Raw genomic sequence first — 115,343 nt, forward strand, 5'->3', positions numbered from 1 at the left:
CGACAAGGACCTGGCGCAGCTGGTGACGCCGGATGTCTCGCTGATCAACACGATGAGCAACGAGAAGCTGGACGAGGCCGGCGTGGTGGCCAAGTTCGGCGTGCCGCCGGACCGGATCATCGATTACCTGACGCTGATGGGCGACACGGTGGACAACGTGCCCGGCGTCGAGAAGGTCGGCCCGAAGACGGCGGCCAAGTGGATCGGCGAGCACGGCTCGCTGGACGGCGTCATCGCCAACGCGGACAAGATCAAGGGCGTGGCCGGCGAGAACCTGCGCAAGGCGCTGGACTGGCTGCCGATGGGCCGCAAGCTGGTGACGGTGAAGGTCGACTGCGACCTGTGCCTGCATGTCTCGGGCTGGCCGGCGCTGGCATCGCTGGCCTTCAACCCGGTCGACGAGGCGGGCCTGCTCGAGTTCTACGCCCGCAATGGCTTCAAGACCTGGAAGCGCGACCTGGAGGGCAAGCTCGGCGGCGCGGCGCCCAAGCGCGTGGCGCCGGAGGCGGACCTGGGCGCGGACGGCCCGGCCGACGCCTTCGCGGCGCACGAGCCGCCGGCCCTCCCGATCGACAAGCAGTACGAGACCCTCGTCGACTTCTCGCGCCTGGAGGTCTGGATCGAGCGGTTGAACGCGGCCGAGCTGGCGGCCTTCGACACCGAGACCGACTCGCTGGACCCGATGCAGGCGCGCATCGTCGGCATCAGCTTCAGCGTCAAGCCGGGCGAGGCGGCCTACATCCCGCTGCGCCACGAGGGCCCGGACGCGCCCGAGCAGCTGCCGATGGACGAGGTGCTGGCGCGGCTCAAGCCCTGGTTCGAGGACCCGCTGAAGAAGAAGGTGGCGCAGAACGTCAAGTACGACACCCACGTGCTGGCCAACCACGGCATCGCGGTGCAGGGCACGGCCTACGACACGATGCTCGAGAGCTACGTGCTGGAGGCGCATCGCAGCCATGGGCTGGAGGCGCTGGCCGATCGCGTGCTGGGGCGCAAGGGGCTGAGCTACGAGGACCTGTGCGGCAAGGGCGCGCACCAGATCCCGTTCGCGCAGGTCGAGGTGGCCAAGGCCTCGGAGTATTCCTGCGAGGACTCCGAGATGTGCCTGCACGTGCACCAGACGCTGCTGCCGCGGCTGGAGGCGGATGCGGGGCTGAAGTTCATCTACGAGCAGGTCGAGATGCCGGTGTCGGCGCTGCTGGCGCGCATCGAGCGCCACGGCGTGCTGATCGACGCGGCCCGGCTGCAGGCGCAGAGCGCCGACCTGGGCCAGCGCATGGTCGCGGCGGAGCAGGCCGCGTATGAGATCGCGGGACAGCCGTTCAACATCGGCTCGCCCAAGCAGATCGGCGAGATCCTGTTCAACCGCCTGGGCCTGCCGGTGGTCAAGCGCACCGCGACCGGCGCGCCGTCGACCGACGAGGAGGTGCTGGAGAAGCTGTCGGCGGACTTCCCGCTGCCGGCCAAGATCCTCGAGTACCGCGCGCTGTCCAAGCTCAAGAGCACCTACACGGACAAGCTGCCGCTGATGGTCAACGCGAAGACCGGGCGGGTGCACACCACCTACTCGCAGGCGGTGGCGGTGACGGGGCGGCTGTCGAGCAACGAGCCCAACCTGCAGAACATCCCGATCCGCACGGCCGATGGCCGGCGCGTGCGCGAGGCCTTCATCGCGCCGCCGGGGCATGTGATCGTGTCGGCGGACTATTCGCAGATCGAGCTGCGGATCATGGCCCACATGAGCGAGGACCCGGGCCTGCTCAAGGCCTTCCAGGAAGGCCAGGACGTGCACCGCGCGACGGCGGCGGAGGTCTTCGGCGGCGGGCTGGACGCGGTGACGCCGGAGCAGCGGCGCTATGCGAAGACGATCAACTTCGGGCTGATCTACGGGATGGGCGCGTTCGGGCTGGCGCAGTCGCTGGGGATCGAGCAGAAGGCGGCGAAGGACTACATCGATCGCTACTTCACGCGCTTCGCGGGGGTGCGGCAGTACATGGACGACACCAAGCAGTTCGCGAAGGCGAAGGGCTATGTGGAGACGGTGTTCGGGCGCCGGCTGTGGCTGCCGGAGATCAACTCGGGGAATGGCCCGCGCCGCAGCGGGGCGGAGCGCCAGGCGATCAACGCGCCGATGCAGGGCACGGCGGCCGACCTGATCAAGCTGGCGATGATCGCGGTGCAGCAGGCGCTGGACGAGCAGGGGAAGAAGACGAGGATCGTGATGCAGGTGCATGACGAACTGGTCTTCGAGGTGCCGGACGAGGAGCTGGACTGGATCAAGGCGGAAGTGCCGACGCTGATGGCGGGCGTCGCGGCGCTCAAGGTGCCACTGCTGGCCGAAGTGGGCGTCGGCGCCAACTGGGACGAGGCCCACTGACTGCCCGCATGAACTCCCTCGCCCCGCAAGCGGGGAGCCATGAACTCCCTCCCCGCAAGGGGGAGGCATGAACTCCCTCTCGCCGCAAGCGGGAGGCATGAACTCCCTCGCCCCCCGCGAGGGGGGAGAGGGCAGGGGAGAGGGGGCTCTCGGAAGAGCACCACCGGCGTACTTCGACGCCCCCTCTCCCCCGCCCTCTCCCCGCAAGCGGGGCGAGGGAGTTCTCGGGGCGAGGGAGTTCTAAGTTTCCCCGCCCTATGATCCACCCCCTATGAATTGGCCCTATGAGTTGCAGATCGGCTGGCGCTACACGCGAGCCGGGCGTGGGGGGCGCCGCAACCGCTTCATCTCCTTCATCTCCGGCGTCTCGATGTTCGGCATCGCGCTGGGCGTCGCCGCGTTGATCATCGTGCTGTCGGTGATGAACGGCTTCCAGAAGGAAGTCCGCTCGCGGATGCTCTCCGTCGTCGCGCACGTCGAGCTGCTGAACGACAGCGGGGAAGGGCTCCCCGACTGGCGCGCCGTCGCCGATCTGGCGAAGAAGAACCCCGCAGTCGTCGCCGCCGCCCCCTTCGTGTCGGGCCAGGCGCTGATCGCGCGCGGCTCCGACATGCGCGGCACCATCGTGCGCGGCATCGACCCGGCCTTCGAGCCCGCCGTCACGCCGATCGCCGCCGAGCTCGCCAGGCAGGGCCTGCTCGAACGCCTCGTGCCGGGCCAGTGGAACGTGATCCTCGGCGTCGAACTCGCGCGCCAGCTCGGCGTGCAGCGCGGCGACAAGATCACGCTGGCCATCCCCTCCGGCCAGGTGACGCCGCTGGGCGTGCAGCCCACGCTGCGCCAGTTCACGCTCGTGGGCGTCTTCGAAGCCGGCCACTACGAATACGACAGCGGCCTGGCGCTGATCCACGTCGGCGACGCCGCCAAGGTCTTCCGCACCGGCACGCCCAGCGGCGTGCAGCTGAAGCTGCGCGACGTCCAGCAGGCGCGCGAGGTCGGCGCCCAGCTCCAGCGCGAGATGCTGCACGAAGGCCGCGCCATCTACGTGCGCGACTGGACCCGCACCAACGCCAACTGGTACGACGCCGTCCAGGTCGAGAAGCGGATGATGGGCATCATCCTCACGCTGATCGTGGCGGTGGCCGCCTTCAACCTGGTGTCGACGCTGGTGATGACCGTCACCGACAAGCAGGCCGACATCGCCATCCTGCGGACCCTCGGCGCGAGCCCGCGCTCGATCATGGGCGTGTTCATGATCCAGGGCGCGCTGGCCGGCGTGATCGGCACCTTCGGCGGACTGGGGCTGGGCCTGCTGGTCGCGCACAACCTGGACGTCATCGTGCCCTTCATCGAGCGGCTGCTGCACACGACCTTCCTGCCGGCCAGCATCTACGTCATCAGCCACATGCCCAGCGACCCCCAATGGGCCGACATCGTCCCCATCACCGTGATCTCGCTGATCCTGGCGTTCGTCGCGACGCTGTATCCGAGCTGGCGCGCCAGCCGCGTCCAACCGGCGGAGGCGCTGCGCTATGAATGAGAGCCTCCACGCGTCCCCCGCCACCGGCCGCGCCGCCGGCCAGGTGGTGCTGCAGAGCCTGGGCCTGGGCAAGCGCTTCGTCGAAGGGCCGCTCAAGGTGCAGGTCTTCGACCAGCTCGACCTGACGGTGCGCGCCGGCGAGACGCTCGCGGTGCTGGGCGCCTCGGGCTCGGGCAAGAGCACGCTGCTGCACCTGCTGGGCGGCCTGGACGAGCCCACCGCCGGCCGTGTCGAGCTGATGGGCCGCGACCTCGCGTCGCTCGGCCAGAAGGCCCGCGGCGACTGGCGCAACCAGCACCTGGGCTTCATCTACCAGTTCCACCACCTGCTGCCGGAGTTCAGCGCGCTGGACAACGTCGCGATGCCGCTGCGCATCCGCCGCGTGCCGCAGGAGCAGGCGCGCGCGCAGGCGGAGAAGGTGCTGGCGCGCGTCGGCCTGGGCGCGCGCGTGCAGCACCGGCCCGGCGAGCTGTCCGGCGGCGAGCGCCAGCGCGTGGCCATCGCCCGCGCGCTGGTCACCGGCCCGGCCTGCGTGCTGGCCGACGAGCCCACCGGCAACCTGGACCGCGCCACCGCCGCGACCGTCTTCGACCTGATGCTGGAGATGGCCCGCGAGCTGGGCACCGCCTTCGTGATGGTCACGCACGACCAGGACCTGGCGGGCCGCTGCGAGCACCAGCGGCGGCTGGTCAACGGCGCGCTGCAGGCGCTCGCCGCCTGACCCCGGCCGAGGCTGGGTTGCCCGATCGCGAGGCATGTCCGGGGCGCGCGCCCCGGGCCGCGCCGCCCGCTGGATTACGATGCGCGACACCATGACCGCCTCGAAGCTTTCCCCGGAATCCCCGTCCACCCGCTTCATCCTGAAGCTCAGCTGCCCCGACCAGGCCGGCATCGTGCACGCCGTGACCGGCGTCCTGCTGGAGCAGGGCGCCAACATCCTGACCTCGGCTCAGCACGGCGATGGCGACCACCGCCGCTTCTTCATGCGCATCGAGTTCGAGTGCGCCCAGCCGCGTCCCGCCGCCGCGCTGCGCGAGGTCTTCGCGCCGCTGGCCGCGCGGCTGTCGATGGACTGGGAGCTGGTCGACGCGCAGCGCAAGACCCGCGTGCTGCTGCTGGTGTCCAAGCTCGGCCACTGCCTGAACGACCTGCTGTTCCGCGTCCAGACCGGGCACCTCGCGATCGAGATCCCGGCCATCGTCTCCAACCATCGCGACTTCTATCAGCTGGCGGCCTCGCACGACATCCCCTTCCACCACCTGCCGCTGCTGCACGCCAGCGAGGACCAGAAGCAGGCCCAGGAGCGCAAGATCCGCGAGCTGATCGAGGAACAGCGGATCGACCTGGTCGTGCTGGCGCGCTACATGCAGATCCTGTCGCCGCAGATGTGCCGCTTCCTGGAAGGCCGCGCGATCAACATCCACCACAGCTTCCTGCCCAGTTTCAAGGGCGCGCGTCCCTACCACCAGGCCCATGAGCGCGGCGTCAAGCTGATCGGCGCGACCGCGCACTACGTGACCTCCGACCTGGACGAGGGGCCGATCATCGAGCAGGACGTGGCCCGCATCGACCATTCGATGACGCCGGACCAGCTCGTGGCCATCGGCCGCGACACCGAGTGCGTGACGCTGGCCCGCGCGATCCAGTGGCATGCCGAGCACCGCGTGCTGCTGAACGGCCACCGGACCGTCGTCTTCCGCTGAGCCCGCGCCCGTCCGCCAGGCCTGTCATGTGGACGGACACCCACTGCCACCTGGACGCGTCCGAGTTCGACGCCGACCGCGACGCGGTCATCGCGCGCGCCCGCGCGGCGGGCGTGTCGCAGATCGTGATCCCGGCGGTCGTGGCCGGGAACTTCGAGCAGGTGAGGGGGCTCGCGCAGGCACGGGGCTTCAGCTACGCGCTGGGCATCCATCCGCTGTACGTGATGCACGCCCGCGAGGACGACCTTGCGCGGCTCGACCGGATGCTCGCCGAGTGCCGTGACGACCCGCGGCTGGTCGGCATCGGCGAGATCGGGCTGGACTTCTTCGTCAAGGACCTGGACGAGGCCCGGCAGCGGCACTTCTACCTCGAGCAGCTCAAGCTCGCGAAGCGCCACGGGCTGCCGGTGATCCTGCATGTGCGCCGCAGCGCGGACCAGTTGCTCGCCGGCCTGCGCCGCGTCGGCCTGGAGACCGGCGGCATCGGCCATGCGTTCAACGGCAGCCGGCAACAGGCGGACGCCTTCCTTGAGCTCGGCTTCAAGCTGGGCTTCGGCGGCACGGTGACCTTCGACCGCTCGCTGCAGATCCGCCGGCTGGCCGCCGAGCTGCCTGAGGAGGCGCTCGTCGTCGAGACCGACGCGCCCGACATTCCGCCGCACTGGCTGTATCGCACCGCCGGGGAACGCGCCGCCGGCGCGACCTCGCGCAACGAGCCGGGCGAGCTGCCGCGCATCGGCGCCTGCCTGGCCGGGCTGCGCGGCTGGACGCCGGAACAGGCCGCCGCGATCACCACGCGCAACGCGCGCGCCGCGCTGCCGAGGCTGACCGCGCTGGCGGCGCTCGAAGCGCCGGAATCGCGGGAAGCGCCCGGCGCCGCATCGCATGGCTGACGGCGGCGCCGACGTCGATGCGACGCGCTGGCAAGGCCTGGCCCCAGTGCACGCGCCCGACGCCCAATGGCTGCTGCTGGGCAGCTTCCCCGGCGTGGCCTCGCTGCGCGCGCAGCAGTACTACGGCCATCCGCGCAACCAGTTCTGGCGCCTGGTCGGCGACGTCTTCGGCGCCGACCTCGTGGCCATGGGCTATCCGGAGCGCCTGGCCGCGCTGCGCGGCCACCGCATCGCCGTCTGGGACGTCATTACCGAGACCGAGCGCGCCGGCAGCCTCGACAGCGCCATCCGCCATCCCTTCGCCAGCGATCTCGGCCGCCTGCTCGCGCGGCTGCCGGCGCTGCGCGTCATCGGCTTCAACGGCGGCACGGCGCTGCGCCTCGGGCTGAAGCAGCTCGGCCCGCTTGCAGCCCGTTACCGCGTGCTGGGGCTGCCCAGTTCCAGTCCCGCCCACACGATGCCCTACGATGACAAGCTTCGCGCCTGGCGACAGCTCGCCGGGCCCTCGAACGACCTCTGACAAGACCGGGCCCGCGGACCCGGCGTGGGAACGACAGCCGTGAGCAAGCACCGGGACTCGAAGCACAAGGGCGGCCGCAAGACCGAATGGGTCGAGGCGACGCTGAGCGAATTCGACGGCGTGCGCTTCCTGCATCTCGACTCGATCTGGGTGCAGGGCGCCATGCGCGTCAAGAAGCCGGAGAAGCTCGAGCTCGAATACATCCAGCGCATGATGGCCTGGATGCTGTGGCGCGACACCCGCGAGATGACGCAGGGCCAGGCGGTGCAGCTCGGCCTGGGCGCCGGCGCGTTGACGCGCTTCTGCCGCAGGCAGCTGAAGATGAAGACCACCGCGGTCGAGATCAATCCGACCGTCATCAGCGCCAACCGCCACTGGTTCCACCTGCCCGACGACGACGAGCGGCTGCGCGTGCTCAACGAGGACGCCGGCCGATGGGTCGCCGACGCGGCCAACTGGGGCCTGGCGCAGGTGCTCAACGTCGACCTCTACGACCACGACGCCGCGGCGCCGGTGCTCGACGACGAGGCCTTCTACGCCGACTGCCGCCGCGTGCTCGCCGACGGCGGCCTGATGACGGTGAACCTGTTCGGCCGCAGCGCCAGCTTCGCCCGCAGCGCCGCGCGCATCGCCAAGGCATTCGGCTCGGACCAGGTCTGGCACCTGACGCCGACCCGCGAGGGCAACACCATCGTCGTGGCGGCGCGCGGCGTCGCCGTGCCGGAGCGCGAGGTGCTGGAGCAGCGCGCGGACCACATCGAGGCCCGTTTCGAACTGCCGGCCCGCAAGTGGCTGAAGCTGGTGCGGCCGCTGCCGATGAACGTGATCCAGCAGATCCATGCCGACAGACCGGCGACACCCATCAGCGAAGCACAAGAACCATGAAGCACAAGAACGCCAAGGGCGAGGAGACCGCGGGCGCCAAGCTGGAGTGGCGCCAGCTGCTGCACTGGCTCGCGGAGGATGGCGTCATCGACGCCGAGCAGGTCCAGCGCACCGAGGCGCGCCTGGGCGCCGGCCACAGCGCGCTGCATCCGCTGGTGCGGCTGGGCAATGCCGGCCTGATCCGCGTGGCCAGCGGCCGGCCGATCGACATCGAGCAACTGACCGAGTGGCTCGCCGGCCGGCTCAAGCTGCCCTACGTGCGCATCGACCCGCTGAAGGTGGACGTCGGCCGCGTCGCCGACGTGATGTCCGCCAGCTACGCCGAGGCGCGCCGCTGCCTGCCGATCCAGGTCGGCCTGACCGAGGTCACCATCGCTACCGCCGAGCCCAGCGACACCGGCTGGGTGCCGCAGATCGAGTCGCACACCCGCAAGCGGGTCAAGCTGGTGCTGGCCAATCCGCAGGAGATCGCGCGCCTCACGACCGAGTTCTTCACGCTGGCCCGCTCGGTCCGCGCGGCCACCAAGTCGGGCGAGGTCAACCAGCCCGCCAGCTTCGAGCAGCTCGTCGAACTGGGGCGCAGCAACCGCCAGCTCGACGCCAACGACCAGGGCGTGGTGCAGGTGGTGGACTGGCTCTGGCAGTACGCCTTCGACCAGCGCGCCAGCGACATCCACCTCGAGCCGCGCCGCGAGATGGGCGTGATCCGCTTCCGCATCGACGGCGTGCTGCACACCGTCTACCAGCTGCCGCCCACGGTGATGAGCGCGATGACCGCGCGCATCAAGCTGCTCGGCCGCATGGACGTGGTGGAGAAGCGCCGCCCGCTCGACGGCCGCATCAAGACGCGCAACCCGGCCGGCGAGGAAGTGGAAATGCGCCTGTCGACGCTGCCCACCGCCTTCGGCGAGAAGATGGTGATGCGGATCTTCGACCCCGACACCGCCGTCAAGGACCTGGCGCAGCTGGGCTTCTCCGGCCACGACGCCGAGCGCTGGAACCGCCTCACCAGCCGGCCGCACGGGATCATCCTGGTCACCGGCCCGACCGGCAGCGGCAAGACCTCGACGCTGTACTCGACGCTCAAGCGCCTGGCCACCGAGGAAGTCAACGTCTGCACCGTCGAGGACCCGATCGAGATGATCGAGCCCGCCTTCAACCAGTCGCAGGTGCAGCCGGCCATCGACTTCAACTTCGCCGAGGGCCTGCGCGCGCTGATGCGCCAGGACCCGGACATCATCATGGTGGGCGAGATCCGCGACCTGGAGACCGCCGAGATGGCGATCCAGGCCTCGCTGACCGGCCACCTGGTGTTCTCGACGCTGCACACCAACGACTCGGCCTCGGCGATCACGCGGATGGTGGACCTGGGCGTGCCCAACTACCTGATCGACGCGACGGTGATCGGCGTGCTGGCGCAGCGCCTGGTGCGCACGCTGTGCCCCAACTGCAAGCAGCCCGACCCCGACGTCACCCGCGAGTCGCTCAACGAGATGCTCAAGCCCTGGCGCCTGAACGGCGGCGTCAAGCCCTACCGCCCGGTGGGCTGCCTGGACTGCCGCAACACCGGCTACCGCGGCCGCTCCGGCCTGTACGAGCTGCTGATGCTGACCGACAGCGTCCGCAAGCACCTGCATCCCGACACCGACATGACGGCGCTGCGCCGCCAGGCCCTGCAGGAAGGGCTGCGGCCGCTGCGCCTGGCCGGCGCGATGAAGGTCGCCGAGGGCGTCACCACCATGGACGAGGTGCTGCGCAGCACGCCGACCTGGGAGACCTGACCATCCCCGCGCGCCGCCCGGGAGGGTCGCGCGCGTGAAGAGGGTCTGAGGCGCCGTGCGATTGGCGCCGTCTCTCATTACGTGATATCCACAGACGCCAGGGGAGGCGCGATTCCTAGAATCGCCGCCATTCAAAGCCGATAAAGGTCCCCTCGATGAAGATCAAGAGTCAACGCGACTTCTGGTCAGGGCTGATGTTCATGGTGGTTGGCGTCGCGTTCGCGTGGGGCTCGGCCGTGAATTACAGCTTTGGCTCGTCCGCCCGGCCCGGGCCGGGCTATTTCCCGTTCGGCCTGGGCATCCTGCTCGCGCTGCTCGGCGCGGTGGTGCTGTTCAAGGCGCTGACCATCGAGTCCGAGGGCGGCCAGCCCGTCGGCGCCTTCGCCTGGAGACCGCTGCTGATCGTCGTCGGCGCGATCGTGCTGTTCGGCTTCGCGCTGCCGCGCCTGGGCATGGCGATCACGCTGCCGCTCCTGATCACCTGCGTGTCGATGGCCAGCGACGAATTCCGCTGGCGCGACGCGCTGCTCAGCAGCGTGGTGCTCACCTTGGGCAGCTACGCCATCTTCGTCTGGGGTCTGAGCCTGGTGATCCCCGTCTGGCCCGCGTTCCTGGGCGGTTGAGGAGACCACATGGACCTGATCCACAACCTGATGCTGGGGTTCGGCACGGCGTTCACGCTGGAGAACCTCCTGTACGCCTTCGGCGGCGCGGTGCTCGGCACCCTGATCGGCGTGCTGCCGGGCCTGGGCCCGGTCGCCACGATCGCGATGCTGCTGCCCTCGATCTACTCGCTGGACGCCACGCCGGCGCTGATCATGCTCGCCGGCATCTATTACGGCGCGCAGTACGGCGGTTCCACCACCGCCATCCTGATCAACGTGCCGGGCGAGTCCTCGTCCGTCGTGACCGCGATCGACGGCTACCAGATGGCCCGCCAGGGCCGCGCCGGTTCCGCGCTGGCGGCCGCCGGCCTGGGCTCGTTCTTCGCCGGCTGCGTCGGCACGGTCATCATCGCGGCCTTCGCGCCGCCGCTGACCGAGCTGGCCTTCAAGTTCGGCCCCGCCGAGTACTTCTCGCTGATGGTGCTGGGCCTGATCGGCGCGGTGGTGCTGGCCTCGGGCTCGCTGGTCAAGGCGATCTCGATGATCCTGCTGGGCCTGCTGCTCGGCCAGATCAACACCGACGTGATCTCCGGGACGCCGCGCTTCTCGTTCGACATTCCCGAGCTGACCGACGGCATCAACTTCGTCGTGATCGCGATGGGCATCTTCGGCTTCGGCGAGATCATCGCGAACCTGGGCCAGCCGGCCGAGCACCGCGAGGTCTTCACCAAGAGCGTCAAGGGCCTGTGGCCCACCAAGCAGGACTTCCACGACGCCTGGCCGGCCGTGATCCGCGGCACGGCGCTGGGCTCGCTGCTGGGCGTGCTGCCGGGCGGCGGCGCGCTGCTGGCCTCGTTCGCGGCCTACACGCTGGAGAAGAAGATCTCCAAGACGCCGGAGAAGTTCGGCAAGGGCGCGATCCAGGGCGTGGCCGGTCCCGAATCGGCCAACAACGCCGGCGCGCAGACCTCCTTCATCCCGATGCTGACGCTGGGCATCCCGCCCAACGCGGTGATGGCGCTGATGGTGGGCGCGATGACCATCAAGGGCATCCAGCCCGGCCCGCAGGTCATGACCAGCAACCCGGAACTGTTCTGGGGCCTGATCGCCTCGATGTGGGTCGGCAACCTGATGCTGGTGATCCTGAACCTGCCGCTGATCGGCATCTGGATCAAGCTGCTGACGGTGCCCTACCGCTTCCTGTTCCCGGCCATCGTCGTGTTCTGCTGCATCGGCACCTACACGCTGAACAACAACAACTTCGACGTGTTCATGACGGCCGCCTTCGCGGTGGTGGGCTATCTCTTCTACAAGCTGAGCTGCGAACCCGCGCCGCTGCTGCTGGGCTTCATCCTGGGCCCGATGATGGAAGAGAACCTGCGCCGGGCGCTGCTGCTGTCGCGCGGCGACTGGAGCACCTTCCTGTCGCGGCCGCTGTCGGCCGGCCTCTTGATCGCCGCGGCGCTGATGGTGGTGGTGGTGATGCTGCCGTCCATCAAGAACAAGCGCGAGCAAGCGTTCCAGGACGCGGACTGAGCCCGGTCCGTTCCCCACGGAAGCAGACAAAGACCCGCCTCGGCGGGTCTTTTTCATGGGGCGGCCAGCGGCGGGAACGATATGGATCAAGGGCTTGCCGGCGGTTCGTGCGAGAAGCGATCAAGTAGTCAATGACTTCTTCTTGCAGTTCTTGCGGGCCGCTCCGACAGCGTGCTACAGTCGCTGTCTTCGCTGCACAGACAAATGTTTTTGCAGCGGTCCTCGGAGGAACTGCTGGGGATGCTGAATGACTGACCGGGTATCGCCCGATTTGTTCATTCGGCGGGCGAGATTCTCGCAGTCGACGATGAAAATATTTTTCGCTGACTGCTTGACGGATTCAAAAAGAATCGTTCATAATCTCGCTTCTGCGCTGCTGACGACAAATCAGCGACGCGACGAAGCAAAGGCGAGAGTCAAGGCTCGAGTCTGAAGCGAAAGCTGCTTCGATGTTCTTTAAGAATTTACAGCCGATAAGCGTGGGCGTCTGGACGAGCGACCTGAGAAGGTTAAATCGCTAGATGCTCACGGAAAATGAATGAAGCTATGAAAGTAGTCTTTGTTCGATTCCGTTGAGAATTCAAGATCGAACTGTAGAGTTTGATCCTGGCTCAGATTGAACGCTGGCGGCATGCCTTACACATGCAAGTCGAACGGTAACGCGGGGCAACCTGGCGACGAGTGGCGAACGGGTGAGTAATGTATCGGAACGTGCCCAGTTGTGGGGGATAACTGCTCGAAAGAGCAGCTAATACCGCATACGACCTGAGGGTGAAAGCGGGGGATCGCAAGACCTCGCGCGATTGGAGCGGCCGATATCAGATTAGGTAGTTGGTGGGGTAAAGGCCTACCAAGCCGACGATCTGTAGCTGGTCTGAGAGGACGACCAGCCACACTGGGACTGAGACACGGCCCAGACTCCTACGGGAGGCAGCAGTGGGGAATTTTGGACAATGGGCGCAAGCCTGATCCAGCCATGCCGCGTGCGGGAAGAAGGCCTTCGGGTTGTAAACCGCTTTTGTCAGGGAAGAAAAGACTCCTGCTAATACCGGGGGTTCATGACGGTACCTGAAGAATAAGCACCGGCTAACTACGTGCCAGCAGCCGCGGTAATACGTAGGGTGCAAGCGTTAATCGGAATTACTGGGCGTAAAGCGTGCGCAGGCGGTTATGCAAGACAGATGTGAAATCCCCGGGCTCAACCTGGGAACTGCATTTGTGACTGCATGGCTAGAGTACGGCAGAGGGGGATGGAATTCCGCGTGTAGCAGTGAAATGCGTAGATATGCGGAGGAACACCGATGGCGAAGGCAATCCCCTGGGCCTGTACTGACGCTCATGCACGAAAGCGTGGGGAGCAAACAGGATTAGATACCCTGGTAGTCCACGCCCTAAACGATGTCAACTGGTTGTTGGGAGGGTTTCTTCTCAGTAACGTAGCTAACGCGTGAAGTTGACCGCCTGGGGAGTACGGCCGCAAGGTTGAAACTCAAAGGAATTGACGGGGACCCGCACAAGCGGTGGATGATGTGGTTTAATTCGATGCAACGCGAAAAACCTTACCTACCCTTGACATGCCAGGAATCCTGCAGAGATGTGGGAGTGCTCGAAAGAGAACCTGGACACAGGTGCTGCATGGCCGTCGTCAGCTCGTGTCGTGAGATGTTGGGTTAAGTCCCGCAACGAGCGCAACCCTTGTCATTAGTTGCTACGAAAGGGCACTCTAATGAGACTGCCGGTGACAAACCGGAGGAAGGTGGGGATGACGTCAGGTCATCATGGCCCTTATGGGTAGGGCTACACACGTCATACAATGGCCGGGACAGAGGGCTGCCAACCCGCGAGGGGGAGCTAATCCCAGAAACCCGGTCGTAGTCCGGATCGCAGTCTGCAACTCGACTGCGTGAAGTCGGAATCGCTAGTAATCGCGGATCAGCTTGCCGCGGTGAATACGTTCCCGGGTCTTGTACACACCGCCCGTCACACCATGGGAGCGGGTTCTGCCAGAAGTAGTTAGCCTAACCGCAAGGAGGGCGATTACCACGGCAGGGTTCGTGACTGGGGTGAAGTCGTAACAAGGTAGCCGTATCGGAAGGTGCGGCTGGATCACCTCCTTTCTAGAGAATGGCGAGACCGTTTGCTGGCCCAGGTCAGCAGATCGAGTCGAGTCCACACAAGCGAGTTCAGCGCGCCCACACTTATCGGCTGTAGTACACAACAGAAGAGTGAATAACGCGTGAGCCTGGCGAGCTGGCCTTGCTGGTTGGCGCGATCGGACTCAGGCAACAAATGCGTGGGTCTGTAGCTCAGTCGGTTAGAGCACCGTCTTGATAAGGCGGGGGTCGCTGGTTCGAATCCAGCCAGACCCACCACACCAATTCACACACCTGGTTGGCAAACCACAGCAGCGACGCGCTGTTGTGGTTTGCCAGTCTCGACTTTTGAAGTCGGCTGTTGTTCTTTAACAATTCGTAGAGTCGAATCAGCGTTGCTGGCGGAAAGCTGGCGCTCGTAAAGGGGCGCGCGGCACCGTGCCGCCAGCGACATTTGATTGCGTCAACAAACTTCAATGCTGAAGCAATTCAGAGAAGAAATTGAAGAACGGCGAACGCGTGATACTCAATGAATGCTCGAGTTGTCGAGCATCTGTCCTTGACGGCATCTGAGGATGTCAAAGTTATAGGGTCAAGTGACTAAGTGCATGTGGTGGATGCCTTGGCGATTACAGGCGAAGAAGGACGTGATAGCCTGCGATAAGCTTCGGGGAGCTGGCAAATAAGCTTTGATCCGGAGATTTCCGAATGGGGAAACCCACCTCGTTTAGAGGTATCGCACACTGAATACATAGGTGTGCGAGGCGAACCGGGCGAACTGAAACATCTCAGTAGCTCGAGGAAAAGACATCAACCGAGATTCCGAAAGTAGTGGCGAGCGAAATCGGAGTAGCCCTCGTGTTTTAGCAGTTGGCATATCAGAACGGAATGGAAAGTCCGGCCGTAGCGGGTGATAGCCCCGTATGAGAAATGTCGATTGTGGAACTAGGCACGAATAGAGTAGGGCGGGACACGTGAAATCCTGTCTGAATATGGGGGGACCATCCTCCAAGGCTAAATACTCGTAATCGACCGATAGCGAACAAGTACCGTGAGGGAAAGGCGAAAAGAACCCCGGGAGGGGAGTGAAATAGATCCTGAAACCGCATGCATACAAAAAGTAGGAGCCCGCAAGGGTGACTGCGTACCTTTTGTATAATGGGTCAGCGACTTACATTCAGTGGCGAGGTTAACCGAATAGGGTAGCCGTAGAGAAATCGAGTCCGAATAGGGCGATTCAGTCGCTGGGTGTAGACCCGAAACCAGGTGATCTATCCATGGCCAGGATGAAGGTACCGTAACAGGTGCTGGAGGTCCGAACCGACTAGTGTTGCAAAACTAGCGGATGAGCTGTGGATAGGGGTGAAAGGCTAAACAAACCTGGAGATAGCTGGTTCTCTCCGAAAACTATTTAGGTAGTGCCTCAAGTATTACCTTCGGGGGTAGAGCACTGTTTAGGCTAGGGGGTCATGGCGACTTACCAAACCTATGCAAACTCCGAATACCGAAGAGTACAGCTTGGGAGACAGAGCACCGGGTGCTAACGTCCGGACTCAAGAGGGAAACAACCCAGACCGCCAGCTAAGGTCCCTAAAATTGGCTAAGTGGGAAACGAAGTGGGAAGGCTAAAACAGTCAGGATGTTGGCTTAGAAGCAGCCATCATTTAAAGAAAGCGTAATAGCTCACTGATCGAGTCGTCCTGCGCGGAAGATGTAACGGGGCTAAGCCAGTTACCGAAGCTGCGGATGCACAGTTTACTGTGCGTGGTAGGAGAGCGTTCTGTACGCCTGTGAAGGTGGGTCGTGAGGCCTGCTGGAGGTATCAGAAGTGCGAATGCTGACATGAGTAGCGTTAAAGGGGGTGAAAAGCCCCCTCGCCGTAAGCGCAAGGTTTCCTACGCAACGTTCATCGGCGTAGGGTGAGTCGGCCCCTAAGGCGAGGCAGAGATGCGTAGCTGATGGGAAACAGGTCAATATTCCTGTACCGCTCAATAGTGCGATGTGGGGACGGAGAAGGTTAGCTCAGCCAGGTGTTGGATATCCTGGTTCAAGCATGTAGGCGTGCTCTTTAGGCAAATCCGGAGAGCTTAGCTGAGGTGTGATAACGAGTCTGCTTGCAGACGAAGTGAGTGATACCCTGCTTCCAAGAAAAGCCACTAAGCTTCAGCTATTGACGACCGTACCGCAAACCGACACTGGTGCGCGAGATGAGTATTCTAAGGCGCTTGAGAGAACTCTGGAGAAGGAACTCGGCAAATTGACACCGTAACTTCGGAAGAAGGTGTGCCTTTAGTAGGTGAAGCCCCCGCGGGTGGAGCCCAATGAGGCCGCAGATAATCGGTGGCTGCGACTGTTTATTAAAAACACAGCACTCTGCAAAGACGAAAGTCGACGTATAGGGTGTGACGCCTGCCCGGTGCTGGAAGATTAAATGATGGGGTGCAAGCTCTTGACTGAAGTCCCAGTAAACGGCGGCCGTAACTATAACGGTCCTAAGGTAGCGAAATTCCTTGTCGGGTAAGTTCCGACCTGCACGAATGGCGTAACGATGGCCACACTGTCTCCTCCAGAGACTCAGCGAAGTTGAAATGTTTGTGATGATGCAATCTCCCCGCGGAAAGACGGAAAGACCCCATGAACCTTTACTGTAGCTTTACATTGGACTTTGAACAGATCTGTGTAGGATAGGTGGGAGGCTTTGAAACCTGGTCGCTAGATCAGGTGGAGCCAACGTTGAAATACCACCCTGGTGTGTTTGAGGTTCTAACCTTGGCCCGTTATCCGGGTTGGGGACAGTGTATGGTGGGCAGTTTGACTGGGGCGGTCTCCTCCCAAAGTGTAACGGAGGAGTTCGAAGGTACGCTAAATACGGTCGGAAATCGTGTTGATAGTGCATTGGCATAAGCGTGCTTGACTGCGAGACTGACAAGTCGAGCAGGTACGAAAGTAGGACAAAGTGATCCGGTGGTTCTGTATGGAAGGGCCATCGCTCAACGGATAAAAGGTACTCTGGGGATAACAGGCTGATACCGCCCAAGAGTTCATATCGACGGCGGTGTTTGGCACCTCGATGTCGGCTCATCTCATCCTGGGGCTGTAGCCGGTCCCAAGGGTATGGCTGTTCGCCATTTAAAGAGGTACGTGAGCTGGGTTTAAAACGTCGTGAGACAGTTTGGTCCCTATCTTCCGTGGGCGCTGCAAGATTGAGAGAGCCTGCTCCTAGTACGAGAGGACCGGAGTGGACGCACCTCTGGTGTATCGGTTGTCACGCCAGTGGCATCGCCGAGTAGCTAAGTGCGGAAGAGATAACCGCTGAAAGCATCTAAGCGGGAAACTCGTCTCAAGATGAGTCTTGCCGGGGCCTAGAGCCCCCTGAAGGGTCGTTCAAGACCAGGACGTTGATAGGCTGGGTGTGGAAGCGCAGTAATGCGTTAAGCTAACCAGTACTAATTGCCCGTGCGGCTTGACCCTATAACTTTGATAGTCCAGGCGACATCAAAGACAGGTGTCACGCGGATCGAAATTCATTCGATCGAAACCGTTCTTCAAACCTGAAGACGCAATCAAAAGCTGATTCGAACTCTACCGAATTGGGCTTGTTGTCCCCAGCGACAACCAGCCAACCAGTCAAGCCTGATGACCATAGCGAGTCGGTCCCACCCCTTCCCATCCCGAACAGGACCGTGAAACGACTCAGCGCCGATGATAGTGCGGATTCCCGTGTGAAAGTAGGTCATCGTCAGGCTAATATCCCGCAAACCCCTCGATCAGTATTGGTCGAGGGGTTTTTGCTTTGGGGCTTCGATTTTTGATCGGAAGCCGGCGAGTCCTTTCCGGCTAGGTGTGAGCCGAGTATGTGGCCGCGCCGATTGACTCATCCCAGGGGCCTAGTGACTTAGGTCAGCGGGGTCCCGCCCCCTTTGTGGGACTGTTTTTTCGGTCGCTCGCGAATAGACTGCCCTCCTGTTTCGGGACCGGAGGGCGGCGTGATGCGTCGAGGGATTGGCAAGAACAAACTGAGTAACCTGTTTTTGCGTGTCGGCGTCGCCGTAGCGCTGGCGGGAGGCGGGCTGGTTGCGGCACAGGCCGCCGAGATCGTCGCCATCACCCCTCGCGGCGAGGTCGCCCAGGTCCAGAACGTGGCGGTGCGCTTCAAGGAGTCCACGACCACGCTCGGCGATCCGCGGCAGGCGGATCCGGTGCGGCTGGAGTGCGGCTCGGTCGAGGTGCAAGGCAAGGGGCGGTGGACGAATGACCGGGAGTGGGTCTTCGACTTCACCCAGCCGCTGCCCGCCGGCGCGAAGTGCCGGGTGGCCGTGCGCGAGGACTTCCGCCCGACCGCGCCCGGGGTGTCCAGCGTCTGGAGCGGCGTGCGCGAGTCCACGTTCCAGCTCGCGGCCCCGACGGTCCTGCAGACCCGCCCCTGGCAGGGCGGCAAGATCGAGGAAGACCAGCGCTTCCTGCTGCAGCTGTCGGGCACGCCCAGGTTCGACACGGTCGCGCCCAACCTCTGGTGCGAATCCAAGGCCCTCGGCGAACGCATCCCGGCGGAACTGCGCGCGAACTCGGAGCGTGATGCGCTCCTGCGTTCGCTGAAGATGGAAGAGGCAGCCAAGCGCCAGGTCTGGGTGCTGGTCGGCTGCAAGCGGCCCCTGCCGGCCGGCACGGACGCGTCGGTGGTGTGGGGACCCGGTATCGCGGCCGGCGCCAACGAGTCCGTGCGCACGCGCGGCGAGCGTCGCTTCCATTTCTCCGTCCGCGCCCCGCTGACGGCGGAGTTCTCCTGCGAACGCGAACGCGCGAACGCGCCCTGCCTGCCGATCCGACCGGTCACCGTCAGCTTCTCCGAGCCGATCTCGCGTGAGCTCGCGCTCAAGGTCCGTTTGAAGAGCGCGGACGGCAGCACCGTGTCACCGGTCGTGCCCAAGCAGGAAAACCAGGAGGCCGCGGGAACGTTGAATTCCGTGAGCTTCCCGGTGCCGCTCGCGGAACAGCAGGCCTACACCGTCGAGCTGCCCGGCGGCATCAAGGACGACAGCGGCCGGCCCTTGTCGAACGCCGCGAGCTTCCCGCTGCAGATCAAGACGGGGGCGGCGCCGCCGCTGGCGAAGTTCGCCGCCGCGCCGTTCGGCATCGTCGAATGGGAGCCGGCCGGTCCGAGCCTGGTCCCGCTGAGCATGCGCCATGTGCAGGGCGACCTGCAGCCGCGCGCTGGCGGTCATCTGCGCATCAAGCGCCTGACCGATGACGCCGAGATCCTGCGCTGGTACGGCCGGCTGTTCCGCCAGAACGAGTGGGAGGACCGCAAGGTCGAGATGCTGAAGGGCGAGAGCGGCCTGCAGTCGATGACGGTGCCGGCCGGCAGTCCCGACAAGGCCATCGACGTGATCGGCGTGCCGCTGGCGCAGCCGGGCTATCACGTGCTCGAGCTGAAGTCGCCGCGGCTGGGGCAGTCGCTGCTCGATCCGGTCCAGCCGATGTTCGTGCGGACCGGCACGCTGGTGACCAACCTTGGCCTGCACTTCAAGCTGGGCAAGGACGACAGCCTGGTGTGGGTCACCTCGCTCGACAAGGGCCGTCCGGTGGAGGGCGCCCAGGTGGCCGTCTATGACTGCCGCGGCAGGTCGCTGTGGAATGGCCGCACCGACGCCCAGGGCCTGGCCCGCATCGATCGTCCCAACCTCGATCGCGAGGAAGGCCGCGGCGAGTGCATCGCCGAGTCGGGACTGTTCATCACCGCCCGGGCGGATCAGCCGGGCAAGCCGACCGATCTGTCGTTCATGTTCAGCGGCTGGAGCCGCGGCATCGAACCGTGGCGCTTCAACGTGCCGGTCACCTGGGGTTCGGAGCGCACCGTCCGTGCGCACACCATCACCGACCGCCCCTTGCTGCGCGCTGGCGACACCTTGTCGATGAAGCACTTCTTCCGGCTGGAGACCGTCCGGGGGCTGAGCGACGCGACGCCGGAGCAGCTCCCCAACAAGCTGCGCATCGTGTTCGAGGGCACGGGCGAGGATGTCGCGACCCTGGACCTGCGCTGGCAGGGCGGGCGCTACGCGCTCTCGAGCTGGAAGGTGCCGCCCGGAGCCAAGCTGGGCCGCTATCGATTCGTGATGGAGCGCGCCGGCGAGGCCGGCGGCCAGCGGACCTGGGACAGCGGCGGGGTACGCGTGGAGGAGTTCCGCGTGCCGCTCGTCGATGCCCGGCTGATTCCGCCGAAGTCGCCGCCGCCGGGGGCGAAGGAGCAGTCGTGGTCGGCCCAGTTGAACTACATGGCGGGCGGCCCGATGGCGAAATCCCCGGTGCAGGTCAGCGCCATGCTGCAGCCGCGCTGGACCGCGATGGCCGGCTACGACGACTACGCCTTCGAGCCGCCATCCAAGGAAGGTCCCGACGAAGGCATGCCGAACGGCGACATGGAGGGCGACAGCGAGACCGCGGGCGCCGCGCCGGGCACGACGCGTCTGCTGGTCGACAAGCTGGCATTGCAGACCGACGCCAAGGGCGCCGCCGCGTTCAAGGTGCCGTTGAAGGGGACGATCGACCGGCCATCGGAACTGCGTGTCGAGTTGAACTATCGCGACCCCGATGGCCAGACGCACACCCGCGCGGCCTCGCAGGTCGTCTGGCCCGCCAGCGTGGTCGTGGGCCTGCGGGCCGCGACCTGGGTGGCCAACGGACAGCCGCTGCAGGTCCAGGCCGTGGCGCTGGACACGAATGGCAAGCCGGTGGCGAACCAGAAGGTCTCGGTCGCCGCGCGCCAGGTGCAGACGCTGAGCACGCGCAAGCGCCTGGTCGGCGGCTTCTATGCCTACGAGCATCAGCGGAGCCTGAAGGACCTGGGAGAGTTGTGCAGCGGCAAGACCGATGCGCTGGGCATCATGCGCTGCGAGGTGTCGCTGAGCCAGAGCGGGCAGGTCGAGCTGATCGGCGCCGTGGCGGACGACGGCGGCCGCACCGCGCGAGCCGCGCGCTCGCTGTGGGTGACGCGGGCCGGTGAACTTTGGTTCGCACAGGACAACGACGATCGCATCGATGTCATTCCCGAGCGCCGCCGCTACGAGCCGGGCGAGACCGCGCGCTTCCAGGTGCGCATGCCCTATCGCGACGCCACCGCGCTGGTGACCGTCGAGCGCGAGGGCGTGCTCCACAGCGAGGTGCGCCGGCTCTCCGGCCGCGACCCGTGGCTGGAGCTGAAGATCGATCGCGACTGGACGCCCAACGCCTATGTGAGCGTGCTGGTGCTGCGCGGCCGCCTGCGCGAGGTGCCGTGGTACTCGTTCTTCACCTGGGGCTGGCGCGAGCCGGGCAACTGGTGGCGTGAATGGCGGGCCTCCGGCGACTACCAGCCGCCCACGGCCATGGTCGACCTGTCCAAGCCGTCGTTCAAGCTGGGCATGGCGCCGATCGAGATCGGCCAGGCCAAGCACCGGCTGAAGGTCGAGGTCGTGCCGCAGCAGGCGCAGTACGGCGTCCGGCAGAGTGCCCAGGTCAAGCTGCGCGTGACGCAGGACGGCAAGCCAGTGCCCGATGCGCAGATCGCCTTCGCGGCGGTCGACGAGGGCCTGCTGGCGCTCGCGCCGAACGAGAGTTGGAAGCTGCTTGACGGCATGATCCAGACGCGCGCCTGGGGCGTGACCACGGCCACCGCGCACAGCGAGATCATCGGCCGCCGGCATTACGGCCGGAAGGCCGTGGCGGCGGGCGGTGGCGGCGGCTTCGCGACGCGCGAGCTGTTCGACACGCTGCTGACCTGGCAGCCGCTGGTGGCGGTCAACGCGCAGGGCGAAGCGCTCGTGCAGGTGCCGCTCAACGATTCGCTGACCCGCTTCCGGCTGGTCGCGGTCGCCGATGCGCCGGGCCAGCGCTTCGGCACCGGCGAGAACAGCATCAACGTGAGCCAGGACCTGCAACTGCTGTCGGGTCTGCCGCCGCTCGTCCGCGAGGGCGACCGGGTGCAGGCCATGCTCACGCTGCGCAACGCGACGGGCCGCGCGATGGACCTGCGGGTGACGCTGGCGGGCAAGGCGGCGCTCGACACGGGCGAGCAGCCGGTCGCGGCGGAGCCGCGCAGCGTCAAGCTCGCGGCGGGCCAGGCGCAGGAACTGAGCTGGGACGTCGTCGTGCCCGGAGGGGCGCGGCGCATCGTGTGGGAAGCGCAGGCCCAGGAGCAGGGCGGCCCGGGCGCGAAGGACGCGATGCGGACCACGCAGGCCGTCGAGCCGGCGGTGCCGCTGCGCGTGCTGCAGGCGACCCTGCGCCAGCTGGACGGTCCGGTCAGCATCCCGGTCGCCGCCCCCGCGGACGCGCTGCCGCCGCAAGGCGTCAAGCGGGGCGGCTTGCAGATCGGCCTGCAGCCGCGGCTGTCGACCGCGCTGCCGGGCATCCGGCGCTACTTCGAGCAATACCCGTACACCTGCCTGGAGCAGCAGAGCTCGAAGTACATCGCGCTGCATGACACGGCGGCCTGGGACGGCCTGATGGGCCAGCTCGCGACCTACCAGGACGCGGATGGCCTGTTCGCCTACTTCCCGCTGTCGCGCACCCTGACGCAGGGCAGCGACGTGCTGACCGCGCATCTGCTGGCGGTCGCCCAGGAAGCCGGACGCGCGCTGCCGGCGCCGCAGCTGAACAAGGCGCTGGACGGGCTGGCCGCCTTCGTCGAAGGGCGGCTGGAGCGCAAGTTCTGGTCGCCGCGCCCCGACGACGAGCCGCGCCGCATCGCCGCGCTGGCGGCGCTGGCGCGCTACGGCAAGGCGACGCCGCGGCAGCTCGGCACCGTGGACGGCCGCAATCTGACGACCTGGCCGACCAGCGCCGTGATCGACTGGCTGGTGCTGCATCAGCGGATGACCGACGCGCCCGATCGCGTGGCGCAGATCGCGGCGGCCCAGAACCAGCTGCGCGCGCGGCTGAGCTTCGCCGGCACCACGCTGCGCTTCGTCAACGAGGACACCGATGCCTGGTGGTGGCTGATGGGCAGCGGCGACGCGACGGCGGCGCGCGCGATCCTCGCGCTGGTCGACGACGCCGGCTGGAAGGAAGACCTGCCGCGCCTGGTGGTGGGCGCGCTGGCGCGCCAGGAGCGCGGCGCCTGGTTCAACACGACCGCGAACCTGTGGGGCGTGCTGGCGCTGGAGAAGTTCTCGGCGCGCTTCGAGGCGCAGGCCGTGAAGGGCCGGACCGAGGCGAAGCTGGCCGGTGCGTCCGCGGCGCTGGACTGGTCGGCCAAGCCGGACGGCGGCGACCTGAAGCTGGCTTGGCCGGCGGCGGGCAATGGCACGTTGTCGGTGACGCAGGCGGGCGACGGCAAGCCCTGGGCGACGGTGCAGGCGCTGGCGGCCGTGCCATTGAAGGCGCCGCTGAACGCCGGCTACACGCTGAAGCGCACGGTCACGGCGGTGTCGCAGAAGGCGGCGCCGAAGTGGTCCCGCGGCGACGTGATGCGCGTGCGTCTGGAGATCGATGCCGCCGCCGACATGACCTGGATGGTGCTCAGCGACCCGATGCCGACGGGGGCTGCCGTGGTCGAAGGGACGATCGAGTCGCAGGGTGAGCGCGCCGAGGGACAGGCCTGGCCTGACTTCATCGAGCGCAGCTTCACCGCGTGGCGCGCGTACTTCGGTTATCTGCCGCGCGGGCATCACGTGCTCGAGTACACGGTCCGCCTGAACAACGCCGGCCGCTTCCAGATGCCGACGACGCGGGCCGAGGCGATGTACGCGCCGGACCGTTTCGGCGAGCTGCCGAACGCCACGCTGGAGGTTCAACCTTGACGCTGACGGGCGCGCGCTCGCGGCCGGTCCGCAGGGCCGCGCTCGCGGCCGTGCTGGCGGGCCTGGGGATGGCGTCCGGCGCGGCGTCGGCGGAGGAACCGCCGAGCTTTGCCCAGACGCGCGCGTCGCATCCGGTGTCCGACCTGCAACTGCTCGATCGCCGCGGCGAGCCCTTGCAGACCCTGCGGGTGGATCCCACCCGCAGGGTGCTGCCCTGGGTGGCGCTCGAGCAGATGTCGCCCTCGCTGCTGCGCGCGATGCTGGTGTCCGAGGATCAGCGCTTCTACGAGCACAGCGGGGTCGACTGGTCGGCCGTCGCCGCCAGCGCCTGGGCCAATCTGTGGAACACGCGCACCCGGGGCGCGTCGACGGTCACGATGCAGCTCGCGGGATTGCTCGACGAGGATCTCGCGCGGCGAGGGGGCCGCAGCCTGATGCAGAAGCTCGGGCAGGCCTGGGTCGCCGGTCGGCTGGAGAAGCGCTGGACCAAGGCGCAGATCCTGGAGGCCTATCTCAATCGGGTGCCCTTGCGCGGCGAGCTGGTCGGCGTGCCGGCGGCGGCGCAGGCGCTTTTCGGCAAGCGGCCCGCCGGGCTGGATGCGCGCGAGTCGGCGATGCTGTCGGCCATGCTGCGCGGGCCGAACGCGTCGCCGGAGACGATCGCCACCCGCGCTTGCGGCGTGCTGCGCGCGATGGCGCAGCGGTGCGACGGGCTCAATGACGAGGTCGGCGCGGTGCTGCGCCGCAAGGCGCTGACGGTCGCGGACGCGCCGCAGTGGGCGCCGCATTACGCGCGGCTGGCGCTGCGCGCGGACGGGCCGGCGGCGCAGCGCAGTTCGCTGGACGCGACCTGGCAGCGCGTCGCCGTGCAGTCGCTGCGGCGGCATCTGGCGGAACTGTCGGGGCGGCAGGTCGAGGACGGGGCGGTCGTGGCGCTCGACAACGCGAGCGGCGAGGTCCGCGTCTGGGTCGGCTCCAGCGGCAGCCAGTGGTCGGAGGCGGCGCAGGTGGACCATGTGCTGGCGCGGCGGCAGCCGGGCTCGACGCTCAAGCCCTTCCTGTACGAACTCGCGATCGAGCGCCGGCTGATCACGGCGGCCAGCCTGCTGGACGATTCGCCGACGCAGGTCGCGACGGCGGCCGGCCTCTATCTGCCGCAGAACTACGACAAGCAGTACCGCGGCTGGGTCAGCGCGCGCGCCGCGCTGGGCAACAGTCTCAACGTGCCGGCGGTGCGCCTCGGGCTGATGCTGACGCCGGAAGCGGTCTTCGAGCGCCTCAACGCGCTGGGGCTGCAACTGCCGGAGACGGGCGGCTTCTACGGGCCGTCACTGGCGCTGGGCAGCGCCGACGTGACGCTGCTGTCGCTGACCAATGCGTATCGCGCGCTCGCCAATGGGGGGCGGTACGCCGACGCGCTGCTGCCCGCCGCCGGCGCGCGCGATCCGGCGAAGGAGGGCAAGGGCGGCAAGGCCTCCAAGGGCGCCAAGGGTCACGGCGCGGCGGCGCCGCGCCAGGTGGCCGACGCGAGGGCCAGCTTCATCGTCGGCGACATGCTCGCCGACAACAACGCCCGGGCGCTGACCTTCGGCTTGTCCAGCGCGCTGGCGCTGCCGTTCCCGGCCTCGGTCAAGACGGGCACCAGCAAGGACATGCGGGACAACTGGTGCGTCGGCTGGAGTTCGCGCTTCACGGTCGGCGTGTGGGTCGGCAATTCGAGCGGCGAGGCGATGCAACAGGTCTCGGGCGTCAGCGGCGCGGCGCCGGTCTGGCGCGAGGTGATGCTGGCGCTGCATGCCGGACGGCTGCCGGCCGCGATCAAGCCGCCAGCCGGGCTCGTCGCGCAGGACACGCGTTTTGACGGCGGGCAGGAGCCGCCCCGGCGCGAGTGGTTCGTCACCGGGACGGAGCAGGCCGTCATCCGCCAGGCTGGCACGCCGGTCGCGCTCAGCAACCCGACCGATGGCGCGATCTATGCGCTGGACCCGGACATCCCGCCGGCGGCGCAGCGCTTGCGCTTCTCGCACGAGGGGCGCCTGGAGCAGGGCACGGCTGGTTGGCGCCTGGACGGCCGGGTGATCGGACGAGGCGCATCGGTGGATTGGCTGCCCATGCCGGGCCGGCATGTGCTGGCCTTGCTGGACGGACGAGGACAGGTGCTGCAGCAGGTGCGCTTCGAGGTGCGCGGGGCGGGGTTGAGAGCGCCGGCCGGGATCGGGACAAGGCCCCAGGCGACGGCGGCGCGGCCGTCGCCGGGCTGAGCCCATCCCGTCATCCCGCAAGTCAGCCTCCCCAGGGCGCAGTTCGTCGCCCCCCGCTGGCGGCCGGGGGGCTGACTTTCGATACTCCCTGCATCGTCGCCAAGATCCAGATTCGCGCGGGGAGAACATGCAGAGCCGACAACGACAGGTGCCCATTGCTCACCGGCACACCTTCAAGATCCTGAGCATCGCCGTGCTTGGCGGCGCCATGCTGGCGCCCGCCGCGCCGGTCCATGCCAGCGAGGTGGTCAAGCTCGCCCGGCTGCTGATCACCGGGAAGCGCCAGCCCAGCCGGCCGGCGCCGCCTCAGCCGGCCGCCCCCGACCGCGACGCGGCCTCCCAGCCGCAGAGCCGCTCGCCGGATGGCGAACTCCACGCCCAGAATTCGCGCCGCAGCGCCGAGGGCGGCGCCGTCATCACGATCGACTGAGATCCGCCGCGCGCTCGATCGCCGGCGGCCGCGGGTGCAGCCGCGCCATCGTGAACGCATCGACATAGCGCCCATCGCGCAAGGCAAAGCCGCGCAGGCGGCCTTCGTGCTCGAAGCCGAAGCGCTCATACAGCCTGATCGCCGGTTCGTTGTCGACGAACACCGTCAATTCGATCCGCAGGATCCCCAGCCAGTCATCGGCCTGACGCGTCAGCGCGTCCATCAGCGCCGAACCCACGCCACGGCCATGCGCGTCCGGATGGACGCTGATGTCCAGCATCATCGCGTGACGCCGCCGCACCTGCGGCCCCACCGGATGCAGACCGGCCGACCCCACCAGCCGATCGCCGTCGAAGGCCAGGAGCACCAGCTCCGGGCTCGAGGGATCGGGTGCCTTCGAGAAGCGTTCCTGCCACAACAGCTCCGAGGTGAAGGGCGTCTGCAGCAGCCAGGGCTGCACGCCCGGGTGTCCGAGCAGCGCGGCATTGGCGGGGCCGTCCTCCGGACGCGGCCGCCGCAGCGTGATGCCGTCGGCGACGCGCAAGGGCGCGCGTGCGCCGGAGCGAGCGTCGGCAGGGCGGGGCGAGGTCGTCGGGGTCTGCATCGGGGTCTCCTTGTTGGGGGTGGGAAGGACCGGGGGCTGAAATGCGCCCTAATGCAGCTGTTGCCCTCGACCCAGATGCGGGGTTCGGGTTCACTTACAGCATGCCACGAACCCCAACCTCAATATTGATGCTTGTCGATCGGCGAGCTCGTCTAGAAGCGGAACTCAAGCGGCTCCAGGCTCTCAAAAATGAGTCTGCAGCGCTCTATCGGACAGTCAAATCGATTATGAAGTCAATCGACGACGAGCTTGCTTCTAGAGGCATAGACGAAAACTGGGAGGGGCTTCCACCGCGTCCGTCAACCAGATCCTATGCCCGGGGGCAATACGGCGCCTTGAATAACATGATCCTCAGGGGGTTGAGAGCGAAGGGCGGCGGTCCTATTTCATCAACTGAATTACTTCAGTGGATCGACTTGCATTGGCCTCAGCAATTCGCCCGCCCGGAAGATTACGAAACGTGGAGGCAGAACGTGCGCCGTCGCATGCGACACCTTAAAGCCAAGGGCATCCTCGTCTCGTTACCAAAATCTGGCTCAAAATTTGGACCGGCTGACTGGAAGATTAACGAGACACTCGCGGAGTCATCGACCCGGGCGGCGGACACTCAAGCCATTCCCCCTCGCGCCGATTCCCTTGATAATATCGCGCAAACGAAGGGGACGGGCCGCAGCGGCGAAGGCGGCTGAAAATATCCTGAAGCTTCTCTTTTGCCGTCAGCTTGCGGTTATCCTCTCGCCAAGCCATCTCGATGCAATAGTCCAGCAGATACCTCATTCGCATTCCGCGATAGACGCCAAATTCGGATCGCCTGAGCCTGGAGATGTAGGATTCAGCCTGATTGTTATTGACCCCATCGTAGCGGTAATATTCTTTTGAATGATTCACCGTGTCGATCTCAAAATACGCAGCCAGAGACGTGAAGGCATTACCGCTGTCCGTCATTAGCCGCGCGGTGGGCGCGAGAATCCGTCGCATCAACGGAACCACCTCGGCAGCGGTCTCCTTCTTGAGGATGGACACGATCGTCCGAACAGCCCCTTGCTTCGGGTCGTCGGAAAGCTGTCGCACGACAAGGGCCACGCGTCGGTTTTTTAATTTCTCGACGTTCCATGATTCCATTTTGGCGCGGCGAATAGTTGGATCGATTGCGGCCTTACGCCCTCGAAGCTTCGTATTAATAGCCATTGACTCATGCGGTTTTCGGCGGTTTGCCCGACGCGGCTTGCCGCAAAAGTGTCCGCCATCCGCTTGAACGACACCTTCCAAAGGGGCAGTGTTCCATGTCCGGACAAATGTCTCGTCGATCTTACGCTGGAGTAGCCAAACTGTGCGGTGGTCTAAACCGAGCATTACGGAAGCCTCGTTTGCACCTTTTCCGGTTGCCGCGGTCGCAAAGATAAAAATTGCTTGAATAAGCTGCCTGCAGGTAACCTTGCGATTATGAAATGGGGTCCCGGACGTCGGACTAAAGCAGCTGTGGCAGTCGCGGCAGCGCCATTGCTTCCTGGCGGCGCGCAAATAGTGTTTGCCAACGAATCCGCAGCGAGGGCAGGCAAAATTGTCTCGGCTGCCAAAGGAGAATTCGGTCAGAACGAGAAAAGCTTCTTCCTCTGTCCCGATCGAGTTGATATCAAAGTCGCGAAACCGTGGCGACTGAGTGAAGTGACGTGCCATACGTCGCGTACCCGAGTAGGAGGCGCGACCTCTTCCTAAAGGTCGCAACAGCCGGCCTTAGCCGGCCCTCACGGGGCGCAGTGGCGCGTTGATCCAGCCGGAACACCTGCTCAGGTGCCCCTGCTCTTGACGTCGGCGCGCCACAGGCACATACTTGACGTGCAAGTCGCTACTTGTGCACATCAAAGGGCTCGGAAATCCCCTGCAAGGGATTCCGGGCCCGTGCTTTTTGAGCCCCAATCAGATGCATCCGGTTAGCTGTCTGTCATTGAACGCTCCTTTAGAGGTGATTGGGCTCGGTCCGCGAACGACGCCCTAGCGTGGAAGCCGCCGCATCAGCGTGCTGTTGTCTCGCGAACCACGCAGCGATGCGCCGACCGTACGGCCACCCGCGTCGTCTGCCCGGGAGCAACAGCACCCGGGGCGGATGCCGTGCGAAGTCGCGCCGCTTTCGCAAGTTCATCGGCTACCGGCGAGCCACGCAGCCAAAGCGCTGAGGTTGAAGAGGTAGCGCTTGAGCGCAGATGAGTCAGCAAGGCTCGACGCCGTTCCCCTGGACGGTGTCCGGGTGTGAGGCTGCTCCGGTCCACGGCTGCTTGGTCAGCCACTCGTCTACATCAGTCGTCTTCCATCGGCGCAACCGTCCGATTCGACAATGCTTCGGCGCGTCGCCGCTCGCAACCAGCTGTTCGAACCGACGCTGCGAGATGCGCAACAGCTCCGCCACTTCTTGCGCAGTCATCAATGTCTGCATTTGCTGCTCCTTCGTGCTGGTGCAAGTCTCTGCAATATGAACGCCGATGATTCAGAATTTTGAGGACAGCAAATGTGAAGCGCATGGCTGCCTAACTCTTTGATCCGGCAAAGCGTCGCCAGCAACACGGACGAATACGCGATTGAACAAAAGGAGGCTGGATGCGTGGCTCTACGAGCCCCGAGTGCTCGGCGGAACGCTCGACAGCGCGTGGAAACTAGGCGTGCGCGCACTTGTGAATGCCGCTCAGGCGGGATTTGCCTTACGTCGAAAAACACCTGTGCGCTGGCCCGACGGACGCGCTGGGACGGCAACCTTCGACCAGCGGCTCGCGGAGATGTTGACGCGGCTGAGGATTCCGAAGATTCCGGCCACGGCGCCGGCAAAGGACGTGTCGAGGGCGCTCATTGCAGGGTTGCGAGCGCAGGCTCAACTGACCATCAAGCTTGACGAGCGCCTAACTCCGACCGGCTTTCGCGCCATCCTGGAGCACGCTACGCGGCTATGGCGAGCTTCTGTGAAGCTGCCCCTTGACACCGCGACCCCTTTCGCACTTCTGCGCAGCGCATACCTTGTTCTATGCGCCGCCTTCAGCCGAGTCGGTCCGCCGACAGATGTGCATGTGATGGCGTTGGCGCTGCTCGGCATCGCCTGGCTTGGCATCCGCAGAACACGCCCCTGCAAGGTCTGTTTCCGATGGGCTACGTCCGGCCAAACGTTCTGCCTCGAGCACTCACGTTCCAGTGCCGGTCGCGGAACGTCACGTGAGCGGGACCTTCGTCAGAAACAAGCGCAGCGCCTTGGCCCATGGGCCGGCGTAGCGAAGCGACCCAGGGGTATTTCCCTTAAGCGGATGCCGTTCGTGGTCGCCCGTCTACTGTGGAACCTTCGCACGGGTACTGAAGCGACGATGCTCCGAGCCGCCATCCGAGTGATCGATGAGAGCGTTCATCTGCGCGCAATACCCGGTCTGCCGAGAAAGGCGACCGTGCACTCCGACACTCTGCAGGCGCTGCGCGACTCATTGGATCCGTTCGAGTTCGATGCGCCGGCATGGCTGGACAAGCTTCATGCGGCGCATCTGTGGCTTGACGCGCAAAACAACACGACCGGTCACCGCGGCGGGGGAAAGGCCATGCGGTCACGCATGCTCAAGGCCTGCCAGTTAGCTGAGGGCGGCTTCAATCGAGGCGAAATCGCGCAGGCTCTCGATTTGGCGCCAAGTGCGGTTTCCAACTGGCTAAACCGATATGCCGATCCTCGCCACGAACTTTACGAATTGAGGGAGCGCTTGGCCCAGGCCGTGGCACGAGGCGGGTCGCCAAAACGGAAAGGCGCTGTGCGGCGCGAGATGCGCCGGCGCGTTCGGCAGAAGGAGAGGTGATGACACCGGCCTAGCTTGACCAGCAGCCAGTCGGTGACGACCACGCCCAGCGGCTTGCCCACGACGAGCGCGCTGGCCAGTACCGGCGAGCACCCACTAGGCGCCGCCGGCGTTCAGGTCAACGCTGCCCAGCGCCATGCCAGCATTGGCCAGTATGAACAGCGGCGTCGCCCCAAACGCCACCCAGGGGGCAGTGCCATCTGCACGCGGACCACCGGCGGCAGCACTTCGCGCTGCGCATACCGCAGCTCGCGCAGGGGATACGCCAATTGCCCGGCATCCCGAGTGTGGATAACCTCTAATTCCGACTGGCACGGCAAGTCGAGGAGGCTTCAAAAGGACAAGCCGCAACTCGCATCTTGCCCATAACTCATTGCCAGCTCGGCCATGGACAGGCTAGTTGCCTCGCGAACCACGATGACCTGACCTTTCTGCTCTGCATCGCGACGTCGGCAAAGCCAAGTATCAGGCTTCACAGCTACCGCTACGGCTGAGCGGATACGCCGGCCAAGGTCGGTGGTCGGAACAGGGCCGCGTGTGCGCTTCTGAGCGTCAAACGCAAAATCCACCACCAAGCATAGACGCATTCGACCGAATTGCATTCTTCTTGATCGAGCAGCCCGTGCGCGACCTGGTTGCGCAAATTCATACCGAGAGCGCTACAGAAGAGCACCTTCAGCTCGAAGGTGAGGTCTTCACCGAAAATTTCGGTAACGGCCGGATACTCAACGAGCGTACTGAGCCCGTTCTCCGTATCGATTCCGTCCTTGAGGGTGGTCGTGGGGACTTGGTGCTGCTTGAGTTTACAGCGCACCAAGTGCTCGATCTGAGGCGCAAGCAAATATGTTGCGGTGGCGAAGTCCCCCTCGAAACCCTCCCACAGGCCTTTGGCAAACTGGCTCGCGCGTCCCTCTGGAACGATGGGCGCCCTTTCCATCAGTTCCTGCAGATGCGCTTTGCTCACGGTGTGCTCGCAGATGATCGTCCTCAGCGCCGGAACAATCTGGCTCTGAACGACATAGTTCGCGTCCATCCGGTAGTGCTGGATCACGGTCTCAAAGAGATGGGCATCGTCCTCGGAAGGACCGCTGCCCGAGCTCGCAGGAGTCTTGGCGATCACCCGCCCATCGGGCCCGAAGTGCGCTGAGCCCATCAGTCTGCGCATCACGGAATGCCGCACAGAAGACTCCGCACTCGCTCTGAGCCGGCTGAGTTTGGCCCCATCGTGCAAATGCGCTAGGAGCATCAATGCGTCGATACCCTGTTTGCCGCTGACCACTTGCTCGGCATGGCGGCTGATGTCCGTGATGTCTATCTGTCCAACACGGATCTTCGGCATCATGGCGATGCCCCTTTGCCCTGACTCGGTCATACGCAAGCGCAAGCGATCAATCGCCGCGTCTAAGCTTCGTGCACGCCTCAGGTCCTTCGGAATCGTGCGCAGAAGCTCAACTGCCTCCTCGAAGAACGAGTGTGCCACCAGATGCCCGGTGGTCTTATCGACCTTGATTCGATTATCCGCATCCCGTTCCCGGCATGCAGCTCGTGCCACCACCATGTCAGCGGCGCGATCCTTGTTTCCCAAACGCGTGTACCACTCGCCTGCCAAGCTCAAATAGCTGTCGGCGGGAAGCGTCTCGTCGGCGCTCGCAAACCGCTCACCGCGGACTGCCAGGAGATCAGCAATGGTCTTGCCCTCATCCTTGGCCAAGCCGCAGTCGAACAAGACTCTGGCTGCGGCCTTGCCGATGTGCGCGTCCAGCGGAATCTCGGACTTCGCCAGCGCGACCATCGCCGTTTCAATTTTCTCCAGCCGGTCACCGGCTGCTCGGCCGATTTGCCGGCAGAGTACGATGGCTCGCTGGCGCTCGTTCAACGCCGCGTGATAGGTGGCTTCATCGATGGGCGCGTCTCGGTAGGCGTCGATCGCACGCAGAGCATCGGCAACATTCTTCTTCGGACGCCGGCAGATCCAGGCCACATCCGATAGTCGGGCTCGAAGCGATCGATGCGCCAGACCGTCGGCGACGTCTGAGAGAAGCGTCGCGTCGTCTGCCGAGAAGTCATCCGCCAGCGCCGAGCGCTTGTCCTCGAACACTGCCACAGGGCCCAACGGCGCATTGACGCTACCAGGCCGCAACACAAGAGAGCAAGCGGATGCGACCAGCCAAAGCGCTTTGACCTTGGACCAGTCTGGCTCTGGACTTTCGGCCTGCGCGGCCGCGGCTCGCGAAAGTCTATGCCACATCGACATGCAGTCGACGCTTTCGATTGAACACTCGGGGACCTCCGCCAGAGCAGTAAGCGCAGTCGCGCCATCAGTCTGGGTGTCCTGCGGATACTTGTGCATTTTCGAAACGGATTTTCGGCACCGTCGAAGCGAGGAAGAGGCGTCTCAGGCGACTAGAGCACCACCGCGTCTTCAGGACCGTCGAGATTACCTGCAATGAAGTTCAGCCTCCCAGGCGAGGTTGCCCCAATTCTTTGACTGAAGTGCACGTTGCAGCTGAACGCCGAGTTCGGCAATGTGCGCAGCGCAGCCGGACAGACCGCTCTGCGGGCGGAGGCCGCCATTCGACTTCCCGTCCCGAAGGTCGCGCTGCGGCCAACAAGCGACAATCAGGCCTGGGAGCGAAGAGTGGATCTTCAACTACGGCCCTCGAATGTAGGGCGATCCTGAGCCAGAGGGCGCTACGATGCCCACCGTGTCACACGCAAATCAGCACTATGTGCCAAGGTTCCTGTTAGAGCCGTGGCATACCCCGCCCGACTACAAGCTGACAGCGTTCCGTTGGGCGGACGGCCACTTGGTAAATCGCCGGTACAAAGCAAAGTCGGTCGCCAAGGAAAGGCATCTGTATTCACTGGAGCGCTCCAGGGTTGAGCCCACGTCAGGACTGTCGGAAGATAGGCAGATTCGAAACCAGCTTTCTCCTTGCGCTGCCGCTGAGCCCAAGAAGTAAGTTCTTCGCCTTCAAATGACGACCAAGTTTTCGAAAGGGTCAATGCGGCGTTTGTGATGGCGGCAAACGTGAACGCTGTGTCATCGGCAGAGCGCTACGTCTACGCGCCGAATGCGGTGCAGGAGCCATTGGTCAAGAAGCTGCTACGCAAGCCGTAGTCGGTGCGTTCGAGGCTCTTGGCAAGTGCACGGTCTTACCGACTCCGAGCACCGCCTCAATAGAGGTGGCGGATATCACTCAGTGTGAGGCAGGCTGCCCGGCACCTCGTCCAGGGCGGCGCAAGCATCTTGCCATCCCTGGCAAGTCTCTGGAAACTGCCTGTCAAGGAGAAGAATTGACCGCTGAAGCTGTAGACCTCTGGCAACCCGATCCATTTCCTGAGTTGACCATTGAGCGCGGTCCCGACGGGCTTGGCGTTGGCGAGTGGGTGCCATTCGAGAAGCACCGCTACCTTTGTCGCTACTTGAACGCGACGCGCGAGGCACAGAAACGCTTCAAGCAGCGCGTGCTGATCGACCCCTTCTGTGGCCCTGGTCGCATGCAGGTAAAGGGCGAGGCCTTTACCCGCGACGGTGGCTCTTTAATCGCCTATGGCCAGTCGGTGCTGTCGGGCGCTCCCTTTACGAGGGTTCTAATCGGCGACATTGATGCGGACCGGGCAGCTGCTAACGAGCAACGCTTGGTCGCACGCGGCGCGCCGGTGCAGAAGTTTGTCGGCCCGGCCGTGGATTCGGTGGACCAGATGGCGAAGGCCGTGCCGTTCGGCGCCCTCGCACTGGCCTACATCGATCCGTACAACCTCGAGCATCTTTCGTTCTCCATCATCGAGCGGCTGGCCAAGGTGGAATATGTCGACTTTGCCGTGCACTTCAGCCTTATGGACCTGACTCGCAATATCGACATGGAGCTGAACCCTGCGCGCGACCGTTTCGACCATGCGCTACCGGGGTGGCGGTCACTGGTGCCACCGAAGATCTCCAAGAAGAATCTGTCGTTGTGGTTCTTCGAGGAATGGTGCAACGCAGTGAAGGCGCTGGGCTTCACAGTCAGCTCACAGATGCCACGCATCACGGACGGCAAAGGGCGGTCGATCTACCGGTTGGTCTTCTTCTCGCGTCACCCGCTGCCCGATCGCATCTGGGGCGACATCGCGCGGAGCCAGAATCGAGAGCTGTTCCCCGAGTGATCTCATTCGGGTACGGCAGGAAACTCCGCTCTAGTTATCGATGCACGTTCGGCAGAAAGCCGCCCATGGGCTGAAAATGGTCTGATGTCTGGCGGCAAGCGGCCCACAGGAGTCTGAAAAAGTCATCGAGTTTCTGCCAGCCCTCTGGGCGGCTTTGCCCATGGACCTGGAACGTCACCATCAGGTGCTGACCGAGTCCTGGATCGTCTGTCCCGGGGGCGAGGCTACCGTCCGCCGCAGGTTGCGACAGGCATCGATCCCTGTACAGCACGTTGCACAGGGCCAACCCGGCGGACACGGCACTTAGGGGAGCTGCTGCGTCGACGCGCTGTAGCTGCTCGTACAGATGCTCGATGAATACGGTCGGCGCGCCTTCGACGCAATTTGCGCCTGGCACACGATGCATCAGCATTACGCGTCCGTGCAAAACCAATGGGAACTCGGATGGCTTGCGGGACTTGGGCTTCTCTGGGCCTCGAAGGGCGCAGTCGCAGGTCTCCAGCACCGATTCCGGTCCGTTGATCCACCGCAGGAACTCGAAGAAGGTTTGCACCGCCGGCTGATTGGCATGCACTCGATAGTCTTCCAGCACGTCCGGAATGCGTTCCGGCTCCCGTCGAAAGTCTATGAAGCCGGCTTCGCCCTCCCTGCCTGCCACATACGGGTGCATCCTGGGCTTGGACCAGCCAGCGTCGGGCGCAGGAAACACATCCATCAGTTCTCTCCCTCAATGCAGTTGTAGGGGCCGCTTGCGCAGATGGTAGATGACGCAGCCGGGATGCTGTGCGTCAGCCAAGCCGGAGCCAGGGAGTGACCTATCCGATGGCTCGCCTCATCAAACAACATCGCGTCGCCACCTCTATAGGCCCGCAGATTCGCAGCCAAACCACGTCCACCGAGCGATGCTTGATTAGTGGACGATCGTACAATAAGATGGCCAAATGGCTCGCCCCAACAATGACCAGAGGCACCTTCGCAAGTTGCGCGATCTCTATGCGCGACTAGGTTGCCTTCCGTCCTATAGCGTCATCGCTAAGGCCTTGGGCTTCGAGGCTAAGAATGCCGCCTTCAAGATGGCCCAGCGACTCATTGCGAGCGGACATCTCTGCAAGGCGTCTGGCGGACGGCTCGCGCCGGGGGCAGAGTTCTTCACGTTGGAAATCAGCGAAGACGAGGTGCGCGCCGGGTTCGGCGCGGATCACTGCGGCACCGGTCTAGTCCAAGCGCAGACGTTGGATCAGTTGCTCGTGACCCGACCATCGAAGACTGTCTTCGTCAGAGTCAAAGGTGAGTCGATGGCCGAGGCCGGCATCCTCAGCGGCGATATCGCGGTCGTAGAGACCACCAGTCAGGCCGTACCGGGCGACATCGTCATCGCCGAGATCGATGGGGCTTACACCATCAAGGAACTGCGGATTGATCGGCGTGGTGCGCAGCTTGTGCCTCATCAAGTTGGCTTCGTGCCTCGACGCCCAACGCGCACATTCACTGTCCTCGGCGTGGTGAGGGGGATCATCAGGAATCTAGCGAGCCCCCCGCCGAGGGCTAAGCTTGCAACACAGGGAGCTGCACGATGACGACAACCAGCAAGATCGAATGGACGGAGCAGACGTGGAACCCGACTGTCGGGTGCACCAAGCTGTCTCCGGGATGCAAGAACTGCTATGCCGAGGCCATGGCGAAGCGCCTCAAGGCGATGGGCACGCCTGGCTATGAGAATGGCTTCGCGCTCACGCTGTTGCCTGAGCGGTTGAACGACCCGCTCAAGCGCAAGAAGCCGACGGTGTACTTCGTCAACTCAATGTCGGATCTGTTCCACGACCGCGTGCCTGACACATACATCGAGCAGGTCTTCGCGGTCATCGAGCAGACGCCTCACCACACCTACCAGATCCTCACCAAGCGTGCCGCCCGGATGGCGCGCTTCTTCCGCACGCGAACCGTGCCTGACAACGCTTGGCTGGGTGTCTCGGTGGAAGACAAGAAGTATGGCGTGCCGCGAATCGATCACCTACGCACGGTACCCGCTCGGATCCGGTTCCTTTCGGTGGAACCCTTGCTGTCGGATGTAGGCGAGCTGAACCTCAAGGACATCCATTGGGTCATCGTCGGCGGCGAGTCCGGCCCGAAGGCCAGGCCCATGAAGATGGAGTGGGTCGAGTCCGTTCGCGAGCAATGCCAGGAGCAGGAGGTTGCCTTCTTCTTCAAGCAATGGGGTGGCTGGGGTGCCGATGGCAAGCGTCGGGCGAAGGCCGCGAACGGCCGCGAACTCAACGGGCGCACGTGGGACGAGATGCCCGAAGGCGCAATTGCGCAGTTGAGCATGTGATTGGTGGCGCGCCGCTGTCGGCGGCGCGCCACATGCGCCTTGATGTCCCGGTGGCGGGCGTGCACATTCGCGATCTGGGAGAGCCAGAGCGCAGTAGCGCCACACGATGCCACATTACGACTGGGTTTGGGGGAGCACGCCCCCGCTTCTGAAGCGCCACAGCGAGGTCAAGCATGCGCTGCTTCGCAACTACCTAATCAAATACTTCCTGACCTTGTTCTCGCGACTGCAGCGTGAACAGATCAGGATGACCGTTGTAGACGGCTTCTGCGGCGGGGGGCTCTACATCAATGAGGACGGGCGGGAGATGCCGGGATCGCCGCTGGTCATCCTCGAAGCCATCGAGGAGGCCAAATACCTGGTCATGAAGCGCCAAGACCGGCGCAAGCCCATTGACATTGACGTCGAGCTGATCTGCATCGACGAATGCCCGTCGGCGTTGGAGTTCCTGCGCAACCTGTTGATCCAGCGCAATTATGGCCAGGCCTTGGCCTCCGAGCGAATCCGGCTGATCCATGGCCAGTTCGCCGACTACAGCGACGCCGTCATCAAGCGCTGCGAGGCACGCAGCATCAGATCAGGCCGCGCGCTGTTCGTCCTCGACCAGTACGGCTATTCGGCCGTGCCCATGCATTGCCTGAGCGACATCTTCAGCAGGCTGGCCAAGGCCGAGGTCATCTTGACCTTCTACGTGGATGCACTGATCAAGTTCCTGGACCCGAAGAACCTGCACCAGTTCCAGAGCGCCACCGGCATCCGCACCGGGATGTCTGCGGCGGAGATCGACGATCTCAAGAAGTCGCCATGGTGGCGGGTGGCGCTGCAGGCCACGCTGTATGAGGACGTGACGCGTGCCTCGGCAGCGAAGTTCCACACGCCGTTCTTCATCCGCCCGGAGCAGGGCTTCGGCGACTTCTGGCTGCTGCACCTGTCGCAGCACTGGAAAGCTCGGGACGTCATGGCGTCCACCCATTGGGAGCACCACAATCACTTCGCGCACTACGGTGGCGCCGGCTTCAACATGTTCAGCACCGGCTACATCGGCAAGCTCGACGACACCGGCAGGCTGCAGACTGGGTTTGATTTCTCTGACGTGGCAGCCGCGGTCAGCGAAGACACCATGCTGGAGCAGATACCCAAGCTCCTCAGCGAGGTGCCCGATGGCATCAGCTTCGAGCAGTTCTTCATGCGGCTGATCAACACCACGCCGGCGACGCGGGACATGGTCGAGACGACATTGCTCAAGCTCAGCGCTCATCAGCAGGTTCAGGTGCTGGGCGATGACGGCGTGCCTTCCAGCGCACGCGTGCATCTGAAGCCCGAGCATGTATTGCGCCGGCCACCCCAAGGGGCGTTCAGCTTCTCGTTCAAGGGGGATGGGTCATGAGTCAGCAGGCCTTCACCAAGTCTGCTGGGTCGATCGTCACATGCGGATAGCCAGACCGGTTGCATTCATGCCTGGAGCGGACGATCTTCGACATCGATGGCGGTCCGAGGATTGCGGCCGCGACGGATCCCACCAACACGCCCAGCTTGGCCGAGCGCAGCAGCGCCGGCTCAGTGAAGGCCAGCATCGCGATGAAGATCGACATCGTGAAGCCGATGCCGGCCAGCAGCCCGACCAACACCACACCGTCCCAGCTCTCCCCCGCCGGGAGACAACACCAGCCTAGCTTGACCAGCAGCCAGTTGGTGACGACCACGCCCAGCGGCTTGCCCACGACGAGTGCGCTGGCCACACCAGCAGCGATCACCCACCAGGCGCCGCCGGCGTTCAGGTCGACGTGCCCAGCGCCACGCCAGCATTGGCCCATGCGAACACCATAATGTGAGGCGCCGTACGACCTGGGCCGACGCGTTCCCATCAAAAATGTCGGCGCAACCTACGTCTGACGGTCCCGACCGATCGCCTCGATGGCGGCGGCCTGGTATTGCGATAAACCATAGCGCCGGTTCCAATGAGAGAGGCCATGAAGCGAGTCAAAGTTGCTCCCGGAAAGTTCGTCCTGATCAGCGCGGAGCTGGTCGAGAAGACAGCAAGGATGCGTCTCCCAACGCGAGCAGAAATAGACGCCTTGATGGTGTCCTCGCCCAAGCGAAACACCGGGCGGATGCTTGGGAATCCACTCCTGCATAGGAGCAAGCCGAAGCAAGGTTGAGAGCTGCTGGGTCGAGTTCCGTCGCCACGCCGGACAATTGATCGATGGCGCTCGCGCTGCCCATCCTCCCCACGAAGCATTTTGCCTGCTCGAACCATAGCGGCGTCGGGTGTGGCACGAAGTGCGCACATCGCATGCCTTAAGCCGTGGCGTTCACTGCCGCTCACCGACGAGCGGCGGGATCGTCCTGAACAGCAGTCATTCATCGCCAGCCGGTCCCACTGACCGCCTGATCCGGCCGCAGACATTGGCCGATTGACTGCCTATGTCTCTGGACAGCCTGAACCGGCCAGCCCTGACCCGGTCAACTTGAACCGGCACAGGTGGGCAAGTCGACCGGAATACGCAATCAGCGGCCTGGAGTTTTAGGAGCGCTGTTTTGGCGCGGAGCGGCGAACAGTCGAGCTCCCTGATATCAGCCTCAGCAAAAGAACGCTCGCACCGAGGATCCGCAAGCCAAGTGCCTGGATGAATCTGGCAGGATCGTAGCTACCGGTGTGAACGCGCAAGTTATCGTCTGAGGAGAAACGGCGTGGCTCTTGAGGACCTTTCGTCGGATCAACGCGATCTGGCCTCTTTCATTTCCCTAATCTCGCAGCGCAGTTACCGCGCCGTGTGGATGCAAGGCATCGAAGTCGACGTGTGGCACGCGTTGCATGCCGCCGATGGGGGCGGCGCGCCTTTGAATATCAGCCCCGGGGAGGTCCAGCACCTGCTTGATCTGAGCGGCCGATGCGGCGGCTGGATCATGTTCGACGCCAACTGCGGCGAGACGTTCGTGCCGATCCAGGACTGGACGCACGAGCAGAACTCGTGAAAACGAGACCGCCCTACCATCGTCGCTTGCGTTGCGGTGTCAGTTCCGTTTGCCTAGCCGCGCACGCGGCGCGGACCGCGGCGTTATGGTGATGCGTATTTCGGTGAATTTGATCGGCTTGTTCGACAGCGTGAACACGAATGTTCGGCAACGTTCACATAAACGCGGAACTGCTTGCTCTTCTGATGCCACTCCTGGAAGCCGATTCGGCCCGGGTCGCAGGCGCAGTGAGAAGCTCTGACCACGACATCCGGAGCGCCCACGGGAGGACTCGATTGCTGGAACGGCTGCTCGGCTCGAGTTCGAGTTCACCCTCCAGGTGGAGCTAGCTGAGCATGACCCGCTGCTGGAGTCGTTGCTGCAGCGACTCGACGACGCCGGCTATTCGGACGCACTGGTCGGCGCTGGGGCAACGTGCTCTGTCGAGCTTCAGTTCATCACATCCGCTAGGACGACGGACGAGGCCTTGCATGGGGCCGCAGAGGCCATTGAGGGAGTGTTCCAGGGCGCGAGAGTGACCCGCATCATTCCGACGTCGGATACCCCTCGGTCGCCGTTCCGAATTTGACTCGAAGAGCCCGCCTCATTTAGTCCCCTACCGTCAGACCATCCTCCCCGAGTGATTTGGTTCGAGGGGTACCCGCTTGAATGGCATGTGTCCGGCGAATCCGCCGTGAATCGGCTTCTTTGAATCTGCTGCTGAGCTCGGCCAGCATGTCACCCACCAACTCCCGAGCTGATTCACGCGTTGGGAGCAAGGCCAAGGCCCGCTACGGCGCCTAAGGTCGCGAGCTGCCCATGCGGCGGCGACGCGGGGTAAACTTTTTCGATGTTGAGCAACCATCGCCTCAGGCCAATCACGTCCGAGCCCTCCGCCGTACGCAAATCCGCACCGGCGCGTCGGTCCCGGCTTGGCTTGCTGACTTCCCTTGCATTGATCGTGTTGATGGTCGATCAGGTCACCAAAGCTTGGGCGCTCTCCGGTCTGGAGCAAGGGGCGCGACACCCAGTCCTGGGCAACGCATTGGGCATCCAGCTGCTGTTGAACCCCGGCGCCGTCCTTGGCCTGGGCAGCGGGAGCACCTGGCTGCTCACCGTGATCGCCGTCGCGGCCACCGTGCTCATCGTCCGTTTCTCCCGCCGTCTGAGCAGCACTGGGTGGACGATGGCGCTCGGCTCGCTGCTCGGCGGCACGCTTGGCAATCTGATCGACAGGCTGATGCGCGACCCCGGCTTCGGAAGGGGCCACGTGATCGACTTCATTGCCTATGGGAATTTCTTCGTCGGCAATGTCGCAGACATCGCTATCACCGTGGCCGCGGGGCTGATGATGATTCTTTCCTACCGCGGAGTGCCGTTGGACGGGTCTCAGCCCTGAAGCCGCACGCCCCTCAAGGTGAGAGGCTTTCGACTTGAGAAATGAGTTCTCGGCTGACGCCGAGTTCGAAGTACGCCTTGTAGCCACTGAAGTAGAGGCCGCTGATGGTCCGGGCCGGGTTAGAGACGCTCGTCAGCCAGTTCAAGCTCTGACTTGTGAGCGCGCAGGTAAGCATGTCGGCGCCGACCTGTCCGGTAGGCATTGGATGAATTCCTAGGCGCCAGCTGAGATGCTCTAAAGCGCTGCTGCTCCCCGGGGCTATGGGACACGCCCATTGCGGGCACCGTGCACCGCCATACGTCAGGCGGGCTCAACGGGCGGTTTACGGCACTGGACACGCAGAGAGGGCGCCCTGCAAGCCCTCGAAGGTCCGCTCGGCGATCTCCTGCAGTTCGTCCTGTGTCTGCGCTGCGGCGCGGTTGGCCAGCAGCGCCACGCCGTAGCCCAGCGCCGGGTAGAACTCGACGTAGCTGCTGCTGCCGAAGGTGCCGCCGGACAGCCGGTATTTGCGCAGCCCAGGCTGCGGCGTGGAGACAACCCAGGTGAAGGCGATCTGCCGGTCGGCAGCCTCGGTGAAGCGTGGCTGCAGGCTCAGCTGCACAGCGCGGTTGCCCGGCGCCAGCAGCAGTTGCAGGTAGTGCGCCATGTCCTGGGCGCTGTAGCGCAGCCCCCCGGCCGGCGTCAGCGACTCGCCGCGAAAGGGCGGCATCGGCCGGTGCCGGTCGTCGTAGCCGGTGGCGGACTGGCCATCGGGCGCGAGGGCGGTGCCGTCGCGCATGCCGGCAGGCTTCTCGATCTTGTCCTGCAGCACTTGCGCGAACGGCTTGCCGTAGGTCTTGGCGAGGACGACGCCCAGCAACTGGGCCGCCACGTTGGAGTGGGCGGCCTGCGTGCCGGGGCGGTCGAGCAGCCGCACCTGCTGGAGGTCTTGCAGAAAGGCGCCATTGCCATACCCCTGCAGCAACCGCGACGCCGCCTCGGCCTGCTGGTCGGCGGGCAGTTGGACGATGGGCGCGGGGTCGGGCAGGTAGTCGGGCAGGCCGGAGGTCGTGTCGGCGAGCTGGCCCAAGGTCACGGGCGTGCCGTCCTGCCATTGCAGTTGCCCAAAGCGTCCGGGCAGGTGGCGCCGCACGTCGTCGTCAAGCCGCAGCCGGCCCTCGGTCACGGCCTGTGCGAGCAGCAGTGCCGTCAGCGCCTTGGAAGCGGAGCCCACCTCGAAGACCGTGTCCGCAGCGACCTTCTGCCCGTCGTCCCGGTTGGCGACACCCCGAAGGACGATGAACGCCTGCCCACAGCGGACGCCGCCGATGGCCAGGCCGTCGCCGCGGCCCTCGCCCACGAACCGGCTGGCCTCGGCGGCGAAGCGGCTCGTCAACTGCGCATCGGGGTCGCCGGGCGCGGCCAGCACTTGCGGGTTGCAAAGCGCCGCAAAGGTCAGCAAGGCCGTGCGTGCCATCCAAATGGTCATGGGGAGTCTGTCAAAGCGTTGCGGGTGCCGAGGCGCACAACTCCTGCGCCAGGCGCCTTGCCACCTCCCGCGACAGCAGAAGGCGGCGAGACAGCCTAGGCAGACGCTGCTTGTCGCAGTGCATCTTTGCGATGAACTGTCGTGGCGGGATGCCGAATTCCCCGCGCGATGGGCCAACGCCGCAATGCCGCTGGCCGTCGTCTGATGCAGGAATCGAAAGGGCACCCATGCTTCACGTCGGCTGTCCTGCCCGGCCCCAAGCCCCGTCCCCATGCGAGCGGGACGTCTATGCCCTGCTGCGCGATCAGCATGGCCGCTAGTGCCGTAGCACTGACTCCGCAGCTCAGAATGCCGAGGCGGGGCTCACTGGAAAGCATGACGTCCGTCCCGGTTAAGGCCTGCGGCGTAGAAGCACGCACATGTTCGCTTCCGTTGCTTTCGTCGCCTGCCTGATCCTTTCGCTGAAGAAAAAGCTCCCGGCATGTGCCGGGAGCCGGAACTTCTTCGCTGTCAGCGTCGAAGCCTGCTCAGGGAGGATAAGCAGGGAGCTTGCACTCGATGTGAATGGTAGCGGTAGACGGCTGGCACGTCGCCGTGCGTGCGGCTCTACCACTATAGGGGAGCCGGCCGTCTGGCTCAGTGACACGACTTCAACTGCACGAGGTCCGTATTCGCGGGCGCGGCTAAGCTAGCTGCGCAACGGAACTGTTAGCACAGAAGAGGCGCGGGGACGGCCTAGTCGCCCTGCCGCGACGTCAGCAGGTCGCCGAGATCCTGCTCAAGCCGGACCAGGTCCACTGGCTTCGTCCAATATGCGACGGCGCCGCCTCGGATCGACTCTTGTACGTGTTCGGCAGACGTGTGTGCCGTGAGCACAGCGATCGGAACGGCGCGTCCGTCCGCCAAGCGCCGCAGTCGTCGCAGCACCTCACTCCCCGGCAAGTCCGGTAGGGTCAGGTCGACGATGACGGCATCCGGGCGTTCCCGTTCATAGGCGAGTAAGCCCTCCTCGCCGGTCTCTGCAACAAGCAGCTCAAATCCTTGAAACTTCTCGGCCCAACTTTGCAGCAGACAAATGTTGGTCGTGTTGTCCTCAATGTAAAGGACGCGGCCTTTGAGTAAGGGCGAAATGCGATTGGCCATGCCTTCAAGGTAGCAGATCGGGCGCCGCGGCTCATCACCAATCTTGACGTCGGCAGCGATGGCGCGCGCTTCCCGTGCATCATTCACAGAAGCCTATATCAGCAAGCGCTTCCGTCCCTTCGCCGTCCGAGGGGCGGCGAATTGTCCAAGTTGTATCGGTGCCCTGCGTGGTTCGCCGATTCAGGCTGCGCCGGAGAGCCACTCTCCGGCGACGAGCATTCCGAAGCCGCGCTGCGTTGGCATCTTCGATCCTCCATCGGTGGCGTATGAGGTCCGTCGCCAATTAGTTGGCTGATCGGGTCATGCACCCCTAGACTCGAAGCCTTGCTCAAAGGTCACATCAGGGAGAGAACGATGACCGAAGAGACTGCGGCGCTCACGCGCTGCTGCGCCTCACGTGGAGCTGGCGCGACTTGCCGACCCGGATGCACTGGTACGAACGGTCGATGCGGCGGCCTCAAGCCATGACCGCACGCGACCTCGCGCCTCTGGCGGACGACGAACTCCCGGCCCATCTGCTGGCTGCCTGGGAAGCGGTCACGACGCCGCTACTCGTCCACGACGAGCACCGCGTCATCCACGCAAATGCCGCGATGCTGCGCTTGCTGGGCTATGAGGCCTCGGCGCTGGCGGCGATGCCCTTTGACGCCTGGGCAATACCTACACAGCGCCAGGCACTGCGCGATTACGGCCTGCAGTCGATCGCGCACGACGCGTTGCCGCCAGCCATCGAGGTGGAGGCGGAGACCCGAAGCGGGTCCATCCGCTCGCTGGAATTGACCGCGCGGCCGTACACCGTGCAGGGGCGTCGCCTGAACGTGCTCACGGTGCAGGACTTGAGCGACAGCCGGCATGTGCAGACCAGCTTGCTCAATGTGGGACGGGTGCTGCACCAGATCATCGAGAACAGCCCGGTCGCCAGCTTCGTGCTCGACGCCGAGCACCGCGTCACGCATTGGAATGCGGCCTGCAGCAAGCTGACCGGGACCGAGAGCTTCGACATGATGGGGCGCCGCGACGCCTGGACAGCCTTTTATCCCGAGCCTCGCCCGCTGTTGGCCGATCTGATCATCGACGGCACGATCGAGGCCCAATGTGTTCCGCTTTACGAAGGCCGCTGCCGGCGCTCGGAGACCATCGACGACGCCTACGAGGTCGAGGCCTTCTTCCCGAAGATGGACGACGGCGGCCGCTGGCTGTTCTTCACCGCTGCGCCGTTGCTCGACGCACAGGGGACCGTGGTGGGTGCGATCGAGACGTTGCAGGACGTCACGCAGCGGCGTCGCGCCGAGGAGGAACTGCGCCGCCATCGCGCCGAACTCGAGGAGCTGGTGACCGAGCGCACGGCGGAGCTGCTGCAGACGCACCACGAGCTGGAGGCCTTCCTCGAGAACGCGTCGGTGGGCATCGTGACCACTCTGAATCATCGGATCGTCCGCGGCAATCGAAAGTTCGCTGAGATCTTCGAACTCGGGGACACGCCGGCCAGTGGCACGCCAACACGGATGCTCTTCTGCAGCGACGAGGACTTCCAGGCGTTGGCTGACGTGGCCTATCCGGTGCTCTCGCGCGGCGAATCGCTGCAGCACGAGATGGAGATGCAGTCCATCAGCGGCAAGCGCTTGTGGATCCAGATGATCGCGTACGTCGCAAACCCGCAGGACCGGCTCGCGCGCATCTGGTGGCTGCTGCAGGATCGCACCGAGGAGCGCCGCGTGCAGCAGGTGCTCGCGGAGAACTACGAGCGCATCAAGCTCACCAACATGCGGCTCGAGGAGGCGCAGAACCAGTTGCTGCAAGCTGAGAAGATGGCCTCGATCGGCCAGCTCGCCGCCGGCGTGGCGCATGAGATCAACAACCCGATCGGCTTCGTCACCTCCAACCTCGGCACGCTGCGGGGCTATGTCGAGCCGATGTTCGGACTGCTGGACGCGATGCAGTCGACCATCGGCGAACTGCCCGAGTCCGTGCGGGCGGCGCTGAAGGAGCTCGACCGCCGCATCGACCTGTCCTTCGTCAAGGAGGACCTGCCGCAGCTGCTCGACGAGAGCGAAGACGGCCTGGTGCGAGTCAAGAAGATCGTCCAGGACCTGAAGGACTTCTCGCGCGTGGACCACGCCGAGTGGCAGGACGCCGACCTCAACGCCGGCCTGGACTCGACGCTCAACGTCGTCATGAACGAGGTCAAGTACAAGGCCGAGGTGCGCAAGGACTACGGCCAGCTGCCGCCGGTGCGCTGCATCGCGGCACAGCTCAACCAGGTCTTCATGAACCTGATCGTCAATGCCGCGCATGCGATCCCGCAGCGCGGCGAGATCCGCCTGACGACGCGCGCCGAGGGCGACTGGGTCTGGGTCCAGGTCGAGGACACCGGCACCGGCATGAGTGAGGAAGTCAGGCAGCGCATCTTCGAGCCCTTCTTCACCACCAAGCCGGTGGGCAAGGGCACGGGGTTGGGGCTATCGCTGTCCTACTCGATCGTCCAGAAGCACGCCGGGCGCATCGAGGTGGAGAGCACGCCGGGTCGGGGGACGCGCTTTCGTGTCTGGGTGCCCGTCAAGCCTCAGGCGGCCGAGCCGTGCCAAGGATGAACCCCATGGAGGCAAAGATGGAACTCGACACGGTGTCTTACCTGTTTCAGAGCCCTCAAGGAACCTTCAAGATCAAGGAGCGGTTCAACGGGCGCTGGCGAGTCATGCACAACGACATGCCTTGGGGTGACTCGTTTAGCTCGCCACGGAAAGCTGCGGCTGCGGTCTCCCTGGTCTTCGGCGTGCCGGGTGAGTTGCGGGCGTGGACGGAGGTCGGGCATTTCCATACCGACCGCGGTGGCCTTGCGCGCTGATCCTGTCGGCACGGGAGATGGCCACAGGACACAACAATGCTTCAGCGACTCGGCAACGACTTCGTCTGTGCCGGTACTCCGTGCTGTCATTCATCATGGCAGGCGAAGCCTACAGGCCCATCGCCCCGATCTGCCCGGCGACGGCGAGTCCGATGGGCCACCGGCGGTCTCGTCCCCCGTTATCGGTCAGCCAATCTTCGAGCTGTTGAACCGGCTGGCGATCCGGCCACGATTCATCGACCTGCGTGACCGGGGCGCGCCTGTGGGCCCGCAGATCACCATGCAAGTCCCTGGAACAAGTCCTTCGCCTCAGCATCCAAAGCGCCAACCCGCACCGAATGGGTCGGGGACCCGGATAGGAAGCAACGCAAGCCTACTGGGCCTACCCGAATAGGAAGAATGCAGCGCAGGCCATGGCGCATCTGACCTTGCAAGGCACACGCAACACCTCCATTTCCGGTGGTGGGCGGAAGTGGCCGAACGGCTCGCCCCCGAACATTGCGGAAGAGGATTAGCGAGTGATGAACCTTCCGGGGGCACGTGGACACGCAGCCGTGCATATTTCAACCGCCGCTGACCATGAAGTTCAGTGCGACCGGATCGATCGATTCGGTAACGTGTGCACCGCGGAGTCGGCAGTGAAACTCACTGACGGTTCAAGGCTGGACGCGGCCCGTCGCCGATGCACATGTGGCTGACAGCTTCCGACCGAGGCTGTGTGAAAACCCTCCTGGTGATCTGATCGACGCTGCCTAGATTCATCGTGTCGATGCGACATGGTGGAGGTGACGATGGCGCGATTCGTCGAAGGTCAGGGGCGGCATCAAGTGACGCTGCTGCCAGAGTGCCTGGATGACTTCATCGCTGAAGACAATCCTGTCCGCGTCATCGATGCCTACGTTGAAGAGCTTGATCTCGAAGCGCTTGGCTTCGCTGGCGCCACGCCAGCGGCGACGGGCCGCCCGGCCTACCACCCGGCGGTCTTGCTCAAGATCTACATCTACGGCTACCTCAACCGTGTCCAGTCAAGCCGGAGGCTTGAGCGCGAAGCACAGCGCAATATCGAGCTGATGTGGCTGACTGAGCGGCTGGCTCCGGACTTCAAGACCATCGCCGATTTCCGCCGTGACAACGGACAGGGCATCCGCAGCGTCTGCCGTCGCTTCGTCGAGCTGTGCCGGCAGCTGAAGCTGCTGAGCGGTGACGGCGTGGCGGTCGACGGCAGCAAGTTCAAGGCAGTCAATAGCCGCGACCAGAACTTCACCGCCACCAAGATCGAAAAGCGGCGCCAACAGATCGAGGAGAGCATCCAGCGCTACCTCGCGGCGCTCGACACCGCGGACAGGACGTTGCCGCTCATGGAGTTCGGCCCAAGGTATGCCCAACTCAGCCACAAGCTGGATGGTCTGCGTGAGCAGATGCAGCGGCTAGACGAGATGGAGCAGCACCTCCTGAAGCAGCCAGACAAGCAGGTATCTCTCACGGATCCGGACGCGCGTGCGATGGCGACCCAGGCCGCGGGCAGCGGCGTCGTGGGCTACAACGTGCAGGCAGCGGTCGACACCAAGCACCACCTGGTCGTCGCGCACGAGGTCACCAACATCGGCAGCGACAGAGCACAGCTCAGCGGCATGGCGCTCGCGGCGCAGGAGGCGATGGGTAAGCCCAATCTGAAGGTCTACGCCGACCGGGGCTACTTCAACGCCCCGCAGATCAAGCGTTGCGCGGACAACGGCATGAGGCCCTTCGTGCCCAGGCCGATGACGTCAAGCGCGAAGGCCGAGGGTCGCTTCGACAAGACTGACTTCATCTACATCGCCAAGGACGACGAGTACCGATGTCCAGCAGGCGAGCGGGCCACCTATCGCTTCACGCGCGATGAGCACGGGCTGCAGATCCGCCGCTATTGGAGCAGCGCGTGCCCCGCATGTCCGATGAAGACGCAGTGCACGCCATCCAAGCACCGCCGCATCTCGCGATGGGAACACCAGGGCGTGCTCGATGCCATGCAGCTGCGATTGGATCGAAACACGGATGCCATGATGATCCGACGTCGGACGGTAGAGCATGTCTTCGGCACGCTCAAACACTGGATGGGCAGCACGCATTTCCTGACGCGCAGGCTCGGCAACGTCAGCACCGAGATGAGCTTGCAGGTCCTGGCCTACAACCTCAAACGGGTGATGCAGATCTTGGGCATCAAGAAGGCAGCGCAGGCGATGAGGCTGGTGGGCGCATGAGCGCCCTTTAAACATCGCATCGCAGCTCGGATGCCCTGAGCACTCCTCAAGCTCAGACGAGCCCTCGGAGAGCCCGTGGGCGCTTCGCTGGGGACGTGCTTGGCCTAAGCTCGTGGCGGGCCGCAGTCAAACCGCGTTTCCACACGGCCTCGGCTGAAAGCGGACGTTCGACAACCCGACAGGAGATTGCGAGTGGCCGCCGCACGGCAGCCACGCCCATCTCAATGCTGTGCGTGAATCACGAGCGTCTGCGCCGAACTGCGGCCTCGGCGTGGGCCTCAAGTCGCCTTCACGGCCAGGGGAGTCCGATATCCACTACGGCGGCCGATCAATCGCTCTACCAGCAACCGACCGATGAGGCGCGGTCATTCCAGCCGAATGCGGTCAGGTCCGAGGTCCCCAGTGCATTGAAGGTGTTGCCACCGTTGTACTTGTTCTCGTACAACACGCACACATATATACCGGTGCCGCACACGAACGAAGAGATGACATCGTTCCAATCACCGAGGCCAAGAAATCCTCTGCTGACCTCGCTGAGTCTCGCATAGCCGCGATTCTTGTTCAGGCTGAGATCATCCCCTTCATAGTAAGCATCGGAATAGAACACCACTTGATTGTCGGGGGCCGGCGGCGGCCCTCCGCTTGTACGGGGATCCCCAAATCCTTCCGGTCCATCGGACCCTCTCGGCGGACTCACGATCGCACCCACGTCATCCAGGGTGCCAATGGACGGCCCTCCACCCTGGACATTGGCGGGCACCAATGGGGGCGACGAGGCTATCGATGACAGGTACGTGAACTCCCACCATCGCGCGATGACCGCTCGATCCTCTACAGCAACGAGTGGGCTGCCCGCCCGTGTCGCAACAAAGTGAAGCTCCTTTCCGTTGAAGCGCCTGATGTCCTGGGGGTCGTACACCGTCCCGTTCACGACGAACGGAATATGTGGCACGGGATGGACGGTCTTCGCAACGAGATCCGGTGCGGTTGGCTTCGAGAAGCCGGCGAGGTCGATGCATGTCTGGGCTCGAGCTCTTTCGATTGAAACCCTCGACGCACGAGCCACCAGGGCAAGCACGGCGTCAAGGGCATCGAATCCCTCCTTCTTGATCTGAGCCGAAATATCTTCGACCCGAGCGTCTCCGTATGCCACTGCCGAAATGAGTTTCAGCAATTGGTCCTTGCGGGTGTCTTCGCTTGATTGCATGGTGCCTCTCCCTGATGTCTTGCAGAGGAATCTGCATTGCGGAGTCTGATCTCGTTTGCCTCGCGGCGGAAATCCCCGGCTCCGAATGGCGATGCTCGCCAACGTTCAGCAGTCAATCTGTTGGCGTCAAAGCCCCTTCATAGCAGCCGCAGCCTTAGAGCGACACCAGGATCCAGCCTTCCGACACGGGGGCATGATTGGGAGAGTGTGGGGAACTGCAACGTCCCCCTTGCTTCGCATTGCGTCGGGCCGCGTCAGTGCCGAAACGCAATCGACCTCAATTGGTCCATGCCGATATTGAACGTGCCAAGGTCGTTTTCGCCTCCGAATCCATAGATGGAGCTGCCCGCTCCCAGCGAATCCTGGATGATCTTGCCGTCCGCGAGCGTGATCTTCACGTCCACCCGTTCTGAGTAGGTCTTTTCCACTTCGATCGAACTGATGTTCTCGAACCCAATCGACTGGCCATTCAACAGATGGAGTTGCGCATCGTAGTTGGCCGTCTGCTTAAAGCTGTCTCCAAAGAGCGCTGTCACCTTGCCGTCTTTCGACGTGACGAGGACGGTCGCCCGTTTCGTGCTCTGTGTCGCAGGAGCCGCGTTCGCCTCGAGCCGCGGCTGGCCCGCAGCCACGGTGTTCGTGGCCTGCGGAATTGCGCTCGGCGCCGCAGTTTCCTTCTGGCCGTGGCCCGGCCCGAGCACGCCATTTTGGTAGAGGCCCACAGTAAGCCCCGTGATTGCCGTCAACAGCGCCGCCGCTCCCGTAAGGACGCCCGGAAGACTCGTCCAGAAACCTGACTTCTTCTCCGCATTGTTCGCTGACCCGTCCACGGCTGTTCCCCTTGCAAGTGGCAGACTCCTCCGTATTCCCATGCTGACGATCGTGACAGGCTGCGCAGGCTTCTCATCCTGCGCAGTTCGGTTGTATCGCCAGTCCGTCCGCGGAGAATAAGCGAGGCCCTCCAGGTTTGCCAATGGTCGTACCTTCCAGGTGGCCTTCCGGCAGCCGGCTCAGGGGAGCCCCCGTCCCCCTAATCTTACGGAGTGAACCCCTGCGGCTGGCTTTGGCGGCCTACAGGCAAGCTGACGTTGCTAAAGGTCAGCTTGTGGCCGGGAACTCCCGTTCACGCACACGCCACATAGCTGCCGTCAGGCGATCGGGCGGAGCCAAATCTTTGGCGAGCTCTCTAGTGCTCCGAGTCACGCCCTTGGGACATCTCGATGAAAGCGTCCATTGCGCACATCTTGGCGAGCTCCGGATGAGCGAACTCGCCCTCTAGGCGCCGGCGAATCGGCGGCCCGACCTCCGGTGGCGGGGTCAGTACTAGGACGGGTGCAAACATCCCGTTCTCAAGAGGCTCAGCCTCGACGTCGGCTTCCCAGTCATCCAAAGTTGTTGGCCTCCCCGGTTGTTCAGGCTAGTCGCCAGTACTTCTGCCAGATGGTCCTAACGGCGTCCGCTGCGAGTTCGCGCTTCGCTATGCGCTCGTACCCTTCGACGCGATCGAGGGCGACCAGCAGGTCCGCGCCCTCGTCCTGCAGCACCTCGTAGGGCCAACCTTCACGCAGAGCGTCTTCTGCGACGAGGTCCGGGTGAACATCGTCGTGGCCAGGAGGTCGGGAAATTCGAATCTCAACTCGCTGCTGCGGTGCCATCGCTTGGCCTTCTTGCTGAACTCTCGTTGATAGCGCGTACACGGCCTCAGGCCCGAACTTTTCACCATCGAGAAAGCACTCTGGGGAGTTCCTCCTCCGATCTGCCCAACCTCGACCGCCGCGCTGCCCGTGCGGGGGTGGTAGAGCGAGGGTGGCAAGAATACTGCTCCCGGCGTCATCGCCGATGCTGGAGAAGTCATGCCCAACATGGTCTGTATTTCGTGTGGCTGGAGCTTCTCTCTCCGGCCCCAGTCCCCTCGTCAGAAGTACTGCTCAAAAGCTGAATGCCAGCGAGAGCGGCGCCGACTATGGGCCAAGGCGAAGCTGCGCTCGGATCCCGACTACCGGGCCAATCAGTTAGCCGCGCAGCGGGCTTGGCACGCCCGCAATCCAGATTACTGGAAAGCCTATCGAAGCAGGAACGCGGAGCCTCCAACTCAGGATCGCGCCTCGGAGCAAAGTGCAACAAGCGACGCGTCAATTTTTGGAGTCGATGCCGCCTCAGGGCTTTGTTGGGTCGAGATCCATACACGCACCCAGGGCGTCGTGACGCAGACATGGCGAATCGAGCTGTCGCTGAGATCTCGGTCTTTCCCGCAACCATGAACGCGTGCAGATAGAGGACGTCATGGTTGATACCTCGCCAGGTGCGTAATGTCAGGCGGCGTGAGCTTTCGCGTCGCCGAACGGCCGTCCGCCGAGGTACCACGCGATATCGATACAGCGCCCAGCTCATCGGCGCATCGTGGACAGAATGCAGGCCATGCAGCTCGACGTTCCTCAAGATGGTGAAGCACTTAGCAGCCGATTTCGGGCCGCTATGTACGTGCGCATGTCCACGGAGCATCAGCAGTACTCCACGAGCAACCAAAGCGACAAGATTCAAGAGTACGCGGCTCGCCGGGGCGTTGAGATCGTCCGCACGTACGCGGACGAGGGCAAGAGCGGGCTGAGGATCGCCGGAAGAGGGGCGCTGCAGCGCCTGCTGAGTGATGTCGAGAGTGCTCAAGCGGACTTCAGCATGATCCTCGTGTACGACGTGAGCCGTTGGGGGCGCTTTCAGGACGCCGACGAAAGTGCCTACTACGAGTACATCTGTCGCCGCGCTGGCATCCAGGTCTGCTACTGCGCAGAGCAGTTCGAGAACGACGGCTCGCCGGTCTCCACGATCGTCAAGGGCGTCAAGCGCGCGATGGCTGGGGAATATAGCCGAGAACTGTCCGCCAAGGTTTTCGCAGGCCAGTGCCGGCTCGTCGAGCTGGGGTTCCGTCAGGGCGGGCCCGCCGGCTACGGTTTGCGAAGAGTGCTTGTTGATCAACTGGGCAGCGTCAAGACCGAGCTTGCGCGTGGAGAGCACAAGAGCTTGCAGACCGATAGGGTCATCCTGGTTCCGGGACCGGCTCGGGAAGTTCAGGTGGTCAACGACATCTACCGCTGGTTCATCGACGACGGCCTGCACGAGATCGAGATCGCCAAACGCCTCAACGACGGGGGAACGCTTACGGACCTCGGCCGGACTTGGACCCGTGCCACGGTGCGAGAGGTTTTGACCAACGAGAAGTACGTCGGGAATAACGTCTACAACCGCGTGTCCTTCAAGTTGAAGAAGCACCGCGTGGTGAACGAGCCGGAGATGTGGATCCGCAAGGACGGGGCCTTCGAAGGCATCGTTCCGGCCGAGGTGTTCTATACGGCGCAGGGGATTCTTCGAGCACGCTCCCGCCGATTCAGTGATGAGGAGTTGCTCGAGAAGCTAAAAGGTCTCTATCAGCGCCGCGGGCTACTCTCGGGCCTGATCATTGACGAATGCGAAGGCATGCCCTCGGCGGCGGCCTACGCCCACCGTTTCGGCAGCTTGATTCGTGCCTACAAGGCGGTGGGCTTCACGCCTGATCGGGACTACCAGTTCTTGGAGGTGAACAAGTACCTGCGCCGGATGCATCCCGAGATCGTCGCATCGACCGAGCGCGAGATCGCTAACCTCGGCGGCATGCTGGTACACGACCCGGCCACAGACCTTCTCGAGGTGAATAGGGAGTTCACCGTCTCGGTGGTACTGGCGCGGTGCCAGAACCAGGACAACGATCGCCGTCGCTGGAAGGTGCGCTTCGACTCCAGCCTCGCGCCCGACATCACCGTAGCCGTGAGACTTGCGCCGGACAACCAGGTGGTTCAGGACTATTACCTCCTGCCTCACCTGGACTTCGGACTGCCGCGGATCAGCTTGGCTGAACACAACGGGTTCGAGTTCGAGAGCTATCGATTCGACACGCTCGACTACCTCTACGGCATGGCCGAGCAAGCGAAGTTCCGGAGAGCAGCATGACGGTGGATCGGCATGGCCCCGAACTGCGGATGATCCCCATCGACCGCATCCACGTGCTGAGTCCACGAGACCGAAACGCGCGCGTCTTTGCTGAGATCGTTGCCAACATTAAGGCGCTTGGTTTGAAGAAGCCGGTCACGGTAACGCCGCGCTCGGATTCTCGCGGCGAATACTTCCTCCTGATCTGTGGCGAAGGACGATTGAAGGCGTTCCGAACGCTTGGGCACACCGAGATCCCGGCGATGGTTGTTCAGGTGGATGATGAGAGCGCGCTCATCATGAGCTTAGCGGAGAACCTCGCCCGGCGGCAAGGCGGGCCGCTTGAACTCCTGGCTGGAATCGAAAGACTCAAGAAGCAGGGCTACGACCGGCGAACGATTGCCCACAAGACGGGCCTGAGCACAGATTACGTCTACGGAATCCTCGACTTGCTGGAGTCGGGTGAAGAACGCCTTCTAGTTGCCGTTGAACGTGGTCAAGTGCCGCTGAACGTGGCCCTCATCATCGCGGGTGCTGGGGCGGAGGAGAAAGGTGTTCAGCAGGCGCTGCACGAGGCGTACGAAACGGGCCAGCTCCGAGGGAGCCAGCTCTTGATGACGCGAAGAATTCTGGAACGCCGGCGCACGCTGGGAAAGTCTGCAGCCAGGAGTGGGCCCCGCAAGCCGGGATCCATGACGTCGGCCAGCCTGGTGCGCACCTACCAGCATGAGGTCGAGCGCCAGCGGCTCATGATCCGCAAGGCAGAACTTGCCCAGCAGCGTTTGCTGTTTGTGTCCGAGGCTCTGCGCCAACTTCTCGCAGACGAGAACTTCGTCAATCTCTTGCGGGCCGAGGGGTTAGACACCCTGCCCAAGTACTTGGCGGACCGCGTCTGGCCGCTGGGGAGAGCCGCATGAGCAGTGGACCCTTGGGTTTCATTCCAGAGCCGATCACCGTGGCCTTCGAAAAACTTCTTCCGACTCGCCGTCTTCCGAGCGGCTTGGCGGCCGCGAAAAGATTCGAGCGGATGAAGAGCTCTATCGTTGCAGTCGGGCTCATCGAGCCGCTCACCATCGGTCCCGTTGACCGGGTCCTCGGGACCCACATGCTCTTTGACGGCCACCTTCGTGTTCATGCGATGCGGGAACTCGGTATGGGTGATGCGCTGTGCCTGGTCGCGAAGGACGACGAGACCTACACGTACAACAACCGGATCAATCGGCTGTCGACGATTCAGGAACATCTGATGCTCAAGCGAGCCGTCCAACGCGGTGTCTCGATTGAGCGCTTGGCGGAGGCGCTTTCAGTGAACCCCAGTCATATTCAGAAGAGAGTCAATCTTCTGGATGGCATCTGCGGAGAGGCAGCGCTCCTCCTGAAGGACCAGCAGTTCCCCGCGGGCATCGGCGCGGTCATTCGAAAGATGAAGCCCACTCGGCAAATCGAGTGCGTGGAGCTCATGGTCGCAGCCCACAACCTCTCCGTTTCGTACGCCAACGCGCTGCTGATGGCGACTCCGGTTCCGTTGCTGGTCAGCGAGCAGAAGGCCAAAAGAATGGTCGGGATCACCGCCGAGCAGGTGGCCAAGATGGAGAAGGAGATGGGCAATGTCCACGGGCAATTCAAGTCCATCGAGCAGTCCTACGGACAGGACGTTCTGAACCTTGTCCTCGCCAAGGGATATCTCACGAAGCTTTTGGAGAACGAGGCCGTGTTCAAGTTCCTCTTGGCACGTCAGCCGGACGTACTGCGTGAGTTCTCGAATCTTGTCGAGGTCGAATCTCTGGAGAAGTAGAAGATCGATGCACCCGCGGTGCATCCCTGGCCGGGATGGGCGAATGAAGGCGCGGCTCCTTCCCATCCAAGGACTCGAAGTCCCGCATCCATGCCGGAGTTCCGCACGATAGTCCCCTGCGATGGATCGAACTCAAGGCTCCATGTGCGGCTCGGGATCAACTTTCGTGCGGCGCTTCGCCGCGCCTCCGGTTGCAGTATGGCGCTTTCCCTCGAACGGCACTGGGCGCCAAGCCGCTGTTTCCTCAAACTCTGTCCCGTCGATCAGCATCTGGCAACTCGTCCGCGCTATGCGCGCGGCATGAGCGGTCACCGCAACGAAGAAGTGCTTTCGATCCAGGAGCGAGACAAGGCTTGCCGGCCCTTCCTTCTTCCAAAAGCATCTCATCGCAGCGCTTCGACTCGCGAGGAAGAGCGCCCGTCGCAAGTACTGATCTCCGCCGCGGCCAATGTGCCCGAGTCGGGTGATGTCGCCCGAGGAACGTTGGCATGGCACCAAGCCGAGATATGCGGAGAACGATCGACCGGATGTCCATGGCGGTGGATCAGGGATGGATGCGGCAAGCGCGGAGGCTGCACAGAAGCCCACACCCGGAATCGCTCCCAGCACCAGGCTGCGAGGGTGACTGGCGTGCCACCGTTGCAAGGCCTTCCGGGTAGCAACGTTCTCAGCATGGGCCGCTCGCAAGCGTGCAATGCTCGAGCGGATGGAGAACTGCATGTCGACCGGCATGGACCGCACCTCCCTGTCCACCTCTTCATCGGTTGCGCGCCGGAGAGCCGCCACGGTCTTCCAACACACGCAACCCATCTCGAACAGGAAGCCCATCAACTGCGCCCCGCACGCCACTTCCTGTCGCAAGACCAGCTCCCTCATGCGGTGCAGCGATAGCGCGGCAAGCTGATCCCGAGACTTGACCAGCACAGCCCTTGCATCTGGAAGGTGCGCCGCAAGGAGGATCAGCGCGGCGTCCTTCTTGTCATTCTTGGGGCCCATCCTCAAGCGCGCGACAGCGCGCGCATGCAACGGCAGGGGGGTGTGCCCCTGGGAGGCAAAGAGTTCACACCAGTACGCCGCTCCGGCGCAGGCCTCCATCGCGATGATCGAGGGGGGCAGCGATGCGAAGAAGGATTGAAGCTCATCTCTGGTCAGGCTTCGATTGCCCAGGTCGCGCCCATCCTCGGACTGAAGTTGTACCGAGAACAGCCGCTTGGCCAAGTCAAGCCCGACGAAGCGGACTTCCTGTAGATCCATGGCAGCTCCTTCGAAGGTGAGCCGTCCGCATCTTGCTGTCGTCTTCGCCATCACGCCGCGCAGCGCCAAATGGCCCCACGCACTTCGGGCCGCAGCTGCAGATGAACCTCTTCCTCAGCCTGTGTCGCCCCCCCCCGAAACTGTTGGAAGAGTTTTCACACAGACTCGTTGCATATTTCAGCCGCAGCTGACCATGAGGTTCAGCGCTACCTGATCAACCGTTTCGGCAACGTGTGCACCGCGGGGGGCGGCGGGCAAGATCACTGACTGCTCAAGGCTGGAAGCGGGCTATGGGGTGCGTTCAGGCAAGGAAATTCACCAGCACTGCGCCGCGCTCCGCATGCACAAACCTATATAAGAATTGAGTCACGCAACAGGTTAGGTGTCCTTGCATGTTCGGCTTTGCTCGAAAGTCCGTAGCGCCCGCTGCCGCGAGCGCGGTGCAGCTCTATTTCTCGGAGGATGTCGTCATCGTGGCTGCAACGCATCGAAATCTTGCCGGCATTTATTTCGAGCGAGCGGGCGAGACGGTTCGCATCGCTGGTGCCCCATCAGCGCATGAGCTGGGTCAGGCTTTTCAGGCCGCCTTCCGAAGCTTCTCGATGATGGAGGCTGACCTCCGTAATGCGAAGGGCACAGATTGGCCGGCCTTCAAGGCCTCGGGCGCTCGCTCGATCAGGCAGTTCAATGACAAGTTCCGAACCGTCAGCTGCTACAGCCTCAATCCGAGCAACGCGGTCGTTCGCGCGAGTACGCCTCACGCGCGAAATTCTGAAATCGAGTTGTCAACCTCATTCAATCCTCTGATGAGCGCGGAGATCATTGGCGCGCAGTTGCTGCGGCTACTTGCGGTGGCGAAAGCCATGTGAGCCGACCTCCGCTTTCGCTGCGAAGCGGCCAACCGCTTGAGACGAAAACGGCTGTCTTTTCCGCAGTCTCCGCCGTTGATTGCGACTGGGTCCGGCACCTCTGCTGATCGAAGCCCCAAACGTCTGAGATTCCCCGGAGCCAGCGACCGCCGACAGCTTTCAACACGCTGCGACGGTGACTGGGACGGGGAATACATCTTGAGCAAGCCTTGAGCCGGCCCGGCCATAATTGCCGCCCATGCATCTGCTGCTCATCGAAGACGATCTGGACCTCGGCCGCAGCCTGCAGGCCGCTTTCCGCCAGCAGGGCTTGAGCTGCGAGTGGCTGCGCCGCGCCCAGGACGCGCCACTGCAGCTGGCCGACGCTGGCGCCGACTGCGTGCTTCTGGACCTGGGCTTGCCCGACGGCAACGGCTTCGAGCTGCTGGCGCGCTGGCGCCGGGCCGATGCCGCCACGCCCGTCATCGTGATCACCGCCCGTACCGCGCTGGAAGACCGCCTCACTGGCCTGGACGGCGGCGCCGACGATTTCGTCCTCAAGCCTTTTGCCATCCCGGAGCTGGTCTCACGCATCCATGCCGTCGTGCGCCGCAGCGCCCGCCAGGCCCATGAGAGCTGGCAGTTCGGCGATCTGGTCATCGAGCCGCGTAGCCATGCGGTGCGGCTGGCCGGCGAGGCCCTGGCCCTGACCGGGCGCGAATTCCAGCTTCTGGTCGAGCTGGCCCGCGAGCCCGGTGCCGTCGTCGCCAAGGGCCGCATTGCCCAGCGCCTCGAGCCCCTGGGCGAGGCCGTCGACGCCGCCACGCTGGAGATGCACGTCAGCAATCTGCGCAAGAAGATCGGTGCCGAGCGCATCCGCACCGTGCGCGGCATCGGCTACCAGCTCGTCGCGTGAGCGCCATCGCACGGCCGGCCGTGGTGTCCCCATGAAAGCCTTGTTCAAGCCGCTGTGGCGGCCCACGCTGCTGCGCCGCGTGCTCGGCGCCCTGCTGCTGGCCTTCGTCCTGGCCGGCATCGCCCTGCTGGCGCTGGACTTCGCCGAATTCAAGCTCGGCATGGCCAAACGGTCCGGCGTACAGGCCCTGGCCGACAGCATCGCCGCCTCGTTGGCCGATGTCGGCGAAGGCCGCGACGCCGCCATCATCATGCAGACGCGCGCCCGCGAGCTGAACAGCATGCGCCGCGAGGGCGGCATGCTGCCGGGTGACGTGGAATTCAGCCTGCGCGACAGTGCCGGCCAGGAGACATTCGCCACCCGTGGCGCCGCCCGCGCCGGCCCCGCCTCGCACTGGATGGCCCAGTCCAGCAGCGGCCGCTGGCGGCTCACGCTGGCCGAACCCCGCGTGGACGATGCCACCGTGCTGGGCTGGTATGGGCGCGACCTGCTGGTCTCGCTGCTGCTCGCCTTTCCCCTCGTGCTGCTGCCGCTGTGGATTGCCGTGCGCCGCGGCATGTGGCCGCTGAACCGGCTGGCCGACACGGTGGCCAGGCGCGACGCGCAGGACCTGTCGCCGCTGGGCTTCACGCCCGAGCACGACGAGCTCAAGCCGCTGGCCAGCGCCTTCGACGACCTGCTCGCGCGGCTGCGCGCCCAACTGCAGCGCGAGCGCGCCTTCGTGCAGGACGCCGCCCACGAGCTGCGCACACCCATGGCCGTCGTCGCGGCCCAGGCGCATCTGCTGGCCCATGCGGGCGACGAAGACGAACGCCGCCAGGCCGCCGCGGCACTGGAGGCTGCTCTGCAGCGGGCTTCCCATCTGAGCCGCCAGCTGCTGGCGCTGGCCAGCCTGGACGACGGCCGAGGCGCTGCGGAAGAGGCGCTGGACGTTGCCGCCATCGTCCAGCAGGCTCTGGCCCAGGCCGCGCCGCGCGCCCTCGACCTGGGGCTGGAGCTGTCCCTAGACGCGCCCCCGGCCCTGACCGCACGGCTGGATCACGCGGCCTTTGAATCGGTGCTGAACAACCTCGTCGACAACGCGCTGCGCTACGTGCCGCGCGGCGGGCGGATCGCCGTCACGCTGCAAGGCGGCGCCACCAGCCTCAGGCTCAGCGTGGCCGATGACGGCCCCGGCATTCCACCGGCGCAGCGCGAAGCCGCCTTCGAGCGCTTCTGGCGCGGTGCGGCCGGCAGCACCGTCAGCGGCACCGGCCTGGGCTTGGCCATCGTGCGGCGCGCGGCGGCGCGGTTGGGTGGCCGCATCTGTATCGAGGACGGGCTCGACGGGCGCGGCTGCGCCTTCGTGTTCGAACGCGACCGAGCCGGCAGTCCGGACTGAGCTGGCCCCGCGAGCCGCATGGCGCATCTTTGGCGAGCCTTGGGCTTGGCTGCGAAGAATCAAGGGCGTCTCCACTTCGACGCCTTCACATGCGCTTGCTTCGCATCTTCATCCTGACCGCCGCCGTGGCCGCCCTGGCCGCTTGCGGCGGCGGCTCCAGTTCCAACGCCGCAGCGCCGCTGCAGAAGGCTGCCGACGCGGCTGTGGCCGGCGGCTTGGCCGGTGTCACCCTCGAACACCTGACAGCCGACGACGACTCGACCCAGGTGCTGGCCGGCCAGCGCCAGGTCGGCAGCTCCGACAAGATCCAGGCCGGCGACAGCTTCATGATCGGCTCCATCACCAAGGCCATGACGGCGGCCCTGGCCGGCCGCCTCGTCGAGCAGGGCCGCATCGCCTGGACGACGACGCTGGCCGAGGCCTTGCCCGAGCTCGCGGCGGGCATGCTGCCGGCCTACCGCAACGTCACGCTGGAGCAGTTGCTGGCCCACCGCGGCGGCGTGCTCGCTTTGAACAACCGCGAGGACATCGAACGCTTCGCGGCCTATCTGGGGAGCTACGCCGGCACGCTGCCCGACACGCAGGCCGACCGCCAGCGCTTCTTCGCCACCTGGCTGCTGGCCCAGCCGCCCGCGGTGCCGCCGGGTCGGGACTTCCACTACTCCAACGCCGGCTATGCGCTGGCTGCCCTGATGCTGGAGGCGCGCGCCGGCCGCTCCTATGCCGATCTGTTCGAGCAGGAGCTGGCCAAGCCGCTCGGCATCACGGTGAGCTGGACGCTGGCAGACACGCGCTTCGCCAACCGCCCCGTCGGCCATGCCGGCGCCAAGGGCAAGCTGAGCGCCATCACGCCCGAGGACAGCGACACCGCGCGCTGGCTGGCCCTGCTGCATCCCGGCGGCGTGGGCACGACGATGACGGCCGACAGCTACGCGACCTGGGTGAACTGGCATCTGCGCGCTCTGCGTGGCGAAAGCACGCCGCTGGCAACGGGCTATCTGCGGCGCATCCAGGCGCTGGGGCGCGGCGAGTACGCCCTGGGCTGGATTGCGGCCGACCTGGACGGCCGCCCCGTGCTCGCCCACGACGGCGAATGGCGCGGCTTTTCCACCGAGGTCGTCATCGATCTGAAGGGCCGCAGCGCCAGCTTCGGCTTCACCAACACCGAGGCCGACGACGGGACCTGGACCCTGACTTTGCTGAACCATGTCCTGCTGGACATTGAACGCGCCTTGCCCCCGCAATGAAAGCCCTGCCCGTGCTGTTGATGACCGCCGCCTTCGCGGCCCAGGCCGCCCCACCGGCCGAGCTGCCGCCCGTCGAGGTGCAGGGCGAAAGCAGCGCCAGCCGCGAACAGCAGACGGTGGCCGACCTGCTGCGCGTGCTGGACGTCTTCGAACGCGAGAAGGCGACCTACGCGCCGCGGGCCGAGCTGCGCATCCGCGTGCTGCCGCGCCGCGACCCGGGCGATGAGCCCGCGCTGGAACTGCGCTACGGTGCGGTGCGCCAACCCGTCATTCTCGATGCCCTCGGGCGCTTCGCCATCCCGGCCGGCTGGCACCAGCTGCCGCCCGATGCCCTCGTGCGCAGCCGCTTGGCGGCCGGCCGTCTCGCCTGGGCTGTGGACGTGCGGACGCCGGAACTGCCGGAACACACGCGGCGCCTGGGCGATCTGCGCCTGGAGTGCCGCGCCGACCTCTACGGTGGTGCGCTGGCGCGTGGCATCAAGCCGCCGGCCTTCTATGCGCTGCGGGCGGCGACCAACGTCTGCATGAGCGGCCAAGTCACGATCGGCTTCTTCGCCGACGAGGCGGTGTTCGCCGCCCAGGTTAGCGAGGGCGGCCGCCACGCCGAGCTTCCCTATCGCTGGATGCATGGCAGCGAGATGGGCCATAGCAGCCTGATGTTCAACCTGCTGGACTGGCCTTTTGCCTTGCGCGACCGCTTCGTCGTGCTGCCGCCGGACAAGTGGAAGGCCTGGTCCCACGATGCCCTTGTCGAACTGGAGGCAATGACGCCATGAAACGCCTCTTGATCATCGGCCTGTGCGCCGCGCTCGCGGCTTGCACCACCGTCGGCAACGGCCGCGTGCAGACGCTGCAGGCCGCCGAGGCCGGCCAGCTGCTGCAACTTGGCAAGACGACGCTGGCCGAGGCCGAGCGCCTGCTTGGCCCCGGCACGATGCTGCGCTTCTACAACGGTTGGACGACGATCCACTACGTCTACCGCGATGGGCCGCCCCGCTTTCTGGACTTTGTGCCCGTCATCGGCCTCGTCACTTCGGCCCTGGACACGCCGGAGACCGAGCTGGTGCTGCTGTTTGACGATCAGGGCCTGCTGCGCAAGTTCAGGCTGAGACGCTGAGGGCAAAAGCTGGCGGCGGAAGAAGTCCACCGTCGCCCCCACCCAATGCGCCGTCGCCGCCGGCCGGTCGAAGCCCTCGGGCTCGCAAAACCAGATCGCACTCCAGCCGTTCCAGCTTGTCGGCCGCAGCCGGCAGGGCGCGAAGGTCGGCGCCTTTTCTGACTTCCGCTCACAGCCTGAAGCCCGGTCCAACGTCGCGGCTGACCCACAAACTATCGGGTAGCAATCGCACCAAGCCCCAGAAGCGCTGAACGACAGTTCGGCCCTTGTGGCGTGGCACCATGCGCTCAATGACGACGGAGGCATTGCCGAGGTCGCCATGACGTTTCCCACCTTGGAGTTGCGCACGCTCATCGGGCAAATGTCCGACCTTCGCCTCCGACCCCGTGGCGATACTTACCAGGGCGTCGTCGACTCCAATGATGCGTTGCAGGAGGCCATTGAACATCTGCGGACGCTGTACCGGCGCCCCGACGTGATGCTGGTCACCGGGAATCTCGTCGACGAGGGTCGCCCCGAGGAATACGAAGTTGCTCGGTAACTGCTCGCGAGGATGACCCCTGGGCCGAGATCGACGTCGAAGAGATGGGAACGGGCTTGTGCTGCGCAGTCGTAGCGATTGGGTGCTTATTTCGGCCGCCGCTAACCGCGAGGTGTGGTGCGAGTTGATCAATCGTTTCGGCAACGTCTGCACCCTGCAGGTGGGGGTCAAATCACTGGCTACTCAAAGCTGAAAGCAGCTGGCCGAGGCTGACCGTAGGATGACCCGTTCGCGAAAGTGGACGCGCCGCGGCACGCACAAAGAGGTGCTATCAATTCACTTCTGAGCGGGGGTTCCTTTGTGTCGTGTCCCCGCGGGCTCGCGCCCATCAGCCAGCAAGAGCACCGGGAGGTGCCCCTATGCTGGCAATAGACCTGCTCCAGGAGTGGCAGCGCGCAGAAGCCGTTTGCTTCGACGCCTATCGAGCGATGTATTCCAAGGTGAAGAGCGGCGCTTACGTGGACGCCAAAGAGTTGGCCCGTTTGGCACAGCTGTCGCACGAAGCCAGGCAGGTCGCAGGCACCGAGCTGCCGCAGCCGCCACATCCCACGCGGTGACTTGGCGCGTGGTCCGCTTTCGCTCCATAGCCGTCCATCTGGCTTCGCTGCGCACGTTGTCGAACTTGGTGCTCAACATCACCGAAATGCGCACTCGTCAAGGAAGCAGTCGGCTAGAGCTGGCCGTCATGATCCCTGGTCAAGATCTAGGCGGGTAGTCTGTCGCCACATTGGCCGCAGAGGCTGCAGGCCTCGCGCTTGACCGCGGGAACACGTATGGACGCCGTTCGTGATCAAGTTGCTTGGCATGTGAGCCACGACTTGCGACTATGCCGATCCAATCGGCCCAGCGAACCTCTCGAAGTGCTTTCGGGACTACGCCAGGCTTGCGTCTCTCTCCCCGACTCGTGATCGATGAGCAGTCACCCTTCATTCCTCAAGATTCTTGTACTGGCCTTCCCGTTCACACTGGCCGCGTGCGGGACGCCGCCGGTGCCCTACGTGCCACCCAAGGACGTGCCCGTTGCCCAGATTCGCGCCGCAATGATGTTGCCTAGTTCCCACGCGAGCATCTCGATTCGACCGGGGATGGAAGCCTCGGGGCGGTTCCATCCGTTCTTCCTGGGACATGGACACCCGGAGCCAACACCGTATCGCGATCTCGAAGCCAATCAGTACTTCGCTTTGTACTACGACGAGTCTCTGCCCGCAGGGGAGCGATGCGAGATCAGGGCTGCCTTTGTACTGGAACCGGGCAAGCGGTACACACTGTGGGGCGGCGCCCACTTCGAGCCATCGAAGCTGTGGGGGCAGATCCGCAGTTGCCAGCTCCATTTGAAGGACGACAGCACAGGTCTCGAGGTACCGATGCTCAAGCGCTGAGCATTTAGCCGCCTAAGTCGCGAACGGTGCGGTGACCTCGAGCAGCCAGCGTGACGTCAGAGCCTCGGGTTACGCGCGAGCGGAACGACCGCGAGCGCGCGAGTTAGTCGTCACGCCATACTGGAGCGAACGCGGAGGAACGGTTGCCGTCAGTCGTCCGCCGCGTGGGGTGTGCATACGGGGCGCTGGACGCGTGTGCTGACGGGCCGCTCGAGGGCGTTTGGCATGAAGTTCCGGCCAGGCGCGTTTCGGGGCATCCTCGGTCGGCCGGTGTCGGAACTGGCCGACCAGTCGCTGCCGCTGGCCGCACTTTTCGGCGCCGATGCGCTCGTCTTGAACGAAGTGCTGGACTGCGCGAACGCGGAGGCAATCGCCCTCGCCTCAGACCTCCTGCGCTCGCCTGCCCGCGCTGGACGAGCCTGCGCGGCTCGCTGGCCGCATCGTCGACTGCGCCGCCGAGGACCTCGAGTTGCACTCGGTCTATGCGCTCGCGCGCCGCTTCGCCACGAGCGTGCGCGCGCTTCAGCGCCCGTTCAATGACCATGTGGGCGTGGGCCCGAAGTGGGTCATCAAGCGCTATCGCATGCACGAGGCGATGGCGCGCATGCAGGCCGAGCAACCTGCCGTGGGCGGCGCTGGCGCAGGATCTAGGCCACTTCGACCAGGCCCATTTCAGCGCCGACTTCCGCCGGCTGGTCGGCAAAACGCCAGGAGACTACGCGCGCGCCATGCGCGAGGCTTAGAGCTTCTCCGGCCAAATGCAGTCGACCCGCGGCCGATCGATTCTGGCCGCCGAAAGACGTTCTCAGCGTAGGCTCATGAGTTGCACGTGAAGCTGCGCATCGTCGACTTAGCGCTGCGCGGGCTCTTCATCGAGGCCTTCCTGCTTGCGCACTTCGGTGAATCTGATCGGCTTACCGGGCAACGCTTTCGCGTTCGGGCGCTCAAGGCTCCGGCCAAACAAGCTGTCTATACTGCCTGGAGCTCTCTTCGGGAGCAGGGAGACCCCGGTGAGCGCAAGTACCGCCGCAGCAAGGCTCAATGCCGATCGCCCTTGGCACGCCGTCCAGTTCTACGACAGCGATGAATTCCTGGTGGACGACGTTGCCGACTTCGTAGAGAACGCCTTGGTGCGGGGCGATGCCGTGGTGCTCATCGCAACGCTTGAGCATCGCGCGGCGCTGGAGGCGCGATGGCAAGGTGCTCACACGCCGTGCGCATCTACGGACGAATCTGGCGATTTGATCGCACTCGACGCCCGCGAGACGCTGGCACGATTCATGGTGCGAGGGCGACCTGATGAAGCCCTCTTTTTAGCGACTGTAGGGGCCCTTGTGAGAAGGGCTTCGCTAGGTGGAACTCGTCGAGTTTCTGCCTTCGGCGAGATGGTCGCTGTATTGGTATCAGACGGGAACATCGACGCAGCGCTCGAGCTTGAGCAACTCTGGAACAAGTTGGGTGCGGCGAGTCCGCTGTCTCTGCTGTGCGCCTATCCCCTCCATTTGTTCAGCAGCGCCGAAGAGGTTCAGTCCTTTCGCGACGTTTGCGCTTCACATGGCAAGGTCTATGCAGCGCATACCTCGTTGCTGAGCACGGACTTGAGGCTAGAAGCGCTGACGCTGGCAGAGTTGCAACAACGGACGCTCGCGCTTCAGAACGAGGTCGAACGCCGCCGGGCCGTCGAGCGCGCTCTGCGCGATCGCGAGGCTGAACTATCCGACTTTCTGGAGAATGGCGTCGAAGGCCTGCACCGTGTTGGAGGCGACGGCACGATTCTCTGGGCCAACCGGGCTGAGCTGGACATGCTGGGCTACACGGCTGAGGAATACGTTGGCCGGAATATCGCGGAGTTCTATGTGGACCGCGATCTCATCGCGACCATCCTCCAGCGCCTGGCTGCGGGCGAAGTACTTTACAACCAGCCGGCCGTGCTGCGCTGCAAGGACGGCTCGATCCGCCACGTCCTGATCCATTCGAACGGGCACTTCGAGAACGGCAAGCTCGCCTACACGCGTTGCTTCACGCGCGACGTCACGGCGCACCATATGCTCGAGCGCGTCGAACACGAGCGCAATGGCCTGCTGATGCAGGCGCCGGTCGCTGCGGTGCTCTTGGATGGCCCGCAACACGTGTTCCACCTCGCCAATCGCCGCTTTTGCCAGCTTGTCGGGCGAAATGATCTCGTCGGCAAAGCTTGCGTGGCGGCCTTTCCGGCTCTCGACGGTTCGGAGTTGCTCAGCGTGCTTGACCGCGCCTTCATGACGGGAGAGCCGTTTGTCGCTGAGGAGTATCCGTTGCGGATTCCGGTCAACGACGGCGCCGAATCGATGGATCGTTATTTCAAGTTCAACGTACAGCCAATGCGCGCGCTGAACGGCTCGGTCTACGGGATGATGGCAGTAGCCGTCGATGTCACCGAACTCGTCAACGGCCGCCGCGCAGTCGAGCGCGTCAACGCAGAACGTGCACGTCTCCTCGAAGATCTGCAGCACGCTGGAAGGGCCAAGGATGAATTTCTGGCGATGCTTGGGCACGAACTGCGCAATCCGCTAGCCCCCATCGTCACTGCCCTGCATTTGATGAAGATGCGCGGAGATGTCGCGAGCTCCAAGGAGCAGGCGGTCATTCAACGCCAGGTCGACCATCTAGTGCGCTTGGTCGACGATCTGCTCGACGTGTCGCGTATCACGCGCGGCAAGGTTGATCTGCGCAAGGAGACAATAGCGATCGCACAGGTGGCGATGAAAGCAGTCGAGATGGCGAGCATGCTGCTCGAGCAGCGGCGCCATCACTTGACCATCGACGTGCCGGCAGTGGGCCTCACCTGGCATGGGGACGCTACTCGGCTGGCCCAGGTGATCGCCAATCTACTGACCAATGCGGCGCGCTATACAGAGCCTGGCGGCGATATCCGCTTGCGCGCGCGTCGGGACGGCGACGATATCGTCATCACCGTGCTCGACAACGGGCGCGGCATGGAGCCCGAGCTCCTTGCCCGCGCCTTCGAGTTGTTCTTCCAAGGGCAGCAGCGAGTCGATCGGGCCGAAGGTGGTCTGGGTATCGGTCTCGCGCTCGTCAAGAACCTGGTGGAACTGCATGGCGGCACCGTTATGGCACGCAGCGAGGGTGTTGGTAAGGGCTGTGAGGTGATCGTGAGGCTTCCCATCGAGCTACCCGATTCGGATCCAGCCGCGGAGCGACGCCCCCTTGCAACCTACGATGCCGGCGAGAGCAGCAGGTATCGCAGGATTCTCATCGTTGACGATAACGTGGACGCAGCGGATTCGCTCGCCGCGGTGCTCGAGTCACGCGGCCATGAGGTGAAGGTGGTGTATGACCCGATGGCCGCCATCCACCTTGCCGCACAGTTCGTTCCGCATTGGACGCTGCTTGACATTGGCTTGCCTGTGATGGATGGCTATGAACTCGTCGGCCAACTTCGAGAGTTGCTTTCGGCTGACGGCTCCCACTTCGTTGCGCTGACTGGCTACGGCCAGTTGGGTGATCGTGAACGCAGCGCTTCGGCCGGATTTCATCATCACCTCGTGAAGCCGGTTGACCTCGACGAACTCCTGCAACTTGTGGAAGGTGCGCCCTCTGCGCCGTGAGGCGATTCGGAGCCCAAAGTCGGGTACTCGAGTTCCAGCAGGTGGCATCTGCCCGGCGGGGACAATGCGCCGCGGCTCAGCACGAATCGGCTGGTCACAGGTTCATGCTGTTCCGCCGGCCTCTTTACCTGTTGAATGGCCCTGCGCCTCGCCCCCATCAAGCCACCCAGAGTGCGGCACACATAACCAGCCCCGCTCTCGCCCCTCCCGGCGTTAGGTGACGATTGACCGACGAGTCGGCTCAGCAAGCAGGACTTTTGGCCGAACTCAATGATCCAGTACTTCACGCAGCTTGGCTGCGAGATCGTCAAAGGAGAATGGCTTCGGGATGAGCTGGACGCCCTTGTCCAATCGGCCATTGTGAACGATCGCATTGCGCGCATACCCCGTGGTGAAGAGCACCTTGATCCCCGGCCACATCCGCTGCGCATGCGCCACGATGTCGGCGCCGGTCATGCCGCCGGGCAGGACAACGTCAGTGAACACCAGGTCGACCCGGCCCGCCTTCAGCCGCTCCAGCGCGGACGGACCGTCGACCGCTTCAATGACGCGATATCCGAGTTCGCGCAGGACGCTTGCGGCGTAGTCGCGCACGTCAGGATCATCTTCAACGAGCAGAACGCTCTCTCCCGAGGCCGACGCCGTCACGACCGTTTCCTGCTTCGTGGCTGAGGCCTCCGGCGCGTCGTAACGCGGCAGATAGATCTTCACGGTGGTCCCCGAACCTAGTTCGGAATAAAGTTTCACGTGGCCGCGCGACTGCTTGGCGAAGCCGTAGACCTGGCTCAGGCCAAGGCCTGTACCCTTGTCGACAGGCTTGGTCGTAAAGAACGGTTCAAACGCACGGGCAAGGGTTTGCGCGTCCATGCCCGTGCCGGAGTCCGTCACGCCGATCTGTACGTAGTCGCCGGCTGTCACTTCGGCGTGACGCGACGCGTAGGCCTCATCCAGCCGCATATTGGCCGTCTCGATCGTCAAGTTACCGCCATCCGGCATCGCGTCGCGCGCATTCACGGCTAGGTTGACCAGGGCGCTCTGAAGCTCGTTCGGATCGGCCTCCACCCTCCAGAGCGGGTCGGCCAAGACGGTATTCAGGATGACGGTTTCCCCGAGCGATTGCTTGAGCAACTCACAGGCACGCAGAACCATGTCGTTGACATCGATTGGTTGGGGATTTAGCGGCTGACGGCGTGCAAACGCGAGGAGGCGCTGGGTAGAAGCCGCCGCTCGTCTCGCAGCCGACATGGCGGACGATGCGGCGCGGCGCTGTACTGTCAGATCCGGCGGCAGCGTTCGCATCAGCAGCTCCATGCCACCAACGATGACCTGCAGGAAATTGTTGAAGTCATGGGCGATGCCCCCGGTGAGCTGCCCAAGCGCTTCCAACTTTTGGGCCTGACGGAGCGTATCCATGTGCTGAACCAGTTCCTCGGTACGGAGTCTCACTTGCTCCTCCAGGTGAGTGTTCAGCTCACGCAGCGCTGTCTCCGCATGGCGTCGCTCCTCGACTTCGCGCTGCATGGCCTCAAGCAGTCTGAAGTTGTCGATCGCGATGCCAGCTTCGCCGGCCAAGCCCGCGAGATTGCGCTCGGACCCTTCCGTGAAAACCCCGGGTTTGGAATGGCCGAAAAAGAGGCCCCCAAGGACCTCGCCGGATCGGGATGTCACGGGCACGGCCAAGTAGCTCCGCACGGGCAGATGGCCTTCCGGCATTCCCTTTCGCGGCGCATTGCGCCCGTAGCGGGGATCGAGCGTGATGTCGTCGGACCGGACGATGCTCTGGCCGGTGAACGTTGGCGCAAAGACGTCTGTGTTGCGCGGCATTGGAAACTTCGAGAACGCCTCTCGCGGTGCACCGGAGAGCGTGTAGAGCATATAGCTCTGCCCTTCTTGATTGACCACGTTGTAGAAAAAGGCGCCGAACTCCGCACCGCAAAGTGCGACACCCGCATCGGTCACGGTCTGCACCAGTTTGTCGATGTCGTTCTCGCGCGCGAGCGCCGCGCCGGCCCGATTCAATAACTCCAGGGCGCGAGTCTGCTCTACCAGCGCCAACTCCATTTCCCGGTGCTCGGTCCGGTCACGCAGGATCTTGACGAACCCACCCGAAGGGTCCTCTTGATAGAGAAGGCTGGTTTCTCCGATGGCCCAGATCCGCTTGCCGTCCTTGCGTATGCGCCATCCCTCCGCGCCCGCCGTCACTTTGGCAGCAGCCTCGGCGATCTCCGCCAGAAACGCGGGGGCTCCGCCTGCCTCCTCGGGAAAGATTCGACCAAGCGATTGCCCAAGCATTTCCTCCTCGGACCAACCGAGGAGCGCCGTCGCACCCTCGCTCCATCCTGTAACCAAACCCTCGGCGTCGAGTGTGACGATTGCTGTTGCAGTCGCCCTGTTGACGATGCGGCGAAAGCGGTCAGCGACCGCCCACGCGTCGCTCGTGGCGTCGCCGTGCGACAAGACATGCGTCAGCGGAACTTGTCGAGAGCGCTTGTCCATGGGCTCGTAAGTATTTATGGCACTGGTCGTCCACAATTTTGACCACGACGCCGTCATCACGACAAGGTCTATGGCTTCGCGAGCGCTGACGCATCTTGCCGCGCCTCCAGATCTAGGAGGCAAGTGTTCCTGTGTCGTCAATGATCGAAGGAGCGAAGTCGACGGCGCGACCAGACATGTCGTTGACCATCCAGTCCAGCAGTTGCAACGCAGGCATGGGACGGGCAAACAGATATCCCTGCAACTCGTCGCAGCCCAGCGCCAGTAACACGTTGCGCTGGCCCTGGGTCTCGACGCCTTCGGCGACGACCTTCAGGCCAAGCGCATGCGCCAGCTGGACCACCGCATCCACGATCGCTTGGGCGTCCCGGCTGCTCTCAAGATCCGTGACGAATCCACGATCGATCTTGAGCTGCTTGGCCGGCAGCTGACGCAAGTAGCTCAAGCTGGAGTAGCCAGTTCCGAAGTCGTCGATGGACAGAAAAATGCCGATGCTGGCCAGCCCTTCGAAAACGCGCTTCGCGACCTCGACGTCTCCCATGGCAACCGACTCGGTGATCTCGCACAACAAACGGGCCGGGTCGATGCCGTTGCGCTTCAGAGCGCGCTCGAGCCGGCTGACCAGATCCGGGTCCCGGAGCTGCTGCGCCGACAGGTTGATCGCCACGCGAATATGGATGCCGCGCTCGCTCCATTCACGCATCTGGCGGCACGCTTCCTCAATGACCCAATGTCCGATCTGCGCGATGGAACCGAAGCGCTCGGCCAGCGGAATGAACTCGGCCGGGCCAAGCAGGCCCTTGTGCGGATGCTGCCAGCGCAACAGCGCCTCGACACTGTGGATCTGCCCGCCGTTTCCCGCCACTTTGGGCTGGTAGTAGAGCCGCAACTCGCCGCGCTGAGCCGCATGCTTGAGCTCCGCCTGCAGCGTCAGCTGGGCATGGACGTCCACGTTCATGTGCTCCTCGAACACCGCGTAGCCGTTTCCACCGGTCCGCTTGGCGCCATACATTGCTGAGTCGGCGTGCGTGATCAGCTTGTCGTGTTCCCCATGGCCCGGCGCCGCGGCGATGCCTATGGAGGCCGAGATCTCAATGGTCTGCCCTCCCATATCAAATGGCGCCCTGAGCGACTCACAAAGTCGCTCGGCCAGCGACGTGCAGTCCGAGATGGCCCCCACATCCTCCATGAGCAACAGGAACTCGTCGCCGCCCACGCGAGCCACCGTATCTCCGGTCCGGGCCCCCTGGCAGAGACGCCGAGCCACCTCTTTGAGCACCAAGTCACCACAGCCGTGCCCGAAGGAATCGTTGACCGGCTTGAAGCCGTCCAGATCGATGAAGAGCACGGCCAGGCTGGTTCGCTCACAGCCGCCCGGACGCTCGCTCAGACGCCGATGCACGGCGAGCGCCCGAGCCAGCCGGTCCTCGAAAAGCTTGCGGTTCGGGAGGCCGGTCAAGGGATCCAGAAAGGCGCGCCGACGCAATTCGTCATTGGCGCTTTGGAGGCGATGGTTGCTCTGGCTCAGCGAGGCGGCGAGCGAGACGGTCTTGTCCTGCATCCTCGCATCGAGGAGCGACACCACCCATGTGCTCGAGAGCAGGATGAGGGACGCCAGGACGACGAGCACGCCGAGGCGGCTGCCGGCGACCGCGCCGGCGCTTAAGCAGATGGATTCCAGGGGGAAGCGGGCCGCGGCCATGGCGGTGTAGTGCATGCCGCTGATCGCCAATCCCATGACGAAGGCCGCCAGCACTTGCGCGAGGACGCCGCGCATCCCGCTGAGCCGCTCCAGCAGGGAGAAGATCGTCAGTGCCGCCGCCGAAGCAAGTACCGCGATGACGACGGACGCGGCCACGAGTCGATAGTCCCAATCGATACCTGGCGCCATGTCCAAGGCCGCCATCCCGGTGTAGTGCATCGCGCATATGCCTGCCCCCATCGCCAAGGCGCCCCAGCCCAGCCGGGCTCGCGTGAGTCCTCCCCGGCCGGCGATGCCCAGGGCCATTCCGGACACGGCAACGGCGGCGACCCAGGACAGGAAGGTCAGCATCGCGGTGTAGCCCATGGTCACCGGCAAGCTAAAGGCCAGCATGCCGACAAAGTGCATCGACCAGATCCCCGTTCCCATCACGATCGCTCCGCCTGCCCACCAAGCACTGGCCGCGACCCGGTCGGGCCCCCGCACGCGCCGGGCCAGGTCGAGCGCGACGTAGGAGGCGAAACAGGCGATCACGACGGAGAGAACGACGACCCACAGGTCGTAGCGCGTTTCCAGGTAACTCATCGCAGCCTCCCTTGGCGAGATGGTCATGGAGTTGGCATCAGCGGCAGCAGGCGCTGTACCGCGGCTCGCAGTCCTTCGTTCGTGAACGGCTTGGCCAGCGTATCGTGCGCGCCCTTCTCGCGCGCTTTGCGCAGACAGTCCTCGGATTCCCCTGAGATCACCAGCACGCGCAGCGATGGACGCGGCGCACCGTCGCGAAGGAACTGCAGGACGCCAAATCCGTCCAGCCCCGGCATCCTCAGATCCAGCGTCATGAGCGAAGGCGAGAAGCTGTGCAGTAGCGAACCGGCCTGGAAGCCGTCGGAGGCGATCAGCGTCTCGTAACCTGCCGGGCGCAGCACCCGCTGGATCGAGCGCGCCATCGACGGGTCGTCGTCGACGATGAGCACCCGGTTGGTGATCGGCGGCGGCTCCGTGGCGCCACCCGGCTCTGGAAGGCCATGGCGGGCAGCGAAATCCCTCAGATGGGAGAGCTTGATTCGATAGTCGCCGCGGCCGGGCAGGCGATAGGCTTGGAGTTCACCTCGTTCCACCCAGCGGATGACGGTGCGAAAGCTCACGCCGCAGCGCAGTCCAGCTTCTCTCGCCGTCAACACGGTGGACACGTTGGGGTCAAGCGCTTGTTCGGACATCTCAGCCTCCTTGCCGGCAAGTCACGTGAGTTCCGTTTGTCACGTGAGTCACGATGTAGGCGATTAAACGCGCTCCTCTTTGCAATGCAAAGTAACTACGTCACGAACAGGCGACGTGTCGGTACAGGAGAGACTGAACGGCGTTCGCCTCAGACGCTCCGGCGCTGCGGCCGGTGGCTACTTCCGGGCATTCCTGGTGGTCCTGAAGAAGTCGAGCCTCAGCGACGCCGCCTCGTCCGCATGAGTCTCCAGAGGCAGATGGCCGGCGTTGTGAATGTGGCCTTCCGTCCTCGACAGTGCGCATCCATGACAGCCCTGGGCGAGATCGAAGTGGATGTCCCGTCCCCTGCCTCACGCCATCAAAGCGGGCGCTGGCAGCGCCGGAGGTACGCGGCGACGGCGTCGAGCTGGTGACGTCCATAGTCCCTGATCAGCGCCCGCTTGCATATTTCAGGGAAATTAAACGCCGTGTTCGGCGAGCTGAACGGGTACGCAGGCACTTGGCGGCCCGGTCCGGTTTGCAGCGTTCTCGGTCGGCGTTGGGCATCGTGTGACCGGTCATCAGCGCATACCGGCCTTCCGGGCGCCAGCCGGATCAGCCTCCGGTCGACTGGCCTGACAGCAAGAGCGGCCATTCGATACTGCTGGCCGCGCTCATGCCGTCCGGGAGCCCGCTTGCCCGCGCGCAGACTGCCGGCGAAGAGCCAGTTATGCCGGCCAAGCTCAACGGGCTTGACCCCTACCGCCGCATGACGCCGCACAATTCCCTCTTCTTCCTTTGGGGAACCCTGCCATGCTGAAGCTCTGGGGCCGCTTGTCGTCGATCAACGTGCGCAAGGTGGTGCTCGCGGCGCAACTGCTGGAGCTGCCGTTCGAGCGCATCGATGCCGGTGCCGCCTTCGGCATCACCAAGACGCTTGCCTACCTGGCGCTCAACCCGAACGCGCTGGTGCCGACGCTGGACGATGACGGCTTCGTGCTGTGGGAGTCCAACGCCATCGTGCGCTACCTGTGCGCCAAGCAGGCGCAGGCCGGCCTGTACCCGCAGGACCTGCACACCCGCTTCGACGCCGAACGCTGGATGGACTGGCAGCAGACCACGTTGAATCCCGCCGGGCGCGACGCCTTCATCCAGCTCATCCGCACGCCGCCGGCGCAGCGGGATGCGCAGCGCGTCGCGGCCTCGCAAGCCGCCACTGCCCCCTTGCTGGCGCTGCTGGATGCACATCTCGCGCGGCGCCCCTTCATGGCGGGGGACCGCCTGAGCATGGCCGACATTCCCATCGCCTGCGAGATGCACCGCTGGTGGGGCCTGCCGCTGCCGGAGGCCGACCATCCGCACCTGCGGGGTTGGTATGAAGGCTTGCTGCAGCGGCCCGCGGCGCGCGGGGTGCTGGACGTGGTGTTGAGCTGACAGGGCATCACCTCCCAGCGTCCGCTGGCTAGGTGCTTTCCTACGAGGTGGAACGAGCAGCGGTCAAGGCCGACAGCCAAGCCAGGCTTGAGGCCCGCCGAGCAGCCCGGCCGCTGGCCGATGCACTGAACCAGTGGCTGCGGCAGCAGCGCCAGCGCGTGCCGGATAGCTCAGCCACCGCACAAGCCATCGATTTCAGCCTCAAGCGCTGGGCAGCGTTGACCCGCTACCTCGATGACGGCGACCTGCCCATCGACAACAACTGGGTGGAGAACCGCATCCGGCCCATTGCGCTAGGGCGGCAGAACTGGCTCTTCGCCGGCAGCTTACGGCCGAGGCTGTGTGAAAACCCTCCTGGTGATCTGATCGACGCTGCCTAGATTCATCGTGTCGATGCGACATGGTGGAGGTGACGATGGCGCGATTCGTCGAAGGTCAGGGGCGGCATCAAGTGACGCTGCTGCCAGAGTGCCTGGATGACTTCATCGCTGAAGACAATCCTGTCCGCGTCATCGATGCCTACGTTGAAGAGCTTGATCTCGAAGCGCTTGGCTTCGCTGGCGCCACGCCAGCGGCGACGGGCCGCCCGGCCTACCACCCGGCGGTCTTGCTCAAGATCTACATCTACGGCTACCTCAACCGTGTCCAGTCAAGCCGGAGGCTTGAGCGCGAAGCACAGCGCAATATCGAGCTGATGTGGCTGACTGAGCGGCTGGCTCCGGACTTCAAGACCATCGCCGATTTCCGCCGTGACAACGGACAGGGCATCCGCAGCGTCTGCCGTCGCTTCGTCGAGCTGTGCCGGCAGCTGAAGCTGCTGAGCGGTGACGGCGTGGCGGTCGACGGCAGCAAGTTCAAGGCAGTCAATAGCCGCGACCAGAACTTCACCGCCACCAAGATCGAAAAGCGGCGCCAACAGATCGAGGAGAGCATCCAGCGCTACCTCGCGGCGCTCGACACCGCGGACAGGACGTTGCCGCTCATGGAGTTCGGCCCAAGGTATGCCCAACTCAGCCACAAGCTGGATGGTCTGCGTGAGCAGATGCAGCGGCTAGACGAGATGGAGCAGCACCTCCTGAAGCAGCCAGACAAGCAGGTATCTCTCACGGATCCGGACGCGCGTGCGATGGCGACCCAGGCCGCGGGCAGCGGCGTCGTGGGCTACAACGTGCAGGCAGCGGTCGACACCAAGCACCACCTGGTCGTCGCGCACGAGGTCACCAACATCGGCAGCGACAGAGCACAGCTCAGCGGCATGGCGCTCGCGGCGCAGGAGGCGATGGGTAAGCCCAATCTGAAGGTCTACGCCGACCGGGGCTACTTCAACGCCCCGCAGATCAAGCGTTGCGCGGACAACGGCATGAGGCCCTTCGTGCCCAGGCCGATGACGTCAAGCGCGAAGGCCGAGGGTCGCTTCGACAAGACTGACTTCATCTACATCGCCAAGGACGACGAGTACCGATGTCCAGCAGGCGAGCGGGCCACCTATCGCTTCACGCGCGATGAGCACGGGCTGCAGATCCGCCGCTATTGGAGCAGCGCGTGCCCCGCATGTCCGATGAAGACGCAGTGCACGCCATCCAAGCACCGCCGCATCTCGCGATGGGAACACCAGGGCGTGCTCGATGCCATGCAGCTGCGATTGGATCGAAACACGGATGCCATGATGATCCGACGTCGGACGGTAGAGCATGTCTTCGGCACGCTCAAACACTGGATGGGCAGCACGCATTTCCTGACGCGCAGGCTCGGCAACGTCAGCACCGAGATGAGCTTGCAGGTCCTGGCCTACAACCTCAAACGGGTGATGCAGATCTTGGGCATCAAGAAGGCAGCGCAGGCGATGAGGCTGGTGGGCGCATGAGCGCCCTTTAAACATCGCATCGCAGCTCGGATGCCCTGAGCACTCCTCAAGCTCAGACGAGCCCTCGGAGAGCCCGTGGGCGCTTCGCTGGGGACGTGCTTGGCCTAAGCTCGTGGCGGGCCGCAGTCAAACCGCGTTTCCACACGGCCTCGGCCATCAGGAGACGTTCGCATGTGGCAGGTTCAGGGCGTCGCGCCGCTCCCGCACTGTCAACGTACGGTGCCATCACCAAACGTTCGGAGATGCGCCTCGATCAAAACCAAGCACAAGCGCAACGAAGGCCGTTCGATGTGGCCCTGTGGGCCGTCGACCTCGAGTTCGAGTTCGACTAGATTCGCGCGGCGGCGCAGCAGGCCGCGAGATGTCAGTGCCCGGGCCGGCTTGCCCCGGCGAAGTCTAGAGGCACCGGTCGCTCGATCTGCCGCAGCGAGCCGTTCTTACGCATATCCGCCAACGTCTGGCGGGATAGCACCAGCGGCTCACTTGCAAAGTAGCCAGCCTCGACGGGCCGACCACTGGTGAGGTCCTTGCGGGCCCGCGCGACCGTTTCATACGCCATGGCAGGTGCATCGAACACCAGCTGGTCGACATCTACGCTGCGAACTCGAAGGACGCCGTACATGCCCAGGGATTGCGGCTGCTTAAGCAGGGATGCGACGTTGACCAGATAGAGGTCGCTCTTCTGCGGTGCCGCCAGCCACGCGTCCGTCTGCTCAGATTCGCGACCGTTGTTGATTGCCCCAAATATCGCCAAGCCGGCGAAAACCGCGACGACGACCATCCACGCGCGCGACGAGCTGGCCGGAATCTTGGGCTTGCCGAGCTTTGCCTCGACGGCCTGCGTGTCGAGCTTGTCGCCGCGCTGGCAGACTTCACACACCACGGCGTACTGTTTGGCAGACACCCACTTGAGCACATACCAGAAGTGGCTCACCTTGTACTGCAGCAGCAATCGGAATGACTCAGATCAGCCTTGAGCAGTCAGTGATCTTGCTCGCCGCCCTCTGCGGTGCACGTGTTGCCGAAACGGTTGACCAGGTCGCGCTGAACCTCATGGTCAGCTGCTGCTGAAATATGCACGGGGCGGAAGGCGAGCACGGGCGCGATGAAGATGGAGACTGCTGCGCCTGTGGTCGCCCACCAGTCAGCCTGGCAGCCTACGAGGAGCGGGCAGCACTGGCTCCTTGTCCGAGCTCTCGTCTTCGACCTCCTCTTGAAGCTTCAGCAGAAGTTCCGCGCATGCCGTTTCAAGGGAGCGGAAGACGCGATTCAAAGCCGACTCGTAGCCGGCGGCCAGCAGGTATACGCCGGCGACGACGATGAAACCAGTTGCCATCAAGAACAAGTCTCCGGGGAGCTCCAGCTTTCCGGCGAACGCGCTATCGAAACCCCTCAACAGCATGAACGTCCAGATGGCCCATGAGATGCCGACCAGCCACCTGTGCGTCCGCACGCGAGAGCCGCAGTAAGTCTCCAGCATTTTGATGTGCTGCTGGGTCGTGGCGAGGCGCTTCTCGGTGACCAGCCCGCGGTCGCACAGGTTCCTGATTGCGAAAGCGATGTCCGGTTCCGAGAAGCCCGAGAACGCGTAGGCGCTTGGAGTTGGGAACAGCACTAGGAACACTGGGACGATGATGCACACCCATTGCAGAGTATCTCGGAACAGCGGTTCCAGTCTGACGCCCGAGTGGACAAGCCAAGCGTTGGCAGCGAAGAACGCTAGAGCGATGAAGACCCAGGTATTGGCCCAGCGCAGCTTGGCGCCCAAGCCAATTCCGATGAGCTTTGCGGGCATCTGCACCAAGCGCTGAAGTCGAGCAACCAAGGAGTAGCGGCTCGTCTTGACCCTGAACATGTTCGCTTCAACGTCCTCCATTAGTCCCATGACCTCTTGGATCACCGAAGGATGAGTGCCTGGAGCGGGGCGGACAAGTGATTTGGCAAGCGTCTGGAAGAGCATGGGAGAGGGTCAACGCGACCGAGAAGTGGATGGAAGCCAATACTGGCGACCCTGCAGCCCGGTCAATAGCCGTCGTCGGTCTGAGGAGCGAGGCTCCGTGGGTTCTTCGAGCGCTCGCCGGGCACGCGTTAAGCGCAGTCGGCCGCTGGCGCCTTTTCTGCGCGAGACGGTGAGCACGTGGGGCGCCAAGTGTCCCACCAGATCTGTGGCCGAGAAACGCCTCGAAGCTCCGCCGGCAATGACGACGTCTCCGGCGGATGCGCCACTGCGAAGCTCTCGACTTGGCTCTTGGGCCTGTCGGCGACTTGCCGGGAATACGCTGCCGCCGCCGGATAAGGATGAGGTATGCCCGCAGTCCGTCAAGGCATGGCGAGACATCAACACGTTGACACCATGCCACGAAATCATCCACCTCTATCGGAATGGTGACGACCTGCGCCCCTTCGACTAGCAGCTTTTGATCGCCTGCATTCACGAGCTCGCACCAGTCGGAGAACGTCCGAGGGAAGCGAACGTCGTGTCGGCAGGCTTCTTGCAAACGGCCGAATTCGTCAGCGGAAACGGTGGCTCCGGCCAGATCACGCTCTATGGCGCGAGGTCCTGTTGGAAGCGGCGGTCCACCGTCCGTCCCTGTGCGTCACGCCCCCTCCTGCTTCGGTGCGCTCGAATGCGCATGGTTCACTTGCACCGCAGAGAGGTAGTGGTCTGCTACTGGACGGGTTGTTCCTAACTCAACAACTTCTGGTCTGTCTCGGTCGCTGGGTGCGCGGGCAATTAGTCCGAACGGCTCATCCTTGTTCGGAAGCGCTGGCCATCAACGCTTCAGCTGCCGCTACAAGCTCGGCCGCCGAGCAATTGAGCGCAGAAGCAAGCTTGATCATGGTCTGAAAGCTGGGCTGCTGTCGCCCCGTCTCCAGCCATGAAATGAAGACGCGCTCAAGCCCTGCCTCCAGTGCCAACTGTTCCTGGGTCAGTGAAGCCTCTCGCCGTCTGTGGCGCAATGCGCGACCAAATGCCTCAGCAGGCCCCACAACACCCCTCAATAAGAAAGGGGCTGAAGTTATGAAGAATTCACGCCTGGGTCTTTATACGATCGTATAAATTTTGGATCACCTGCTTCTAGGGGCGGCGACAGCTGATTGCCGAGCGCTGTCGTTGCAGGACCTCGACGACATGATGTCGCGCGTTGCCGGCCATCAATAGATCGCCGCCAGTCGGAAAGTTGCGCCCAGTCCGACGTCTAAATCAGATGAACACCCAGGGACCTATGAAAATCAGAATCCATACGATTTCCTCGCTCGTACTCGCAATGTTGGCTGGCTGCGGGACCGCAGTGAGGACAATCTCGGCAGACGACGTCCGAAACAGAATCCACGTGGCAACTGGCTATGCGAGTTGTCCCTCGTGTGCCAACGTCAAGACGTATTCGTCGCCGCCAGTAGTGCAGATCGCGACGCGCTATTCCAGCCCGCAGGCGACCGGCTGGATTAACGCCCAACTGACGCTGGTGCTTACGAACCGAACTACCGATTTCGTCCCTCAGTACCAACTGATCGCTCAATTCACAAACAACGGCGACTTCGCCGAGGGCACGGACATCTATGTCGATGGCGCCAAGCTCGATGCAGCGAGCGGAAGGTTCGGCGACAAATGTTTCAGCAGCGTCGGCAGCGGTTGTTCGTGGAGCCAAGCTTATGTACTCGGCGCTAGGCAGGTCGAGGAAGTCCTGAAGACAGGGTCGAGCATCGAGCTACTCGTTGGCCGGCCGGTCCAGACGGTCGCGCGCATCAACGATGGCTACACGCCGCAAATCGTCATGAACAGGACCTTCGTTGGCGTGCCGGCCACAATCCCCGCATCGGTGGTAGCAGGTTTCGTCGAAGGACTACTCGAAAAGGGGGCTCGGGTGCCGACCAGTACCGCTGAAGCCGCCGAGCGCCAAGGCAAAAGGTTGGCGCAAGCGGACCGGGCTTCGGCGGTCCAGGAACGCCTTGATCGCGAAAGACCACTGAAGCTGAAGGTGGCTGCGCAAGTCTGTAGACAAGAAGGAATGTTCACTCAGACCGGCTTTGTCGAGGATGCTGCGAATGGCAAAGTGAAGATTCGCATCTCTGATACCGTCGTTTCTGGGACACGTATGCGTGCAGGCGACTTCCACGAGCAGACCATCTGGGACAACCTGGACAACTGGTTCCTTTGCGGTGCCAAGTGAACTGAGACGGCTCCTTGCAAGCGGCCCGCGCCGGTCCGTCATGTGGAAGACGCTGATGAGCACAGCTATTCCTGCGCAGGGCGCAGCGGTTGCCTTCTTGTGGCCATTGCCACGTGACCCCTTAAAACTGGTCAGCGGCCAAAGTGGCATGGCAACTGGGTCACCTTCTCACAACCGACGTTTGAAGGTGTCGGCACCCGCGTTGATCGCAGCCCATTCCTCGCCGGTGTCGACCTGCTTCGTCATTTGCCAAAGAGTGTTGAGGGTCGCTTGATCCGCGCAAGTTGCCCGACCCAAGCCGTGATGGTCTGAAAGTCACGCCAGTGAACGACGACAGAAAGCAGGTCCCCATCGACGAATCCCAGCAAATCACCTTTAGTTGATGTGCCCTCAGAATTGACCGCACTGGCATATTCGCCGCCGAGCTGATCGTTGTTTTGCTTGAGCGTCATCGTCGACTTCAGGTCGTTGACCCAGACGCCACTGAAGTCGGTTGACTTGCCGGTCCCTTCTGCGGCGCGGACAAGCGCACTTTCCTGTTTCATGCGTTCCTCCCTGCGATCGCCGGGATGGCGACCGAGCGGCGATTGTGCGCTTGGCGCCTATGCCCTCCAGCCCCACCACTTGACGACTCGCGGGCTGCGACAATGGGGAGAAACTGATGGCACGGCAAGTCGTTTGGCGGGCTAGCGATTTCCCTTTGACTCGCGCAACAGCCTCGAGGCCTCGGCTACGGAGCTTCGGGCGATCCACGTGGCCAAGCTGCCCCAGACATCGTAGAGTCCACCGCAATCTGCGCAGGCCGCGGTCCGCGTGGCGCCGCGTTATTTGCCGCGCCGCTGGCTTCGGTTGCCGCGGCCAAAGGTGTTCAGAACTAGGCGGAATGAGCTTGCCTAGACGAACCGTAGGCAGACAACTTGTGATTTACCCGAGCGGGAGATGCTCCCGCTCCATGCCTAAGGCAACATATGAGCAGGCGATTTGAGATCCGTAAAGCCATCAGTCTTGGCTTCTTTAACGGGCGAGAACAATATGAGCAGACCATCCTGCCCAGGAACGGCCATCTTGAATTCGATGGCCTCGACATTTATTTGGTAACTAATGAGCGGCGATTGGTGTCCGACACAATCAACGAGGCCCTCCAAATCTGGCTCAACGATGGCAGTGTCAGGGAGATTTCCAACTAAGAGCCACCTCCCAGTTCCCTCCTGGGGACGACCAAGGAGTGTCAAGATTACGTCTGCGGCCATTTTTCGAAATACGACGCCTTAAAGCTCAGCCCTGTGGATTACTGATAGGCCCCGGAAAATGAATGGCAATCAACTCGGGCAAACTGACATGGATTACATACCACCGAGCAAAGCTGAAAAGTTGGGCGGCGGGCTGCCCGTCCAAGCTGCGTTCACTCTGGTAGCCGCGGGGGCCGGGGGCATGCTCTCTCCGCTCCTCGCGCCGCTTGCCAATTGCTTGGCGGCCAAGCGCTTCCAAGAACGAGTTGACCGCATGCTGCAGGAGCTTCAAAAGGACATAGAGTCAATCGGCATTGACTTGCAGAACCTGTCGGATGGCCAGTTCCAAGTAGTCAACGGCTTGGTTGCAGCGGCGATGCAGACAGTTCAGGAGGAAAAGTTTGAGTACCTTCGGATGGCAATGCGCAATGCCCTCACAGATTCGATTCCTGCAGATGAGGGCCTACTGTTAACGCGTATCCTTCGCGACATCACCGCTGGGGAGATCGCGTTCTTGGTGCGCTCATTCAAGTACGACACGTTGGCCTTGTTCGAGAACACGAAGGACGAGAAACCAGATGAGGGCGCCTGCTACATTGATCCGAAATCTTCAGAAGCCTCACTGCTTGGTGGTCTATATGCCTTGGGAGTTGTCTACCCCGGCGAGCAAACTTTTGGATTTACCAAGCTGCACTTCGCGCCACACGCTGCCAAGTTAATCGCCCTCCTGAAGACCTGATGCGTCTGCTCTTCTACTGTCCCCCGCCGATTTTCGGATAGTCATGCGTCTATAACTTATGGACACGGCAGGCTAGTGATTTCCTTATCCTTCAGCCAAATGGCATGGCCATTGTACGAATCCTCTCGCCACGACTCAGTAACCCTAAGGCAATAGCCTGGGAAACTTACCTTAGGCTCGATGTGCGTCCGAGGGTAGCCCTCAGGCTTGGCACCTACCCGGAGCTGATCAGGGTTGTTGGACACGGGTGCCGGTGAGGTTGTGCTGCAGCCCGACGCTGTAAACACCGAGAGTATGAGTGCTGCGAACTTCAGGATTGACCTAACCGGAATCAAGCAACGCGCACATCCTACCGACATGGTTTCGAGCTCGACGCCACCGAAGAATCGAAAGTACGAATTCGGCAATATGCTGCACATCCAGAGCGCGTCACAACATCGGTGACGGGTTACGAGCTCGTCCCTCCGCCATTGGGGCGCGGGTGTGGTGCCTGCCCGATTGCCAGCAGGGACTCCAGCTGCCGAGGCCCCAGCTCGAACTGCACCTGCCTAGCCGCCGCCGAGCTCGGGAAGACGAAGGCCGGTTGCGGGGAGGCGGCTGCGGGTGACCAGCTACTCATCGGGGACCCGGCGACAAAGCGTAAGTTGTTGATTTCTCAGTCTGGCATCTGCTGCCATTCGCACTGGATCTTCCCCCCGGCTTTGGGCAACAGCTGCATTAGGGCGCTGAAATGAACAAGGCCCGCGGAGTGCGCGGGCCTTGTCGGGGGGAGTCGGGGATCGCCGAGGGACCGTCGGGTCCGGGATCCTGGCGGGGCGTCTACCGCGTTCGACGCCCGCCGCCGCCGATGGCCTGCAGCGAATGCAGGCACATCGAGGCGTGATGGACGTGGTGGAAAGCGGACGACATGCGGACCAGTATCTTGGGGACGCGGCGGATGCGTCAAGCGGGGTGTGAGGCCAGGCGGGGGAGTGGCAACGGCGCGACAATGCGGGCTTCTCGAATTGGCGCGGCCCGGACCGCGCGCCCTGTCCATGCCCCGTCTGAGTGCCGTTGCCGCCGCCCCTGCCGAGTCTTCCGCCACCGCGGCCGCGCGCCCGAAGGGCGAGCCGCAATCGGCCGAGCGGTTCGCGCTGACGGTGGGTCCGAGTCCGATCGATGGCTTGGGGGTCTTCGCCGGGGAGGCGATCCCGGCGCGGCGCAAGATCGGCGAGATGCGCGGGGAGATCGTTCCGGTGCGGGAGGCGCGGCGACGCATCGAAGGACGGCGGCGCATCCATGTCGTCGAGGTGACGGACAAGACCGCGATCGACGCGACCAAGTCGGACTGCGCGCTGCGACACGTGAATCACAGCTGCGCGCCCAATGCGGTGCTGCGCATCCGGCAAGGGCGGGCTGAGTTCTACGCGATGCGCGACATCGATCCCGGCGAGGAGATCTGCGCCGACTACGGCGAGAGCCACCACGAAGGGCGGCTGCGCTGCCGATGCGGCGCGCCCAACTGCAAGGGCCGCTTGTAGACCCCCCGGCAAGAACTCCCTCGCCCCCCGCGAGGGGGGAGAGGGCAGGGGAGAGGGGGTGCTTCGAAGGGCAGCAGCGCTGTGGCACGAGCCCCCTCTCCCCTCCCTCTCCCCGTTGGGGCGAGGGTGTAGGAACGGGCGAGCGCTGCCTGCAAGAACTCCCTCTCCCCGTTGGGGCGAGGGTGTAGGAACGGGCAAGCGCTGCCCCGGCAAGAACTCCCTCGCCCCCCGCGAGGGGGGCGAGGGCAGGGGAGAGGGGTCTTCGCCGCGCTCAGTGCTTCGAGTCTTCGCCCGTCAATCCCGAGATCGCATCCTTCAACGCGCGCTGCTGCATCCAGAACAGGCGCAGGTCCTGCACGGTGAACAGCATGTCGTCGATCAGCGCGTTCTGATCGATGCCATCCGAATCCTCGTAAGCCTGCTGGATGTACTCGGCGCGCGGCGTCGAGTCTTCATCCAGCGTCACCGCCTCGATCGCTTCCAGCATCGTCGCCAGGTCATCCGCGCCGTCCCCGTCCGGCAGCGTCCACGTGTGCGAGTCATCCACCGCCTGCAGGAAGCCCTGTGCCCACATCGCGCCCGGCGCCGGCATGCGCGCCAGCAGTTCCTCGCTGATCGCGCCCTGCGCCACCAGCTCGGCCTTGGTCTCTTCGTCGAACTCGGAGATCAGCGGCGTCAGATGCATCTGCTCCGGCGCTTCCAGCAGCGGCTGGGGCTCCAGGCTGTCGCCGATCTCGTTCCAGCGCACATGCAGCGCTTCCATGAAGGCATCGGTCAGCTCCTGCTCATCCAGCCCGGCGGGCCAGTCGTCGCCGAACAGCGCGTCCATCGCCTGGATCGGCGCCGCGTCCGACGGCCCCACGCGCAGCGCGGTCAGGTAGCCGTCCAGCGTGTCGAGCGTGATCGCCGGCGCTTCCGGATCCGCCTGGCCGGCCAGCACGGCCAGCAGCTCGCCCAGGCGCTGCGCGTTCTCGACGTCGATCGAGTCGCCGAAGTCGTCGGCCATCGGGGTGTCAGTCATTGCTACTCCAGTTGCTTCAAACGACAAGGGCCCGACCGGGGCCCTTGCAGAGGTTGTTCGTCGGCGCTCCGGGTCGCGCGGTTCGTTCGATCCGCGCCACCCGGAAGTGTGCCCATGATGTGTGTCAGACGCGTTCGCCGACCCAGGCCTGCACGCTCGCCAGCGCGGCGGGCAGGGCCTTGGCATCGGTGCCGCCGGCCATCGCCAGGTCCGGCTTGCCGCCGCCCTTGCCGCCGACCTGCTGCGCCACGAAGTTCACCAGCTCGCCCGCCTTGACCTTGCCGATCGAATCGGCCGTCACGCCGGCCGCCAGCTGGACCTTGTCGCCGTCGACGGCCGCCAGCACGATGGCCGCCGTCTTGAGCTTGTCCTTGAGCTTGTCCATGGTCTCGCGCAGCGTCTTGGCGTCGGCGCCTGCCAGCGTCGCGGCCAGCACCTTCAGGCCCTTGACGTCGACGGCCTGCGACAGCAGCTCGTCGCCTTGCGCCGAAGCCAGCTTGCTCTTGGCGGCGGTCAGGTCCTTCTCCAGCGCGCGGACCTGGTCCAGCACCGCCTGCACGCGCAGCTCGACCTCGGTCGGCGCCGCCTTGAGCGTGCCGGCGACGGCGGCCAGCGTCGTCTCCAGCGACTGCAGGTAGTGCAGCGCGTTGTCGCCGGTCACGGCCTCGACGCGGCGGATGCCGGCGGCGACGCCGCTCTCCGCGACGATCTTGAACAGGCCGATGTCACCGGTGCGGCGCACGTGGGTGCCGCCGCACAGTTCCTTGGACGTGCCGATGCTCAGCACGCGCACCGTGTCGCCGTACTTCTCGCCGAACAGCATCATCGCGCCGCTCTTCTGCGCGTCGTCCAGCGCCATCACGGCGGCGTTGGTGTCGGCATTGGCCAGGATCTCGGCGTTGACGATGGCCTCGACCTTGCGGATCTCCTCCGCGGTCATCGGCGCGGTGTGCGCGAAGTCGAAGCGGGTGCGCTCGGCGTTGACCAGCGAGCCCTTCTGCTGGACATGCACGCCCAGCACCTCGCGCAGCGCCTTGTGCATCAGGTGGGTCGCGCTGTGGTTGCGCACCGTGCGGGCGCGGCGCTCGGCGTCGACCTTGGCGGTGAACACGTCGCCGACCTTGATCGTGCCCTCGACGACCTGGCCATGGTGGCCGAACACGTCGGCCTGGATCTTCAGCGTGTCGTCGACGACGACGCGGGTCGTGGCATTGCGGAACTCGCCCGCATCGCCGACCTGGCCGCCGCTCTCGGCGTAGAAGGGCGTGTGGTCCAGCACGACGACCACGTCGTCGCCGGCGTCGGCGCTCGGCACCGCGCTGCCGTCGACGTACAGCGCCACGACCTTGGCGTCCTCGCGCGCCAGCTGGTCATAGCCGTGGAAGGCTGTGGCCGAGCCGGTGTACGCCAGACCCTGCGCCATCTTGAACCTGCCGGCCTGCCGGCCGCGGTTCTTCTGCTCGTCCAGCAGGCGGTTGAAGCCGGCCTCGTCGACGGTCACGCCGCGCTCGCGGCAGACGTCGGCGGTCAGGTCGACCGGGAAGCCGTAGGTGTCGTGCAGCTTGAAGGCGGTCTCGCCGTCGACCTGCTTCGCGCCGCCGGCCAGCGCCGATTCCAGCAGTTCCATGCCGGTGGCGATGGTCTTGAAGAAGCGCTCTTCCTCCTGCTTCAGCACCTCGGTGACGCGGGCTTCGTCGCGGCGCAGCTCGGGATAGGCCTCGCCCATCTCCTTGGCCAGCGCGGCGACCAGCTTGTGGAAGAACGGGGTGCGCGCGCCCAGCTTGTAGCCGTGGCGGATCGCGCGGCGGGCGATGCGGCGCAGCACGTAGCCGCGGCCGGCGTTGCCCGGGATCACGCCGTCGACGACGGTGAACGAGCAGGCGCGGATGTGGTCGGCGATGACCTTCAGCGACGGGCTGTCCTTGTCGCAGTCGCCGGCGCCGGCGGCGTCGACGGCCTGCTTGGCCGCGGCCAGCAGGTTCACGAACAGGTCGATCTCGTAATTCGAGTGCACGTGCTGCAGCACCGCGGCCAGGCGCTCCAGGCCCATGCCGGTGTCGACGCTGGGTTTGGGGAGCTTGTGCATCACGCCGTCTTCAGTCCGGTTGAACTGCATGAAGACGTTGTTCCAGATCTCGATGTAGCGGTCGCCGTCCTCGTCGGGCGATCCGGGCGGGCCGCCGGCCACGTCGGGGCCGTGGTCGTAGAAGATCTCGGTGCAGGGGCCGCAGGGGCCGGTGTCGCCCATCATCCAGAAGTTGTCGGACATGTAGCGGCCGCCCTTGTTGTCGCCGATGCGCACGATGCGCTCGGCGGGCACGCCGACCTGCCTGTTCCAGATCTCGTAGGCCTCGTCGTCCTCGGAGTAGACGGTGACCCACAGCTTCTCGGCGGGCAGCTTGAAATGCTGGGTCAGCAGTTCCCAGGCGTAGCTGATGGCGTCCTTCTTGAAGTAGTCGCCGAAGCTGAAGTTGCCCAGCATCTCGAAGAAGGTGTGGTGGCGCGCGGTGTAGCCGACGTTGTCCAGGTCGTTGTGCTTGCCGCCGGCGCGGATGCACTTCTGCGCGGTCGTGGCGCGGGTGTAGGCGCGCTTGTCGAAGCCCAGGAACACGTCCTTGAACTGGTTCATGCCGGCGTTGGTGAACAGCAGCGTCGGGTCGTCGCCGGGCACGACCGGGCTCGATGCGACGATCTGGTGGCCCTTGGATTCGAAGAACTTCAGGAAGGTGTGGCGGATCTCAGCGGCTTTCATGCCTGTCCTTTGCTTGATGGGCCTGACGGTGCGGTGTGGCGCGGATGGGTGTGGCGCAGATGACGCTGCGACATGAATCAGTTTGTGTCTTCGCGGGCGCGCGCTTTGCCGGGGAGACGGGGCCAAGCGCTTGATTTCGCGAAGCTTTCGATTATAGGGAGCCGAGCCCGTTGACGCGGCGTTGACATGGCGGCCGGGACAGCGCCGCTAGGATGCCGGCCTTCCCTGGAGAAACGACATGGCGACGATGGACACGAAGACCTCCCCGCTGGCGCAGCTCAAGGACCCGAGCCTGCTCAAGACCGACGCGCTGATCAACGGCGAATGGGTCGGCGGCGCGAGCCGTTTCGACGTCGACGATCCGGCCACCGGGGCGCTGCTGACGCACGTGGCCAACCTGGGCGCGTCCGAGGCGGACGCGGCGGTGACCGCCGCCCACGCCGCGTGGCCGGCCTGGCGGGCGAAGACGGCCAAGGAGCGCGCCGCGATCCTGATGCGCTGGTACCACCTGCTGATCCAGCATGCCGACGACCTGGCGCGCATCCTGACGGCGGAGCAGGGCAAGCCGCTGGCCGAGGCGCGCGGCGAGATCGTCTACGGGGCCAGCTTCGTCGAGTGGTTCGCCGAGGAGGCCAAGCGCGTGCGCGGCGAGACGGTGCCCACCACCGACGCGACCAAGCGCTATCTGGTGATCAAGCAGCCGGTGGGCGTGTGCGCGGCCATCACGCCGTGGAATTTCCCGCTCGCGATGATCACGCGCAAGGTGGCGCCGGCGCTGGCGGCGGGGTGCCCGGTCGTGATCAAGCCGGCGGAGCAGACGCCGCTGACCGCGCTGGCCGCGGCCGAGCTGGCGCAGCGCGCCGGCATGCCGGCGGGCGTGCTCAACGTGGTCACGGGCGACGGCGGGCACTCGATCGCGATCGGCGAGGTGCTGTGCGGGAGCGACGTGGTGCGGCACCTGTCGTTCACCGGCTCGACCGAGGTCGGCCGGATCCTGATGGCGCAGTGCGCGCCGACGATCAAGAAGCTGTCGCTGGAGCTGGGCGGCAACGCGCCGTTCCTGGTGTTCGACGACGCCGACCTGGACAGCGCGGTCGAAGGCGCGATCGCCAGCAAGTACCGCAACGCGGGGCAGACCTGCGTGTGCGCGAACCGGCTCTACGTGCAGGCGGGCGTGTACGACGCCTTCGTGGCCAAGCTGTCGGAGAAGGTCGGCGCGCTGAAGGTCGGCAACGGCTTCGAGCCCGGCGTGACGCAGGGGCCGCTGATCGAGGACGCGGCGATCGAGAAGGTCGAGCGCCATGTCGCCGACGCGATCGAGAAGGGCGCGAAGGTGCTGGTGGGCGGCGCGCGGCTGCATGATCGCTTCTTCCAGCCGACGGTGCTGTCGGAGGCGACGTCCGAGATGCTGTGCGCGCGCGAGGAGACCTTCGGCCCGGTGGCGCCGGTGTTCCGTTTCAACACCGAGGCCGAGGGCATCGCGCTGGCCAACGCGACCGAGTTCGGCCTGGCGAGCTACTTCTACAGCCGCGACATCGGGCGGATCACGCGGGTGTCGGAAGGGCTGGAGTACGGCATGGTGGGCATCAACACCGGGCTGATCTCGACGGCGGAGGTGCCGTTCGGCGGCGTCAAGCAGTCGGGCCTGGGCCGCGAGGGCGGGCACCAGGGCATCGACGAGTACGTCGAGACCAAGTACCTGTGCATCGCCGACGTCAACAAGTGAGCGCTCAGGCGGCGAGCTTGGCCATCTCGGCGGCGAGGTAGTCGAGGAAGCAGCTGATGCGCGAGGCCAGCGCGGTGTTGCGGTAGTAGACCGCGTGCACCGGCTGGCGGGTGTCGACGGTGTGGGGCGCGAGCACCTGCACCAGCGCGCCGTCGGCGCGATCGCGCGCGGTCATGAAATCCGCCAGCGTCACCAGGCCCTGGCCGGCCAGCGCGAGCTGGCGCAGCGTCTCGCCGCTGGAGGCGCTGAGCGCGGCGGTGATCGGATAGCCCTCGCCGCCGGCCCAGCGCAGGGGCCAGGTGTTGAGGCTTTCGGGCGCGGTGAAGCCCAGCAGCGCGTGATTGCCGAGCGACTCGACCTTCGTGGGCCGGCCGTGCTCGGCCAGGTAGGCGGGGCTGGCGAGCACGCGCAGCCGGAAGCTGCCCAGCGGCCGCGCGTGCAGCGAGGAATCGGCCAGCGCGCCGATGCGCAGCGCGACGTCGGTGCGCTGCTCCAGCAGGTCGATGATCTGGTCGCTGCTGTTGAGCTCGAGCTCGATCTGCGGGAAGCGCGCGCGGAAGCCGCCAATCAGGGGCACCAGCACGTGGAGCATGAACGGGGAGGCCGCGTTCACGCGCAGCCGGCCGGCGGGCTGGTCGCGGCGCAGCACGAGCTGCTCCTCGGCGTCCTCGACGGCGGCGAGCACCTTGCGCGCGCGGGCGAGGAAGAACTGGCCCTCCTCGGTGAGTTCCAGCCGGCGCGTGGAGCGCCGCATCAGCGTCGTGCCGAGCTTGTGCTCGAGCCGGCTCAGCGAGCGGCTGACGGCGGAGACGGTCTGCCCGAGCTGCTGCGCCGCCGCGCTGATCGAGCCCGCATCCACGATGGCGGCGAGGACGGCGAGTTCGTCGAGGGAGCTCTTCATGGAGCGATTGTCTCGATATTTGCTTTTGATTCAATAATCATTTGGCCAACCAAGGCTTTTTCTGAAAGCAGCGAATCCGCACACTGGCGGCCATTCGTCCTCTTCACCTGCTTTCAGGAGCCTCAACATGCCGATCGCCCTGTGGGCGCTGACCGTCAGCGCCTTCGCCATCGGGACCACGGAATTCGTCATCGTGGGCCTGATCCCGACCATGGCCGCCGACCTCGGCGTCAGCCTGCCGTCCGCGGGCCTGCTGGTCTCGCTCTACGCGCTGGGCGTGGCCATCGGCGCGCCGGTGCTGACCGCGCTCTCCGGCCGCTGGCCGCGCAAGCGGCTGCTGCTCGCGCTGATGCTGCTGTTCACCGCCGGCAACCTGCTCGCGTGGCTCGCGCCCGGCTACGGCGCGCTGGTCGTCGCGCGCGTGCTGACCGGTCTCGCGCACGGGGTGTTCTTCTCCATCGGCTCGACCATCGCCACCGGCCTGGTGCCGCGCGAGAAGGCCGCCTCCGCGATCGCCACGATGTTCTCCGGCCTGACCGTCGCACTCGTCACCGGCGTGCCGCTGGGCACCTTCGTCGGCCAGCACTTCGGCTGGCGTGCGACCTTCCTCGCCGTCGCCGCGCTGGGCCTGGCCGCCTTCGTCGCCAGCCTGGTCTTCGTGCCGCGCAAGCTCGCCCAGCCGGCGCCCGCCCGGCTGCTGCACCAGCTCGAGCCGCTGCGCCAGCCGCGCCTGCTGCTCGTCTACGCGATGACCGCGGTCGGCTATGGCGGCTCGTTCATCGCCTTCACCTATCTCGCGCCCATCCTCCAGCAGGTCAGCGGCATCTCCGCGAACGGCGTCAGCCTGGTGCTGCTGGTCTATGGCGTGTCGGTCGCCGTCGGCAACGTGTGGGGTGGCAGGCTCGCCGACCGGCGCGGTCCCGTCGGCGCGCTCAAGCGCATCTTCCTGGGACTGGCCGCCGTGCTCTTCGTGCTGAGCGTCACCGCCCCGTCCCCGGCCGCCGCCGTGCTGACCGTGCTCGCCTGGGGCGCCTTCGCCTTCGGCAACGTGCCGGGCCTGCAGCTCTACGTCGTCCAGCAGGCCGAGGCCCATGCGCCCCAGGCCGTGGATGTCGCCTCGGGCCTGAACATCGCCGCGTTCAACCTCGGCATCGCCGGCGGCGCCTGGGGCGGCGGACTGATCGTCGAGCGCCTGGGCCTGATGCACACGCCGTGGATCGGCGCGATCGTGGTGCTCGGCGCCTTCGCGCTGACCGTGCTGGCCGGCCGCCTCGACCGCCGCTTCCCGCTGCCGCGGCGCGCGCCGGTCACCGGGGCCAGTAGCGCGCGAGGCGCCAACCCTCCACGCATTGCTGGGTCCACGAGTGGTCCTGGCCATTGAAGAAGCGTTCTTGCACCTTGTTGAGCTTCTTCAACAGCTCCCGGTCGTTCTTGGCGGCCTCGCGGAACAGCGTGACGCAGGCGTGCAGTTTTCTCGCGTCGGTCTCCCCGAAGATTTCGCTCGCCGAGCGATTGGCGTTCGGCGGAAGCAGAAGCGCGTCCAGGCATCGGATGAAGTTGTCCCTGAGCTTGGGCGTGCGCAGGAAGTCCCAGGCGTCGTCGAGCGACCGGATCGCGTAGTGCTTCGAGATCTCGCTGAATCCGACGCCGAGGGGTTGCGGGAAGACGAACCATATCCAGTGGGACGTCTTTTTCCCCTTCTGCAGCTGCTCAAGCACTTGCGTCATCGTCCGCGGGCTCTGCGCCTTCAGGAATCGCCGGACGCCGGGCGGGGTATGTCTGGCGCCGGGCGTCTGCCAGGCGGGGGCGGCCGATCGGCGGAACCAGCGGTTCAGCAATGCGGAGATGAAGTTGGCCCTGCGTCCCTCGGCGGAGCCGGGAGCCACGACGCGTGCGGTGGCGGCCCGGCGCTGAAACAGGTGGGGGAAGCAACTGGTGAACAGACTGGAAATTGGCATGGGAACTCCCGCACAAAGAACTGGGCGAGTGCGCAGCCGGCTGGCGGGAGTTCGTGAATGCCTGGGACTGAGCGGCGGCCGCGCGCTCAGGCGTAGGGCGCCTGGCCGAGCCCCATCGACCAGTTCTCCTTCGGCACCTCGACCAGGCTGACGAAGACGTCCTCCGGCCGCACGCCCGGATGCTCGCCGAGCGTCTTCGTGATGGCCGCGTACAGCGCCTTCTTCTGCTCCAGCGAGCGGGTGTTGTTGGCGGTGATCCGGATGATCACCAGGTCGTCGCTGCGCGCGATGCCGAGGTAGGACCCGCCATTGCGGAAGTTGGCGGCGTCGTGCTCGGTCAGGGTCATGAACTCGTCGCCCTCCGGCACGTTGAAGGTCTCGCGCATCGCGCGGTAGATGCCGTCGAGCAGCGCCTGACGGTACGGCGCGTCCTTGCCGGCGCGCAGATGGACTTGAACGAGGGGCATGAGCGGACTCCTGGCGCCGGGACGGCGAGTGATGGAGGCCCGACCTTAGCCGAGCCGCGCCGGATGAGACTTCCGTCACGGTCGCGCGCCGCCGTCGCGGGCCGGCCGTGGCGGCGATCACCCGCAGCGCATACAACCCGGGCCCAGGATTCCCGCTTTCCCTCGTCCCATGTTCCGCCTGCGCTCCCGCTCGAAGCCTTCCGTCCCGAATGGTCAACCGGTCACCGAGGCCGCCTCGCCCGGTGAGGTCCAGACGCCGGCCGCCGAGGCCGCCGACGCCATCGGGGCCGACGAACGCCGCGGCGATCCGCGCCGTGACGTTCCGCTTGGCCCGGTCGTGCGCGCCGAGTTCACGCTGCTGGGCCGCTGGCGCAGCCTGCATGTCGACGACGTCTCGCTGGGCGGGCTCGGCCTGCGGGGCAGCATCGAGGAAGGGCGCGGCCTGTTCCTGGGGCAGAAGATCGCCCAGGCCCGCGTCCGGGTGGGCGAGGAGGTCGTGCTGGTGGCCGACCTGGAGGTCCGCATCCGGCGTAGCTTCCGGTCCTTCCTGGCGGGCGAGCAGGTCCACATCGGCTGCCGGTTCCTGGGCCTGGACCCGCGCGCGCAGGAGCAGCTCCAGCACCTGCTCGTCCAACTGGCCGGCACGCGCACGCGCTGACGGCTCGTCCCGGAGCGGGTCCCGCTTGGGCCATAATCCGCTCCCACCGCGGGCGTCGTATAACGGCTATTACCTTGGCTTCCCAAGCCAATGACGAGGGTTCGACTCCCTTCGCCCGCTCCAGATCCCTGGCGGCCGGGGCCGCAGAGCCCCTGTCACCGTCCGGTCCGGCGAATCGTGTTGCAATGCTGAACGTTTTCTGAACGTTTCCTTTCAGCCGCACGACATGTCCGCCGCTTCACCGACCGTTCCGCCGACCGCGTCCCCGAACCCTTCCGCCGATCCCGCGCCTTCGGCCCACACCGGCTGGGCGCTGCTGGCGCTGGCCATCGGCGGATTCGCGATCGGCACGACCGAGTTCGCGGCGATGAGCCTGGTGCCGTTCTTCGCGCCCGACCTCGGCATCGACGTCCCCACCGCCGGCCACGTCATCAGCGCCTATGCGCTGGGCGTGGTCGTGGGCGCGCCGCTGTTCGCGGTGCTTGGCGCCAGGATCCCGCGCCGGACGCTGCTGATCCTGCTGATGCTGGCCTTCGCCATCGGCAACGGGCTCAGCGCGCTGGCGCCGGGCTACCGCGCGATGCTGCTGTTCCGCTTCCTGAGCGGGCTGCCGCACGGCGCCTACTTCGGCGTCGGGGCGCTGGTGGCGGCCTCGATGGTCGTGCCGGCGCGCCGCGCGCAGGCGGTCAGCCTGATGATGCTGGGCCTGACCGTCGCGACCGTCGTCGGCGTGCCGCTGGCCAATGCGCTCGGACAGTGGGCCGGCTGGCGCTGGGGCTTTGGTGTCGTCACGCTGCTGGCGCTGCTGACCGCCGCGCTGGTGGCGATGCACGCGCCGCGCGACCGCGTCCAGCCCGGCGCCAGCGCGATGCGCGAACTCGGCGCGCTGCGCCGCGCCCAGGTCTGGCTGACGCTGGGCATCGCCACCATCGGCTTCGGCGGGATGTTCGCGGTCTACACCTACCTGGGCTCGACGCTGATCGAAGTCACCGGCACCGGCCCCGGCATGCTGCCGCTGGTGCTGAGCGTGTTCGGCATGGGCATGACGGCCGGGACCCTCGGCGCCGCCTGGGCCGCGGACCGCGCGCTGATGCCCACCGTCGGCGGACTGCTGCTGTGGAGCGCCGCGGCGCTGGCGCTGTATCCGTTCGCGGCCGGCCAGCTGTGGACGCTGCTGCCGGCGGTCTTCATGATCGGCTGCGGCGGCGGGCTCGGCGCCGTGCTGCAGACCCGGCTGATGGACGTCGCGGGCGACGCGCAGACGCTGGCCGCGGCGCTCAACCACTCGGCCTTCAACGCGGCCAACGCGCTCGGGCCCTGGCTCGGCGGGCTGACGATCGCGGCCGGATTCGGCTGGACCTCCACCGGATGGGTGGGTGTCGCCCTCGCGTTCGGGGGCTTGGCGATCTGGGCCGTGTCGCGCGCATTCGATCGCCGATAATCCGCGCCTCGTCTTCTGGAGCCCCGCACATGGCCGACTGGCTGCCGCCCACGCGTTACTGGGTGCTGGCGATCTTCATCGCCTCGGCGCTGTATGCCCATTTCCGCGGCCGTGTCCGCTTCAAGCTGGCCCGCGCGCTGACCGACTTCACCGTGCTGATCTCGCCGATCAACGCGGTCATGTACCTGTTCTCCCGCGCCCCTTCCACGCCCTACCTGAAGCCCGCCGACTTCCCCGAGCTGGCGCTGCTGCGCGACAACTGGCAGGTGATCCGCGACGAGGCCCTCAAGCTCAACGACGAGGGCTACATCAAGGCCGCGTCCGGCTACAACGACATCGGCTTCAACTCGTTCTTCCGCACCGGCTGGAAGCGCTTCTACCTGAAGTGGTACGACCGCGACATGGACTCGGCCAACGCGCTGTGCCCCAAGACGGTGGCGCTGCTCAAGCGCATTCCCGGCGTGAAGGCGGCGATGTTCGCGTCGCTGCCGCCGGGCGCGAAGCTGGTGCGCCACCGCGATCCGTACGCGGGCTCGCTGCGCTACCACCTCGGCCTGACCACGCCCAACGATCCGGGCTGCTACATCGACGTCGATGGCCAGCGCTACCACTGGAAGGACGGCGAGGACGTGATGTTCGACGAGACCTTCATCCACTACGCCGAGAACACCACGACGCATCAGCGCGTGATCCTGTTCTGCGACGTCGAACGCCCGGTGTACTTCGCGCCGATCCGCTGGCTGAACCAGGCCTTCGGCAAGCTGGTGATGACCTCGGCCGCGACGCAGAACCTGGAGAGCGAGCCCATCGGCGGACTCAACAAGTTCTTCTATCACGCCTACAAGGTGCGCCTGTTCTTCAAGGCGTTCAAGGCGAGATCCCGCACCGGCTACTACGTCGTCAAGTGGGCGCTGATCCTGGGGATCCTGGCCGCGATCTTCCTGTGAGCGGCCTTTGGGTGGGTCGCCCTACGCCGTGGCGGCCAGCGCGCGCGACAGCGCTGGCGCCTGCGATCCGAGCGCGTACGCGTCCATGCCCAGGCAGCCGAAGGTGACCCCCTCGTGCACGCGCACCGGCGCCGCGGCATGACCGCCCGCGCCGGCGGCGACGAACCACGGCAGCAGATGCTCGTCGGTGGGATGCATCAGCACCGCATGCGGCGCCTGCGCACGGTAGGCCGCGAGCGCGGCCCAGTCGCGCTCGGCCGAGCGCTCCGCGAACCAGCCGCGGAAGGCCGCTGATTCCGGCATCTCCGGCGCGTCCTCGGCGACGCGGCGCCCCGCGGCGTCAGGGCGCATCAGCAGGCGCAGGTTGTGGGTGATGCTGCCGGTGGCGAGGATCAGCACGCCGTCGCGCGAGAGCTGCTCCAGCCGGTCCCCGAGTGCCATCAGCTGGCCCGGCGAGGCGTGCGGCGTCAGCGCCAGCGGCACGACCGGCGTGCTGGCGTCGGGATACATGAAACGCAGCGCGGTCCAGATGCCGTGATCCAGCCCGCCGTGATCGATGACGGGCACGCCCAGCGACTCGCCGAGCGCCGACGCCAGCGCGGGTTCACCGGGCGCGTCGTAGCGCAGCTGGTACAGCGCTGGCGGGAAGCCGCCGAAGTCGTACACCGCCTCGTGGCGCTCGGCGCCGAGCAGCACCGGCTCGCGCGCGGTCGTGTGCGCGGAGACCGCCAGCACGGCCCTGGGCCGGCCCCAGTGGTCGTCCAGCGTCCGGCCGAGCCGCTGCAAGAAGGCGCCGGTGTCACCGGGCTCCAGCGCGATCATCGGCGAGCCGTGCGACACGAACAGGGGAGGGAAATGCGTGTTCATGGCAGTCATTGAACGCCCGATGACTTCCCGGATCGTCTAAACCGGTTGCACGGACTGTTCAAGCCGATTGCATGACTGCATCCCGTCGTCAGCGCGCGGGCATGCGGTTCGCTACAGTCCGCCCATGAGCGCGCACCCGTCCTCCTCGTCCTCCTCGTCTGTTCCGCCTCCCGGCAGCCCGGCGGCTTCGTCTCCGGCTGCTGCCACGTCGGCGTCCTCGCGCCGGCCGCCGTCGCTGTGGCGGCAGATGGCGCTGCAGACCTGGCGCGACTTCCGCGCCGGTGAGCTCTACCTGCTGGTGCTGGCCTTGATGCTGGCGGTCGCCGCCGTGTGCGCGGTGGCCTTCCTGTCCGACCGCCTCGATCAAGGGCTGCGGCGCGATGCGGCTCAGCTGCTGGGTGGTGATGCCGTGGTCGCCAGCGACCAGCCGACGCCGGCGCCGGTGCGCGAGCTCGCGCGCCAGCTGCATCTGCGCAACGTCGACACGCTGAACTTCCCCAGCATGGCGCGCGCGAACGAGGACCAGGGGGGCGGCAGCCGGCTGGTCGCCGTCAAGGCGGTGGGCTCGGACTACCCGCTGCGCGGCGCGCTGACGCTCAAGGACGGCCGCCAGGTCGCCGCGCCGGCGCCCGGCACGGTGTGGGTGGACAGCGGCGTGCTCAGCGCGCTCGGGCTGAAGGTCGGCGATCCGCTGCTGCTGGGCGACGCGACGCTGAAGATCGCCGGCGAGATCTCGAACGAGCCCGACCGGGGCGCCGGCTTCCTGAACTTCGCGCCGCGCGTGATGCTGGCGCAGTCCGACATCGCCGCCACCGCGCTGATTCAGCCGGCCAGCCGCATCACCTACCGCTTCGCGGTGATCGGGCCGGAGGCGGCGATTCAGCAGTTCAACGCGCGGGCCCGCCAGCAGATGAAGGAGGCGAACTGGCGCGGCGTGCGGCTCGAGTCGCTCGAGACCGGCCGCCCCGAGATGCGCCAGACGCTGGACCGCGCGACCAAGTTCTTGAATCTGGTCGCGCTGCTGGCCGCGCTGCTGGCGGCGATCGCGGTCGCGCTGGCGGCGCGCGAATTCGCCAACCGCCACCTGGACGACTGCGCGATGCTGCGCGTGCTCGGCCAGCCGCAGCGGCGCCTGACCTGGGTGTTCACGCTGGAGTTCGCCACCGTCGGCCTGGTGGCGAGCGCGATCGGCGTGCTGCTGGGCTTCCTGCTGCATTTCGGCTTCATCGCGATGCTCGCGGGCCTGATCGAGGTCAACCTGCCGGCGCCCGGCATCTGGCCGGTGCTGCTGGGACTGGGCATGGGCATGAGCCTGCTGCTGGGCTTCGGGCTGCCGCCGGTGCTGCAGCTCGCGGCGGTGCCGCCGCTGCGCGTGATCCGGCGTGAACTGGGCCGGCCCAAGCTGGGGTCGATCGCGGTGCTGCTGGCTGGCGTGCTGGGGTTCGCGGCGGTGCTGACGGCGCTCTCCGCGGACTGGCGCCTGGGCCTGGTGGCCACCGGCGGCTTCGCGGTCGCGCTGGGCGTCTTCGCGCTGCTGGCGTATGGCGCGGTGCTGGCGCTGCGGCGGCTGGTGCCGCAGGCCGGCGCGCCGCGCTGGCTGCTGCTCGCGACCCGGCAGGTCGCCGCGCGGCCGGCCTTCGCGGTGCTGCAGGTGGGCTCGCTGTCGCTGGGGCTGCTGGCGCTGGCGCTGCTGGTGCTGATGCGCACCGACCTGATCGAGAGCTGGCGCGCCGCGACGCCGGCCAACGCGCCGGATCGCTTCGTGATCAACATCCAGCCGGAGCAGGGGCCGGGCTTCCGCGCCGACCTGGAGAAGGCGGGCGTCAAGGACTATGACTGGTATCCGATGATCCGCGGCCGCCTGGTCGCGATCAACGGCGAGACCGTGCGCGCCAGCCGCTTCACCGAGGAGCGCGCGCAGCGGCTGGTGGAGCGCGAGTTCAACCTCAGCCACAGCGCGGCGCTGCCGTCGCACAACCAGCTGTCGGGCGGGAGGTGGACGCCGGAGGACAAGGACGGCGTCAGCGTCGAGCAGGGGCTCGCGGATCAGCTCGGGCTCAAGCTCGGCGACTCGGTGCGCTTCGATATCGCGGGGGTGATGGTGGAATCGAAGATCACCTCGCTGCGCAAGGTCGACTGGGGCTCGATGCGGGTCAACTTCTTCGTGCTGTACCCGCGCGCGGCGATGCCGGAGCTGCCGGTGAGCTACATCTCGGCCTACCGCTCGCCGCAAGGGCAGGGCGGCGCGGCGGCGCTCGACCGCAAGCTGGTCAACGAGTTTCCGAACCTGACGCTGATCGATGTCTCGGCGGAGCTGCAGCAGATCCAGCAGGTGCTGGAGCAGGTGATCATGGCGGTGCAACTGCTGTTCGCGGTGGCGCTGGCGCTGGGCGTGGTCGTGCTGCTGGTGGCGGCGGTCGGCTCACGCGATGCGCGCACCCGGGAGTTCGCGCTGATGCGGGCTTTCGGCGCGTCGAGCGCGCTGATGGCGGCGGTGCAGCGGGCGGAGCTGCTCGGGCTGGGCGCGCTGGCGGGGCTGCTCGCGGGCCTGGCCGCGCAGGCGCTGGGCTGGGCGCTGACGCATTACGCGTTCGAGTTCGAATGGCAGTTCAAGCCCGGCGTGCTGATCGGCACGACGATCGGCGGCGCGGTGCTGGCGCAGCTCGCCGGCTGGTGGGCGCTGCGCGGCGTGCTGCAGCGCCCGGTCGTGCAGACGCTGCGCGAGGCCGACACGAACTGACCCTCTTGCGCCCTCTCCCGCTTGCGGGAGAGGGCAGGGGTGAGGGCCAGCGGCGGTGGAGGTGCGCAAGCCTTCTCAGCGAGCGGCCGCGGCGCGCTCGGCCGATTCGATCGTGTTGACCAGCAGCATCGTGATCGTCATCGGCCCGACGCCGCCCGGCACCGGCGTGATCCAGCCGGCCACTTCCTTCACGCCGTCGAAGTCCACGTCGCCGCACAGCTTGCCTTCCTCCGTGCGGTTCATGCCCACGTCGAGCACCACCGCGCCGGGCTTGACCATGTCCGCCGTCAGCACGTTGCGCTTGCCCACCGCCGCCACGACGATGTCCGCCTGGCGCGTGAAGTGCGCCAGGTCCGGCGTCGCGCTGTGGCATACCGTCACGGTCGCGTTGGCCTGCAGCAGCAGCATCGCCATCGGCTTGCCGACGATGTTGCTGCGCCCGATCACCACCGCGTGCTTGCCCTTGATGTCGTAGCCGATGAACTCCAGCATCTTCATGCAGCCGTACGGCGTGCAGGGCTTGAAGCCGTCCTGGCCGACCATCAGCGCACCGGCGCTGGCCACGTGGAAGCCGTCGACGTCCTTCTCCGGCGCGATCGCCTCGATCACCTTGTGCGCGTCGATGCCCTTGGGCAGCGGCAGCTGCACCAGGATCCCGTGAATCGCCGGATCGTTGTTCAGCGCGTCGACGCGCGCCAGCAGCTGCGCCTCGGTCATCGTGCTCTCGTACTTCTCCAGCACCGAGTGCATGCCGGCGTCCTCGCAGGCCTTGACCTTGTTGCGCACGTAGACCTGGCTCGCCGGGTTGTCGCCGACCAGCACGACGGCCAGGCCGGGCTTCACGCGTCGCGCGCTCAGCGCCGCGGCGCGCGCGGCGACCTCGGCGCGCAGTTGCTTGGACAGGGCGTTGCCGTCGATCAGTTGGGCGGTCATGGGGGTACTCCGGAACTCAGAAATGAAAGAGGCCGCACAGGGCGGCCTCGGGGCATGCGGGGAGGGCTCAGCCAGCCTTGGCGGCCGGCGCCGACGCGCCCAGCGCGATCTTCAGCAGATCGGCCACGGTGTTGGCGTTGAGCTTCTCCATGATGTTGGCGCGGTGCGCCTCGACGGTCTTGATGCTGATGCCCAGGTCATCGGCGATCTGCTTGTTCAGGCGGCCGGCGACGATGCGCTCCAGCACCTGCGCCTCGCGCGTCGTCAGGCGCGACAGCAGCGCGTCGCGGCTGGCCGCTTCCTGCTGCGTCGCGAAGGCGCCGCGGGCCTGGTCCAGCATGCGCTCGACCAGCGACAGCAGCTCTTCTTCCTTGAACGGCTTCTCGATGAAGTCGACCGCGCCCTTCTTCATCGTCTGCACCGCCATCGGCACGTCGCCGTGACCGGTGATGAAGACGATGGGGAGCGGGCTCTTGCGCTCGATCAGCTTGTCCTGCAGGTCCAGGCCGCTCATGCCTTCCATGCGGATGTCGGCGATCAGGCAGGCCACCTCGCGCGGGTCGTAGCGGCTCAGGAAGCTCTCGGCGGAGTCGTAGCACTTGACCCGGTAGTCCTTGCCTTCGAGCAGCCACTGCAAGGAATCTCGCACGGCCTCGTCGTCGTCGACGACGTAGACATTACCCTTCTTCGGAATCAAGCTCATGGTGTTGCTGCAGTGTTGTGAGCAGTGCCCGTCCCCGTGTCTCCGCCCTTGTCATGGCTGGCGAGATGGGACTCCGGACGTGGAATGTCCACGGGGATCGTGAACGCGAACCGGCACCCGACGATGGACGGGCCATTGTAGAGGTTCTCGGCCCGGATCCGGCCCTGGTGGGACTCGATGATGGACCGGCATAACCCTAGGCCGATGCCCAATCCATCGGCCTTCGTGGAGAAGAAGGCCTCGTACATGCGCTCGATGACCTCGACCGGCAGGCCCGGTCCCATGTCGGTCACCGAGAACTCGATGTTGGCGCCCAGCTCGGCCGTGTGCTTGGGCACGACGCGCAGCTCGATGTGCCGGCGCGACGGCGGCAGCGCCGCGTTGTCGATGGCCTCGGCGGCGTTCTTGAGCAGGTTCAGCAGCACCTGCTCGATCAGGATGGGATCGACCCGCATCACCGGCAGCCGCTGCGCGACGTAGGTGTGGATCTGCACGTTGCGGCGCCGCAGCTCGATGCCGGCGAGCTCCACCGCATCCTCCACGATCGAGGCCGCGAAGGCCGGCTGGCGCTGCGGCTCGCTCTTCTTCACGAAGGCGCGGATGCGATGGATGATCTGGCCCGCGCGCTGCGCCTGCTTGGCGGTCTTCTCGAGCGCGACGATCAGGTCGTCCTTCTGGATGTTGTCGCCGCGCACGCGCGACACCATGCCGTTGCAGTAGTTGGTGATCGCGGTCAGCGGCTGGTTGAGCTCGTGCGCGACGCTCGACGCCATCTCGCCCATCGTGATCAGGCGGCTGGTGACCTGCGCCTTCTCGGCCTGCTGCTGCTGCTGGGCCTCGGCATGGCGGCGCGCGGTGATGTCCGTGGCGATCAGCATCTGCGCCAGGCGCCCGTCGGTCCATTGCAGGTAGCGCGCGCGCACGTCGAACCACATGTCCAGCTGCGCGATGAAGACCTCGCGCGAATCGGCGCCGACCTCGGTCAGGTGCTGCGCCGGCAGGCCGCCGTAGTCGTCGACCTCCTCGTCGCTCTCGTAGCCCTCGGCGTAGCCGGCCTCCTTGGCGCTGGTCGCGCCGCCCAGCTGCGAGCCGGCGAGCATCGCGTGCCCCTTCGGATCGGCGCCGAACCACAGCCGGTAGCTGCGGTTGGCGAACAGCAGTTCGCCCTGCTGCACCGACAGCACCGAGACCGCCGCGTCCAGGCCCTCGAGCACCGTGGTGAAGCGCTCGTGCGACGCGGACAGCTGGTCGCGCACCCGCTTGGCCTCGGTGATGTTGGTCATCGAGGTCATCCAGCCGTTCTGCTTGCCCTTGGGGTCGATCAGCGGCGAGACATACATGCGGGCGTCGAAGATGCTGCCGTCCTTGCGCATCACCTTGACCTCGGAGCCGCCGGCCGGGCTGCGGCCCTGCATCTCCTGCTGCAGCAGGCGCAGGTTCTCCTCGTAGCGGTCGGGCGGCCAGTAGGGGAAGGGCGGCTTGCGGCCGATCAGTTCCGACTCCGCGAAGCCGGTCATCGCGCAGAAGGCCGGGTTGACGTAGCTGATGCGCGTCTCCAGGTCCATTGCGCGCATGCCGGTCAGCATGGAGTTCTCCATCGCGCGCCGGAAGTTGGTCTCGGCGGCGAGCGCATTCTGCACCTGCGCGCGCCGGCGCATGTGCTTCCAGGTGCCCAGCAGCATCCAGACGGTCAGCACCGACAGCGCCATCACCATCCAGAACAGCGTGTTGGAGATCAGCCCGATCGAGGTCCGGTAGCCCTGCCCGCGCAGCACCAGGCCGGGGGCGGGCGCCATCGGCACCTCGTAGTAGATCGGCGCGCGCGTGACGCGCCGGCCCGGCATCGGCGTGACGGTGCTGGCCACGACCTGCTCGCGCGGATCGAGCACCGCCACCGCGTGGCGCGAGGTCAGCTCGTTGGGCACCGAGTAGCGCAGCAGGCCCTCGACCGCGTACTCGGCGATCAGCACGCCGGCGAAGCCGTTGCGGTCGCTCAGCGGCAGCTGGATCTGGAAGACGGTGGTGTTGTTGGCGTCGGCGAAGGAGGCCGAGTAGACCCGCGTGCGCCGGTCGCGCGCGGCCTGGAAGGCGCGCTCGGGTTCGCTGTTGGCGTGGCCGTTGGGCATCGACGGGTCGCTGCCCTCCAGCGTCATCAGCGAGTCGGCCTGCTCGCCGATCGCGGCGACGCTGACGCGGCGCTCGCGGCGCGCGTTCAGCCAGGTGATGTGGGTGATCTCGGGCCGGTTGCGCGCGATCGCCATCGCGCGCTGCGTGAACTCGAGGTTGTCGATGGCGCGGTTGGCCAGGTCGCGCTGCAGCGGGATGAGCTGGTCCTCGTTGTCGATCAGGCGCGAGCGGATCTGCTGCTGCGCCATCTCGGTGTCGCGCTTGACGGCCTCGGCCTCGCGCTCGATCTCCTCGTTGCGCAGGTACCAGAAGGCCGAGACGATCGCCGCCAGGAACAGCACCACCGACAGCAGTGGCCCCAGCGTCGCGAAGCGGTCCTGCCGCGACGGGGACTGGCGCCGCCACCATGCCGAGACCAGGCGTTTGACGGGATTCAGGGCACGGCGCGCGAAGCCTTGGACATCGAGGCGGGACAACATGGCCGCGATTATCCCGGCGGCGCCCGCGGCCCCCGGGCGGTGGCCGCTCCGGTTATTCCCGATCCGGGCATTCCCGGATCGCATCGTGAAAGACATCCGTCACGGATCGCCGCCAGAATCGCCCCCGTCATTTCACAATATGGAAACACATCGCGCTATTTGGAAAATATAGGGCTTATGCGACACTCCGCCGCCATAGCCCTTCCGGAGGGTGGCGACGCATGCGCGGCCGCCGGTGTTTTCGTAAGCTCGGCCCTCGCGGACCGATGCCGCGAAGGCCCGTCGGACATGCCGCGCGAGAGATGATCGCCGCGCCCCGAAGGCCGTGATTGAGACCAAGGAGACAAGCCCATGTCCGCGCAGCCCCAGTCGTTCCTCGGCGCAGCCGCCAATGACACCGACGCTCTCGAAACCCGGGAATGGCTGGACGCCCTGTCCGCCGTCATCGGCGAGGAAGGGGGCGAACGCGCCCACTTCCTGCTCGAGACCCTGATCGACCATGCCCGCCAGGCCGGCATCGACGTGCCGTTCTCGGCCAACACCGCCTACGTCAACACCATCCCCGCCGACAGGGAAGAGCGCTTCCCCGGCAACATCGACATCGAGGAGCGCCTGCGCGCCTTCATGCGCTGGAACGCGATGGCGATGGTGGTGCGCGCCAACCGCCTGCATCCGGAGGACGGCGGCGACCTGGGCGGCCACATCTCCAGCTTCGCCTCGCTGGCGACGATGCTGGGCTGCGGCTTCAACCACTTCTGGCACGGTGACGACGGCGTGCACGGCGGGGACCTGCTGTACATCCAGGGCCACAGCGCGCCCGGCATCTACGCCCGCGCCTTCCTGGAAGGCCGCATCACCGAGGAACAGCTGAACAACTTCCGCCAGGAAGTCGACGGCAAGGGCCTGTCGAGCTACCCGCATCCGAAGCTGATGCCCGAGTTCTGGCAGTTCCCGACGGTGTCCATGGGCCTGGGCCCGCTGATGGCGATCTACCAGGCGCGCTTCCTGAAGTACCTGCACGCCCGCGGCATCGCCGACACGTCCAAGCGCAAGGTCTGGGTGTTCCTGGGCGACGGCGAGATGGACGAGCCGGAAAGCCTGGGCGCGATCGGCCTGGCCGCGCGCGAGAAGCTGGACAACCTGATCTTCGTCGTCAACTGCAACCTGCAGCGCCTGGACGGCCCGGTGCGCGGCAACGGCAAGATCATCCAGGAGCTGGAGAGCGAATTCCGCGGCGCCGGCTGGAACGTGATCAAGCTGATCTGGGGCTCGTACTGGGATCCGCTGCTGGCGCGCGACAAGCAGGAGCTGCTGCGCAAGGTCATGATGGAGACGCTGGACGGCGACTACCAGGCCTACAAGGCCAATGACGGCGCGTTCGTGCGCAAGCATTTCTTCGGCAAGCATCCCGAGCTGCTGAAGATGGTGGAGAGCATGTCCGACGAGGACATCTGGCGCCTGAACCGCGGCGGCCACGATCCGCAGAAGGTCTACGCGGCGTACCACAAGGCGGTCAACACCGTCGGCCAGCCCACCGTCATGCTGATCAAGACCGTCAAGGGCTACGGCATGGGCAAGATCGGCGAGGGCAAGAACACCGCGCACCAGACCAAGAAGCTGCAGGACGAGGACATCAAGGCCTTCCGCGACCGCTTCAACATCCCCATCCCGGACAGCGAGCTGGCGAAGATCCCGTTCTACAAGCCGGCCGACGACACGCCCGAGATGCAGTACCTGCAGCAGCGCCGCCAGGCGCTGGGCGGCTACCTGCCCAAGCGCCGCCCGCAGGCCGACGAGTCGCTGAAGGTGCCGGACCTGGCCACCTTCCAGGCCGTGCTGGACCCGACCGCCGAGGGCCGCGAGATCTCGACCACGCAGGCCTACGTCCGCTTCCTGACCACGCTGCTGCGCGACAAGGAACTGGGCCCGCGCACCGTGCCCATCCTGGTCGACGAGGCGCGCACCTTCGGCATGGAAGGCCTGTTCCGCCAGATCGGCATCTACAACCCCGCGGGTCAGAACTACACGCCGGTCGACAAGGACCAGGTCATGTACTACCGCGAGGACAAGGCCGGCCAGATCCTGCAGGAAGGCATCAACGAAGCGGGCGGCATGGCCAGCTGGATCGCCGCGGCGACGTCGTACTCGACGAACAACCGCGTGATGATCCCGTTCTATGTCTACTACTCGATGTTCGGCTTCCAGCGCATCGGCGACCTGGCCTGGGCCGCGGGCGACATGCAGGCGCGCGGCTTCCTGCTGGGCGGCACCTCGGGCCGCACGACGCTGAACGGCGAAGGCCTGCAGCACGAGGACGGCCACAGCCACATCCTGGCCGGCACCATCCCGAACTGCATCAGCTACGACCCGACCTTCGCGCATGAAGTGGCGGTGATCCTGCACTCGGGCCTGAAGCGCATGGTCGAGAACCAGGAGAACGTCTACTTCTACCTGACGCTGCTCAACGAGAACTACCCGATGCCCGGCCTGAAGGCCGGCACCGAGGAGCAGATCCTCAAGGGCATGTACCTGCTGGAGGAGGCCGCCAATCCTCAAGGGGCTCAGCCGCTGACGGTGAACCTGCTGGGCTCGGGCACCATCCTGCGCGAGAGCCAGGAGGCGAAGAAGCTGCTCGAGGCCGACTGGGGCGTGGGCGCGAATGTCTGGTCCTGCCCCAGCTTCAACGAGCTGGCCCGCGACGGCCAGAACGCCGAGCGCTGGAACCTGCTGCACCCGACCGAGCTGGCCTGCGTGCCCTTCGTGACGCAGCAGCTGAGCAAGGTGCAGGGCCCGGTGATCGCGTCGACCGACTACATGAAGAACTACGCCGAGCAGATCCGCGCCTTCATCCCGGCCGGCCGCTCGTACAAGGTGCTCGGCACCGACGGATTCGGTCGCAGCGATTTCCGCTCCAAGCTGCGCGAGCACTTCGAGATCAACCGCCACTACATCGTCGTGGCCGCGCTCAAGAGCCTGGCCGACGAAGGCAAGCTGCCGCAGGCGAAGGTCGCGGAAGCGATCAGGAAGTACGGCATCAACGTCGACAAGATCAACCCGCTGTACGCGTGAACCTGGCCCACCCCCTACCGGCTTCGCCGGCCCCCTCAAGGGGGCGAGCCCGACGGCCTGGCGAAGCCAGTTCCGTGGGCTCCGCTTGGTAAGCCAACCGGTTCAGTAAATTTCTGGAGACACCCAATATGGCATTGGTGGAAGTCAAGGTTCCCGACATCGGGGACTTCAAGGACGTCGCGATCATCGAGCTGCTGGTCAAGCCCGGCGACACGGTGAAGGCGGAGCAGAGCCTGGTCACCGTCGAGTCCGACAAGGCCTCGATGGAGATCCCGTCCTCGGCGGCGGGCGTCGTCAAGGAAGTGAAGGTCAAGCTCGGCGACAAGCTGAACGAAGGTGACCTGATCGTCGTGCTGGAAAGCGACGCCGCCGCAGCGCCCGCGCCGGCCGCCGCCGCTCCCGCTCCCGCGGCCGCCGCTCCGGCGCCGCAGGCCGCCGCGCCCGCGCCGGCCGCGGCCCCGGCCGCATCGGCGGGTCCGGTCGACATCGTCGTGCCCGACATCGGCGACTTCGACGAGGTCGCGGTCATCGAGGTGCTGGTCAAGGTCGGCGACACCGTCAAGCAGGAACAGAGCCTGATCACGGTCGAGTCCGACAAGGCCTCGATGGAGATCCCGTCCTCGCATGGCGGCGTGATCAAGCAGCTGCTGGTCAAGCTCGGCGACAAGGTGTCCAAGGGCTCGAAGATCGCCGTGATTGAGGCGGCCGGCGGCGCTGCCGCCCCGGCTCCGGCGGCCGCCCCGGCGCAGGCCGCGGCAACCCCCGCGCCGGCCACCGCGAGCGCGCCCGCGCCGGCCGAGCGCCAGGTCCCGACCGCCGCGCTGCCGCCGCATGAGCCGACCCAGCCCACCGGCAGGCTGCCGCACGCCTCGCCCAGCATCCGCAAGCTCGCCCGCGAGCTGGGCGTGCCGCTCGAGGAAGTGAAGGGCTCCGGCGCCAAGGGCCGCATCACCGAGTCCGACGTGCAGTCCTTCGTCAAGTCGGTGATGGCCGGCGCGGCGCAGACCGCCGCGCAGAAGGCCGCCGCCCCGGCCGGTGCCGGCGGCGGCGCCTTCCCGGGCCTGCTGCCCTGGCCCAAGGTGGACTTCGAGAAGTTCGGCCCGGTCGAGCGCAAGGACCTGTCGCGGATCAAGAAGATCAGCGGCGCCAACCTGCATCGCAACTGGGTCACGATCCCGCACGTCACCAACCACGACGACGCGGACATCACCGAGCTGGAAGCCTTCCGCGTCCAGTTGAACAAGGAGAACGAGAAGTCCGGCATCAAGGTGACGATGCTGGCCTTCATGATCAAGGCGACCGTCGCGGCGCTGAAGAAGTTCCCCGAGTTCAACGCCTCGCTCGACGGCGACACCCTGGTCCTGAAGAACTACTTCCACATCGGCTTCGCCGCCGACACGCCCAACGGGCTGGTCGTGCCGGTGATCCGCGACTGCGACAAGAAGGGCATCTTCCAGATCAGCCAGGAGATGTCGGAACTGGCCAAGAAGGCGCGCGACGGCAAGCTGGGCCCGGCCGACATGACCGGCGGCTGCTTCTCGATCTCGTCGCTGGGTGGCATTGGCGGCACCTACTTCACGCCGATCATCAATGCCCCCGAGGTCGCGATCATGGGCGTGTGCAAGTCGCAGACGCGTCCGGTGTGGGACGGCAAGCAGTTCGCGCCGCGCCTGATCCTGCCGCTGTCGCTGAGCTGGGACCACCGCGTCATCGACGGCGCGGCCGCGGCCCGCTTCAACGTGTATTTCGCGTCTCTGCTGGCGGACTTCCGTCGCATCGCCCTCTGATCGGAAGGACCGGACATGGCATTGGTTGAAGTCAAGGTTCCCGACATCGGGGACTTCAAGGACGTCGCGATCATCGAGGTCCTGGTCAAGGTCGGCGACACGATCAAGCAGGAGCAGAGCCTGGTCACCGTCGAGTCCGACAAGGCCTCGATGGAGATCCCGTCCTCGACGGCCGGCGTGGTCAAGGAGCTCAAGGTCAAGCTGGGCGACAAGATCAACCAGGGCGACCTGATCGTCGTGCTGGAGAGCGACGCGGCGGCGGCAGCCGCGCCGGTCGCATCGGCTCCGGCTCCGGCGCCGGCCGCTCCCGCGGCGGCGCCCGCTGCCGCGGCGCCGGCCCCGCGGGCCGCCACCTACACCGGCCCCGCCGAAGGCGAGTACGACGTGATCGTGCTCGGCGGCGGTCCCGGCGGCTATTCGGCGGCGTTCCGCGCGGCCGACCTGGGCCTGAAGGTCGCGCTGGTGGAGCGCTACGCGACGCTGGGCGGCGTCTGCCTGAACGTAGGCTGCATCCCGTCCAAGGCGCTGCTGCACGTGGCCGCGGTGATGGACGAGGTCAAGCACTTCGCCGACCTGGGCGTCGAGTTCGGCGAGCCCAAGGTCGAGCTGCCCAAGCTGCTGACCCACAAGAAGAAGGTGATCGGCAAGCTGACCGGCGGCCTGGCCATGATGGCCAAGATGCGCAAGGTCACCGTCGTGCGCGGCTACGGCACGCTGCTGGACGCCAACCACCTGTCGGTCGAGGAGACCGGCGGCGAGGGCCAGGAGCGCACCGGCAAGACGCAGACGCTGAAGTTCAGGAAGATCATCCTGGCCGCGGGCTCGCAGGCGGTGCGCCTGCCCTTCATGCCCAGCGACCCGCGCGTGATCGACTCGACCGGCGCGCTGGAGCTCAACACGAGCCCCAAGCGCATGCTGATCGTCGGCGGCGGCATCATCGGCCTGGAGATGGGCACGGTGTACTCGACGCTGGGCGCGCGCCTGGACGTGGTGGAAATGCTGCCCACGCTGATGACCGGCGCGGATCGCGACCTGGTCAAGGTCTGGCAGAAGATGAACGCGCCGCGCTTCGACAACATCATGTTGAACACGAAGACGGTCGCGGCCGAGGCCACGCCGCAAGGCATCAAGGTCAGTTTCGAAGGCGAGGGCGCCCCGAAGGAGCCGCAGGTCTACGACCTGGTGCTGCAGGCGGTGGGCCGCACGCCCAACGGCAGGAAGATCGGCGCGGACAAGGCTGGCGTCGCGGTCACCGACCGCGGCTTCATCCCGGTCGACGTGCAGATGCGCACCAACGTGCCCAACGTCTTCGCCATCGGCGACATCGTCGGCCAGCCGATGCTGGCCCACAAGGCGGTGCACGAGGGCCATGTGGCGGCGGAAGTCATCGCCGGCGAGCTGCTCGGCGACGACGCGCTGGCCAAGTCGCGCTTCGACGCGCGCGTGATCCCCAGCGTCGCCTACACCGATCCGGAAGTGGCCTGGGTCGGCGTGACCGAGGACGAGGCCAAGGCGCGCGGCATCAAGGTCAAGAAGGGCCTGCTGCCGTGGACTGCCTCGGGCCGCGCGATCGCCAACGGGCGTGACGAGGGCTTCACCAAGCTGCTGTTCGACGAGGAGACCCACCGCATCATCGGCGGCGGCATCGTCGGCACGCATGCGGGCGACATGATCGGCGAGATCGCGCTGGCGATCGAGATGGGCGCGGACGCGGTCGACATCGGCAAGACCATCCACCCGCATCCGACGCTGGGCGAGTCCATCGGCCTGGCCGCGGAAGTCGCGCACGGCTCGTGCACCGACGTCCCGCCGGCGCGCAAGTAGGCGCCGGGCCCGGAGCACGCGAGCGGATGCTGGTCCTGGACGCCGCCGCCACCGCGCGGGCCCTGCCGTGGTCCCTCCTGATGGAGGAGATCGCGCTGGTGTGCCGCGAGCACCGCGACGGCCGCCTGACCTGTCCGCCGCGGCAGGTCTTGCCGCTGCGCCAGGACGGCGTGCTGCTGGTGATGCCCTGCCTGAGCGACACGCTGTCGATCACCAAGCTCGTCAGCGTGCATCCGCTCAACGCGCCGCTGGGACTGCCGACGATCTCGGGCGAGGTCGTCGTGCTGGACAGCCGCACCGGTCAGCGCCTGGCGGTGCTGGACGGTCCCGCGCTGACCGCGCGCCGCACGGCCGCGGTCAGCATGCTGGCGCTGCAGCACCTGGCCCGCCAGGCGCCGCGCCGCGCGCTGGTCGTCGGCGGCGGCGTGCAGGCGCGGGCGCACGTCGAGGCGCTCCAGGCGCTGCATCCGCAGGCCACCATCCACGTGCAGGCGCACCAGTCGGTGCCGGCCTTCGTCGAGGAGCTCGGCGTCGAGCCGCTCCCGGCCGAATCGCAGACGCGCCATCCCTGGGACGTGATCGTCTGCGCGACCACGAGCCGCGTGCCGGTGCTGCGGCCCGGCGTTGGCGAAGGGGCGGTGGTGATCGGCGTCGGCGCGTTCCGCGACGACATGGTCGAGCTGCCGCCCGAGCTGGTGCGCGGAGCGCAGGTCTGGGTCGACGACCCGGTGGGCGCGCAGGCCGAGGCCGGCGACCTGATGGCGGCCGGCCGCTTCGAGCCGCAGGCCTCGATCGAGGACCTCGTGATGGGGCATGCGCCGGTCGACGACGGCCGCACGCGGCTGTTCAAGAGTGTCGGCTGCGCCCGCTGGGACCTCGCCGCCGCGCGCGTCGCGGTGCGCGGCTGAGCCCGCGCGGCGGGCCTTGCGTTGACCTCAGGCCTCGTCCAGCAGCGGACGCAGCGCCTCATCCCACTGCTCGAGCTCGTCCGCCGACAGATGCAGCCAGGCCATCGCGGCCTCGCGGTGCACGGCCCAGTCGACGTCCGCGTCCAGTCCCTCGTGCTGGCGCATCAGCTGCTCGGCGATCAGGCCGGCGGCGATCAGCGTGCGGACCTCGGGCTCGATCGAGTCGTCGGTCAGCGCCTCGAAGTCGTGATGCAGCCGGATGGCGGTCATCAGCTCCGGCGCCAGATGCCAGACCTTGATCACCAGCGCGCCCACCACGGCGTGGTCGGTGCGGTGGTTGATGTTCTCGGTCTTGATGTAGGGGCGGTCGATGCGGGCCGCGGCTTCGACCATGGTCGCGCCGTAGCCGCGCACGCTCTGCAGCAGCACCGGCATGCCGACATGGCAGAACAATCCGTAGCTCTGCGCCAGGTCCACGCGCATGCCGGGCAGCTGATGCGCGATGAAGCCCATCGCGGTCGCGCGCTTGGCCGAGCGCTGCCAGAAGCGCAGCAGGTGCGGACTGTTGACCGGAATGGCATGCCGGACCAGGAAGGCCTGCATCAGCGCGGCGCTCTCGTCCAGGCCCAGCCGGTACATCGCCTGCCCGACGGTGGCGCAGGGCACGTTGCCTGCCACGAGATGCAGCGGGCTGTTGGCCACGCGCAGCAGCGTCGCGGACATGGCCACGTCCGCGGCGGCGATGCGGGCCACCTCGTTGAGGTCGGGCTGGGGCAGGGACATCGCCGCGCGCAGCCGCTGCAGCAGCTCCGGGCACGGGGGGATCTGGATCTGGCGCAGCGGCCCGTTGGCGCGGGCCTGGTCCAGTTCCTGGCGGACGGCTTGGGTCTTCATGTGAGCGCCGGATTATCCCGGCGCGCCCCGACCCGCCGCGTGAAGGGGTTGCGGCAAATTGCCGGTTGTCCGCGGCGGCATCGCGGTTCGTCCGGGAGTGGATGCGGAGGCGGATACATTGCAGCGCATGTCACGATTCGTCACTCGCAGCGCGACGCGCATGCGCCGGGCCTTTCGGCCGGCGCTGGCCGCGCTGGCGTGCGTGGTGGGGCTGTGGTCGGCGCTGGCCTGGGGCTGGGACCGGGAGCGGCTGACCGAATCGGCGGCGAAGCTGTCGCCGAAGACGCAGGCCGCGGTGAAGGCCATGATCCAGATGGCCGAACACGCGGCGGCGCAGCCCGACGAGCGCGACCGGCTCGTGACGGTCAACAACTTCTTCAACCAGCGCATCGCGTTCCGGGACGACATCGAGGTCTGGGGCCAGGTCGACTACTGGGCCACGCCGCTGGAGATGCTGGACAAGGGCGCCGGCGATTGCGAGGACTACGCGATCGGCAAGTACATGAGCCTGCTGGCGGCAGGCGTGCCGCAGTCCCGGCTGCGGATGGTCTACGTGCGGGCGCAGTTCCAGGGACGGCCCCAGGCGCACATGGTCCTGGCCTACTATCCGCAGCCGGAGGCGGAGCCTCTGATTCTGGACAATATCAACCCCGAGATCCGGCCAGCGTCCTTGCGGCCGGATCTGACACCGGTGTTCAGCTTCAACGGGGAGGGCCTGTGGAGCGGCGTCGGCGCCACGACGGCGGGCAATCCGCTGGTGCGGCTGTCGCTGTGGCGCGACCTGCTGGCCAAGGCCAAGGCGGAGGGCTTCTGATGCACGGGGCTGGACACGGCGAGACGACGGGCGACGGAGAATTCAACACATGTCCCTGATAAGACAAATCTGGTGCCTGGTCCTGGGCGCGGTGCTGGCCTCGGTGCTGGGCGGGGTGGCGGTGAGCACCTGGTCGCTGCGCGAGCTGCTGCAGACGCAGGCGCAGCTGAAGAACGCCGACAACGCGAATGCGCTGGCGCTGGCGCTGTCGCAGCAGAAGGGCGACGCGGAGCTGATGTCGCTGCTGATCTCGGCGCAGTTCGACGCGGGCGCCTACGAGAGCGTGCGCTGGCGCGACGCGGGCGGGGCGCAGGTGTTCGAGCGGCATCTGGAGACGCCGCAGATCTCGCATGCGCCGGGCTGGTTCGTGGCGCTGCTGCCGCTGGAGGTGGCGCCGGGCGTGGCCAAGGTGTCGGATGGCTGGAAGTCGGCCGGCGAGATCGAGCTGCGCGGCCAGACCGGCTACGTGCACGAGGCGCTGTGGCGCGCGACGATGAGCACGGCGAGCTGGCTGCTGCTGGTGGGCGTGATCACCGGCGTGGCGGCGGCGATCGTGCTGTCGCGGCTGCGGCGGCCGCTGGACACCGCGGTGCGGCAGGCCGAGGGCGTCACGCAGGGGCGCTTCGAGACGGTGCTGGAGCCCCGCGTGCCGGAGATGCGCAAGCTCACCAGCGCGATGAACACGATGGTGGTGCGCACGCGCCAGATGTTCGAGGCGCAGGCCGAGCAGCTGCGCACGCTGCATCACCAGCTGCTGTGCGACGAGCTGACGGGGCTGTCGCACCGGCGGCAGTTCGTGGCCGAGCTCAATTCGGCGCTCGAGCGCGACGACGGACCCTTGCGCGCCGGCCTGGTGCTGCTGCGGCTCAAGGACCTGCAGGGCCTGAACCAGCGGCTCGGCCATGGCGCGACGGACCAGGCGCTGATGGCGATCGCGCAGGCGCTGCGCGTCTATCCGGAGCAGGTGCGAGGCTGCCTGGCGGGGCGGCTGAATGGCTCGGACTTCGCGCTGTGGCTGCCGGCGCCGAACGTGGTCGGCGACACGGCGCAGGCGCTGGCCGACGCGCTGCGCGCCGGCTTGCAGAACCTGGGATCGGGGGTTGGCGTCGCGCTGGGCGCGGTCGAGCTGATGCGCGACCAGCCGATGAGCGCCTGGTTCGCCGCGGCCGATGCGGCGCTGGCGAAGGCGGAGCAGGGCGAGGGCGTCGTGCTGGAGCTGCGCGAGGCGCCGCCGTCGGACGAGGTCGCGCAGGGCGAGCGCGCATGGCGCGCGTTGATCTCGGACGCGCTGGCGCAGCAGCGCAGCCGGCTGCTGGAGTTCCCGCTGATCGGCCGCGACCGGCAGGTGTTGCATCTGGAATGTCCGCTGCAGCT

82 protein-coding genes, 2 tRNA genes, 3 rRNA genes and 2 pseudogenes (2 of these 89 running past the window's edge) are annotated in these 115,343 nt (G+C 65.5%); 60 read left to right on the top strand and 29 right to left on the bottom strand.

All coding sequences use genetic code 11. The annotated features are described in order from the left end of the window. The 17 genes from polA to ACEN96_RS08750 all read left to right on the top strand — a co-directional run. Positions 1-2,377, top strand: the 3' portion of a protein-coding gene (gene polA / locus ACEN96_RS08670) for a DNA polymerase I (protein WP_495587624.1). It extends 401 nt beyond the left edge of the window; only the last 2,377 of its 2,778 coding nucleotides appear in the window; the start codon falls outside the window, past its left edge; the stop codon is at positions 2,375-2,377. 271 nt (positions 2,378-2,648) lie between these two features. Next, positions 2,649-3,917 carry a lipoprotein-releasing ABC transporter permease subunit gene (locus tag ACEN96_RS08675; protein WP_495587625.1) on the top strand — a complete coding sequence of 423 codons (1,269 nt, stop codon included), beginning with the start codon at positions 2,649-2,651 and terminating at the stop codon, positions 3,915-3,917. Next, positions 3,910-4,638, top strand: coding sequence for an ABC transporter ATP-binding protein (locus ACEN96_RS08680; protein WP_495587626.1), 729 nt, complete (start codon positions 3,910-3,912; stop codon positions 4,636-4,638). The genes ACEN96_RS08675 and ACEN96_RS08680 overlap by 8 nt, the downstream gene beginning before the upstream one ends. Before the next feature lie 91 nt (positions 4,639-4,729). After that, entirely contained in the window at positions 4,730-5,620 is an 891-nt protein-coding gene (gene purU, locus ACEN96_RS08685) for a formyltetrahydrofolate deformylase (protein ID WP_495587627.1), read from the top strand. Between the two features lie 26 nt (positions 5,621-5,646). Further along, positions 5,647-6,513, top strand: a complete 867-nt coding sequence (locus ACEN96_RS08690; RefSeq protein WP_495587628.1) for a TatD family hydrolase — start codon at positions 5,647-5,649, stop codon at positions 6,511-6,513. Continuing rightward, positions 6,506-7,033: a DNA-deoxyinosine glycosylase gene (locus tag ACEN96_RS08695; protein WP_495587629.1), complete on the top strand. Its 528-nt coding sequence runs from the start codon at positions 6,506-6,508 to the stop codon at positions 7,031-7,033. Before ACEN96_RS08690 ends, ACEN96_RS08695 begins: the two co-directional genes overlap by 8 nt. A 39-nt stretch (positions 7,034-7,072) precedes the next feature. Continuing rightward, positions 7,073-7,918, top strand: coding sequence for a spermidine synthase (locus ACEN96_RS08700; RefSeq protein ID WP_495587630.1), 846 nt, complete (start codon positions 7,073-7,075; stop codon positions 7,916-7,918). Beyond that, positions 7,915-9,699, top strand: coding sequence for a type IV pilus assembly ATPase TfpB (gene tfpB, locus ACEN96_RS08705; protein WP_495587631.1), 1,785 nt, complete (start codon positions 7,915-7,917; stop codon positions 9,697-9,699). The genes ACEN96_RS08700 and tfpB overlap by 4 nt, the downstream gene beginning before the upstream one ends. A gap of 155 nt (positions 9,700-9,854) precedes the next feature. Further along, entirely contained in the window at positions 9,855-10,322 is a 468-nt protein-coding gene (locus ACEN96_RS08710) for a tripartite tricarboxylate transporter TctB family protein (protein WP_495587632.1), read from the top strand. Between the two features lie 9 nt (positions 10,323-10,331). Beyond that, positions 10,332-11,840 (top strand): tripartite tricarboxylate transporter permease, encoded by a 1,509-nt coding sequence (locus ACEN96_RS08715; protein ID WP_495587633.1) that lies wholly within the window; start codon positions 10,332-10,334, stop codon positions 11,838-11,840. A gap of 588 nt (positions 11,841-12,428) precedes the next feature. Continuing rightward, a 16S ribosomal RNA gene (locus tag ACEN96_RS08720) occupies positions 12,429-13,957 on the top strand. 178 nt (positions 13,958-14,135) lie between these two features. After that, positions 14,136-14,212: transfer RNA gene (locus tag ACEN96_RS08725), tRNA-Ile, on the top strand. Between the two features lie 311 nt (positions 14,213-14,523). Next, positions 14,524-17,404 (top strand): 23S ribosomal RNA (locus ACEN96_RS08730). A 161-nt stretch (positions 17,405-17,565) separates the two neighbouring features. Next, positions 17,566-17,678, top strand: a 5S ribosomal RNA gene (gene rrf / locus ACEN96_RS08735). Together the 16S, 23S and 5S rRNA genes with 1 tRNA gene alongside form the textbook arrangement of a ribosomal RNA operon. Positions 17,679-17,922: 244 nt before the next feature. Continuing rightward, on the top strand, positions 17,923-23,709 hold the full coding sequence (locus ACEN96_RS08740; RefSeq protein WP_495587634.1) for an alpha-2-macroglobulin family protein: 5,787 nt from the start codon (positions 17,923-17,925) through the stop codon (positions 23,707-23,709). A 68-nt stretch (positions 23,710-23,777) separates the two neighbouring features. Next, positions 23,778-25,970: a penicillin-binding protein 1C gene (gene pbpC / locus ACEN96_RS08745; RefSeq protein WP_495588582.1), complete on the top strand. Its 2,193-nt coding sequence runs from the start codon at positions 23,778-23,780 to the stop codon at positions 25,968-25,970. Between the two features lie 127 nt (positions 25,971-26,097). Further along, positions 26,098-26,400, top strand: coding sequence for a hypothetical protein (locus ACEN96_RS08750; protein ID WP_495587635.1), 303 nt, complete (start codon positions 26,098-26,100; stop codon positions 26,398-26,400). Here the strand turns inward: ACEN96_RS08750 and ACEN96_RS08755 are convergent. From ACEN96_RS08755 to ACEN96_RS08765, 3 genes are all read right to left on the bottom strand, one after another. Further along, positions 26,387-27,004, bottom strand: coding sequence for a GNAT family N-acetyltransferase (locus ACEN96_RS08755; RefSeq protein WP_495587636.1), 618 nt, complete (start codon positions 27,002-27,004; stop codon positions 26,387-26,389). The two genes, ACEN96_RS08750 and ACEN96_RS08755, sit on opposite strands and share 14 nt — an antisense overlap. A 564-nt stretch (positions 27,005-27,568) precedes the next feature. Continuing rightward, on the bottom strand, positions 27,569-28,681 hold the full coding sequence (locus ACEN96_RS08760; RefSeq protein ID WP_495587637.1) for an IS1595 family transposase: 1,113 nt from the start codon (positions 28,679-28,681) through the stop codon (positions 27,569-27,571). A 529-nt stretch (positions 28,682-29,210) separates the two neighbouring features. Next, positions 29,211-29,435, bottom strand: a complete 225-nt coding sequence (locus ACEN96_RS08765) for a helix-turn-helix transcriptional regulator (RefSeq protein WP_495587638.1) — start codon at positions 29,433-29,435, stop codon at positions 29,211-29,213. Positions 29,436-29,577: 142 nt separating this feature from the next. Between ACEN96_RS08765 and ACEN96_RS08770 the strand changes: the two genes are divergently transcribed. Beyond that, complete coding sequence (locus ACEN96_RS08770; protein ID WP_495587639.1) at positions 29,578-30,819, top strand: hypothetical protein; 1,242 nt, start codon at positions 29,578-29,580, stop codon at positions 30,817-30,819. A gap of 484 nt (positions 30,820-31,303) precedes the next feature. On the opposite strand, the gene ACEN96_RS08775 is transcribed toward ACEN96_RS08770, so the two are convergent. Further along, positions 31,304-33,169, bottom strand: coding sequence for a DUF4209 domain-containing protein (locus tag ACEN96_RS08775; protein ID WP_495587640.1), 1,866 nt, complete (start codon positions 33,167-33,169; stop codon positions 31,304-31,306). A gap of 947 nt (positions 33,170-34,116) precedes the next feature. Here ACEN96_RS08775 and tcmP point away from each other — a divergent pair. Continuing rightward, positions 34,117-34,968 carry a three-Cys-motif partner protein TcmP gene (gene tcmP, locus ACEN96_RS08780; protein WP_495587641.1) on the top strand — a complete coding sequence of 284 codons (852 nt, stop codon included), beginning with the start codon at positions 34,117-34,119 and terminating at the stop codon, positions 34,966-34,968. Positions 34,969-35,002: 34 nt separating this feature from the next. Here tcmP and ACEN96_RS08785 read toward each other — a convergent pair whose 3' ends face one another. After that, positions 35,003-35,683, bottom strand: coding sequence for a hypothetical protein (locus ACEN96_RS08785; RefSeq protein WP_495587642.1), 681 nt, complete (start codon positions 35,681-35,683; stop codon positions 35,003-35,005). A 226-nt stretch (positions 35,684-35,909) separates the two neighbouring features. Between ACEN96_RS08785 and ACEN96_RS08790 the strand changes: the two genes are divergently transcribed. From ACEN96_RS08790 to ACEN96_RS08800, 3 genes are all read left to right on the top strand, one after another. Next, positions 35,910-36,545: a LexA family protein gene (locus tag ACEN96_RS08790; RefSeq protein WP_495587643.1), complete on the top strand. Its 636-nt coding sequence runs from the start codon at positions 35,910-35,912 to the stop codon at positions 36,543-36,545. Next, positions 36,542-37,297 (top strand): DUF5131 family protein, encoded by a 756-nt coding sequence (locus tag ACEN96_RS08795; RefSeq protein ID WP_495587644.1) that lies wholly within the window; start codon positions 36,542-36,544, stop codon positions 37,295-37,297. The genes ACEN96_RS08790 and ACEN96_RS08795 overlap by 4 nt, the downstream gene beginning before the upstream one ends. Before the next feature lie 106 nt (positions 37,298-37,403). Then, entirely contained in the window at positions 37,404-38,684 is a 1,281-nt protein-coding gene (locus ACEN96_RS08800) for a three-Cys-motif partner protein TcmP (RefSeq protein WP_495587645.1), read from the top strand. Between the two features lies 1 nt (position 38,685). Here ACEN96_RS08800 and ACEN96_RS08805 read toward each other — a convergent pair whose 3' ends face one another. Then, positions 38,686-39,111 (bottom strand): Na+/H+ antiporter NhaA, encoded by a 426-nt coding sequence (locus tag ACEN96_RS08805; protein WP_495587646.1) that lies wholly within the window; start codon positions 39,109-39,111, stop codon positions 38,686-38,688. 877 nt (positions 39,112-39,988) lie between these two features. Between ACEN96_RS08805 and ACEN96_RS08810 the strand changes: the two genes are divergently transcribed. Together ACEN96_RS08810 and ACEN96_RS08815 are read left to right on the top strand one after the other, a co-directional pair. After that, the gene (locus tag ACEN96_RS08810; protein WP_495587647.1) at positions 39,989-40,273 is read left to right on the top strand and encodes a hypothetical protein; all 285 of its coding nucleotides are present in this window, start codon (positions 39,989-39,991) and stop codon (positions 40,271-40,273) included. Between the two features lie 916 nt (positions 40,274-41,189). Next, positions 41,190-41,651, top strand: a complete 462-nt coding sequence (locus tag ACEN96_RS08815) for a signal peptidase II (RefSeq protein WP_495587648.1) — start codon at positions 41,190-41,192, stop codon at positions 41,649-41,651. A gap of 322 nt (positions 41,652-41,973) precedes the next feature. Here ACEN96_RS08815 and ACEN96_RS08820 read toward each other — a convergent pair whose 3' ends face one another. Beyond that, a complete protein-coding gene (locus tag ACEN96_RS08820) occupies positions 41,974-43,119 on the bottom strand; it encodes a serine hydrolase domain-containing protein (protein ID WP_495587649.1) in 1,146 nt (381 codons plus the stop codon). A 735-nt stretch (positions 43,120-43,854) separates the two neighbouring features. Next, on the bottom strand, positions 43,855-44,349 hold the full coding sequence (locus tag ACEN96_RS08825) for a response regulator (RefSeq protein ID WP_495587650.1): 495 nt from the start codon (positions 44,347-44,349) through the stop codon (positions 43,855-43,857). Positions 44,350-44,726: 377 nt separating this feature from the next. On the opposite strand from ACEN96_RS08825, the gene ACEN96_RS08830 reads away from it, so the two are divergent. From ACEN96_RS08830 to ACEN96_RS08840, 3 genes are all read left to right on the top strand, one after another. Further along, the gene (locus ACEN96_RS08830) at positions 44,727-46,853 is read left to right on the top strand and encodes an ATP-binding protein (protein ID WP_495587651.1); all 2,127 of its coding nucleotides are present in this window, start codon (positions 44,727-44,729) and stop codon (positions 46,851-46,853) included. A 17-nt stretch (positions 46,854-46,870) separates the two neighbouring features. Beyond that, on the top strand, positions 46,871-47,107 hold the full coding sequence (locus ACEN96_RS08835) for a hypothetical protein (RefSeq protein WP_495587652.1): 237 nt from the start codon (positions 46,871-46,873) through the stop codon (positions 47,105-47,107). Between the two features lie 791 nt (positions 47,108-47,898). Further along, positions 47,899-49,347 carry an IS1182 family transposase gene (locus tag ACEN96_RS08840; protein ID WP_495588560.1) on the top strand — a complete coding sequence of 483 codons (1,449 nt, stop codon included), beginning with the start codon at positions 47,899-47,901 and terminating at the stop codon, positions 49,345-49,347. Positions 49,348-49,684: 337 nt separating this feature from the next. Here the strand turns inward: ACEN96_RS08840 and ACEN96_RS08845 are convergent, their stop codons facing one another. From ACEN96_RS08845 to ACEN96_RS08855, 3 genes are all read right to left on the bottom strand, one after another. After that, entirely contained in the window at positions 49,685-50,554 is an 870-nt protein-coding gene (locus tag ACEN96_RS08845; protein ID WP_495587653.1) for a peptidase inhibitor family I36 protein, read from the bottom strand. Positions 50,555-50,808: 254 nt separating this feature from the next. Next, positions 50,809-51,384, bottom strand: a complete 576-nt coding sequence (locus ACEN96_RS08850) for a hypothetical protein (protein WP_495587654.1) — start codon at positions 51,382-51,384, stop codon at positions 50,809-50,811. Positions 51,385-51,966: 582 nt separating this feature from the next. Continuing rightward, positions 51,967-52,209 (bottom strand): hypothetical protein, encoded by a 243-nt coding sequence (locus ACEN96_RS08855; protein WP_495587655.1) that lies wholly within the window; start codon positions 52,207-52,209, stop codon positions 51,967-51,969. Positions 52,210-52,972: 763 nt separating this feature from the next. Between ACEN96_RS08855 and ACEN96_RS08860 the strand changes: the two genes are divergently transcribed. From ACEN96_RS08860 to ACEN96_RS08870, 3 genes are read left to right on the top strand one after another with little or no spacing between them, the layout of a single operon-like run. Beyond that, positions 52,973-54,535: a recombinase family protein gene (locus ACEN96_RS08860; RefSeq protein WP_495587656.1), complete on the top strand. Its 1,563-nt coding sequence runs from the start codon at positions 52,973-52,975 to the stop codon at positions 54,533-54,535. Continuing rightward, complete coding sequence (locus ACEN96_RS08865) at positions 54,532-55,431, top strand: plasmid partitioning protein RepB C-terminal domain-containing protein (protein ID WP_495587657.1); 900 nt, start codon at positions 54,532-54,534, stop codon at positions 55,429-55,431. The genes ACEN96_RS08860 and ACEN96_RS08865 overlap by 4 nt, the downstream gene beginning before the upstream one ends. After that, complete coding sequence (locus ACEN96_RS08870; protein WP_495587658.1) at positions 55,428-56,309, top strand: plasmid partitioning protein RepB C-terminal domain-containing protein; 882 nt, start codon at positions 55,428-55,430, stop codon at positions 56,307-56,309. Before ACEN96_RS08865 ends, ACEN96_RS08870 begins: the two co-directional genes overlap by 4 nt. A gap of 132 nt (positions 56,310-56,441) precedes the next feature. Here ACEN96_RS08870 and ACEN96_RS08875 read toward each other — a convergent pair whose 3' ends face one another. After that, entirely contained in the window at positions 56,442-57,563 is a 1,122-nt protein-coding gene (locus ACEN96_RS08875) for an IS110 family RNA-guided transposase (protein ID WP_495587659.1), read from the bottom strand. A gap of 392 nt (positions 57,564-57,955) precedes the next feature. Here ACEN96_RS08875 and ACEN96_RS08880 point away from each other — a divergent pair, with 392 nt between their 5' ends. From ACEN96_RS08880 to ACEN96_RS08930, 11 genes are all read left to right on the top strand, one after another. Further along, a complete protein-coding gene (locus ACEN96_RS08880) occupies positions 57,956-58,432 on the top strand; it encodes a hypothetical protein (protein WP_495587660.1) in 477 nt (158 codons plus the stop codon). A 238-nt stretch (positions 58,433-58,670) separates the two neighbouring features. After that, positions 58,671-59,327 carry a response regulator gene (locus ACEN96_RS08885; protein WP_495587661.1) on the top strand — a complete coding sequence of 219 codons (657 nt, stop codon included), beginning with the start codon at positions 58,671-58,673 and terminating at the stop codon, positions 59,325-59,327. Between the two features lie 31 nt (positions 59,328-59,358). Next, positions 59,359-60,708, top strand: a complete 1,350-nt coding sequence (locus ACEN96_RS08890) for a sensor histidine kinase (RefSeq protein ID WP_495587662.1) — start codon at positions 59,359-59,361, stop codon at positions 60,706-60,708. Between the two features lie 89 nt (positions 60,709-60,797). Beyond that, positions 60,798-61,955: a serine hydrolase domain-containing protein gene (locus ACEN96_RS08895; RefSeq protein ID WP_495587663.1), complete on the top strand. Its 1,158-nt coding sequence runs from the start codon at positions 60,798-60,800 to the stop codon at positions 61,953-61,955. Then, entirely contained in the window at positions 61,952-62,731 is a 780-nt protein-coding gene (locus ACEN96_RS08900) for a hypothetical protein (RefSeq protein WP_495587664.1), read from the top strand. Before ACEN96_RS08895 ends, ACEN96_RS08900 begins: the two co-directional genes overlap by 4 nt. Next, positions 62,728-63,072, top strand: a complete 345-nt coding sequence (locus tag ACEN96_RS08905; protein WP_495587665.1) for a hypothetical protein — start codon at positions 62,728-62,730, stop codon at positions 63,070-63,072. Before ACEN96_RS08900 ends, ACEN96_RS08905 begins: the two co-directional genes overlap by 4 nt. Before the next feature lie 319 nt (positions 63,073-63,391). Then, a complete protein-coding gene (locus ACEN96_RS08910; protein WP_495587666.1) occupies positions 63,392-63,613 on the top strand; it encodes a hypothetical protein in 222 nt (73 codons plus the stop codon). Positions 63,614-63,972: 359 nt separating this feature from the next. Beyond that, positions 63,973-64,170, top strand: coding sequence for a hypothetical protein (locus ACEN96_RS08915; protein WP_495587667.1), 198 nt, complete (start codon positions 63,973-63,975; stop codon positions 64,168-64,170). Positions 64,171-64,524: 354 nt separating this feature from the next. Continuing rightward, positions 64,525-64,992 carry a hypothetical protein gene (locus ACEN96_RS08920; protein ID WP_495587668.1) on the top strand — a complete coding sequence of 156 codons (468 nt, stop codon included), beginning with the start codon at positions 64,525-64,527 and terminating at the stop codon, positions 64,990-64,992. A gap of 120 nt (positions 64,993-65,112) precedes the next feature. After that, positions 65,113-65,532 (top strand): DUF6597 domain-containing transcriptional factor, encoded by a 420-nt coding sequence (locus tag ACEN96_RS08925; protein ID WP_495588583.1) that lies wholly within the window; start codon positions 65,113-65,115, stop codon positions 65,530-65,532. A 470-nt stretch (positions 65,533-66,002) separates the two neighbouring features. After that, entirely contained in the window at positions 66,003-68,600 is a 2,598-nt protein-coding gene (locus ACEN96_RS08930) for an ATP-binding protein (RefSeq protein ID WP_495587669.1), read from the top strand. A gap of 267 nt (positions 68,601-68,867) precedes the next feature. Here ACEN96_RS08930 and ACEN96_RS08935 read toward each other — a convergent pair whose 3' ends face one another. The 3 genes from ACEN96_RS08935 to ACEN96_RS08945 form a co-directional block, all read right to left on the bottom strand. After that, entirely contained in the window at positions 68,868-71,096 is a 2,229-nt protein-coding gene (locus ACEN96_RS08935; protein WP_495587670.1) for a response regulator, read from the bottom strand. 112 nt (positions 71,097-71,208) lie between these two features. Further along, positions 71,209-73,383 (bottom strand): putative bifunctional diguanylate cyclase/phosphodiesterase, encoded by a 2,175-nt coding sequence (locus tag ACEN96_RS08940; protein WP_495587671.1) that lies wholly within the window; start codon positions 73,381-73,383, stop codon positions 71,209-71,211. 23 nt (positions 73,384-73,406) lie between these two features. Beyond that, positions 73,407-74,015 (bottom strand): response regulator, encoded by a 609-nt coding sequence (locus ACEN96_RS08945; protein ID WP_495587672.1) that lies wholly within the window; start codon positions 74,013-74,015, stop codon positions 73,407-73,409. A 793-nt stretch (positions 74,016-74,808) separates the two neighbouring features. On the opposite strand from ACEN96_RS08945, the gene ACEN96_RS08950 reads away from it, so the two are divergent. The 3 genes and pseudogenes from ACEN96_RS08950 (at position 74,809) to ACEN96_RS08960 (ending at position 77,293) form a co-directional block, all read left to right on the top strand. After that, positions 74,809-75,429 (top strand): glutathione S-transferase family protein, encoded by a 621-nt coding sequence (locus ACEN96_RS08950; RefSeq protein WP_495587673.1) that lies wholly within the window; start codon positions 74,809-74,811, stop codon positions 75,427-75,429. Positions 75,430-75,494: 65 nt separating this feature from the next. Further along, positions 75,495-75,761 (top strand): annotated as a pseudogene (locus tag ACEN96_RS08955) (IS66 family transposase); the annotation flags it as partial. Between the two features lie 83 nt (positions 75,762-75,844). Next, positions 75,845-77,293, top strand: coding sequence for an IS1182 family transposase (locus ACEN96_RS08960; protein WP_495588560.1), 1,449 nt, complete (start codon positions 75,845-75,847; stop codon positions 77,291-77,293). Positions 77,294-77,657: 364 nt separating this feature from the next. Here ACEN96_RS08960 and ACEN96_RS08965 read toward each other — a convergent pair whose 3' ends face one another. The 3 genes from ACEN96_RS08965 to ACEN96_RS08975 all read right to left on the bottom strand — a co-directional run bounded on the left by ACEN96_RS08965 (position 77,658) and on the right by ACEN96_RS08975 (position 80,284). Beyond that, positions 77,658-78,245, bottom strand: coding sequence for a hypothetical protein (locus ACEN96_RS08965; RefSeq protein ID WP_495587674.1), 588 nt, complete (start codon positions 78,243-78,245; stop codon positions 77,658-77,660). A gap of 192 nt (positions 78,246-78,437) precedes the next feature. Continuing rightward, positions 78,438-79,253, bottom strand: a complete 816-nt coding sequence (locus tag ACEN96_RS08970) for a hypothetical protein (protein WP_495587675.1) — start codon at positions 79,251-79,253, stop codon at positions 78,438-78,440. A gap of 788 nt (positions 79,254-80,041) precedes the next feature. After that, complete coding sequence (locus ACEN96_RS08975) at positions 80,042-80,284, bottom strand: helix-turn-helix transcriptional regulator (RefSeq protein ID WP_495587676.1); 243 nt, start codon at positions 80,282-80,284, stop codon at positions 80,042-80,044. Positions 80,285-80,628: 344 nt separating this feature from the next. Here ACEN96_RS08975 and ACEN96_RS08980 point away from each other — a divergent pair, with 344 nt between their 5' ends. Next, positions 80,629-81,465, top strand: coding sequence for a hypothetical protein (locus ACEN96_RS08980; RefSeq protein ID WP_495587677.1), 837 nt, complete (start codon positions 80,629-80,631; stop codon positions 81,463-81,465). A 168-nt stretch (positions 81,466-81,633) separates the two neighbouring features. Here ACEN96_RS08980 and ACEN96_RS08985 read toward each other — a convergent pair. Further along, positions 81,634-82,010, bottom strand: a pseudogene (locus tag ACEN96_RS08985) (avidin/streptavidin family protein). A gap of 763 nt (positions 82,011-82,773) precedes the next feature. Here ACEN96_RS08985 and ACEN96_RS08990 point away from each other — a divergent pair. Together ACEN96_RS08990 and ACEN96_RS08995 are read left to right on the top strand one after the other, a co-directional pair. Further along, positions 82,774-83,433, top strand: coding sequence for a hypothetical protein (locus ACEN96_RS08990; protein WP_495587678.1), 660 nt, complete (start codon positions 82,774-82,776; stop codon positions 83,431-83,433). Between the two features lie 1,034 nt (positions 83,434-84,467). Then, a complete protein-coding gene (locus tag ACEN96_RS08995) occupies positions 84,468-84,953 on the top strand; it encodes an SET domain-containing protein (RefSeq protein ID WP_495587679.1) in 486 nt (161 codons plus the stop codon). 271 nt (positions 84,954-85,224) lie between these two features. Here ACEN96_RS08995 and ACEN96_RS09000 read toward each other — a convergent pair whose 3' ends face one another. Together ACEN96_RS09000 and alaS are read right to left on the bottom strand one after the other, a co-directional pair. Next, entirely contained in the window at positions 85,225-85,974 is a 750-nt protein-coding gene (locus tag ACEN96_RS09000; RefSeq protein ID WP_495587680.1) for a UPF0149 family protein, read from the bottom strand. Between the two features lie 124 nt (positions 85,975-86,098). Then, on the bottom strand, positions 86,099-88,726 hold the full coding sequence (gene alaS, locus ACEN96_RS09005) for an alanine--tRNA ligase (RefSeq protein ID WP_495587681.1): 2,628 nt from the start codon (positions 88,724-88,726) through the stop codon (positions 86,099-86,101). A gap of 247 nt (positions 88,727-88,973) precedes the next feature. Between alaS and ACEN96_RS09010 the strand changes: the two genes are divergently transcribed. Then, positions 88,974-90,452, top strand: a complete 1,479-nt coding sequence (locus ACEN96_RS09010; RefSeq protein WP_495588584.1) for an NAD-dependent succinate-semialdehyde dehydrogenase — start codon at positions 88,974-88,976, stop codon at positions 90,450-90,452. A gap of 4 nt (positions 90,453-90,456) precedes the next feature. Here the strand turns inward: ACEN96_RS09010 and ACEN96_RS09015 are convergent, their stop codons facing one another. Further along, positions 90,457-91,353 (bottom strand): LysR substrate-binding domain-containing protein, encoded by an 897-nt coding sequence (locus ACEN96_RS09015; RefSeq protein ID WP_495587682.1) that lies wholly within the window; start codon positions 91,351-91,353, stop codon positions 90,457-90,459. 127 nt (positions 91,354-91,480) lie between these two features. On the opposite strand from ACEN96_RS09015, the gene ACEN96_RS09020 reads away from it, so the two are divergent. Further along, positions 91,481-92,734: an MFS transporter gene (locus tag ACEN96_RS09020; protein ID WP_495587683.1), complete on the top strand. Its 1,254-nt coding sequence runs from the start codon at positions 91,481-91,483 to the stop codon at positions 92,732-92,734. On the opposite strand, the gene ACEN96_RS09025 is transcribed toward ACEN96_RS09020, so the two are convergent. Both ACEN96_RS09025 and ACEN96_RS09030 read right to left on the bottom strand, forming a co-directional pair. After that, entirely contained in the window at positions 92,661-93,311 is a 651-nt protein-coding gene (locus tag ACEN96_RS09025; protein ID WP_495587684.1) for a DUF1810 family protein, read from the bottom strand. The genes ACEN96_RS09020 and ACEN96_RS09025 overlap by 74 nt on opposite strands. A gap of 86 nt (positions 93,312-93,397) precedes the next feature. After that, positions 93,398-93,778, bottom strand: coding sequence for a tautomerase family protein (locus ACEN96_RS09030; RefSeq protein ID WP_495587685.1), 381 nt, complete (start codon positions 93,776-93,778; stop codon positions 93,398-93,400). Positions 93,779-93,947: 169 nt separating this feature from the next. Between ACEN96_RS09030 and ACEN96_RS09035 the strand changes: the two genes are divergently transcribed. The 4 genes from ACEN96_RS09035 (at position 93,948) to ACEN96_RS09050 (ending at position 96,824) form a co-directional block, all read left to right on the top strand. Next, complete coding sequence (locus ACEN96_RS09035) at positions 93,948-94,436, top strand: PilZ domain-containing protein (RefSeq protein ID WP_495587686.1); 489 nt, start codon at positions 93,948-93,950, stop codon at positions 94,434-94,436. A 48-nt stretch (positions 94,437-94,484) separates the two neighbouring features. Further along, positions 94,485-94,559: transfer RNA gene (locus ACEN96_RS09040), tRNA-Gly, on the top strand. A 103-nt stretch (positions 94,560-94,662) separates the two neighbouring features. Then, complete coding sequence (locus ACEN96_RS09045) at positions 94,663-95,877, top strand: MFS transporter (protein ID WP_495587687.1); 1,215 nt, start codon at positions 94,663-94,665, stop codon at positions 95,875-95,877. A gap of 29 nt (positions 95,878-95,906) precedes the next feature. Further along, positions 95,907-96,824, top strand: a complete 918-nt coding sequence (locus ACEN96_RS09050; RefSeq protein ID WP_495587688.1) for an aspartyl/asparaginyl beta-hydroxylase domain-containing protein — start codon at positions 95,907-95,909, stop codon at positions 96,822-96,824. A 21-nt stretch (positions 96,825-96,845) separates the two neighbouring features. Here the strand turns inward: ACEN96_RS09050 and ACEN96_RS09055 are convergent, their stop codons facing one another. Further along, complete coding sequence (locus ACEN96_RS09055) at positions 96,846-97,691, bottom strand: dioxygenase family protein (RefSeq protein WP_495587689.1); 846 nt, start codon at positions 97,689-97,691, stop codon at positions 96,846-96,848. Between the two features lie 247 nt (positions 97,692-97,938). Between ACEN96_RS09055 and ACEN96_RS09060 the strand changes: the two genes are divergently transcribed. Beyond that, on the top strand, positions 97,939-100,431 hold the full coding sequence (locus ACEN96_RS09060; RefSeq protein ID WP_495588585.1) for an ABC transporter permease: 2,493 nt from the start codon (positions 97,939-97,941) through the stop codon (positions 100,429-100,431). Between the two features lie 75 nt (positions 100,432-100,506). Here the strand turns inward: ACEN96_RS09060 and folD are convergent, their stop codons facing one another. The 3 genes from folD to ACEN96_RS09075 all read right to left on the bottom strand — a co-directional run bounded on the left by folD (position 100,507) and on the right by ACEN96_RS09075 (position 104,673). Further along, entirely contained in the window at positions 100,507-101,364 is an 858-nt protein-coding gene (folD, locus tag ACEN96_RS09065) for a bifunctional methylenetetrahydrofolate dehydrogenase/methenyltetrahydrofolate cyclohydrolase FolD (RefSeq protein WP_495587690.1), read from the bottom strand. 67 nt (positions 101,365-101,431) lie between these two features. Next, positions 101,432-102,067: a response regulator transcription factor gene (locus ACEN96_RS09070; RefSeq protein WP_343642846.1), complete on the bottom strand. Its 636-nt coding sequence runs from the start codon at positions 102,065-102,067 to the stop codon at positions 101,432-101,434. After that, complete coding sequence (locus ACEN96_RS09075) at positions 102,064-104,673, bottom strand: PAS domain-containing sensor histidine kinase (protein ID WP_495587691.1); 2,610 nt, start codon at positions 104,671-104,673, stop codon at positions 102,064-102,066. The genes ACEN96_RS09070 and ACEN96_RS09075 overlap by 4 nt, the downstream gene beginning before the upstream one ends. A gap of 351 nt (positions 104,674-105,024) precedes the next feature. On the opposite strand from ACEN96_RS09075, the gene aceE reads away from it, so the two are divergent. The 4 genes from aceE (at position 105,025) to ACEN96_RS09095 (ending at position 112,261) form a co-directional block, all read left to right on the top strand. Further along, positions 105,025-107,742, top strand: coding sequence for a pyruvate dehydrogenase (acetyl-transferring), homodimeric type (gene aceE, locus ACEN96_RS09080; RefSeq protein ID WP_495587692.1), 2,718 nt, complete (start codon positions 105,025-105,027; stop codon positions 107,740-107,742). A 128-nt stretch (positions 107,743-107,870) separates the two neighbouring features. Beyond that, complete coding sequence (aceF, locus tag ACEN96_RS09085; RefSeq protein WP_495587693.1) at positions 107,871-109,529, top strand: dihydrolipoyllysine-residue acetyltransferase; 1,659 nt, start codon at positions 107,871-107,873, stop codon at positions 109,527-109,529. Positions 109,530-109,544: 15 nt separating this feature from the next. Then, entirely contained in the window at positions 109,545-111,353 is a 1,809-nt protein-coding gene (lpdA, locus tag ACEN96_RS09090; protein WP_495587694.1) for a dihydrolipoyl dehydrogenase, read from the top strand. A 26-nt stretch (positions 111,354-111,379) separates the two neighbouring features. After that, positions 111,380-112,261, top strand: a complete 882-nt coding sequence (locus ACEN96_RS09095) for a delta(1)-pyrroline-2-carboxylate reductase family protein (protein WP_495587695.1) — start codon at positions 111,380-111,382, stop codon at positions 112,259-112,261. 27 nt (positions 112,262-112,288) lie between these two features. On the opposite strand, the gene ACEN96_RS09100 is transcribed toward ACEN96_RS09095, so the two are convergent. Next, the gene (locus ACEN96_RS09100; protein ID WP_495587696.1) at positions 112,289-113,155 is read right to left on the bottom strand and encodes an HDOD domain-containing protein; all 867 of its coding nucleotides are present in this window, start codon (positions 113,153-113,155) and stop codon (positions 112,289-112,291) included. A gap of 127 nt (positions 113,156-113,282) precedes the next feature. On the opposite strand from ACEN96_RS09100, the gene ACEN96_RS09105 reads away from it, so the two are divergent. Together ACEN96_RS09105 and ACEN96_RS09110 are read left to right on the top strand one after the other, a co-directional pair. Then, complete coding sequence (locus ACEN96_RS09105) at positions 113,283-113,969, top strand: transglutaminase-like cysteine peptidase (RefSeq protein ID WP_495587697.1); 687 nt, start codon at positions 113,283-113,285, stop codon at positions 113,967-113,969. 49 nt (positions 113,970-114,018) lie between these two features. Further along, on the top strand, positions 114,019-115,343 hold the 5' portion of the coding sequence (locus ACEN96_RS09110; protein ID WP_495587698.1) for an EAL domain-containing protein. The gene runs 604 nt beyond the window's last position; the window shows 1,325 of its 1,929 coding nt (coding positions 1-1,325); its start codon is at positions 114,019-114,021; its stop codon lies beyond the right edge, outside the window.

The organism is Roseateles sp. Mitsp63, from assembly GCF_059491535.1.

Bases quoted from the DNA above. Each gene is read 5' to 3' on its own strand.
- ACEN96_RS08675 (WP_495587625.1), top strand. From the start codon at position 2,649: ATGAATTGGCCCTATGAGTTGCAGATCGGCTGGCGCTACACGCGAGCC.
- ACEN96_RS08680 (WP_495587626.1), top strand. From the start codon at position 3,910: ATGAATGAGAGCCTCCACGCGTCCCCCGCCACCGGCCGCGCCGCCGGC.
- purU (WP_495587627.1), top strand. From the start codon at position 4,730: ATGACCGCCTCGAAGCTTTCCCCGGAATCCCCGTCCACCCGCTTCATC.
- ACEN96_RS08690 (WP_495587628.1), top strand. From the start codon at position 5,647: ATGTGGACGGACACCCACTGCCACCTGGACGCGTCCGAGTTCGACGCC.
- ACEN96_RS08695 (WP_495587629.1), top strand. From the start codon at position 6,506: ATGGCTGACGGCGGCGCCGACGTCGATGCGACGCGCTGGCAAGGCCTG.
- tfpB (WP_495587631.1), top strand. From the start codon at position 7,915: ATGAAGCACAAGAACGCCAAGGGCGAGGAGACCGCGGGCGCCAAGCTG.
- ACEN96_RS08710 (WP_495587632.1), top strand. From the start codon at position 9,855: ATGAAGATCAAGAGTCAACGCGACTTCTGGTCAGGGCTGATGTTCATG.
- ACEN96_RS08715 (WP_495587633.1), top strand. From the start codon at position 10,332: ATGGACCTGATCCACAACCTGATGCTGGGGTTCGGCACGGCGTTCACG.
- ACEN96_RS08740 (WP_495587634.1), top strand. From the start codon at position 17,923: ATGCGTCGAGGGATTGGCAAGAACAAACTGAGTAACCTGTTTTTGCGT.
- pbpC (WP_495588582.1), top strand. From the start codon at position 23,778: ATGGCGTCCGGCGCGGCGTCGGCGGAGGAACCGCCGAGCTTTGCCCAG.
- ACEN96_RS08750 (WP_495587635.1), top strand. From the start codon at position 26,098: ATGCAGAGCCGACAACGACAGGTGCCCATTGCTCACCGGCACACCTTC.
- ACEN96_RS08755 (WP_495587636.1), bottom strand. From the start codon at position 27,004: ATGCAGACCCCGACGACCTCGCCCCGCCCTGCCGACGCTCGCTCCGGC.
- ACEN96_RS08760 (WP_495587637.1), bottom strand. From the start codon at position 28,681: ATGGCACGTCACTTCACTCAGTCGCCACGGTTTCGCGACTTTGATATC.
- ACEN96_RS08765 (WP_495587638.1), bottom strand. From the start codon at position 29,435: ATGCAGACATTGATGACTGCGCAAGAAGTGGCGGAGCTGTTGCGCATC.
- ACEN96_RS08775 (WP_495587640.1), bottom strand. From the start codon at position 33,169: ATGCACAAGTATCCGCAGGACACCCAGACTGATGGCGCGACTGCGCTT.
- ACEN96_RS08785 (WP_495587642.1), bottom strand. From the start codon at position 35,683: ATGGATGTGTTTCCTGCGCCCGACGCTGGCTGGTCCAAGCCCAGGATG.
- ACEN96_RS08790 (WP_495587643.1), top strand. From the start codon at position 35,910: ATGGCTCGCCCCAACAATGACCAGAGGCACCTTCGCAAGTTGCGCGAT.
- ACEN96_RS08795 (WP_495587644.1), top strand. From the start codon at position 36,542: ATGACGACAACCAGCAAGATCGAATGGACGGAGCAGACGTGGAACCCG.
- ACEN96_RS08800 (WP_495587645.1), top strand. From the start codon at position 37,404: ATGCCACATTACGACTGGGTTTGGGGGAGCACGCCCCCGCTTCTGAAG.
- ACEN96_RS08805 (WP_495587646.1), bottom strand. From the start codon at position 39,111: ATGGGCCAATGCTGGCGTGGCGCTGGGCACGTCGACCTGAACGCCGGC.
- ACEN96_RS08820 (WP_495587649.1), bottom strand. From the start codon at position 43,119: ATGACCATTTGGATGGCACGCACGGCCTTGCTGACCTTTGCGGCGCTT.
- ACEN96_RS08830 (WP_495587651.1), top strand. From the start codon at position 44,727: ATGACCGCACGCGACCTCGCGCCTCTGGCGGACGACGAACTCCCGGCC.
- ACEN96_RS08835 (WP_495587652.1), top strand. From the start codon at position 46,871: ATGGAACTCGACACGGTGTCTTACCTGTTTCAGAGCCCTCAAGGAACC.
- ACEN96_RS08840 (WP_495588560.1), top strand. From the start codon at position 47,899: ATGGCGCGATTCGTCGAAGGTCAGGGGCGGCATCAAGTGACGCTGCTG.
- ACEN96_RS08845 (WP_495587653.1), bottom strand. From the start codon at position 50,554: ATGCAATCAAGCGAAGACACCCGCAAGGACCAATTGCTGAAACTCATT.
- ACEN96_RS08855 (WP_495587655.1), bottom strand. From the start codon at position 52,209: ATGGCACCGCAGCAGCGAGTTGAGATTCGAATTTCCCGACCTCCTGGC.
- ACEN96_RS08860 (WP_495587656.1), top strand. From the start codon at position 52,973: ATGCAGCTCGACGTTCCTCAAGATGGTGAAGCACTTAGCAGCCGATTT.
- ACEN96_RS08865 (WP_495587657.1), top strand. From the start codon at position 54,532: ATGACGGTGGATCGGCATGGCCCCGAACTGCGGATGATCCCCATCGAC.
- ACEN96_RS08870 (WP_495587658.1), top strand. From the start codon at position 55,428: ATGAGCAGTGGACCCTTGGGTTTCATTCCAGAGCCGATCACCGTGGCC.
- ACEN96_RS08875 (WP_495587659.1), bottom strand. From the start codon at position 57,563: ATGGATCTACAGGAAGTCCGCTTCGTCGGGCTTGACTTGGCCAAGCGG.
- ACEN96_RS08880 (WP_495587660.1), top strand. From the start codon at position 57,956: ATGTTCGGCTTTGCTCGAAAGTCCGTAGCGCCCGCTGCCGCGAGCGCG.
- ACEN96_RS08885 (WP_495587661.1), top strand. From the start codon at position 58,671: ATGCATCTGCTGCTCATCGAAGACGATCTGGACCTCGGCCGCAGCCTG.
- ACEN96_RS08890 (WP_495587662.1), top strand. From the start codon at position 59,359: ATGAAAGCCTTGTTCAAGCCGCTGTGGCGGCCCACGCTGCTGCGCCGC.
- ACEN96_RS08895 (WP_495587663.1), top strand. From the start codon at position 60,798: ATGCGCTTGCTTCGCATCTTCATCCTGACCGCCGCCGTGGCCGCCCTG.
- ACEN96_RS08900 (WP_495587664.1), top strand. From the start codon at position 61,952: ATGAAAGCCCTGCCCGTGCTGTTGATGACCGCCGCCTTCGCGGCCCAG.
- ACEN96_RS08905 (WP_495587665.1), top strand. From the start codon at position 62,728: ATGAAACGCCTCTTGATCATCGGCCTGTGCGCCGCGCTCGCGGCTTGC.
- ACEN96_RS08910 (WP_495587666.1), top strand. From the start codon at position 63,392: ATGACGTTTCCCACCTTGGAGTTGCGCACGCTCATCGGGCAAATGTCC.
- ACEN96_RS08915 (WP_495587667.1), top strand. From the start codon at position 63,973: ATGCTGGCAATAGACCTGCTCCAGGAGTGGCAGCGCGCAGAAGCCGTT.
- ACEN96_RS08920 (WP_495587668.1), top strand. From the start codon at position 64,525: ATGAGCAGTCACCCTTCATTCCTCAAGATTCTTGTACTGGCCTTCCCG.
- ACEN96_RS08935 (WP_495587670.1), bottom strand. From the start codon at position 71,096: ATGGACAAGCGCTCTCGACAAGTTCCGCTGACGCATGTCTTGTCGCAC.
- ACEN96_RS08940 (WP_495587671.1), bottom strand. From the start codon at position 73,383: ATGAGTTACCTGGAAACGCGCTACGACCTGTGGGTCGTCGTTCTCTCC.
- ACEN96_RS08945 (WP_495587672.1), bottom strand. From the start codon at position 74,015: ATGTCCGAACAAGCGCTTGACCCCAACGTGTCCACCGTGTTGACGGCG.
- ACEN96_RS08950 (WP_495587673.1), top strand. From the start codon at position 74,809: ATGCTGAAGCTCTGGGGCCGCTTGTCGTCGATCAACGTGCGCAAGGTG.
- ACEN96_RS08960 (WP_495588560.1), top strand. From the start codon at position 75,845: ATGGCGCGATTCGTCGAAGGTCAGGGGCGGCATCAAGTGACGCTGCTG.
- ACEN96_RS08970 (WP_495587675.1), bottom strand. From the start codon at position 79,253: ATGCTCTTCCAGACGCTTGCCAAATCACTTGTCCGCCCCGCTCCAGGC.
- ACEN96_RS08990 (WP_495587678.1), top strand. From the start codon at position 82,774: ATGAATGGCAATCAACTCGGGCAAACTGACATGGATTACATACCACCG.
- ACEN96_RS08995 (WP_495587679.1), top strand. From the start codon at position 84,468: ATGCCCCGTCTGAGTGCCGTTGCCGCCGCCCCTGCCGAGTCTTCCGCC.
- ACEN96_RS09000 (WP_495587680.1), bottom strand. From the start codon at position 85,974: ATGACTGACACCCCGATGGCCGACGACTTCGGCGACTCGATCGACGTC.
- alaS (WP_495587681.1), bottom strand. From the start codon at position 88,726: ATGAAAGCCGCTGAGATCCGCCACACCTTCCTGAAGTTCTTCGAATCC.
- ACEN96_RS09010 (WP_495588584.1), top strand. From the start codon at position 88,974: ATGGACACGAAGACCTCCCCGCTGGCGCAGCTCAAGGACCCGAGCCTG.
- ACEN96_RS09015 (WP_495587682.1), bottom strand. From the start codon at position 91,353: ATGAAGAGCTCCCTCGACGAACTCGCCGTCCTCGCCGCCATCGTGGAT.
- ACEN96_RS09020 (WP_495587683.1), top strand. From the start codon at position 91,481: ATGCCGATCGCCCTGTGGGCGCTGACCGTCAGCGCCTTCGCCATCGGG.
- ACEN96_RS09025 (WP_495587684.1), bottom strand. From the start codon at position 93,311: ATGCCAATTTCCAGTCTGTTCACCAGTTGCTTCCCCCACCTGTTTCAG.
- ACEN96_RS09030 (WP_495587685.1), bottom strand. From the start codon at position 93,778: ATGCCCCTCGTTCAAGTCCATCTGCGCGCCGGCAAGGACGCGCCGTAC.
- ACEN96_RS09035 (WP_495587686.1), top strand. From the start codon at position 93,948: ATGTTCCGCCTGCGCTCCCGCTCGAAGCCTTCCGTCCCGAATGGTCAA.
- ACEN96_RS09045 (WP_495587687.1), top strand. From the start codon at position 94,663: ATGTCCGCCGCTTCACCGACCGTTCCGCCGACCGCGTCCCCGAACCCT.
- ACEN96_RS09050 (WP_495587688.1), top strand. From the start codon at position 95,907: ATGGCCGACTGGCTGCCGCCCACGCGTTACTGGGTGCTGGCGATCTTC.
- ACEN96_RS09055 (WP_495587689.1), bottom strand. From the start codon at position 97,691: ATGAACACGCATTTCCCTCCCCTGTTCGTGTCGCACGGCTCGCCGATG.
- ACEN96_RS09060 (WP_495588585.1), top strand. From the start codon at position 97,939: ATGGCGCTGCAGACCTGGCGCGACTTCCGCGCCGGTGAGCTCTACCTG.
- folD (WP_495587690.1), bottom strand. From the start codon at position 101,364: ATGACCGCCCAACTGATCGACGGCAACGCCCTGTCCAAGCAACTGCGC.
- ACEN96_RS09070 (WP_343642846.1), bottom strand. From the start codon at position 102,067: ATGAGCTTGATTCCGAAGAAGGGTAATGTCTACGTCGTCGACGACGAC.
- ACEN96_RS09075 (WP_495587691.1), bottom strand. From the start codon at position 104,673: ATGTTGTCCCGCCTCGATGTCCAAGGCTTCGCGCGCCGTGCCCTGAAT.
- aceE (WP_495587692.1), top strand. From the start codon at position 105,025: ATGTCCGCGCAGCCCCAGTCGTTCCTCGGCGCAGCCGCCAATGACACC.
- aceF (WP_495587693.1), top strand. From the start codon at position 107,871: ATGGCATTGGTGGAAGTCAAGGTTCCCGACATCGGGGACTTCAAGGAC.
- lpdA (WP_495587694.1), top strand. From the start codon at position 109,545: ATGGCATTGGTTGAAGTCAAGGTTCCCGACATCGGGGACTTCAAGGAC.
- ACEN96_RS09095 (WP_495587695.1), top strand. From the start codon at position 111,380: ATGCTGGTCCTGGACGCCGCCGCCACCGCGCGGGCCCTGCCGTGGTCC.
- ACEN96_RS09100 (WP_495587696.1), bottom strand. From the start codon at position 113,155: ATGAAGACCCAAGCCGTCCGCCAGGAACTGGACCAGGCCCGCGCCAAC.
- ACEN96_RS09105 (WP_495587697.1), top strand. From the start codon at position 113,283: ATGTCACGATTCGTCACTCGCAGCGCGACGCGCATGCGCCGGGCCTTT.